This is a genomic window from Kitasatospora sp. MAP12-44 (assembly GCF_029892095.1).
Lineage (GTDB): Bacteria > Actinomycetota > Actinomycetes > Streptomycetales > Streptomycetaceae > Kitasatospora.
The window spans coordinates 5,829,035-5,944,377 of record NZ_JARZAE010000004.1 but is presented as its reverse complement, the minus strand read 5'-3'; the positions used below and the strand labels follow the sequence as shown (position 1 = coordinate 5,944,377).

Sequence of the window (115,343 nt, the reverse complement as noted above, 5' to 3'; positions counted from 1 at the left end):
AAGGCCGGCAGGTCGGTGAGGCGGCCGTCCAGCGGCAGCTGGTCCATCTTGAAGTCGCCGGTCGCGACGACCATGCCGGCGGGCGTGCGGACGGCGACCGCAAGCGCGTCCGGGATGGAGTGGTTGACCGCGATGAACTCGCAGTTGAAGGGCCCGATCTGCTCGCGCTCCCCCTCCACGACCTCCAGCACGTACGGCCGGATGCGGTGCTCGGCGAGCTTGGCCTCGATCAGCGCCAGCGTCAGCTTGGAGCCGATCAGCGGGATGTCCGGGTTCTCCCGGAGCAGGAACGGCACGGCCCCGATGTGGTCCTCGTGACCGTGGGTCAGGACGATGCCGTCGATCTTGTCGAGGCGGTCCCGGATCGAGGCGAAGTCCGGCAGGATCAGGTCGACGCCGGGCTGCTCGTCCTCGGGGAAGAGGACACCGCAGTCGATGATGAGCAGCCGGCCGGCGTGCTCGAGCACCGTCATGTTGCGGCCGATCTCACCGAGACCGCCGAGCGGGGTGATCCGGAGGGCGTTCGGGGCGAGGGCCGGGGGCGCGCCGAGTTCGGGATGCGGGTGGCTCAAAAGACTCTCCTCACGCCGCACGCCATATGCCCGGGGATCCTCCCCTGCTGACATATGGCGTGCGGCTTCGCTAGGTACCTACCAGGTCGGTCCGCTCGTCACCGAGCGGGCGGTTTGCTGTGCCTTCGCGCCTTTGGTCCGGTCCAGCGGCAGGACCCCCGCGCTGGCGGGGGCCCCGGCGAGCCGGGGCGCGCACGTTTGTGTCTGCTACAGGTGTACCCCGCCTGCGGCGAGATCCTCCTTCAATTGGGCAATCTCCTCAGCCGTGGCGTCGACCTGCGGCAGCCGGACGGGACCGGCCGGCAGGCCCTGCAGAGCGAGCGCCGCCTTGCTGAGGATAAGACCCTGTGTCCTGAACATACCGGTGAACACCGGCAGCAGGCTCTGGTGGATGGCGGTTGCCCGCGCGACGTCCCCCGCGGTGAAGGCCTCGATCATCGTGCGCAGCTCGCGGGCGACCACGTGGCCCACCACGCTGACCACGCCGGCAGCCCCGACCGAGAGCAGCGGCAGGTTCAGGATGTCGTCGCCGGAGTACCAGGCGAGGCCGGAGCGGGCGATCGCCCAGGAGGCCGCGCCGAGGTCGCCCTTGGCGTCCTTGTTGGCGACGATCCGCGGGTGCTCGCCGAGCCTGACCAGCGTCTCGTGGCTCAGTGCCACGCCGCTGCGCCCCGGGATGTCGTACATCATCACCGGCAGCCCGGTGGCGTCCGCGATGGCGACGCTGTGCCGGTACAGGCCCTCCTGCGGGGGCTTGCTGTAGTACGGGGTGACGACCAGCAGGCCGTGCGCACCGGCCGCCTCGGCCTGCCGGGCCAGCTCGGTGCTGTGTGCGGTGTCGTTGGTGCCGACCCCCGCCACGACGTGGGCGCGGTCGCCGACCGCCTCCACCACCGCTCGGACCAGCTGCGCCTTCTCGGCGTCGGTGGTGGTCGGCGACTCGCCGGTGGTGCCGTTGAGGACGAGGCCGTCATTGCCGGCGTCGACGAGATGGGCGGCGAGGCGCTGCGCGCCGTCGAGATCCAGTCCGCCGTCGAGGGTGAACGGAGTCACCATCGCGGTCAGGACCCGGCCGAAGGGGGTTTCTGGTGTGCTGGTCGGAGCCATGGATCCAAAAATACTCGTAGGCGGTGGGGAGGGGGTCGGCCCGGTCCAAGGTTCGGACAGTGGTCGTGCCTGGCCAGGGGCCTGCGCGGGCACGCCATAGGATTCCGGTGCTGCCTGCTCGGGGGTTCAAGCAGCACCGGAATCCGTGTCCCGAGCCTAGGGAGCGCCCCAGGGGGCCGCAATCCAGCGGGCCTGGGCCGGTACGTCCATCTGCCTATCGGCCCAGGTCAGGGAGCGACTCGGCCGTGGGTGTTGAAGGCCGCATGGGTGAGCGGCATGAGCTCGGCCCACTGCGCCTCCATCTGCTCGGCCACCATCTCGATCTCGCGCTGCGGGAAGGACGGCGTCTTCGCCCGCTCGTCCTTGGTGCGCAGCGAGAGGAAGTGCATCAGCGAACGCGCGTTGCAGGTCGCGTACATGGACGAGAAGAGCCCCACCGGCAGCACCGCGCGGGCGACCTCGCGGGCCACTCCGGCCGCGAGCATCTCCTGGTACCGGTCGTACGACTCGCGATACGACTGCTCCATCGCCTCGGTCACCGTCGTGTGCTGCTCAGCCGTGCCCTCGACGAACTCGTACTTGCCGGGGCGGCCCTGCTGAACCAGCTTGCGCTCCTCGCCCGGAACGTAGAAGACCGGCTGCAGCTCGCGGTAACGGCCGCTCTCCTCGTTGTACGAGTTGTGGACGACGATTCCGTTGCCCAGGAAGTTGTGCCAGGGACCTTCGACCGCCAGGTCATAGGTCATCTCCTCGCCATCCGCCACGACCGCCGTGACGGTGTCGGCCACCGCCAGCGCGATCTTGCCGCCCCGCCTCGCGAGTGCCTGTTCGGAGGCACTCTTCTTCGCATGACAGGGCTCGCAGACCGGTGACAGGTTTCCTTCGTCGAGCGCCTTGACCAGGTCGACAGCCACCGGAATGACGTGATCCAGCTCGAGCGCGCCTCGGGGGAAGGTCCGGGAGCAGAGATAGCACACGTCGATCTCGTCGATGAGCCGGTTGCGCTGCATTGAGGTCCACACGCCGATTCCACGGCGGAGGCTCGGCGGTACCAGGGCTTCTGACGGGCGGACTGCGGTGCCACCGACCATCAGCGAGTCGCCCACCGCGAGCTCGCCGGCCTTGACCCAGCCCTGCGGGGTGAGGATCGCGTGATCAGCACTGCAGCGAAGTTCCTTGCCGCTCGCCGTCGTCAGACGCAGCAGCTGCTTGACGCCGGACTCCATAACGTCCACGATCCGGCCCCGCTCCGCGAGCATGGTCCGCTCGTCGAAACAGCGGACATGGTTCTCCCGAATGGACGAGAGCTTCCGGGTCCGCTTGTTGGGGTGCTCCTCCCGGAACTCCGCCACCACTGCCTCGGCGGCCTCGCGAGTCTCATGCAGGCCCAGGTAGTGGGACTTGCCCTGGTACTTGACCTGCGCGCTCCACTTCTGCGACTTCTTCTTCCACGTCACTCCGCCCCGATTCGACGGAACGGCGTCCTCGACACCCTCGTGCCAGAGCCGGTACAGCTCCTGGATGGTGCGGCGCCGCAGGTCGCCGCTCTTACTCTGCAGGGTGATCTCGGTGTCTCCCGCCAGGCACCAGCCGGCGCGGTGGCGCTGGAACTCGCGGAAGACGAAGATCGGCGCGCTGATGAAGAAGGTCATCGAGTTGTGCTCGAACGGCGTGCCGTGGCGGTCGCGCATCAGGTAGTTGATCAGGCCCTTGGACTTCTCCGGGTCCTGCTGGAGCGCCTCGAGGGACTGCTCTCCCGCGGTCGAAACCCGCGCCGCCCAGATCACGTCGGTGTCGGTGGCGGCGCTGCGGACCAGGTCCACCGTGACATCGGAACGGAACGTGGGGGTAGCCGCTGCTTCGTCGGTCACGGGTTACTCCTCAGCTTGATGGCGTGGTGCATGGTCTTGCGGGCTCGCGGGGTGTCGCCGGCGTCGGCGTAGGCGACGGCGAGGCGGAAGAAGACCCGCCAGTCGCCGGGCTGCTCCTCGGCCTCGGCCCGGCGCCGGGCGAAGACCTCGTCGGCCGAGTCGCGGTCGATCCGGCCGCTGGGGGTGCGCTTGAGCTCGTCCACCGGCAGGCCGCCCTCGGCCTCCAGCTCGCGCGACATGGCTTCGGTGACCCGGCCGAAGCGGACGGTCTGGCGCAGGAACCACACCCCGATGGCCGGGATGACGAACGCGCAGATCCCGATGCCGATGCCGGCCGGCTTGCCGGTGGCGATCAGCTGGACGCCCTCGCCGACGCAGACCAGCGAGGTCAGCAGCAGGACACCGGCCAGGACGAAGAACCCGGTACGGGAGGTCATCACAGGTCCAGGAAGTGCTCGAGGCCGAAGGTCAACCCCGGCACGTCCACCACCCGCCGCACACCGAGCAGGATGCCGGGCATGAAGCTGCTGTGGTGCAGCGAGTCGTGACGGATCGTCAGGGTCTCACCGGTGTCGCCGAAGAGCACCTCCTGATGCGCCAGCAGTCCGCGCAGCCGCACCGAGTGCACCGGCACGCCGTCCACGTCCGCACCGCGGGCGCCGGGCAGGCCGTGCGTGGTGGGGTCCTGCTGCTGGGGCAGGCCCGCCGCGTCCCGGGCGGCGGCGATCAGCTGCGCGGTGCGGGTCGCGGTGCCCGAGGGGGCGTCGGCCTTGCGGTTGTGGTGCAGCTCGACGACCTCGACGGTCTCGAAGTACCGGGCGGCCTGCTGGGCGAACCGCATGGTGAGGACCGCGCCGATGGAGAAGTTCGGCGCGATCAGCACACCGATCCCGGGGGCGGCGGCCAGCCAGCCGTTCAGCAGCTCAAGGCGCTCCGGCGTCCACCCGGTGGTGCCGACCACCGAGTGGATGCCGTTGGCGGTGCAGTACTCCAGGTTCCGCATCACCGCGTCGGGGTGGGTCAGCTCGACCGCCACCTGCGCGCCGGACTCGACCAGCGAGGCGAGGTCGGAACCCCGGCCCAGGGCGGCGACCAGCTCCAGGTCCGGGGCGGCCTCGACGGCCCGGACGGCCTCCGAGCCGATCCGGCCGGAGGCGCCGATGACGGCAACACGCAGACTCATGGGGGTTCCCTTCAGGCCAGCAGATCGACGAGCTTGGCGGCGCGCTTGTCGGCGATCGGGCCGATCACCGCGAGCGAGGGCCGGTGGGCCCCCAGCACATCACGGGCCACCGCCTGGACGTCCTCCAGGGTGACGGCCGCGATCTTCTCCAGCATCTCGTCCACCGAGAGGTGGTGGCCGTAGCTGAGCTCGGCCTTGCCGATCCGGTTCATCAGCGAGCCGGTGTCCTCCATGCCGAGCACGGTGGATCCGGAGATCTGGCCGATCGCCCGGGTCAGCTCCTCCTCGGTGATGCCGTCCGCGACGACCTTGGCGAGCTCCGCGCGGCAGATCTTCAGCACCTCCTCGACCCGCTTGGGCTGGCAGCCCGCGTAGATGCCGAACAGGCCGCTGTCGGAGTAGGAGGAGGAGTACGAGTAGACCGAGTACGCCAGGCCGCGCTTCTCGCGGACCTCCTGGAAGAGCCGCGAGCTCATCCCGCCGCCGAGCGCCGCGTTGAGCACGCCCAGCGCCCAGCGCCGGTCGTCGTGCCGGGGCACGCCCGGGACGCCGAGCACCAGGTGGGCCTGCTCGGTCGGCCGGTTGAGCACCTCGACCTGGCCGGCCGTGCGGACCGCCTTGACGCCTCGGCGGGCCTCCACCGGCGCCGCCTCGGACTTGGCCAGGACCGCCGCGAAGGCCTCCTCGACCTGCTTGACGACCTTCTTGTGGTCCAGGTTTCCTGCTGCCGCGACCACCAGGTGCTCGGGCTTGTAGCGGCGCCGGAAGAAGCCGGCGATCTGCTCGCGGGTCAGGCCCTTGACGGTCTCCTGGGTGCCCAGGATCGGCCGGCCGAGCGGCGCGGAGCCGTAGATCACCTTGGCGAAGAGGTCGTGCACGACGTCGCCCGGGTCGTCCTCGGCCATCGCCATCTCCTCGAGGATGACGCCGCGCTCGGCCTCCACGTCCTCGGTGCGGATCAGCGAGCCGGTGAGCATGTCGCAGACCACGTCGATGGCCAGCGGCAGGTCGGTGTCGAGCACCCGCGCGTAGTAGCAGGTGTTCTCCTTGGCGGTGAAGGCGTTCATCTCGCCGCCGACCGCGTCCAGGGCGGCCGAGATCTCCAGCGCGCTGCGCCGCTCGGTGCCCTTGAAGAGCAGGTGCTCCAGGTAGTGCGTGGCGCCGTTCAGGACCGGGGTCTCGTCCCGGGATCCGACGCCGACCCAGATCCCGAAGGTCGCTGAACGGACCGTCGGCAGGGTCTCGGTGACGACCCGCAGGCCGCCGGGCAGGACGGTGCGGCGAACGACGCCGGCGCCGTCGACGCCCTTGAGCAGGGTCCGGGTGGTGCCGGGGCGCTGCTTCGCCGCCGAGGCCTGGGCCACAAGTGTTCCTCTCGAACAAAGACAACAGGGTGCGGCCCGTACGCTCCGAGTCCGGAACGTACGGGCCGCGGGTGGAGCTAGGGGCGCATCACTCGGATGCTGCCTCGCCGCCCTCTTCGCCCTCGACGACCGGGATCAGCGACAGCTTGCCGCGCGGGTCGATCTCGGCGATCTCGACCTGGACCTTGGCACCGACGGCCAGCACGTCCTCGACGTTCTCCACGCGCTTGCCACCGGCGAGCTTGCGGATCTGCGAGATGTGCAGCAGGCCGTCCTTGCCCGGCATGAGCGAGACGAACGCGCCGAACGTCGTGGTCTTCACCACGGTGCCCAGGTAGCGCTCGCCGACCTCCGGCATGGTCGGGTTGGCGATCTGGTTGATCGTCGTACGGGCAGCCTCCGCCGAGGGACCGTCGACCGCACCGATGTAGATGGTGCCGTCGTCCTCGATGGTGATGTCCGCGCCGGTGTCCTCCTGGATCTGGTTGATCATCTTGCCCTTCGGGCCGATGACCTCACCGATCTTGTCCACCGGGATCTTGATGGTGATGATGCGCGGCGCGTTCGGCGACATCTCGTCGGGCGTGTCGATGGCCTCGTTCATCACATCGAGGATGTGCAGACGGGCGTCCTTGGCCTGCTTGAGAGCAGCCGCGAGGACGGAGGCCGGGATGCCGTTCAGCTTGGTGTCCAGCTGGAGGGCGGTGATGAAGTTGCGGGTACCGGCGACCTTGAAGTCCATGTCGCCGTACGCGTCCTCGGCACCCAGGATGTCGGTCAGCGCGACGTAGTGCGTCTCACCGTCGATCTCCTGCGAGATGAGGCCCATCGCGATACCGGCGACGGCGGCCTTCAGCGGCACACCGGCGTTCAGCAGCGACATGGTCGAGGCGCAGACCGAGCCCATCGAGGTGGAGCCGTTGGAGCCCAGCGCCTCGGAGACCTGGCGGATCGCGTAGGGGAACTCCTCGCGGGTCGGCAGCACAGGCAGGATCGCCCGCTCGGCCAGCGCGCCGTGGCCGATCTCGCGGCGCTTGGGCGAGCCCACGCGGCCGGTCTCGCCGACCGAGTACGGCGGGAAGTTGTAGTTGTGCATGTAGCGGCGACGCGTCTCCGGGGAGAGCGTGTCGAGCTGCTGCTCCATCCGGAGCATGTTGAGGGTGGTGACGCCCAGGATCTGGGTCTCGCCACGCTCGAACAGGGCCGAGCCGTGCACGCGCGGAATGGCCTCGACCTCGGCGGCCAGCGTACGGATGTCCGTGACGCCGCGGCCGTCGATGCGGACCTTGTCCTTGATGACGCGCTCGCGCACGATCTTCTTGGTCAGCGCGTTGTAGGCGGCGCTGATCTCCTTCTCGCGGCCCTCGAACTCCGGGAGCAGCTTCTCGCCGGCCAGCGCCTTGACGCGGTCCAGCTCGTTCTGGCGCTCCTGCTTGCCCGCGATCGTCAGCGCCTTGGACAGCTCGTCCTTGACGGCGGCGGTCAGCGCGGCCAGCACGTCGTCCTGGTACTCCAGGAAGACCGGGAAGGCGCCGGTGGGCTTGGCGGCCTGGGCGGCCAGCTTGGTCTGCGCGGCGCACAGCACCTTGATGAACGGCTTGGCGGCGTCCAGACCGGCGGCGACGACCTCCTCGGAGGGGGCCTCGGCGCCACCGGCGACCAGCTGGATCGTCTTGGCGGTGGCCTCGGCCTCCACCATCATGATCGCGACGTCGCCGTCCGGCAGCGTGCGGCCGGCGACGACCATGTCGAACACGGCCTCCTCCAGCTCGCTGTGGGTCGGGAAGGCCACCCACTGGCCGCGGATCAGCGCGACGCGGACGCCGCCGATCGGGCCGGAGAACGGCAGGCCGGCCAGCTGGGTCGAGGCGGAGGCCGCGTTGATGGCCACCACGTCGTACAGGTGGTCGGGGTTGAGCGCCATGACGGTGACGACGACCTGGATCTCGTTGCGCAGGCCCTTGACGAAGGACGGGCGCAGCGGGCGGTCGATCAGCCGGCAGGTCAGGATGGCGTCCTCGGAGGGGCGGCCCTCGCGACGGAAGAACGAGCCGGGGATCCGGCCCGCGGCGTACATCCGCTCCTCGACGTCCACCGTCAGCGGGAAGAAGTCGAAGTGCTCCTTCGGCTGCTTGGAGGCGCTGGTGGCCGACAGCACCATGGTGTCGTCGTCCAGGTAGGCCACGGCGGAGCCGGCGGCCTGACGGGCCAGCCGGCCGGTCTCGAAGCGGATGGTACGGGTGCCGAAGGAACCGTTGTCGATCACGGCCTCGGCGTAGAACACGTTCTCTTCCACCTGGAAGATCTCCTCTTTCGTACGGTCTCCAGGAGAGCGCCCCCGCGCTTGCCTGCCGGTGGCCCTGAGCTGCCGGGCCGGTCTTCGATCGAAGCCCCCGGGTCGTCCACTGTCGTTGGGACTCCCGGCGGCCACTACCGAGGACCGGCGCCTCTCGGCTGCCATGCCTGGTCGGCGGGCGTATCTACGCCACGGCGTATGGACGCTCTCTCTGGATGCGGGCGGCTTCCGTTTGAAGCCTGCGGCCCGCTGGGGGGCTGTGGTGCTACTGCTCGGGCGGCGCTGCGTACTGCGCCATCACCGGCATGCCCACAACCCTACGGTGCAATCCTCGGCCACCTCGGGAGGCGGCCGCGGTTTTCTCTGTCGGACAGCCTGCGCGATCGGGCACCCGGCGTGCTGGAAGCGGTCTGCGCGCCCCGGTCCCGCGATACGCAGCAGGGGCGGCTCCCCGGTGGGGAGCCGCCCCAGGCGGCGGTCTTAGCGGGCGCCACCGGCGGCACCGCGGCGGATGCCGAGACGGTCGACCAGCGTACGGAAGCGCTGGATGTCCTTCTTGGCCAGGTACTGCAGCAGGCGACGACGCTGGCCGACCAGGATCAGCAGACCCCGACGGCTGTGGTGGTCGTGCTTGTGGAACTTGAGGTGCTCGGTCAGGTCCGAGATCCGGCGGGACAGCATGGCGACCTGGACCTCGGGGGAGCCGGTGTCGCCCTCCTTCTGGCCGAACTCGGCGAAGATCTGCTTCTTGACGGCGGCGTCGAGAGCCACTGCAACTCCTTCAAGGATTACCGAGTGAGCCTGGTCTACGGCACAGGATCTACGGGGACTCGGTGTCGTACTGCGACCGCGGCGCGGGTGTCTGGACACGGCACAGCCACGGTTCTGGAGCAACTCTACCAGTGCGACGCCTTCGGTTTAGCTGGTGGTGCCGCGGACCAGGGCGTACACGTCCAGTACGGCCAGGGCGAGCGGCACCAGCGACATCAGGGCCGCGCTGTCGACCAGGTCCAGGATGCGGCCCCAGAACGGTGAGACCCCGAGCTTGGGCACCACCAGCGCGATGGCGACCAGCAGCACCGCGCCCAGCGCGATCGAGCCGCTCAGCCAGATCGTCCGCAGGTCGACGGCGGTGCCGCTGGTGGCCCGCAGGATGAAGAGCGGGGTGTTCAGCGACAGACCCACGATCAGCAGCGCCAGGCCGAGCAGGCCGGCGCCGGTCAGGCTGAACACCTGCGCGGTGTAGCGGAAGATCCGGGCCCGCAGCATCGTCGAGATCCCCAGCGCCAGCGCCAGCAGCTGCGGGAAGAGCGCGTCGGTGAAGCCCAGCACGGCGCAGGCGCCGACGATCACCGCGGCCGCGCCGCCGACCAGGCCGACCAGCACCTCGTGGCCGCGGCGGGCCTGCAGGGCGATCCGCTCGTACTGCACGGCCTCGGCGCGGGTTCCCTCGTCCAGCGACCGGGAGCCGCGGGTCCGGGCCTGGCCCGGCGCGCTGAAGCCGACCGGCAGCCGGGCGAAGCGCGCGGAGAGGCTGGGCAGGAAGCCGATCACCGCGACCGCGGCGACGCCCGCGACGGCCGCGATGTGGTCGGCCGCGGTGGTGGGGAGCAGCACCGCGCAGAAGGTGGCCAGGGTGCCGGCGGCGGCCAGCAAGGCCGAGGCGACGAAGACCGAGTCCATCGTCGGCAGCAGGCCGACCAGCAGGACCGAGGCGACCAGCATCGCCACGCAGCCGACCAGGAACTGCAGCCGGCCCGGGCCCTGGCCCGCGTGGTCGACGGCCAGCACGCCGGTGCCCGCGATCAGCGCGTGCGGCAGCGCGCCGATGCCGAGCGCCAGCGCGGCGCCGTGGTCCTCGTACACCCGGGCCCGGACGCCGGCGAAGGCGACCAGCAGCACAGCGGTGACGCCGGCCAGCACGCCGGGCAGGCCGTGCATGTCGTGGCGCAGGTCGGCGAACCAGAGGGCGAAGCCGAGCAGCACGAGCAGCAGGCAGGCACCGGTCAGGCCGAAGGAGCGCATCAGGTCCGGGCTCCAGAACCGGCGGTCGGCCTCCACCGCGCCGGCGATGGCGTCCGCGACGTCGTCGTAGACCGCCGGCGGCAGCGACTCGGCGAACGGGCGCAGGCTCAACAGGTCGCCGTCGCGCACCTGTTGGGCGGCCAGCGGGAGGCCGCTGTCGAGCACCGTGCCGTCCCGGCGGACCAGGTGGAAGCCGGTCGGCGCGCCGTCCTCCTGGGTCTGCCCGGACAGCCGCAGCACCTCGGGGTAGACGTCCGCGAGCGGGACGTCCTCCGGCAGGGCGACGTCGATCCGGCTGTCCGGTGCCACGACGGTGACCCGGCAGAATCCGGTCGTTGTGCTGGTGCTCACCGGCTGCTCCCCCTTGCTGGTGTCCTGCTGTGTCCTGCTGTGCGTGGCGCGCAGTTGGCGCGGCGTCACCCTACCGCCCGCCTGCGCCGGACAGCGGCTCGGTAGGATCTGCCCCTGCGCAGGGCGCACGGCGGGCGGACGGATCGCCCGAGTGTCAGCCGCGGTCGGCGGCGGGGGCAGGGCAGTCACAGGGGCGCCCCCTTCGGGACCTGATCCCCGCGCGTGAGGGCTGATGTCGTGAGTGTCGTGACCGTCAAGCGCCCGGCCCGGGCCTACCCGCCGGTGGTGCCGGACGAGCCGGTCGAGCTGATCACCCCGCCCGAACTGGGCCGGGCGGGCGGCGACGACTGGATGATGAGCCTGCTGCCGCTGCTGGGCATGGGCGGCTCGGCGGCCTTCTTCTTCATGCCGGGCTCGGCTCCGATGATGAAGATCATGGGCGTGATGATGGTGGCCTCCACCGCCGGCATGGGCGTGGCCCAGATCGTCAAGGCCCGCAAGGGCGGCAGCGGCGGCGTGGCGGACCAGCGCCGCGACTACCTCAAGTACCTGCAGCAGATGCGCCGTCAGGTCCGCCGCACGGCCGAGCGCCAGCGCGGCGCGCAGCTGTACCTGCACCCGGAGCCGGACCAGCTCTGGTCGATCGTCGCCGAGGGCCGCCGGCTCTGGGAACGGCGCCCGGGCGACCCGGACTTCGCCCAGGTCCGGCTGGGCCGCGGCCCGCAGCAGCTGGCCACCCCCCTGGTGGCCCCGCAGACCGCGCCGATGGACGAGCTGGAGCCGCTGGCCGCCGACGCGATGGCCAACTTCCTGAAGGCGCACGGCACTCTGCAGGAACTGCCGCTGGCCGTCTCGCTGCGCGCCTTCTACCACGTCACGGTCTGCGGCGACCCGGACGCGGTCCACGGCAACGTCCGCGCGATCATCGCCCAACTCACCACCCTGCACTCCCCCGACGACCTGGTGCTCGCCGTCGCGGCCGCCCCCGGCGCGCTGGAGGAGTGGGAGTGGGTCAAGTGGCTGCCGCACACCCAGCACCGCAAGGAGAACGACGGCGCCGGTTCGCGCCGGCTGATCGCGCCCGGCCTCGGCGAGCTCGAGCTGCTGCTGGCGGACGAGCTGTCGGGCCGCCAGCGGTTCTCCCGCGACGCGATCCCCACTCCCGACCAGCCGCACCTGGTGGTCGTCCTGGACAACGCCTCCGTCCCGCCGGACTCGCTGCTGGCCGGGCCGGACGGCGTGCACGGGGTGACGGTGATCGAGGTGGTGGCCGGCGAGCTGGACGAGCCGACCGGTCACCTGGTGATCAGCGTCAACCGCGAGGAGGTGCTGCTGCAGTCGGCCTCCGGCGCCTCCTACAGCGGCGCGCCCGACAGCCTCTCGGTCTGGCAGTCCGAGGCGCTGGCCCGCCAGCTGGCGCCGTACCGGATCTCGGCCGGCGGCGACGACGAACCGCTGCTGTCCAACCTGGACTTCACCGATCTGATGGGCGTCGGCGACGCCGGCGCGGTGGACGTCGGGCGCACCTGGCGCCCGCGCGCCCAGCACGAGAAGCTCCGGGTGCCGATCGGGGTCGGCGCCAACGGCGAGCTGGTGCACCTGGACATCAAGGAGGCCGCGCTGGAGGGCATGGGCCCGCACGGCCTGTGCGTGGGCGCGACCGGTTCGGGCAAGTCCGAGCTGCTGCGCACGCTGGTGCTCGGCCTGGCGATGACGCACTCCTCGGAGACCCTCAACTTCGTGCTCGCCGACTTCAAGGGCGGCGCCACCTTCGCCGGTATGGCGGACATGCCGCACACCTCCGCGGTGATCACCAACCTGGAGGGCGAGCTGACCCTGGTCGACCGGATGCGCGACGCCATCGAGGGCGAGCTGAACCGCCGCCAGGAACTGCTGCGCTCGGCCGGCAACTACGCCAACCTCAACGAGTACGAACGGGCCCGGGCGGCCGGCGCGGCGCTCGACCCGCTGCCCTCGCTGGTCCTGATCATCGACGAGTTCTCCGAACTGCTCACCGCCAAGCCCGATTTCATCGACATGTTCATCCAGATCGGCCGGATCGGCCGCTCGTTGGGCGTGCACCTGCTGCTGGCCTCGCAGCGCCTGGAGGAGGGCAAGCTGCGCGGTCTCGACACCTTCCTCTCCTACCGGATCGGTCTGCGGACCTTCTCGGCGGCCGAGTCGCGGGCGGCGATCGGGGCACCGGACGCCTACCACCTGCCGCCGGTGCCGGGCGTCGGCTACCTGAAGTTCGGCACCGACGTGATGGACCGCTTCAAGGCCGCGTACGTGTCCGGCCCCTACCGGGCGCCCGGGCAGCGGCGCTCCAGCGGGCGGGTCTCCAGTGCCCGGCCGGTGCTCTTCACCGCGGCCGAGGTGCCGGTGCTGGACGGGCCGGCGCAGGCGGTGGAGCCCGAGCCGGAGCAGCTGGACGACGCGCTGGTGGACACCGTGCTCGACGTGATCGTGCAGCGGATGGTCGGCCAGGGACCGGCCGCGCACCAGGTGTGGCTGCCGCCGCTGGACGAGGCGCCGAGTCTGGACCAGCTGGTGCCGCCGCTCCAGGCCACCCCTGAACGCGGTCTGACCTCACCGGACTTCGGCGCGCTGGGCCGCCTGGTGGTGCCGGTCGGCATCGTCGACCGGCCGCGCGAGCAGCGCCGCGACGTGCTCTACCAGGACTACTCGGGCGCGGCCGGCCACGGCCTGGTGGTCGGCGGCCCGCAGTCCGGCAAGTCGACGCTGATCCGCACCACGGTGGCCGGCTTCGCGGTCACCCACACGCCGGTGGAGACCCAGTTCTACCTGCTGGACCTCGGCGGCGGCGGCTTCCAGAGCCTCCAGGAGCTGCCGCACGTGGGCGGGGTCGCGGGCCGTCTGGACACCGACAAGGTGCGCCGGATGGTCAGCGAGGTGTACGGCGTGCTCAACCGGCGCGAGGAGTTGTTCCGGGCCACCGGCATCGACTCGATGACCACCTACCGCACCCGCCGGGCGGCCGGGCATCTGCCGGAGGAGGCGTTCGGTGACGTCTTCCTGGTGATCGACGGCTGGCTGACCTTCCGCCAGGAGTTCGAGGCGCTGGAGCCGGTGGTCGCGGACATCGCGCAGCGGGGCCTGGGCTACGGCGTCCACCTGGTGCTGACCGCCTCGCGCTACGCCGAGGTCCGCCCGGCCCTGAAGGACCTGCTGCAGAACCGCACCGAGCTGCGGCTGGGCGACCCGATGGAGTCCGAGATCGACCGCAAGGTCGCTCAGAACGTGCCGTCCGGCGCACCCGGGCGCGGGCTGACCGCCGCCAAGCTGCACTTCCTGGCCGGCCTGCCCCGGCTGGACGGCGCCTCCACCCGGGAGGATCTGGCGGCCGGTGTGGCCGCCCTGGTGGAGACGGTCGCCGCCGCCTGGAGCGGTCCGCGGGCGCCGCAGGTGCGGATGCTGCCGCGGGTACTGGACGGCGAGACGCTGCCCAAGGGCTTCGAGCAGCCCAAGCTCGGTGTCGCCTTCGGCATCGACGAGGTCGAGATGGCGCCGGTCTTCGTCAACTTCGAGACCGACCCGCTCTTCATCGTCTTCGGCGAGAGCGAGTCGGGGAAGTCCGCCCTGCTGCGGATGCTGATCAAGCAGATCACCGAGCGCTACCCGGCGGACCAGGCCGGCATCGTGGTCGGCGACTACCGGCGCGCGCTGCTGGGCGCGGTGCCGCCGGAGTACCTGGTGGAGTACGCGGCGGCGCAGCCGGCGATGTCCGCGATCGTCGACATGCTGCGCGGCGCCTGCGCCCGCCGGCTGCCCGGGCCGGACGTCACGGCCGAGCAGCTGCGCAACCGCAGCTGGTACACCGGCAAGGACATGTTCGTGATCGTGGACGACTACGAGCTGGTGGCCACCTCCTCGGGCAACCCGATGGCGGCGCTGGCCGAGTTCCTGCCGTTCGCGCGGGACATCGGCCTGCGGGTGATCATCGCGCGCAGTGCGGGTGGCGCCGGCCGCTCGATGTTCGAGCCGGTGATGCAGCGGATGCGGGAGCTGGGCGGGCAGGGTGTGCTGCTCTCCGGCAACCGGGACGAGGGCGTGCTGCTCGGGACCGTCAAGCCACAGGCGCTGCCGCCGGGCCGCGGGGTGTTCGTCTCGCGCCGGATGACCAGCGGGCAGACGGTCCAGACGGGCTGGCTGCCGATCCGCTAGCCGTTACGGACAGTGAGCAGGGGTCGGCCGCAGAGCTTGCGCGGCCGGCCCCTTCGCGTCCAGGGGCTGGACCGTTCCGGAATGTTATGGACTTTTTCTCATACCCATGCTGCGGATGTCGTCGCCGCGCGCCGGGGCGGCCGGGGCCGGAGTGACCTTCGGGGTCGCCTGGGCAGAACTGATCATCCCCGCATGGGGCCTTCGAATCTTGTGCACTTTGCGAAGTTCACCTTTGATTCAAGTCCCGTTGGCCAAAGTTAACAAGTCGGACATCAATCGTCACAGTCAGAAGTGATCATCGGATCAGAAGTTCACGGGCGTTCACACAACGGATTCCGAAGCATTTCGGCCATTGACGCGATCAATACGCACCAGGTTCCATGGCGGCCTGGGAGCGACAGAACCAATGCTCAGGCAACCCCCTCCGGAGGCGATACCGCTCCCCCACCCCAGCACCGCACAGGACCCGCGCGCCGCGCGTCGAGCCGATCGGAAACCCCCCATGACCGACACGCTTCGCCCTCCCGCCTCCGCCCCGGCGGTGACGGTCAGTACCGTCGACGCACCGCGGCAGCTCAAGCGCTCGCTGGGCGTCGTGGGCGGAACACTGCTCACGCTCTCCTGCGTGACACCGGCCTCCTCGCTCTTCGTCCTGGTCCCCACGCTCTTCAACAACCTGGGCACCGCCACCGCGCTGACCATCGCGATCGGCGCGGTCATCTGCGTCGCGGTGGCCTTCTGCTACTCCGAACTCGGCACCCTGATCCCCAGCGCCGGCGGCGAGTACGCCATGGTCGGCACGCTGGCGGGCCGCTTCGCGGGCTGGCTGGTCTTCATCCAGTCGATGATCGTGGTGATGATCGTGCCCTCGGTGATCGCGATCGGCACGGCCACCTACCTGGCCCCGATCGTGCACCTCAGCCCGGCGGTGGCCGGCGCCGGCGTGATGCTGGCCGCCACCGTCGCCGGTCTGCTCGACCTGCGGGCCAACGCCTGGATCACCGGCATCTTCCTGGTGCTCGAGGTGATCGCGTCCGCCGTCGTCTCGATCCTCGGCTTCGCGCACAGCCAGCGCGGCGTGAGCAGCCTCGTGCACGGCGTGCTCGCGGACCCCAAGGGCGCCACCAGCCCGGTCGGGCTCGGGGCGATCCTGGCCTCGATGGGCGTGGCGCTCTTCGTCACCCAGGGCTTCAGCACCGCGATCTACCTCTCCGAGGAGCTGGAGAACCCGCGCCGCAACGTCGCCCGCACGGTGCTCTGGACGCTCGGCCTCTCGGTCGTCGTGATCATCGTCCCGGTGGTCGCGATCACCCTGGGCGCGCCGGACCTGGCCACCCTGACCGGCGGCGACATTTCGAGCATGGTGGCCGGCTGGAGCAACTCCGCGCTCGGCACCTTCATCAGCCTGTGCATCGCGCTGGCCATCATCAACGCCGGCATCGTGATGGTCATCCAGAACTCCCGGGTGCTCTTCGCCTCCGGCCGCGACCGGGCCTGGCCCGCGGCGGTCAACAAGGCCTTCGGCACGCTGAACAAGTTCGACGCCCCCTGGGTCTCCACCCTGGCGGTCGGCCTGCCCGGCGCGGCGCTCTGCTTCGTCCCCGGCCTGCTGCTGACCAACATCACCGGTGTCGCGGTCGCCGCGCTCTACCTGCTGGTGGCCGGCGCGGCGCTGCTCTCCCGCCGGGCGCACCACAAGGACGCCGCCGCCTGGCGCCAGCCGCTCTGGCCGGTGCTGCCGGTGCTGCTGATCGTGGCGCTCGGCTACACCCTCACCCAGCTGGACCACACCGCGCTGATCTGGACCGGCGCGATCACCGCCGCGGCCACCCTGTACTGGGTGTTCTACCTGCGCCCGCGCCAGGCCAGCCGCTGGGTGATCACCATCCCGGAGGACGGCGAGTAGCAGCGACTACGCGCGAGTGGCCCGCATCCCTGCTGGGGGGTGCGGGCCACCGGCGTGTTCAGACCACCCGGCGCCGGCGCACGTCGCGCAGCACCACCGAGCCGCCGCCGATCAGCGCCACCAGCAGCGCGCCGGCGCCCAGCACGTAGGTCGCGGTGCGGCGGTCCCGGTCGGCCTGGGTCTCGCCCAGGCCCAGCGGCTGCGGCAGGATCGGCGCGTTGGCGAGCTGCACGGGGGCGTCGGGGACGGGCGTGTCGGCGGGCGGCGCGGTGTCCGTCACCGCCTTGACCGGGTCCACCACGCCCCAGCCGATGTAGTCGTTGCGCCCGCGCTCGGTGCGCTGGGCGGTCTGCTCGATCCGGGTGCGGATCTGCTGGGCCGACCAGGTCGGGTGCTCGCCCACCAGCAGCGCCGCGACCCCGGCGACGTACGGGGCGGAGAAGCTCGTCCCGTTGTCGACGCACTGGCCGCCGCCGGGGACGGTGGAGAGCATGTCGACGCCGGGCGCGGCCACCCCGACGAAGCTGCCGTACTGCGAGAAGGAGGCCCGCTCGTTGTTGCGGTCGGAGGCCCCGACGGCGAGCACGGTGGGGAAGGCCGCGGGGTAGGTCGGGCCGTCGCCGCCGTCGTTGCCGGAGGAGGCGACCACCACCACGTTCGCCGCCTCGGCGGCCTGGACCGCCTGGCGCAGCTGGTCGATGCCCTGGAAGGAGCCGCCGGCGTCGGTGCCCCGGACGTCCTGGGAGATGTTGATCACCTGGGCGTGCATGGCCACCGCGATGCCGATCGAGTGGATCAGGGTGTTCACATCGCCGTCGCCGGTGTCGTCGTTCTGCCGGATCGACAGGATGTCCGCGTCGGGGGCCAGGCCCACGAAGCCGACCCCGTCGCGCCGGGAGGCGGCGATGATGCCGGCCACCTTGGTGCCGTGGCCGACCGGATCGGCCAGGGCGCCGCCGGCGGCGGGCTGGCCGCCGTTGGTCTTGTCGATCAGCGGCGTGCCGCCGTCGAGCACCTTGCCGGGGGCGGCCAGCTGCGGGTTGCGGTTGTCGACGCCGGTGTCGATCACCGCGACCAGGACGCCCTTGCCGGTGACGCCGCCCTGCCAGAGCTGGTCGAGCAGCACCCGCTGCAGGGCCCACGGCGTGGCCTGGACGTCCTTGGACGGGAAGGTGCAGTCACCGGCCGCGGCGAGGCCCAGCGGTGACCAGTGCACCCCCGGCGGGTCGGCGGCGTACGCCGGGCCCGTCGAGAGCCCGGCCAGCACACCGAGCGCGGCCAGCGCGGCGGCGCTCCTGCGGTACGGCCTCGACGACACCTGTCCCCCTTTACGTGTTCGGGGCGGACGCCCGGTACCGGACGCCCGCCCCTGCCGTGCTCTCGCCTACTGCTGGTGCCAGATGGCGACGTTCGACGACTCGGTGTGCGTGTAGTTCGCGTGCGCGTTGTCCAGCGCCGTGGCGATCTGCAGCAGCGTGCTGTGCAGGTCGGCGGCCTTGGCGTCCCAGACGTTCTGGCGGGCCTGGTAGCCCTCCTGCGCCACACCGGTCCAGCTGTCGGCGATCCGCTTCACCTGGGTCCGCAGGTCGTCCAGCTGCTTCTTGATGGTGGCGGCCGTGGTGCGGACCTCGGAGCCCGCACCCTCGATGGTGCCGAAGTTGACAAGGATCTGACCGGCATCGGCCATGGTGACTCCTTAGGAAAAAGAGGGGAGGTCGGTCGCGCGGTCGGTCTTAGGTGCCGGCGACCTTGCTGATCGAGGAACGCTGGTCCTCTTCCGTCGCCGCGTACTGCTTGGCGGTGGCGTCGATCGCCGACTTGATCTCGCCGAGCACCTTGTTGAGCGCCCCCGCGTCCTCGTTCCACTGGTGCTGCAGGTTGTGGTAGGCCTTGGCGGCCTCGCCCTGCCACCCCTTGGTGATCGAGTCGACCAGGGCCTCGAGCTTCTTGAGCTCACCCTGGATCTGCCCGTTCACCTCGTCGATACTTCCTGAGAAGGCGCGCATCTCCTCAGCGGTCATCGTGAACTGACCAGCTGCCATATTCCACCGTCCCCCATGAGACAGACCTCGTCAGGATGGGCATTGCTCCACCTCATCCGACCGCACCACGGTGTGTGATGCCTGGCAAGCACTGTAGTGGCCGGGTACGACCGGCCCAACACCGGGAAGCCCGAGCGCTCGTCAGGAATTCTGCGCCTGCGTCGCGGTGTTGGTGTTGAGCGCCGGGCCGGCCGGCACCAGGTCCGACCACTCCCGGGGCACCGGCGCGGGCGTGGTGTCCTTGTAACCGAGCCTGGCCTGCGCCTCGTTGACCTGCGGCTGGGCGGCGGCCGAAGGGTCCGCGGTGGGCTGGGCGGCGGGCGCGCCGGCGGCGGTGCCCTCGCTGGTGGCGGGGACGGAGTAGCGCAGCCCGGTCTCGGTGATCAGGTAGTCGCTGCCCGAGCCCGTGCCGTTGTCCATCGCCCGGTAGAACAGGCCGTGGCCCGGGCTGACATGGGCGCTGGCCGAACCGGTCGTGAACGGCGCGGGGAAGTCGGTGCCGGCCCAGACGCTGCGCTGCACGGCGGCGCCGTTCATGCCGTCGAAGGTGCTGCACACCACCGGGCGGGCGATCTGCGCGTCGCCGGAGTTGGCCGGCGAGGGCAGCGGCCTGGTCTGCGGCCAGTCCGGCATCACGCCGAGCGGCCCGCTGGTGTCCTGCGGCTGGGTGAACCTGGCGTTGTCGGCCGGGGTGATCGGGTGGATGCTCGGGACCTGGCCGTCGTAGGTGTTCTCCAGCAGCGGCCGCTGGCGCATCAACTCGGCCTGGAACGCCGACACTTGGTAGAGCCGGTCGGCGCCCACCACGTAGTCGGACGCCCCGAAGGTCACCAGTCGGCCGACGAACCGCTCGGCCGGGTCGGAGAGTTGGACACTCGACGGGGTCTTCGCCTGGGTCAGCCCGGGGACTTCGGGAAAGCCGATCGGGGTGCCGTCCAGCAGGGTCTTCAGCCACTGGTCGGTCACCCGCTCGGGCTTGGCCTGGGTGCCGAAGAGCGCGGTGCGCAGCGCGGTCAGGTCGACGGCGCTCATCCCGGGCGTGCCGACCACGTGCTTGCGGCCCTGCGGATCGATCAGGTACTGCGTGCCGGCGACGCCGTTCTGGTCGATCGCCTGGACGTAGAGCGACTGGGCGCCGGAGAGCACCCGGTCCGGCCGGGCCAGCATGTCGGCGTCGGCGCCGGCCGCCACGAACACCGCCTGGTTGGGGTGCGCGTCGTCGGCGCCCGGACGGTCGCAGACCGACCACTTCTTGGTGCGGCCCGCGTCGTCGGCGCTGGGCAGCTTGTCGGGCGCGTACGGGATGCCGATGGTCGGGCCGTGTGAGCGGTAGTTGTCGAGCACCGAGTCGGCGACGAAGACCACCTTGGAGTCGACCGGCAGGACGAGCTTGGCCGAGGCCATGTTCAGCACCGGGTGCAGCACCTTGCTGCCGTCACTGCCCGGCAGGATGACGTAGCGGGTCGTCGAGTCCTTGCCCAGGATGACGTTGCTGCCGCTGTCCCAGCCCTGCGGGGCACTGGGTTTGATCATGCCCCAGACGCCGAAGCCGGCCACGATCACCGCGGCCAGCACCAGCGACGGCACCACCGCGCGGACCGGTCGCGGGGCGTCCTCGTCATTGCCCCCGCCGCCCGGCTGCAGGAAGGCGCCCACCGTGCGCTTGCGCGCGAAGGTGTACGCGTTCAGCTCGTCCCGGCGTGATGCCATGCTCGTCGTCTCCCCTGTTGCGGCCGCAGCGAGTCTGCCACCCGGAGAGCTCCGGCACCGGGCCAACCCTCTACGATGCGGCAGACGGTGAGTACGGTACGGGTACCGTTCGACACCCGGCCAGCCGGGCTGTGACAGCTGATCAGAGAGGGTCGCACGGGGGATGCCAAGCCAGAGCGCCGTGAGGCGACGCAGCACGGGCCACGGCAGGCGCGGCGACCCGGGCGGCGCCGCAACGGCCGCCGGCGCCGAGGCGGTCACCGTCAGGGTGCACCCGCGCGCCGGACTGCTCGGCAGCCGACTGCGGCTGCAGCAACTCGTCCTGGTCGAGGTCGCCGTGGCCCTGGTCGCCCTCGGCTGGACCATCGGCAAGATGGTGGCCGCGGTGTTCGCGGTGCCCGCCGTCCTGCTGCTGGTGCTCGCCGTCGTGCCGCTGCGCGGGCGCACGCTGCCCGAGGCGCTGCGGGTGCGCGCGGCCGGCCGGGCCCGCCGCCGGGAGGCCCTCGGCTACCTCCCGCCGCCCGGCACCGATCCGGGCCTGGCGCCCGTGCTGGAGCTCGAACCGGCGCTGCGCACCTGCACCCACGCCACCGAGAGCGACCTCGGCGCCGGCCGCCCGATCCGCCGGGAGACCGGCATGATCGGCGACGGCACCTTCCTGACCTCGCTGCTGCTCGTCCAGGCCAAGGACCAGCCGCTGCGCCCCGCGCGCACCGACCGTCCGCTGCCGCTGGAGCTGCTCTGCTCGGCGCTGCGGGTGGACGACATCGCGTTGGAGTCCGTCCAGCTGGTCCAGCACACCCAGCCGGCGCCGGCGCCGCACCTGCCCGAGCAGGCGCTGGCCACCCGTGCCTACCAGCAGCTGGCGGACGGGCCGGGCACCCCCGGGCTGCGGCTCAGCTGGGTCGCCCTCAAGCTCGACCCGGAGCGCGCGGCCACCGCGGTGGCCGCCCGCGGCGGCGGCGAGCAGGGCGCGCGCAAGGCGCTGCAACGGGTGACCGACCAGCTGGCCGGGCGCCTGGGCGGCGCCGGTTTCACCGCCACCGTGCTGGACGAGCGCGAGCTGATCGCCGCGCTCTCCGTCGCCACCTGCGCCAACCCACTGGCCACCGCGGGCCGGCAGGGCAGCGGCTCGGGCGCCGGGACCACCCGCAGGACCCAGGAGAGCGGCCGGTTCTGGCGCATCGACGACCGCTGGCACACCACCTACTGGATCTCCCGGTGGCCGCAGCTCAGCCGCCCGGACGGCGCTCCGGGCCGGGTCTCGGCCCCGGACCTGATCAACCTGGTCACCGGCACGGCCGCGCTGGCCAGCACCTTCAGCCTGACCGCCCGCCCCGGCACCGGCGGCTCGGTGGCGATCACCGGGCACGTCCGGGTGGTCGGCCGCAGCGAGAGCGAGGCCGGCGAGGTCGGCCGGCTGCTGGAGCAGCGCACCCAGAACACCGGCCTGGGCCTGGTCCGGCTGGATCTGGAGCAGGCGCCCGGCATGCTCGCCACCCTGCCGCTGGGAGGGACCTCCTGATGGCCTACCAGACCCGCCCCGCCCACCCCCCGCAGGACCCCACCGCCAGAATCCGCGCCATCACCCGGATCCGGGCCGGCTTCGGACTGCGCGGGCCGCGCCGGGAGCAGCACGTCCTCACCGCCGACCAACTCGGCGCGCTCTCCTTCCCGGTCGGCGACGACGGGGTGCTGATCGGCGAGGACCAGCAGCGCCGGCCCGCCGTGCTGGGCCTGTTCCGGCCCACCGCCTACGACGTGGTGCTGGTCGGCGGGGTGTGGACGGCGCAGCTCATCGCCCTGCGGGCGGCCGCGACCGGTGCCCGGATCGCGGTGGAGACCGCCCGGCCGCAGTTCTGGGCGCCCCTGGCGCAGGCCGCGGGCGGCGGGCAGCCGTGCATGACGGTCCATCCGTTCGGCCGGCTCGGTCCGCAGGGTGCCTCGGTCTCCGCGCCGGTCCTGGTGGTGCGCGACCTGGGCGCCAAGCCGCCGCGCAGCCGGCTCTCGGCCGGCCCCTGGCAGAGCACCCTGACGCTGCTCCCGCACCTGGGCCCCAACGCGACCCGGGTGCTGAACGCCGCCGACCTGGTCGGCGTGCAGCGGGTCGCGCCGCCGGAGGCCGAGCTGATCGGCCGGGTCCTCTCGCTCGGCGTCCAGGAGATCGCCGCACTGCCCACCCTCGGGGACGACTTCACCCTCTGGGCCACCCGAATCCGCAGGCAATTCATCCGGCTCGAACCCGGTACCGCCGAAGGCCAGCTGCTCGGCGGCCCGCGGCGGATGGACTAACCGCCGGGAGGCGACAATGAGCAACTACCAGCAGAACCCCGGCCCGTCCTGGACCGCGCCCGCGCCGTACCCGCAGGAGCCCGCCGCACCGTCGGCCCGCCTGCTCGGGCCCGTCAACTGGCGGGTGGTCAGGCTCTCGATCCCGATCAGCGCGCTGGCGCTCGGCCTGATCACGGTGCTCGCCTGGCCCAGCATCAAGACGCAGGTCAACCCACCGGTGGCGATGCACCGGCTGGTCCCGCCGCCCACCGTCACGCTGCGCGGCCAGCTGCTGAAGTCGGTGCCGGCGGCCCCCGAGGACCGGCCCGGCACGGACGCCGAGACCCAGGCGACCGGGCGCAACAAGCAGCTGCTCGGGCTGGTCCGGCTGGACGCCACGTACAGCCCGGACGGCACCAGGAACACCCCGCCCGGCTACCAGATCTTCGCCGGGTACGGCAACGTCGCGGACCCGGCCCAGCGGATGGACGAGGCGGTCGCCAACATCAAGCTGGCCGGCGCCACCCAGCTCGGCCCGATGAAGGAGTACGCCGCCAAGGGCAAGAACTCCGGCGACGTGCCGATCCGCTGCGCGCCGGTCTCGATCAGCGCCACCAGCTCGGTCGGCTGGTGCACCTGGGCCAACCGCAGCTCGGTCGGCACCGTCACGCTGATCAGTCTGAACCCCGGCGGCCCGACCCCGGACGACCTGTCGCAGCTGGCCGCGGACACCGCCACGCTGCGTGACAGCATGTACGTGGCGCCCTGACCGGCGGCTGCGGGGGAAGCGGGGGCGGTGGGGCCCGGCCGGGCGACCGGCGGATCGGGCCCTCCGCCTTCAGTGGGCCTTGCGTCAAGTCCTAGTCTTGTACGGCACCGCGACCGCGGCGGCGAACACGAGGGAGCCCAAGTTGAGCAGCGATCGGGACGGCGTCTACGTCGGCGACTCCGCGGCAGAGGACGACGACGACTGGTCCGACGCCCCCGACTACACTCCTCCGGCCTGGTACACCCAGGGCGAACCAGCGCAGGCCGAGGCGCCCGCGGCGGCGTTCGCGCCCCCGGCGCCGGTGGCTCAGGAGCTCACGCCGCCGCAGGACGCGCCCCCTCAGCCGATGCCGCCTCAGCCGGCACCGCAGCAGGACGCGGCGCCTGTGGTGACGCCGCCTGTGCTCACGCCGCCTCCGGTCGCGGTGGCGCCGGCCGAGCCCGCCCCCGCGCCTGCCCCCGCACCGGTACCGGCGGCGGCCCCGCAGCAGCACCAGCCGTACCAGCCGCCGGCCCTGGGCCCGACCGGCGGCTCGCCCTGGCCCGGGACCGAGCAGCCGCCGCAGCAGGTCCCGCCCCAGCAGCTGCCGCCGCAGCAACTCCCGCCGCAGCCCTACGCGCCGTACGCGCCCGTGCCGCCGCAGCAGCAGTACCAGCCGCCGGCCCCTGCACCGGCCCCGGCCCCTGCGCCGGCCATGACGACGGCTCAGCAGCCCCAGCCGCCCCAGCAGCCGCAGGCGCCGCAGCCCGGCCCCGGCGCGCCGTGGGCCCAGCAGCCCGCGCCGGGCCCGGTCGGTCCGGTCGGCCCAGTCAGCCCGATCCCGGCACAGCAGCAGCCGCCGCAGTCACAGCCACAGTCACAGCCGCACCCCGTCGACCCCCGGCAGGGCGGCTGGCCGCAGCCGGGCACCCAGCAGCCCGGCCCGCCGCCCGGCTACCCGCACCAGCAGGGCGTCCCGCAGGCCCCGGCCGCCTTCCAGCAGCCCGGCGGACCGGGCCGGCAGCAGCCGACCGCGCACGGCGCCCCGCTCGGCTACACCGCCGCCGTCGAGCTCTCCTCCGACCGCCTGCTGCGCAACCCGCCGAAGCAGCAACGCCAGGGCCCGCGCCTGAAGTTCGGTGGCAAGGCCGCGCAGGCCGAGCGCGAGCGGCGCCTGGAGATCATCCGCACCCCGGTGATGAGCTGCTACCGGATCGCGGTGATCAGCCTCAAGGGCGGCGTCGGCAAGACCACGACCACCACGGCGCTCGGCGCCACGCTGGCCAGCGAGCGCCAGGACAAGGTGATCGCGATCGACGCCAACCCGGACGCCGGCACGCTCGGACGCCGCGTCAAGCGGCAGACCGGCGCGACCATCCGCGACCTGGTGACGGCCATCCCGCACCTGCGCAGCTACATGGACATCCGGCAGTTCACCTCGCAGGACCTCAACTCCGGCCTGGAGATCCTGGCGAACGACGTCGACCCGGCGGTCTCCACCACCTTCAACGACTCGGACTACCGCCAGGTCATCGACGTGCTGGGCCGCCAGTACCCGATCATCCTGACCGACTCGGGCACCGGCCTGCTCTACAGCGCGATGCGCGGGGTGCTGGACCTGGCCGATCAGCTGATCATCGTCGCCACCCCGAGCGTGGACGGCGCCAGCAGCGCCAGCACCACGCTCGACTGGCTCTCCGCGCACGGCTACGCGGACCTGGTGCAGCGCAGCATCACGGTGGTCTCCGGAGTCCGCGAGACCAGCAAGATGATCCGGATCGAGGACATCGTCGCGCACTTCGAGACCCGCTGCCGCGGCGTCATCGTGGTGCCGTTCGACGAGAGCCTGTCGGCCGGCGCCGAGGTCAACCTCGACATGATGCGACCCAAGGTCCGCGAGGCGTACTTCGAACTGGCCACCCTGGTCGGCGAGGACATCGCCCGCGCGCAGCACGCCGCGGCGGCCAACGCCGGCTGGCAGCAGCAGCACCAGCCGCAACCCCCGCAGCAACAGCCCCCGCAGCAGCAACAGCAGCAACAACCGTGGGCCTACCAGCAGCCCCCGCAGGGCGGCCAGCCCTGGGCCCCGCAGCCGGGCCAGGCCCCGCCGCCCCCGCCGCCGTACGGGCAGCAGCCGCCGCCCCCCGGCTACGGCTACCCGCAGCCCGCACCGCCGCAGGACTGGGCCCAGCCCCCGGCCCAGCAGCGCCCCGAGCAGCCCGGCCCGCCGCCCGCGGGCTACGGCTACCCGCAGCAGCACCAGCCGCAACCTCCGCACCAACAGGCTCCGCAGCAGCAGTGAGTACGCGCGAGGGCCCGCCCGGTTCGCCCGGGCGGGCCCCTGCGCGTACTCGGCCGGTCGGTCTCAGCCGGCCGCGGTGAGCTCCTTGGCCTGCTTGACGTCGACCGCCATCCGTTCGAGCAGCGCGTCGATCGAGTCGAACTTCTCCATCCCGCGCAGGTAGGCGAGGAAGTCCACCGAGACGTGCATCCCGTAGAGATCCAGACCCACCCGGTCGATGGCGTAGGCCTCGACCGTGCGGCTGGTGCCGTCGAAGGTCGGGTTGGTGCCGACCGAGATCGCCGCGGGCATCCGCTCGCCGTCCGCGGTCAGCCAGCCCGCGTACACGCCGTCGGCCGGGATCGCGCTGTGCGGCACGGTGTCCACGTTGGCCGTCGGGAAGCCGAGTTCGCGCCCGCGCTGCGCGCCGCGCACCACGATCCCCTCGACCTGGTGCGGACGGCCCAGCACCTCGGCCGCGCCGCGCACATCGCCCGCCGCCACCAGCCGGCGGGCCAGGCTGGACGAGAACGGCTCGCCGCCGGCCACCTCGCCGCGGATCTGCAGATCGACCACCTCGACCTCGAAGTCGGCCGCCCGGCCCAGCTCGGCCAGCAGCGCGACATCGCCGGCCGCCTTGTGGCCGAACCGGAAGTTGGGACCCTCGATCACCAGCCGCGCGTGCAGCGCGTCCACCAGCGCCTGCTGGACGAACTGCTGCGGCGACTCCTGGGAGAACTCCAGCGTGAACGGCAGCACCAGCACCGCGTCCACACCCAGCGTCGCCACCAGCTCGGCCCGGCGCGGCTGCGGGGCCAGCAGCGGCGGGTGGCTGCCGGGGCGGACCACCTCGCTGGGGTGCGGGTCGAAGGTCACCAGCACGGTCCTGGCGCCGAGTTCACGGGCCCGCTCGACCGCGCGACTGATGATCAGTTGGTGTCCCAGGTGCACTCCGTCGAAGGAACCGATGGTGACGACGCTGCGTCCCCAGTCGCCGGGAATCTCCTCCAGGCCACGCCAGCGCTGCACCCTGACCGCTCCTTTTCCGCTCCGAACACCTCTGCCAGGTGCTCAAACGCTTGAACTCCAACCCCTATAGCGTGCCATGCGCCGGTCCGCGCTCCGGCACCGGAACACCCGCTGCGAGCGAGGCCGGTGCGGCGCTGCGCCGTACGGGGTCCCGTTCGGCCCGCGCGGCGGCGTACTGCGGGTCCCGCCCCTGCGCCACCAGCTCACGCATCCGGGCCAGCAGCGGGCCGCCGGCCGGGGGCAGCGCTTCGGCCGGCCACTCGGCCAGCAGCAGGGCGAAACCGGCCGTCCGGCCCGCGCAGCGCACCAGTGCGGCGTCCAGCCGGTCGGCGCCGGCCGGGCTCCCGGCCCGCTCCCAGGCGTCGGCGATCCGGCGCACCACCGCGCGAGCCCGCTCGGGTCCGTGCGCGGCGCCGGCCAGCGCCAGCCGCTCCAGGACGGGTTCCAGCACCGCCGGATCCTGCTCGGTGGCGAGCAGCCGGTCCAGGAACCCGCGCCGCAGCGCGTCCTGCGCCGGGGCCGCCAGCACCAGCACGAAGGCCCGGCGGACGGCGGACGGGCGATCGGCCGGCCGCGGGCCGAGCAGCGCGGTCAGATCGCCCTGGACGGCGGTGCCGCGCGCCAGCCGGTGGCCCAGGTACTCCGCGACCAGCTCGGCCCGCTCGGGTCGCTCGCGCAGCAGCCGGCCGGCCAGCCTGGTGCGCGGATCCGGCAGCCCGGCCGGCCCGTCGCCCTGTCCGGCCGCCGGGTCCGCCTCCGCGAGGACCCGCAGCACCTGCGCCGCCCCGCCGCCGGGTGCCGCCAGCCGCGCCTCGAAGGCCGCCAGCACCGCCTCCTGGTCGCTCTCCAGCGCCGGGGCCAGCACCTGCGCCGTGACGAACGGGTCGTCCGCGCGGTATGCCGCCAGCGCGGCGGGCAGGTGCCTGGAACGGGTCCCCGGGTCGCGCACCAGCAGCGCCAGCGCCGCGCCGTGCAGCCCCGGTTCGTCCTCCCTGGCCAGCAGGGCGAGGGCCGCGTGGCGCAGCAGCGCCACCCCCGCGCCGCTCGCGTAGGGCGCGGCCCGCACCGCGTGCACGGCGGCGGCCACATGCCGCTCGGGGCGCGGGTCGTGACTCCAGCGGTCGACCGCCCGGCAGAGCGCGGACGGCTCCTCGACGGCCAGCACGCTGAGCAGCGCGTCCGCCCGCGGGTCCGCCGCGGCGACCAGCTGCTCCGTCAACTCGTCGACGTCCAGCGCCCGGTGGGCGTAGAGCAGCTCCTGCGCGAGGTCCGCGACGCTCGCGCCGGAGCGGGCGGCCAGCCCCCGGCCGTCGGCGAACCAGCGGCAGAACAGCGGCAGCGCCGCCTGCGGCTCGGCCCTCAACTGCTCGGCAGCCAGGGCGAGGAAGCCCTGCTCCGGACCGTCCGCCCGGACCAGGACGCGCAACAACCCCACCCGGTCGGCCGGATCGAGCGGCAGCGCGGCCCAGAAGGCCGGCCCGAACCGGCCGAGCCCGCCAGGGCGGCCGTCCCGCAGCCGGGCGAAGCCGCCCATCTCGGCGGCCTGTTCGGCGACCCGCTCCGCGAGCTCGGCCAGCAGCTCGCGATGGGCCGCCGGGTCGGGGCTGGTCCGCAGCCCACCCGCCAGCAACCGGGCCGCCCACCACTGCGGGTCGCTCCCGCCGACGTCCCCCTCCTGCGCGGCGCTCGCGACGTCCAGCACCCGCCACAGCCGCCGCAGCCAGGGCTCAAGACCGGACGCCCCGCGGCTCTCGCCCAGCGTCCGCAGCGCCAGCGCGACCGCGCCGACCCGGTGGCGCGGCACCACCGGCGCTGCCGGCCGCGAGCCGTCCTCGGCCAGCAGCAGCCGCAGCGCCGCGTCCAGGTCCAGATGCAGCCCCTGCAGCCAGTCCGCCAACTCCTCGTGCGCCAGCCGGTAGCCGTCCCCGGCGACCACGAAGAGCCCCTCCGCGAGCACCGCCTGCGCCCACCCGGCCGCCGGCGGGAAGAGCTCCGCGAAGGCCGTCGGCCCGAGCCCGCCCTGCCCGGGCCCGAGCATCCGCCGGGCCGCCTCGTGCACCCGGCCCGCCACCGCCGCCGCCAGCCGCCGTACCTGCCCGGCGCTCGACCGGGCGGACGGCAGCGGGGCACCCCGACGGTGCGCGGCCGCCCGCCGCAGCTGCGCCGGATCGCCCGGACCGTCCGCGATCCGCTGGGCGATCCGCAGGCAGCACAGGTCCAGGCCCGCCGCGTACAGCTCCGCGCGGCTCGCGGCCGGCTGCTCGACCCCCGCCTCGCGCAGCTGCCCGGCCAGCCGCAGCGCCAACGGGTCCGCCTCCCCCGCCGGGCACGGCACGCCGTACCGCTCGGCGGCCCGTTCGGCGGCCTCGGCGCGCAGCGGACCGAGCCGGTAGAGCTGGACGGCCTCGGGCTCGACGCCGCCCGCGTAGCACTCCCAGCTCTCCGGGCGGCAGGCCATCAGCAGCCGCGCGCCGGTGTCCCGCAGCCACTGCACGGTCTCCCGGTGCCAGGTCGCGTCCAGCGCGCTCGCGGCCTCCTCCGGCCCGTCCAGCACGACCAGCAGCGGCCGCCCCGCCGCCGCGGCGACCCGGGCCAGCTCCTGCACCTGCGCGTGCACCCGGGCCGGCTCGCCCGCCGCGCCCGCCGCGCCGACCCGGGCGAGTGCGCGGTCCAGCGCCTGCGCCGGGGTGCGGTCACCGGCCCGCAGCTCCGCCCCGCGCAGCCAGAGGGTGGGCAGCGGCCGGGCCCCGCCGGACCGGCGCACGGCCAGCGCCGCCAGCTCCGAGCTGCGCCCGCTGCCGGGCTCGCCGACCAGGACGGTGACGGGCAGCGCCGGCTCCTCGCCCGCAAGGCCGTCGGGCCGGTCCACCCGGTCGGCGGCCAGCTCGACGATCCGGCTCGGACCGGCGCTCGCCTCGGCCAGCTGGCGGGCGGCCAGTTCCAGCACCCCGCCGAGGTTCAGGGCCGGTCCGTAGCCGGGGGCGGCGAGCGCGTTGCGGGCCAGCAGCGCGCCGAGCGGCCCGGTGGCCTGCGCGGGGTCGGCCGGCCGGGCGGGTACGGCCGCCAGCACCCCGGGCGGCACGCCTCGCAGGCCCGGGGCCAGCAGTCCGAGCACGGCACCGCTCTGCGCGTCCAGCACCGGCAGTCCGGCCTGCCGCGCGCCGGCGGTGGGCAGCTCGAGCAGCAGCACCCCCGCCATCAGCCGCGATGCCCCCGGACCGGTCGCCAGCGCCGTGCCGATGCCCGCCAGGCTGCCCGGCAGCTGTGCCGGCTCCCCCTCCGGCTGCACCAGCAGCACCGGTCGGCCGCTCTCCTGCGGGCCAAGGGTGAGCGGGTCGATGGCGGGCGGGCCGATGGTGAGCGGCACGCCGTCGAGCTCCCCGGCGGCCAGCAGGGCGAGACCGCACTCCGGCAGCTCGGTCAGCTCCTCCGGCCCGAGCCGGCGGCTCTCGCCCGCCGCGCTCTCCAGGAGCACACCGGGCTGCCCCGCCACCACCTCGTACCCGGTCAGCACCGTCCCGCACAGATCGGCCAGGAAGCCGAAGCCGAGCGGACGCCCGTCCAGGTCGCGGATTCTCAGCAGTGCCCGGTCGGCCCGGAACCCGGCCGGAGCATGCCGCTGCTCACTGCCCGCCATGCGCGCTGCCCTCCCCGGCGGGCTACGGCCGGGCCGCTCAGCGCTGCCGTGCTCGCCGCGGGGAGCCTGCCCGCGCTACGGGCCGAGCGACCCCGAGCGCACCCTTCACCACCGGCGTTCGCCTCGCGCGCTCGCCCGTCCGGGTGAGTTTCGCGGGTTCATACGGACTCTTATCCGACGAACACCGCGACCGGCACCGCCTTGCCGTCCTTCTCCTCCACCAGCGCGAGGAAGGTGCCGTCCGGCCCGAAGACCGCGATCGGGCCGTCCACCCCGAGCCCGGGCGCCGGCAGCCGCACCCCGGTGGAGAGCAGCCGGGCCTCGTCCGCGCCGATCTCCCAGCGCGGGAAGGCAGCCGTGGCGGCCTCGCCGATCGGCAGCACCTCGAACTTCTCCTCCAGCTGCTCCAGGGTGCGCGCCGACTCCACGCCGTACGGGCCCACCCGGGTGCGGCGCAGCGCCGTCAGGTGCCCGCCGACGCCGAGGCCGGCCCCCAGGTCCCGGGCCAGCGCCCGGATGTAGGTGCCGGACGAGCACTCCACGGTGACGTCCAGGTCGATCACCGGCGTGCCGTCCTCGGCCACCGCCGCGCGCTGGGCGTGCACGGTGAACGAGTACACCGTGGTCGGCCGGGCCGGGATCTCGAACTCCTCGCCCTCGCGCACCCGGGTGTACGAGCGCTTGCCGTCGATCTTGATGGCGCTGACCTTCGACGGCACCTGCATGATCTCGCCGGTCAGCAGCCCGATCCCGGCGTCGATCGCCTCCCGGGTCACCGCCTGCGCCGGGGCCGAGGCGGTGACCTCACCCTCCCGGTCGTCGGTCACGGTGGTCTGGCCGAGCCGGATGGTGGCCTCGTACGTCTTGGCGGTGAGCATCAGGTGCCCGAGCAGCCGGGTGGCCCGCTCGACGCCGATGATCAGGACGCCGGTGGCCATCGGGTCCAGCGTCCCGGCGTGGCCGACCTTCCTGGTCCCGGCCAGCCACCGCATCTTGGCCACCACCCCGTGCGAGGTGATGCCCTCCGGCTTGTCGACGATGACCAGGCCGTCGGGGCCAGTGCCTTTGCGCTTCATCAGTTCATTTCTCTGAAACTCATCGAAAACGGAAATGGGTCAGCCGAGCGCGGCGCGGAACCGGGCCAGCACGGCCGGTACGGCCTCGCGGGCCGAGAACCCGGCGGCGTGCACATGCCCGCCACCGCCCAGCTCGGCGCAGGCGGCGGCCACGTCGACCGCGCCCTTGGAGCGGCAGGAGCCGCGCAGGGTGCCGTCCGGGTCCTGCTTGAGCACCAGGGCGACCTCGGCCTCGGCCGGGCGGCGCAGGATGTCGATCAGGCCCTCGATCTCCTCGACCGTGACGCCGAAGAGCGCCAGGTCCTGGTACGGCACCCAGGTCCACACCAGACCCCGCCCACCGATCGACTCCGGCTCGTACACCGCGCGGTCCAGCGCGGCGGCGAGCACCTTGAGGTAGCCGAACGAGCAGGTGTCCCAGAGCTGGCGGGAGATCAGGTCGTGCCGGATCCCAGTGGCCAGCAGCCGGCCGGCCAGCTCGTGGGTCGCGGGGGTGGTGGCGGCGTACTTGAACGAACCGGTGTCGGTGGCGATGCCGGTGTAGAGGCAGGCGGCCAGGTCCTGGTCGAGCGGGACGCCCAGCCGGCGCAGCAGCTCGTCGACCAGCACGGCGGTGGCCGGCGCGCTCGGATCGATGATCCGGTGCCGGCCGAAGCCCGGGTTGGAGGCGTGGTGGTCGATCAGCATCATCGCGTCCGCCGCGAACACCTTGCCGTGCAGCAGCCCGAGCCGGCCCTCGGAGGCGACGTCGAAGCAGATCGCCAGCTCGGGGCGGTCGGGCACGGCGGAGGCCGGCACGATCAGCTCCTGACCCGGCAGGAAGGAGAGCGACTCGGGGATGATCTGCGGATCGTCACCGAAGGAGACCCGGACGGTGTGCCCGAGTGAGCGCAGCGCGATCCCGGCGGCCAGCGCCGAGCCGAGTGCGTCGCCGTCCGGGTTGATGTGGCAGATCAGATCGATCGAGGGGGTGCGCCCGATGGCCGCGATCAGCCAGCGCCACTCCTGCTCGAAACGGTCCGACGACTGCGCGCGCTGGCCCGGAAGCACCGCGAGGGCGTCCTCCACCGTGCTGGTGGAGAACGCCCTCGCCGAACCGGCTGCCGCCGGCTCAACCGCTGTCACTACTCGTCCTCATCCGCGTCGCGGTCGGACGCCGGAGCCTTGTACGGATCGGCGTCGCCCGCGTACGTGGCGCCCGCGGCGGCGGTGCGCACCGCCGCGTCGGAGAGCCGGACCTGGTCCAGCAGATCGTCGATCTGCCGGACGTTCTCCGGCAGCGCGTCCGCGATGAAGGTCAGCGTCGGGGTGAAGCGCACCCCGGTCTGCTTGCCGACCTCGGAGCGCAGCACCCCCTTGGCGCTCTCCAGCGCCTGTGCGGTCGCCTGGCGCTCGGTGTCGTCACCGAAGACGGTGTAGAAGACGGTGGCGTCCCGCAGATCGCCGGTGACCTTGGTGTCGGTGATGGTCACGAAGCCCAGTCGCGGGTCCTTGACCCGCCGCTCCAACGTCTGGGCGACGATCACCTGGATGCGGTCGGCGAGCTTGCGCGCCCTTGCCTTGTCGGTCACGTTGCCTCCTCGTGCTGTGGACTCGGTATCCGGGTCGATTGCTCACCCGTCGGGGCCCACGCCCCAAAATACCGGCCCGCGCCCAGCCTTGTGAGCGCTCTCGGTCCTCGTCGGTGTGACGGTGGCGACTTCCGCCGGCCGTCGCACGCGCTCTCATTCATCGTCATCGCCGTGGTAGCGCCTCCTCGCGGAGAGCAGCTGCACCTCGGGGCGGCCGGCGACCAACCGCTCACAGCTGTCCAGGATCTCGGTGACATACCCGGCATCGCCGGACACCACCGCCAGACCGATCTCGGCCCTGCGGTGCAGATCCTGGTTCCCGACTTCCGCTGCGCACACGCTGTACTTGCGCTGCAGCTCGGCCACGATGGGCCGCACGATCGAACGCTTCTCCTTGAGCGAATGGACATCGCCCAGGAGCAGATCGAAGGTGAGTGTTCCTACGAACATAGGTGACAGGTCTCGCCGACCTGAGGGCCTCGGAGGGCGCCCCGCGAAAAGGGGCTGATGTCCGAGGACCCTACACAGCGAGACCGGGGCCGGTCGACGGGAATTTCCCCGCCGACCGGCCCCGGAAAACCGGTGGGCGTTACGCCCGCGGCTTCTCGCGCATCTCGAACGTCTCGATGACGTCGTCGACCTTGATGTCGTTGAACGACCCCAGGGTCACACCGGCCTCGAAGCCCTCGCGGACCTCGGTCGCGTCGTCCTTGAAACGACGCAGACCCTCGATGGTGAGGTTCTCCGTGATGAGCCTGCCATCGCGGATGAGGCGGGCCTTGGCGTTGCGGCGCAGCAGACCCTCGCGGACGATGACACCCGCGATGTTGCCGAACTTGGAGCTGCGGAACACCTCGCGGATCTCCGCGGAGCCGAGGCGCACCTCCTCGTACTCGGGCTTGAGCAGGCCCTTGAGCGCTGCCTCGATCTCCTCGATGGCCTGGTAGATGACCGAGTAGTACCGGACATCCACGCCTTCCTTGTCGGCCGCCGTACGGGCGCGGCCTTCGGCGCGCACGTTGAAGCCGATGATGATGGCGTCCGAGCCCATCGCCAGGTCCACGTCGGACTCGGTGATGGCACCCACACCGCGGTGCAGGATCCGGAGTTCGACCTCGTCGCCCACGTCCAGCTTGACGAGCGCGTCCTCAAGGGCTTCCACCGAACCGGAAACGTCACCCTTGATGATGAGGTTGAGCTGCTGGATGCCGCCGGCCGCGATCGCCTGGTCCAGGTTCTCCAGGGAGATCCGCATCGGACGCTTGGCGAACATGGCGTTGCGGTCACGGGCCGAGCGCTTCTCGGCGATCTGACGCGCGGTGCGGTCGTCGTCGACGACGATGAAGCTGTCGCCGGCGCGGGGCACCGAGGTGAGACCGAGCAGCAGGACCGGACGGGACGGGCCCGCCTCGGCGACGTTGTTGCCGTTCTCGTCCAGCATGGCGCGGACGCGGCCGTGGGCGTCACCGACGGCGATCGAGTCACCGACACGCAGCGTTCCACGCTGGACCAGGACGGTCGCCATGGCGCCGCGACCCTTGTCCAGGTGCGCCTCGATGGCGATACCCTGCGCGTCCTGCTCCGGGTTGGCCCGCAGGTCGAGCGAGGCGTCGGCGGTCAGCACGACCGCTTCCAGCAGCTGCTCGATGTTGAGGCCCTGGCGCGCGGAGATGTCGACGAACATGGTGTCGCCGCCGTACTCCTCGGCCACCAGACCGAACTCGGTCAGCTGACCGCGGACCTTCGTCGGGTCGGCACCCTCGACATCGATCTTGTTGACCGCGACCACGATCGGCACACCGGCGGCCTTGGCGTGGTTCAACGCCTCGACCGTCTGCGGCATGACACCGTCGTTGGCCGCGACCACCAGGATCGCGATGTCGGTGGACTTGGCACCACGGGCACGCATGGCGGAGAACGCCTCGTGACCCGGGGTGTCGAGGAAGGTGATCCGGCGCTCTTCGCCGTTGACCTCCGCCGAGACCTGGTAGGCACCGATGTGCTGGGTGATGCCACCCGCCTCGCCGGCGACCACGTTGGTCTTGCGGATCGCGTCGAGCAGTCGGGTCTTACCGTGGTCGACGTGACCCATGACGGTGACGACCGGCGGGCGAGGCATGAGCTCGTCCTCGTCGCCCTCGTCGGCACCGAAGTCGATGTCGAACGACTCCAGCAGCTCGCGGTCCTCGTCGTCGCGGCTGACGATCTCGAGCTCGAAGCCCATCTCGCCGGCCAGCATCTGCAGCGTGTCGTCGGAGACCGACTGGGTCGCCGTGACCATCTCGCCGAGGTTGAACATCACCGAGACGAGCGCGGCCGGGTTGGCGTTGATCTTCTCGGCGAAGTCCATCAGGGACGCACCGCGGGGCAGCCGGACCGAAGCACCGTTGCCACGGGGCAGCATCACACCGCCGACGGACGGGGCCTGCATGGCCTCGTACTCCTGGCGACGCGCGCGCTTCGACTTGCGAGCGCGAGCCGGGCGACCGCCCGGGCCACGACCGAAGGCACCCTGCGTGCCACCACGGGCACCCGGGCCACCGGGACGACCGCCGAAGCCACCGGGACGCGGGCCGAAGCCACCGCCGCCACCGGCACCGCCACCCGGGCGGGGGCCGCCGAAGCCGCCGCCACCGGCCGGACGCGAGCCCGGACCGGCCGCACGACCGGCGAAGCCGGGACGAGCGCCACCGGCACCGGCACCACCCGGACCACCGGGACGAGCACCGGGACCACCCGGACGGGCGCCGGGGCCACCGGGGCCACGGCCGCCGGGGCCGGGAGCCGGACGCTGCGGCATCATGCCCGGGTTCGGGCGCGGCATGCCGGACGGGCTCGGACCACCGGGACGGGGGCCGGCCGGACGGGGCATGCCGTCGGGACGCGGGGCGCCACCGGCGGGACGGGCACCGCGGTCGGAACCGGGGGCACCCGCCGGACGCGGGCCACGGTCACCGGCGGGACGGGCACCGCGCTCAGCACCGGGGGCACCGGCGGGACGCGGGCCACGGTCACCGGCGGGACGCGGGGCGCCACGGTCGGCACCGGGAGCGCCGGCCGGACGCGGGCCGCGCTCGCCACCGGCGGGACGCGCACCGCGCTCAGCACCGGGAGCACCGGGACGCGGAGCGCCACCGGCACCCGGAGCGGCCGGACGGCGGTCGCCGGGGCGCGCCATTCCGGTCGCGCTGCCCGAGGTGAAGGGGTTGTTGCCCGGACGCGGGCCGGCCGGACGCGGGCCCGGACGGGCGCCGCTGCCGGCTGCCAGAGCAGCGGCCGCCGGACGCGGCGCCGGGGAGGCGGGGCGCGCGGCGGGGGCGTCGCCGACCACGGGGGTCGGCGAGGAGAACTCGGCCGCCGGAGCAGCCGGAGCCGGCGTGGCCGGACGCGCGGCCGGGCGCGGGCCCGGAGCAGCGGCGGCCGGACGCGGCGCCTCGACCGGTGCGGCGGGCGCAACCGGTGCAGCCGCTGCGGGAGCCGCAGCGGCGGGGGTGGGACGGGGACCCGGCGTCGCGGCAGGCCGCGGACCCGGGGTGGGAGCACCCGGCTTGGGTGCGGCCGCACCGGCGGTGCCGGCGGGCTGGGGCGCCGCGGGCTTCCGCGGGCCAGGCTTGGCAGCGGAACCACCCGTAGGGGCCACTCCCAGAGCGTCAGTCAACTTGCGCACGACCGGCGCCTCGATCGTCGAGGACGCTGAACGGACGAACTCACCCAGCTCGGTGAGCTTGGCCATCACGGCCTTGCTCTCCAAGCCAAGTTCCTTGGCGAGCTCGTATACCCGGACCTTAGCCACTTCACTCCTGTCTAAAAGTCCGGGGTGATCGTCCGCCGGACCGTTGCTACTTCATGGGCGAACCCATCGCGTACTCATCGCGTACTCATCGCGTACTCATCGAGTGCTCATCGCAATCTCGACCTACTTCCAACTCGCGAGGTACCTGACTGGTGGCGCACAGCATCGTGGTGTGCGCGCCGAGTTCTTTTACGGTGGTTCTCCCCGCTCACGGCGGGGGTGGTGCCCTCCGGGTGACCTGAGAACTGCTCCTCAGGAGGCCGGGGCGCCGGTGGTCCGGGACTCGACGTATACGCGCAGAGTCTCCGTGTCGAGCACTCCCTGGAGCCGGAAGGCCCTCGGAAACGCCCGACGGCGGACCGCCAGGTCGAGACAGCCCGGGTCGGGGTGCAGATGCGCTCCCCGGCCAGGCAGCGTGCCCCGAGGATCGGGGACACAAGAGCCCTCGACCGCCGTAACACGCAGCAACTCGTCTTTGGCCGCTCGCTTGCGGCAGCCCACGCAGGTGCGTTCTGGGCATGCACGGACACGCGTCCGGCCGGACACCTTCAAGTCTACCCCTCCGCAGGCAGTGACCGCGGCCCCGCTGATCGGAACAGGACCACGACTACTGGGTGACAACACGACTAATCGACGGCGGATTCCCCGCCACGACGGTCCGAACCGCCCTCGTCACCGGTCTCGGTGTCCGGGCGAATGTCGATCCGCCAGCCGGTCAGCCGAGCGGCCAGACGGGCGTTCTGCCCCTCCTTGCCGATCGCCAGTGACAGCTGGTAGTCGGGCACGATCACTCGTGCGGAGCGCTGCGCGTAGTCCACGATCTCGACCTTCGTCACCCGGGCGGGGGACAGCGCGCTGGCCACCATCTCGGCCGGGTCCTCGGACCAGTCGACGATGTCGATCTTCTCGCCGTGCAGCTCGGCCATCACATTGCGCACCCGGCCGCCCATCGGGCCGATGCAGGCGCCCTTGGCGTTCAGGCCCTGGCGGCGCGAGAAGACCGCGATCTTGGTGCGGTGGCCGGCCTCGCGGGCGATCGCGGCGATCTCGACGCTGCCGTCGGCGATCTCCGGGACCTCCAGCGCGAACAGCTTGCGCACCAGGTTGGGGTGGGTGCGCGAGAGGGTCACCGAGGCACCGCGCACGCCGCGGCGGACCGCCACCACATAGCTGCGGATCCGGGTGCCGTGCTTGTAGTCCTCGCCGGGGACCTGCTCCTGCGGAGGCAGGATGGCCTCCAGCTTGCCGATGTCCACCAGCACGTTCTTGGGGTCGTTGCCCTGCTGGACGACACCGGTGACGATGTCGCCCTCCTTGCCCGCGTACTCGCCGAAGGTCTGGTCGTCGGCGGCGTCGCGCAGCCGCTGCAGGATCACCTGCTTGGCGGTGCTGGCGGCGATCCGGCCGAAGCCGCTCGGGGTGTCGTCGAACTCCTTGGGCTCGACGCCCTCGTCGAGCTCGCTCGCGTCCTCCAGCGCCCACACGGTCACGTGCCCGGTCTTGCGGTTCAGCTCGACCCGGGCCCGGCGGCGTGAGCCCTCGGTCCGGTGGTACGCGATGAGGAGCGCCGACTCGATCGACTCGACCAGCAGGTCGAACGGGATGTTCTTCTCGGTCACCAGCCCACGCAGGGCACTCATGTCGATGTCCACGGCTACGCCTCCTCTTTCTTTCTTAAAGCTCTTCGTCGGTGTCGTCGTCGCTGTCGTCGTCAAGGTCGTCGTCGAGGTCGGCCTCGGCCTCGTCCGCGGAGTCCTCGCCGTCGACGAGCAGCTGCTCGTCGTCCTTGCGGTTGAACTCGACCTGGACGCGCGCCTTGGCGACCTCCGCCAGGGCCAGCCTGCGTTCCTTGGCCCGGCCGCGCCCCTTGACCGGCTGCACCTCGACCAGCAGGCCGCCGTCCTCGTCGACCTCCAACACCCGGGCGACGATCTCGGTGCCGTCGGTGAGCTGGGCCTTGACCAGGCGCCCGACGTTGCGGCGCCAGTGGCGGAGCTCGGTGAGCGGGCGGTCCACGCCCGGCGAGCCGACCTCCAGCACGTACGCGGCGCTGCCCATCACGTCGGACTCGTCCAGTGCCTCGCCGACGGCGCGGCTGAACTCGGCGATGGCATCGAGATCCACACCGCCGTCGGCGTCCACATCGATCTGTACCTGGCGGCGGCTGCCGGCCTGGCTCACCTTGATGTCCTCAAGGTCCAGACCCGCCTGCACGGCCAGCGGCTCCAACAGGGCACGCAACCGATCGGTGGGGGTGGTGCTCATCCGGGTGACTCCTCGGCCGCGTCTGCTGTTGTCAGAAGTTCGTAACTCGGCCCAAAGCCTATCGGGTCAACCCCCAAACCGCCGATTCCGGGCGCGGCACGGGGCGACGCGGCCGCCCCGCTGTCGGTCGGCCGAACGCCGGAAGGTACGGTCCTGGCGGGCGAACACCATACTTTCACGGTTAGTCCAATAATCATCACGGCAGCGGGGGCACCGGTGGCATCCGCACGACCAAGCGGGAGCGCGTCGATGAAGTCCCCCAGCCGGCGGACCCTCCTGGCCGCCGGGACCCTGGCCCTGGCCGGCCTGCTGGCCGCCTGCTCCGGTTCGGACGGCTCCGGCGGCGGCGCGGGCGGGGGCCACAAGGCCGACCCGGACCTGCCGATCCGCAGCCGCGCGGTGGCCGCCAGCGACACCCTGCTCACCCAGTACGACGCGCTGCTGGCCGGCGCCGGCGCCACGGACGCCCGTCTGCGGCCGCTGCGCGCCGAGGTGGCGCAGCAGCGCGCGGCACTGGCCGTCGGACTGCCGGCGAGCGCCGCGGCCAAGGGCTCGGCCTCGCCGTCGCCCGCCGCCACCGCCCCGGGCGCCGCCCCGGGCGCCGCCCCGACCGTCGCCCTGCTGGCCGCCGCCGAGCTGAGCACCGCGCAGGCCCGGCTCACCGACCTGGACGCGGCCTCCCCCGAGCTGGCCCGGCTGCTGGCCTCGGTCTCCGCGGCCGACGCACTGCACGCGGCGCTGCTGGGCGATCCGGGCGTAGTGACCGTGCCGGTCACCGCCGACCCCTCCCCGGCGCCCGCGTCCGCGTCGGCGTCCGCGTCGCCGACCCGGTCGGCCGCGGCATCCGCCACCCCGCTGCCGGCCTCGGCCGTGACCGCCCTGCAAGCCGCGCTCGCCGCCGAGCACGCGGCGGTCTACGGCTACGGCGTGATCGCCGCCCGCACCCCGGTCGGCCCGCAGCGCGAGCAGGCCCGTGCGGCCTACGCCGCGCACGAGGCCCGCCGGGACGCCTGGCACCGCAACCTGGCCGCCGGCGGCGCGACCCCCGCCGCCGCTGCCCCCGGCTACCAACTCCCCTTCGCCGTCCCGGACGCCGCCGCGGCCGGCCGACTCGCCGCGTACATCGAGACCCGGCTGACGGCGGTCTACGCCGACCTGGTCGCCGACACCGGCGGATCGCTGCGGATGAGCGCCGCCACCGCCCTGCGCGAGAGCGTGCTGCGCGGCAGCCAGTGGGGCGCCGCCGCCGACGCGCTCCCGGGCATGCCGGCCGCGCCCCCGTCACCGGCGGCCTCGCCGTCGGTCTCGCCGTCGGCCTCGCCCCGCTCCTGACGCCGGGGCAGCCGGGCGCTCGCACCCGCTCTGAGCAGCGCGTCTCAGCCGAACGCACCCGTCCATGGACGACAATGGACGGGTAGCGGCACGAAGGCACCAACGCGGAAGGCCAGCATGTCGGTAGCGCCAGGACAGATCAGCATTCCGGACCGGCTGCGGGACACCGTCCTGCGCTGGGAGGGCGAGCACGGTGCGGCCTGGCTGGCACAGCTGCCCGCCCGCTTCGCCGAGCAACTCGCGCGCTGGGACCTCACCCTGGACCGGATCTGCGAGCCAGGCGGCCGGCTCAGCCTGATCGGCTACGTCCGCCGCGACGACGGCGGCCCCGCCGTGCTCAAGGCCGGGCTGGTCACCCGCGAGACCGCCCAGGAGCACGCCGCCCTGGCGCACTGGGCCGGGCGCGGCGCGGTGCTGATGCTGGCCGCCGAACCGGCCGAGGGCCTGATGCTGCTGGAGCGCCTGCACGGCGACATCCCGCTGCGCTCGCTGGCCGAGGCCAAGGCGATGCTGGAGGCCTCCGGTCTGCTGCAGCGGCTGTGGACCGCGCCCGGCGCGGGCCACCCGTTCACCTCGGTGTCCGAGCATGTCGGCAGGCTCTGCGCGGAGTTGAGGCGCCGTCGGCCGCTGGCCGAGCAGGTCGACGCCCAGCCGCTGGTGGACGAGGCACTGGAGGCCGCGGCCGGGCTGCTGGCCTCCGAACCCGAGCAGTACCTGCTGCACGGCGACTTCCATCATGGCAATGTGATGGCCGCCGACCGGGCGCCCTGGCTGGCGATCGATCCCAAGCCGCTGGTCGGCGAACGCGCCTACGACCTCGCCTGGCTGGCCCAGGACCGCAAGGACACGCTGGCCGGCTCCCCCGGCCCGCGCGGCGCGGCCCGCCGCCGGCTGCACCTGCTGGCCGACGCCGTCGACGTGGACCACGACCGGCTGCGCGGCTGGACCCTGCTGCGCACCGTGGCGGCCGGGCTGTGGCACCTGGAGGCCGGCGACACCCCGCAGGCCGAGCTCCATCTGGAGTTCGCGGGCTGGCTGTAAAGCCTTCAGGCCCAGCGGTCCAGCAGCGGCAGCCGGGCGCCCATCACCGCGTACGGGCGGTCGGTGTTGGGGAAGCGCACCGCGCGGGCCAGGTCGCGGTAGCCGAGCGAGCGGTAGAGGCGGCGGGCCGGGGTCTCGGTGTCGATCGCCGACAGGATGCTGCGGCGCAGGCCCGACTGCTCGCAGAGCGTGCGGATCAGCGAGCTGCCGAGCCCGTAGCCCTGGTACTGCGGCAGCACGTGCAGCTCGGTGATGGCGAAGACGCCGTCCAGCCAGTCGCCGTACCCGCGCGCCTCCAGGTAGGGCTCGATGACGGTGCTCCACCAGTGCTCGCGCTGATTGGGCATCCCGTAGCCGAAGCCGACCAGCCGGCCGCCGCGCAGCGCCCCCAGCGCCAGTACCCCGGGCTGCTGCGCGTGCCGGCCGACGATCTGCAGCCGGACCGCGATCTCCTCCGGCGACAGCCCGAAGGCGGCCGACTGCACCTCCAGCGCGTACGGTGCCCAGGCCGCCAGGTCGATCGGCTCGATGGTCACCTCGGACAGCTGCTCCATGCCGGGGAGGTTACTCCTTCATCATTCGTCCAACGCCTGGGGCGTGTCGAATCCGTCGCGAGCGGACGCAGGGTCAGAAGAGTACCGACATGAAGGCGCCGATCTCCCGGAATCCCACCCGGTGATACGCGGCGCGGGCCGGCAGGTTGTAGTCGTTGACATAGAGGCTGACCACCGGGGCGACCTCGCGCAGCGCGATCTCCAGCACGGCGGCCATGCCGGTCTCGGAGAGCCGCCGGCCGCGGTGGGCCGGGGCGACCCAGACCCCCTGGATCTGGCAGGCGCCCTGCGTGACGGCGCCTATCTCGGCCTTGAAGATCACCTCGCCCTGCTCCGAGATGCGCGCGAACGACCTTCCGGTGCTGACGAGTTCGGCCACCCGGGCCTGGTAGAGCAGGCCGCCGTCACCAGCCAGCGGGGAGACCCCGACCTCCTCGGTGAACATCGCCACGCAGGCCGGCATCAGCAGGTCGAGCTCGTCCTTGCGGACCCGGCGGACCAGCGGGTCGGGCGCCACGTCGGCGGAGGGGGCGCTGGTGGCCAGCAGCGGCTGGTGGCCGCGCACCTCGCGGGCCGGCCCCCAGCTGCGCTCCAGGTGCGCCCAGAGCCCGGAGGTGGACTCGGCCGGACCGACGATCGACGAGCAGCGCCGGCCCTGCCGGCGGGCCCGTTCGGCGAAGGCGCGGACCGCCTCGGGTCCGGCGTTGATCGGGACCAGGTTGGCCCCGGCGTAGCAGAGCGACTCCAGGCGGCCGTCCTGGTCGAACCAGCCCCACATCTCGCCGCCCAGCCGCCAGGGGTCGAGTCCGACGGCCTCGACCCGGGTCGCGACGAACGCGTTGACCACCGGGTCCCGGCGCAGCACCTCCAGGGTGTCCGCGAGATCCGGGCCGTCCAGGACGCGAGTGGCCTCCCCGAGCCGGCGGCCGGACGGATTGGTCTGACCCCGTGCAGCCTGCAGCGAGCTGGGGAGCTTCACACCTCGATCGAGCACAGCACCTCATTCAACGGCCTCGCCGCACCCTACTCCGCCACCCGAAGCGGCAGCGGCAGCGGGGTTCCTGCGCGTGCAGACGACCCCGCTGACCTGCGAGCCACGGTGTCAGTCGGCGGCGATCACGGTCGGTGCGCCGGATGCCACGCCCTCGGCCTGCATCTGCTCGGCGAGCTTGAGCGCCTCCTCGATCAGGGTCTCGACGATCTTCGACTCCGGAACCGTCTTGATCACCTCGCCCTTCACGAAGATCTGCCCCTTGCCGTTGCCCGACGCCACCCCGAGGTCCGCCTCGCGGGCCTCACCCGGACCGTTCACCACACAGCCCATCACCGCCACGCGCAGCGGCACCTCCATGCCCTCGAGCCCGGCGGTGACCTCCTCCGCCAGCTTGTAGACATCCACCTGCGCCCGCCCGCAGGAGGGGCACGACACGATCTCCAGACCGCGCTGACGCAGGTTCAGCGACTCCAGGATCTGGTTGCCGACCTTGACCTCCTCCGCCGGCGGCGCCGACAGCGAGACCCGGATGGTGTCCCCGATACCCTCCGCCAGCAGCGCGCCGAACGCCACCGCCGACTTGATGGTGCCCTGGAACGCCGGCCCCGCCTCGGTCACGCCCAGGTGCAGCGGATAGTCGCAGGCCGCCGCGAGCTGCCGGTAGGCGTTGATCATCACGACCGGGTCGTTGTGCTTCACCGAGATCTTGATGTCCCGGAAGTCGTGCTCCTCGAACAGCGAGCACTCCCACAGCGCCGACTCCACCAGCGCCTCGGGCGTCGCCCGCCCGTACTTCTCCAGCAGCCGCTTGTCCAGCGACCCCGCGTTCACACCGATTCGGATCGGGACGCCGGCGCTCTTGGCGGCCTTGGCGATCTCGCCGACCTTGTCGTCGAACTGCTTGATATTGCCCGGGTTCACCCGCACCGCCGCGCAACCCGCGTCAATCGCCGCGAACACGTACTTCGGCTGGAAGTGGATGTCCGCGATCACCGGGATGCCCGACTTCTTGGCGATGATCGGCAGCGCGTCCGCGTCGTCCTGGGTCGGCACCGCCACCCGCACGATCTGGCAGCCCGAGGCCGTCAGCTCCGCGATCTGCTGCAGCGTCGCATTGATGTCGGCCGTCACCGTCGTGGTCATCGACTGCACCGACACCGGCGCGTCACCACCGACCGGAACAGAGCCCACCATGATCTGCCGGGAGTAGCGGCGCTTGGCAAGCGGCTTGAGCGGCAGGGACGGAATACCGAGCGAGATCGCGGTCATGTGCGCAGGGTTCCCCGGGGTTGAGGTGATGGTTCAGCCGGGCGCGCGACTGGCGGCGCGCCCGGCGTCCACGGTACGGCACCCGGAACAGGCCCGGCGCACGCGCCCACGTCGGTGCTAGCTGATCTTGACCGGGTTGATCAGGTCGGCGGCCAGCACCAGCAGCGTGAAACCGATGAAGATACTCGCCACGACGTACGCCAACGGCATGAGCTTGGCCACGTCGAACGGGCCCGGGTCGGGCCGCTTGACGAGGCGGGCGGTGTGCCGGCGCAGCGACTCCCAGAGCGCCCCGGCGACGTGGCCGCCGTCCAGCGGGAGCAGCGGGAGCATGTTGAACAGGAAGAGCGAGAGGTTGATCCCGGCCAGCAGGTTCACCATGAAGGCGATCCGCTGCGAGGCGGGCAGGTGCATGCTCGCCACCTCGCCGCCGATCCGGGCCGCGCCGACCATGCCGATCGGCTGGTCGGCGGTGCGCGGCTTGCCCTCGAAGACCGAGCCCCACAGCGCGGGGATCTTGCCCGGCAGCGCCACCAGCGAGTGCAGCCCGGTGTCGGCCATGTCGGACATCCGGCTGACGCTGTCGCCGAAGCCCAGCTGGACCACGCCGGTGGTGGGCTCGATGCCCAGGAAGCCGGCCGTCACCGTCTGGTTCGGGATCGGGTAGCCGTTGGCGTCGACCTTGGACAGCACATTGGTCTGGATCGCCGCGCTCAGCGGCACCTGTGCCCCGTCACGGCGCACCACGATCGGCACGGTCTGCCCGGCCGACTTGCGGATGTCGTCCTGCAGCTGCTGGTAGGTGTGGATCCGGTCGCCGCCGAAGGAGACGATCGTGTCGCCCTTCTTGAGCCCGGCGGCCTCGGCCGGGGAGGGCGGCGAGTCCGGCTTGCAGTTCTGGCCGGCCTGGCTGACCGGGAGCACGCACTGCGAGACGACGCTGACGGTCGGCATCGACTGCTGGACGCCGAAGCCCATCATCGCCACCAGGAAGAGCCCGAACGCCAGGATCAGGTTCATGAACGGCCCGGCGAACATCACGATGACGCGCTTCCACGGCTTGCGCTTGTAGAAGAGCCGGTCCTCGTCTCCGGGCAGCAGCTCCTCGTAGCTGGCCTCCCGGGCATCCTCGATCATCGAGCGCCACGGCGAGCTGCTGCGCTTGGTGATCCGCCCGTCGGCGCCCGGCGGGAACATCCCGATCATGCGGATGTAGCCACCCAGCGGGATGGCCTTGAAGCCGTACTCGGTGTCGCCCTTCTTCCGGGACCAGATGGTCGGCCCGAAGCCGACCATGTACTGCGGAACCCGGATGCCGAACAACTTGGCCGTCGAGAGGTGGCCCAGCTCGTGCCACGCGATCGAGATCAGGAGCCCGAGGACAAAGACCACGATGCCGAGCACCGTCATTACTGCCGTCACTGCTGGTCCTCCGTCATGCCGCTCCACTCGCCACCATCATGCGCCCGGACGGGCCCGGCCATCACCCTGCCGCGAGTTCACGGGCCCGCGCACGAGCCCAGCCCTCCGCATCCAGGACGTCCTCGACCGTCAGAGAAGTTCCCGACACCGGCCTGCCGTGCTCGGCGACCACCTTGGCGACGGTGTCGACGATGCCGGTGAAGGCCAGCCGCCCGCCCAGGAAAGCGTCCACGCACTCCTCGTTGGCGGCGTTGAAGACGGCCGGTGCCGTGCCGCCGAGCGTACCCACCTCACGGGCCAGCGAGACCGCCGGGAAGGCCTCGTCGTCCAGCGGGAAGAAGTCCCAGCTGGTGGCCTTCGTCCAGTCGCAGCCCGGAGCGGCGTCCGGCACCCGGTCCGGCCAGCCGAGGCCCAGGGCGATCGGCATCCGCATGTCCGGCGGGCTGGCCTGGGCCAGCGTGGATCCGTCCGTGTACTCCACCATCGAGTGGACCACCGACTGCGGATGGACCACCACGTCGATCCGGTCGAACGGGATGTCGTAGAGCAGGTGGGCCTCGATGACCTCCAGGCCCTTGTTGACCAGGGTGGCCGAGTTGATGGTCACCACCGGGCCCATCGCCCAGGTCGGGTGCGCCAGCGCGTCCTTGGGCGTGACCGCGGACAGTTGCTCCCGGGAGCGGCCGCGGAACGGGCCGCCGCTGGCGGTCACCACCAGGCGGCGCACCTCGCGCGGGGTGCCGGCGGTCAGCGCCTGGAAGAGCGCGGCGTGCTCGGAGTCGACCGGGACGATCTGGCCGGGCCTGGCCACCGCCTTCACCAGCGGACCGCCGACGATCAGCGACTCCTTGTTGGCCAGCACCAGCACCCGGCCCGCGCGCAGCGCGGCCAGCGTCGGCGCCAGGCCGATCGAGCCGGTGATGCCGTTCAGCACGGAGTGGCAGGGCAGGCCGGCCAGCTCGGTGGCGGCGTCCGGGCCGGACAGCACGGTCGGCAGCGGGCGACCGGCGGCACGGGCGGCCAGCGCCGCGCGCAGCGCCGGCTCGGCCTGCGGGCGGGCCACCGCGACGGTGTGCACGCCCAACTGGAAGGCCTGCTCGGCCAGCAGCTCGACCTGCCCGCCGGCCGCCGAGAGCGCGACCACCCGGAAGCGCTCCGGGTTGCGCAGCACGATGTCGATGGCCTGGGTGCCGATCGAGCCGGTGGAGCCGAGGATCACCAGTTCCCTGGGACCCGACGGATCGTCGACGACCGGAGTGAAGCGCAGCTGCGGGTGGGCGAGCGAGTTCATGGGCTCCATTGTGGCCTGCCCGGAACGCACCGGCGCACCGCCCCGGAAGGGACGGTGCGCCGAGGTACGGATGGACTCAGAGGTCGAGACCGGTGAGCACCAGGACCCGCTCGTAGGTGTAGTCGTCCATGGCGTACTTGACGCCCTCGCGACCGACGCCGGAGTCCTTGACGCCGCCGTACGGCATCTGGTCGGCGCGGTAGGACGGGGCGTCACCGATGATCACGCCGCCGACCTGCAGCTCGCGCTGGGCCCGGAAGGCGGTCTGCACGTCGTGCGTGAAGACACCGGCCTGCAGGCCGAACTTCGAGTCGTTGACGGCCGCGAACGCCTCGTCCGTGCCCTCGACCCTGTGCAGCGAGAGCACCGGGCCGAAGGCCTCGGCGGTCGCCAGGATCGCGTCGGCGGGCAGCTCGGTCAGCACGGTCGGGGCGTAGGTCGCGCCGTCGCGGGTGCCGCCGGTGAGCACCTTGGCGCCCTTGGCGACGGCGTCCTCGACCCAGGCCTCGACGCGCTTGGCGGCCTTCTCGTCCACCAGCGGGCCGACGTCGGTGGCGTCGTCGCTCGGGTTGCCGGTCACCTGGGCGCCGACCTTGGCGACGACCCGCTCCAGCAGCGCGTCGTAGACGGACGCGTCGGCGATCACCCGCTGCACCGAGATGCAGGACTGGCCGCCCTGGTAGTTGGCGAAGGTGGCGATCCGGGTGGCCGCCCACTCCAGGTCCGCCTCGGAGGACCAGTCGGCGAGCACCACGGCCGCGGCGTTGCCGCCGAGCTCCAGGGTGACGTGCTTGCGCGGCACCGAGTCCATGATCTGGTAGCCGACGGTGTCCGAACCGGTGAACGAGATCACCGGGAGGCGGCTGTCCTGCACCAGCGCCGGCATCTTCTCGTTCGCCACCGGGAGCACGCTCCAGGAGCCGGCCGGCAGGTCGGTCTCGGCCAGGATCTCGCCGAGCACCAGCGCCGAGAGCGGCGTGGCGGGAGCCGGCTTGAGGATGATCGGGGCACCGACCGCGATCGCCGGGGCGACCTTGTGGGCGACCAGGTTCAGCGGGAAGTTGAACGGGGCGATGCCCAGCACCACGCCGCGCGGGAAGCGGCGCACCACCGCGAAGCGGCCCACGCCGCCCGGGTCGGTGTCCAGCCGCATGGTCTCGCCGTTGGTGCGGCGGGCCTCCTCGGCCGCCCAGCGGAAGACCGAGACGGCCCGGCCGACCTCGCCGCGGGCCCACTTGATCGGCTTGCCGTTCTCGGCGGTGATCAGCTGGGCGATCTCCTCAGTGCGCTCGGCCAGTCGGCGGGACACATGGTCCAGCGCGGAGGCGCGCACATGCGCGGGGGTCGCGGCAAAGACCGGGGCGGCGGCGACGGCGGCCTCGACCGCCTCGTCGACCTGCGCGTCGGTGGGCACGCTGACCGTGCCGACCAGGCGACCGTCGAAGGGGTGGTGGACCTCGAAGGTGCTGTCCCCGGTCGCCTGGCGGCCGGCCAGCCAGAATGCATGGGTCGTGGTCGTGGTCACGGTGGTACCGGCCCTCTCCTCGTCGTCAGTGCTCCACCACTGTGGGGCCTGACACCACGGTAGGTCGGGAGGCGGTCGTCGCGGGTTGTCCGGTCCGTAGCGCCGCGGCGGCCGGGCACTCCACCTCGGCCTACTCCTCTAGTCCTATCCCGATTAGTCCTCTCCCGATCTGAGAGCCAGCCAGAGCTCCATCCGGACGTCCGTGTCGTCCAGCGAGCGACCGAGCAGTTCCTCGACCCGGCGCATCCGGTAGCGCAGGGTGTGCCGGTGCACGCCGAGGTCGGCGGCGGCGGCGTCCCACTGGCCGTGCCGGGAGAGCCAGGCGCGCAGCGAGGCGACCAGGTCGCCGCGGGCGGTCCGGTCGTGCTCGCGCAGCGGGCGCAGCAGGCCCTCGGCGAAGGCCGTCACGGCGTCCTCGCCCAGCAGCGGCAGCAGCGAGCCCGCGCCGACCTCCTCGTGGCCCACCGAGCGGCGGCCGCCGCGCAGCGCCACCGCCAGCGCGCGCTCGGCCTGCGCGAAAGCGGCGCCGGCCTCGTCGATCGGCGCCGGGGCCGAGACGCCCAGCGCCAGGCCCTCGTGCTCCTCGACCGCGCCCAGGCAGGCCCGGTGCACCGCGCCGCCGTCCACCGCGAGCAGCACCAGGCGCTCGACCGGTGCGGCGCCGTCCGCGGACTCCTTGCCGTCCTTGCCGTCCTTGCCGCTCTTGGCGCCCTTGGCCTCCCGGCCCTGCTTGCCGTCCTTGGCGTCCCGGCTCTCCCGGCCATCGCGGCTCTCCTTGGCGGCCACGCTCTCGCGGGCCACCAGCAGCTTCTCGCCGCCCCGGGCCCCGGCCTGCTCGGCCCGTTCGGCCAGCTCGGTGAGGTCGTGCAGCGGCGTGTCCGCGTCACCGCTGCGCTCGCCGGCCGGGGCCGCGCCGGCCACCAGCACCCGTATCGTCCCCTCGGGCAGGCCACCGAAGAGACCGGTGGCGACCTGCCGGGCGGTCGGCACCTGGCCCGCCAGCACCAGCCGCAGCAGCGCGGCGCCCATCCGCTCCTCGGCGTGCCGCAGCTCGCGCGAGCGCTCCAGGGTCAGGGTGAGCAGCGCGACGGCGGCGTTCAGCACATAGCGCTCGGTCGGGGTGATCCGGTCCTCGGTGCCGACCGCGAGGAACCCGCGGGCCCGCCGGTCGGCCCCCAGCGACTGGACCACCACGAAGTCCTCGTCGGCGGTGTCGAAGCCCGGCGAGCGGCCCTGCAGCGCGGCACTGGCCGGGGCCGGGCGACGGCGCAGCCGGTCGACCTCGGAGGCCAGCCGGGCGGCGCGGCGCGCGGCCCAGTCCGGGGCCACCACCGACAGCGCGCCGGAGCTGTCGTAGAGCGCGGCCCAGCCACCCAGCCGGGTCGCCAGCTTGCGGACCACGGCGGCCGTGCCGTTCTGGCCCAGCGCCGCCCGGGTCAGCTCCTCCTGCGCCTCGAAGCTGGTGGTCACCGCCTCGTACTGCTCGGCCGCCAGGGCCGCCGAGACCGCCTTGCTGATCGCGATGAACGGAGTCGGCTCGGGCACCCGCAGCAGCGGCAGCCCGCGCTGCGCGGCCGCCTCCACCAGCGGCTGCGGGACCTCGGCGTGCGAGAGCCCCACCCCCAGGCCCAGGCCCACGACGCCGGCATCGGCCAACCGGTGGACGTACGCCTGCAGGTTCTTGGCGCTCCTGCCCAACTTGATACCGGTGGTGAGCAGCAGCTCGCCGCCTTCGAGGAAGGGCGTGGGGTCGTCCAGCTCACTGGTGTGCACCCAGCGAACCGGCCGCTCCAGGTGGTCCGCGCCGGCGAGGACCGTCAGGTGGAGCGAGGAATTGCGCACGACTGCGGCGAGTGTGGGGGGCATGGCACCTTCGGTGGGACGACTCGGTGGCGTCGTTGCCACCGGGCGGCGGGAGGGAGCTTCGCTCTCGGGAGGGTTCCCTCCCATTATGGACGCTGCGGACAAGCCGCGACGCCGAATCCACCGCTGCGTAGCTAATCGATACGGTGTGGCAATCCGCCGACCCGCCCCGACCCGCCCCGCCCTGCCCCGCCTCTGCTGCTGCCCCGCGTCAGCTGCGCAGGTCCACCAGCACCGGCGGCACCTGCTCGCCGCCGACCGTCGCCAGCGACACCACCGCGTGCCCGGCCGGCAGCGCGTGCGCCAGATCGGACGGCGACCAGCGCTCCCGCTCCACCTCCCGCGTGGTGACGCTCTCGGTCTGCGCCGCCGTCCCCGACAGCATCTTGCGCGCGACCCGGCCCGCCTTGCGCAGCATCCCGCCCGAGGTGTCCGGCGCGAGCGTCACCGCCCGCTCGCGCACCAGCACCGTGCCCCAGGCCTCGGAGAACAACTTGCCGTCCCAGGGCGCGATCCCCGGGAACGCCATCCGGCAGCCGACCGCGCCGAACAGCGGCACCCGCAGCGCCTCCGGCAGGTCCACCAGGCTGCGCAGCAGCAGCACCGCCCCCGCGTTCGCGCCGCGCATCCGCACCAACCCCTGCACGGTGCCGGTGTCCAGCGCCGCCGAGGCGTCGTCGACCACCAGGCCGGCGAAGAGCGAACGGTCCTCGCGCGCGGCCGCGGCCTGCACGAACTGACCCACCACCAGCCGCGACAGCATCCGCGCCGCCTCCGGGTGGCTGCGCTCGGGCAGCTTCACCCGCACCCGCAGCGGATGCTCCAGCGCGCGCATCGCGAACGCCGGCTTGGCGTCCGCACCCGACGGGCTGAAGCAGCCGGCGAAGGCCGGCCGGTCCAGCAGCGCCAGCCGGTCCGCGAGCAGCGCCCCCGGATCGTCGGCCCGCCCGTGCTGGCGGCGGCGGTGCTGCACATCCGGCTCGTGCGCCGGCAGCCGCCCGCCCGCCCGCAGCTCCTTGACCAGCTCCTCCCAGCTCTCCGGCTCGCCGCCCAGCAGCGCCCGCAGCTCCCGCACGGACGGGTAGCGCCCGTAGCCCGCGTGGAACGGCCCGACCACCTGCTGCAACGCGATCCGGGCGCTCTCCGCGCGCAGCGCCAACTCGTCGGGGAGCAGCGCGTCGGCGAGCCGGGCGGCCGCCTCGTCGGGATCGTGCGCCGCGCCGTACAGGTCCAGCCCGTACGCCGAGGACGGATCGCCCGGCGCGATCACCACGTCGTAGCCGCCGTCCGGCCCGAGGTCCGCCCCGGCCGCGCCGACCACCACCACGCACGCGGTCCGGGCCAGCGCCTGCAGACAGAGCGCCTCGGCCACCGGCCGCGCCAGCCGCGCCGTCTTCCCCGTCCCCGCCGGACCGACCGCGAGCAGCGAGGTCCCCAGCACCTGCTGGTCGAGCGCGAACCCGGCCCCCCGGTGCGCGGCCGGGTTCTTGGGCACGTCCTGCGCCGTCCCGAGCCGCACCTGCCCCGCCAGCAGATCGTGCTCCGCCACCCGGACCGGCAGATCCCGCGCCTCCGACGGATGCGCACACGCCGCCGCCCCCCGCAACGCCAACTGCTCCCCGAACGCCCCCACCAGACGCGGCTGCGCCAGCACCTCCTGCCACACCCGGTGGATCCGCACGTAGTCCACATCCCCGACATCCCCCCGGACCCCGTCCTCCACCACCACCCCCAACACATCCCCCAACCCCCCAGCCCGCAGCGCCCCCCAGGGGTCCTGCGGCAACGTTTCCTCTACATCTCCGACGGCAGCCGACTCCTGGGTGACTGTGCGGGCAAGCAGCGGAGCCCCGTACCGGCGCCATACCTCCGACCAGCGACCCATCCGACCAAAGATCAAGATGACGATCACGACGAATGGGATGTTCTCCAACAGGAGTACCGGGATGGCATAAGGCTCAGGCACGTGTCGGATTCCGAGGGTCTCTCCCAGAAGCTCGGCCATCAGGTCCGCGCCGTTCAGGTACACCGCTGCGCCCACCAACAGGTTCAGCACCGCCCGCAGCAGCAGCGGCCCGCTCGGCACTGCCGCTGCCTCGGCGTGTGCCGGGTTGGTCGCCCGGTACCCGTACCGGTAGATCCCCGGCCCCAGCTCCGCCCGCGGCGCCGTCGCCCAGCCCGCCAGCCTGCCCCCACCGAACCGCGCCGCGCCCCCCGCCGCCCCCGCCCCCGCCCCCGCCCCCGCGCCCGCCTGCCGCGGGACGTCGGCGGGGTGCGCGGGCCCCTGCGGGGGTCGGGCGGCGAGGTCGGTGCGGTGCTCCTGCGTGCCGTCCAGTCCCATTGCGGTCCCGCTCCCTTGCCCCGACGCACCCGGCAGTTCCCATACCCATGCCGCCCGGCCGACGACACGCCCGCGCTCAATGTAGTGGAGCGGACGCCCCCCGCCACCGAGCCTCAGCCGTCAGGGGCCAGTGGCCGGGCAGGACAAGTCGGACGGCCCAGTGCGCCCCGGTGGCGCATGCCGCCCGTGCGGCGGCCGCCGTAGCCTGCGAAGACCGAGTCATAACGTCCGTCTGGAGAATCCACATGAGCGCCGCACCGCAGCTCCCGCAGGAGCGCCGTCTGGTCACCGCGATCCCCGGCCCGAAGTCCCAGGAGCTGCAGGCCCGCAAGCTCGGCGCGGTCGCGGCCGGGGTCGGCACCACGCTCCCCGTCTACGTCGCGCGCGCCGGGGGCGGCGTGCTGGAGGACGTGGACGGCAACTCGCTGATCGACTTCGGGTCCGGCATCGCCGTGACCAACGTCGGCAACAGCGCCGCCGCCGTGGTCGCCAAGGCCACCGAGCAGCTGGCCGCCTTCACCCACACCTGTTTCATGGTGACCCCGTACGAGGGCTACGTGGCCGTGGCCGAGCAGCTCAACGAGCTGACCCCGGGTGACCACGACAAGCGCACCGCGCTCTTCAACTCGGGTGCCGAGGCCGTCGAGAACGCCGTCAAGGTCGCCCGCGCCTACACCAAGCGCACCGCCGTCGTGGTCTTCGACCACGGCTACCACGGCCGCACCAACCTCACCATGGGCATGACGGCGAAGAACATGCCGTACAAGCAGGGCTTCGGCCCGTTCGCGCCCGAGGTCTACCGCGTGCCGGTGGCCTACCCGTACCGCTGGCTGACCGGTGCCGAGAACTGCGCCGCCGAGGCGGCCGCGCAGGCGATCGACATCATCAACAAGCAGATCGGCGCCGACAACGTCGCCGCGATCATCATCGAGCCGATCCAGGGCGAGGGCGGCTTCATCGAGCCGGCCAAGGGCTTCCTGCCGGCCATCGCGGAGTACGCCAAGGCGAACGGGATCGTCTTCGTCGCCGACGAGATCCAGACCGGCTTCTGCCGCACCGGCCAGTGGTTCGCGTGCGACGACGAGGGCATCGTCCCGGACCTGATCACCACCGCCAAGGGCATCGCCGGCGGCCTGCCGCTGGCCGCGGTGACCGGTCGCGCCGAGATCATGGACGCCGCGCACGCGGGCGGCCTGGGCGGCACCTACGGTGGCAACCCGGTGGCCTGCGCCGCCGCGCTCGGCTCGATCGAGACGATGAAGGAGCTGGACCTCAACGCCAAGGCCCAGCACATCGGCGAGGTCATGCTCGACCGCCTGCGCGCGATGCAGGAGAAGTTCGCCGGCTCCGACCGCTTCACGATCGGCGAGGTCCGCGGCCGTGGCGCGATGATCGCCGTCGAGCTGGTCAAGCCGGGCGGCAAGGAGCCGAACCCGGAGGTCACCGCCGCGGTGGCGAAGGCCTGCCACGCCGAGGGCCTGGTGGTGCTGACCGCCGGTACCTACGGCAACGTGCTGCGCTTCCTGCCGCCGCTGGTGATGCCGGAGCACCTGCTCAACGAGGGCCTGGACATCATCGAGAGCGCCTTCGCGGGCATCTGACGCCTGGTCAGTCAGCCTCGCGGCCCTTCACATGCCTGCGCCCCGTGCCGAGGTCGGCACGGGGCGCAGGCATGTGCGCACAGACGATCGAGTGGGCGTGGAGGTTGCCCCGGATCAGGTGAAGATGCTGTGCGAACTGTCTGGAAGTACGTTCCGGCGCAGGCGCCTTGACGTAATGTCGTCATGGATGGAGAGCGAGCACCGCCCGCCGACCGGCCACCAGGCCACGGCAGGCGACATCCAGGACAACCAGGCGCCACTTGCGGTGACGCCCCCAAAGGACCGATCGACCGACCGTCCGGCCCACACCCCCCGGGGCGCGCGGAACGGCGATCACCCCAGCCGCCCCGGAGCACTCCCCCCTGCTCCGGGGCGGCTCACCGCTGCCCTGACGTCGGCCCTGGCGTCGGCCGCGATGCCGGTGGTCCTGTTGGTGCTGCTGGTGGCGGTCTCCTGGCAGGTGGCCGTCGACGGACCGCTGCTGACGCTGGACCAGCACATCCGCTCCGCCGTGACGCACGCCCGGCAGGCGCTGGACAGTTCCCTGGTCAACGGACTCGCCCACCTGCTCTCCGACCTCGGGGACAGCACGGTGGCCGTGCCGGTGCTGCTCGGCGCGGGCGTGCTGACCGCCTGGCGACTGCGTCGGCGCCTGCGCTCGCACGTGCACTTGCACCAGAACGCCGCCGATCGGCGCTGGTGGCTGCCGCTGCCGACGGCCGCCCTGGCCGCGCTGCTGATCCCGCTGCTGGTGATCCCGGCGAAGGCGTACTTCGCCCGGCCCGGGCCGCTGGGCCAGCCGGTCATCCCCGGCCAGTGGGGCTGGTACCCGTCCGGGCACACCTCGACGGCCTGCATCGCCTACGGCGCCGGCGCGCTGCTGCTGGGCCGCACCCTCGCCGCGGCGGCCCGTCGCGCGCTGTACGCGGCCACGGCCGTGCTCGGCCTCGGGGTGGGGCTGGGCCTGATCTGGTGCGACTACCACTGGTTCCTGGACGTGCTGGCGGGCTGGTGCTTGTCGGGCCTGGTGCTCGGGGCACTGGCCCGCCGACTGCCGCGGCCCCGCTGAGCACTCCCCGCGGCTACCGCGGGATAGTGAGCCTGGCTCAACATGTGCCTGGATCCCTACTTCGTCGGCCGCTACCCTGAGCTCCAGTCCCCCTTCGAGGAGCCCGCGCATGACCAGCCCGTCCGCCGACCACCTCACCGGCCCCGCCACCGGCCACGCCACCGGCCACCTGGACCCCGCCGACGGTGTGGCCGAGCTCGCCGACGCGCTGACCCGGGCGATGAAGCGGATCAGGCGGCGGACCATGGACAGCCTGGAGCCCTACGGCATCACCCCCGCCCAGGGGCGCGCGCTGCGCACCCTCGCCCACCACACCACCGGCGAGCGCGCCCTGCGGCTGAGCGAACTCGCCGACCTGCTGCACATCGCGCCGCGCTCGGCCACCACCGTGGTGGACGCCCTGGAGCAGGCCGCACTGGTCGAGCGGGTCCCCGACCCGGCGGACCGGCGGGCCGTAGGCCTGGTCCTCACCGCCGGCGGTCTGGCCGCCATCGAGCGGCTGGCACAGGTCCGCCAGGAGGTCGCCGAGGACTACTTCGGCGCCGCGGACCCGGCCGACCTGGCCGTAATGCTGCGGGTGCTCAGGACCGCGGAGGCGGCGTCCCCGAACTCGTCGCCGCGCCACGGCCACGGCCGGCCCCGAACAGCGTGATGGATCTCGGACGGCTGCGCGCGCTGCACGCGGTCGCGGTGCACGGCTCGGTCGCCCGCGCGGCGGCCTCGCTCGGCTTCACCTCCTCGGCGATCTCCCAGCAGATCGCCAAACTGGAGCGCGAGACCCGCACCGTCCTGCTGGAGCGCCAGGGCCGCGGCGTGGTGCTCACCGACGCGGCGCGCGAGCTGGCCGGCACTGCGCAGCGCGTACTCGCCCTGGTCGAACAGGCCGAGGTGACCCTGGAGGAGCAGCGCGGGCAGGCCGTCGGCCGACTGCTGGTGGCCTCCTTCGCCACCGGGGCCCGCGGCCTGCTGCCCGGGGCGCTGGCCGATCTGCGGTCCGGCTGCCCGGAGTTGGACGTCCGGCTGCTGGAGGCCGACCCCTATCTCGCGGCCGAGCTGGTCGCCCGCGGCGAGGTGGATCTGGCCCTGGTGCAGGACTGGCCGACCGTCCCGCTGCCGGTGCCGCAGGGCCTGTCCCGGCTCGACCTCGGCCGCGATCCGGTCGATCTGGTGCTGCGCGCCGAGGACCCGCTGGCCGCCCTGGCGGTGGTCCCGGTCGACCGGCTCCGCGGGCAGCGCTGGATCAGCGTGCCGCCCGGCAACATCTGCCACGACTGGCTGGTGCGGACCATGCGCGAGGCCGGCGAGGAGCTCGATGTCCGCTACCAGGTCGGCGAGTTCGAGACCCAGATCGCGCTGATCGGCGCCGGTCTCGGCATCGGCCTGGTGCCGCGCCTCGGCCGCGGGGCGCTGCCGGGCGGCGTGGTCGCGCGACCGGTGCTGCCGGAGCCGGTCCGACGGGTCTTCGCGCTCTGGCGCACCCAGGCCTCGCGCCGGCCGGCGATCACCGCGGCCCTGGACGCGCTGCGCCGCCGCTGGCCGCTGCGCGAGTCGGCCGACGGCCCCACCACCGGCTGATCCCTCGCTCCGGCCTCCCCCGCCCCGCTACTCGGTGCCGACCGAGAGCGGCAGGCCCAGGTGGGTCTCGGCGAGGGAGCGGAAGCCCGCCCCGTCGGCCAGGTGGATCCGCCGGTACTCCTCGGTGGCGACCAGGTCGAGCGCCTCCTCGGTGAAGTCCCCGGCGGTCAGCCAGAGTCCGTTGCCCGCCGACTCCTCCTTGACCGCCTCCGCCAGGGTGCGGACCTCCGCTTCCCCCACCGGTCCGGGCCGCCGGGAGGCGCAGACCACCCAGCGTCCGGGCAGCGCGCTGTCCGGGGCGCCGCTGCCGGTCGCCACCAGACCGGACGGCCCGCGCAGCAGAACGCTCCAGTCGGTCAGGCCGCCGCGGGTGAAGAGCTCGCGGACCAGGCCGGCGAACTCGGCGGGCGAGAGGTCCCCCACCGCCGGTACGGCCGCGCCGGCCGTGGCGCACGGCTGCACCCCGACCCGCGCGTACGGGTCGGGGCTGACGGCGGCGCCCAGCTCGCGCAGCCGCAGCAGCGCCTCGTCCTGCTCGGCGTCGGCGTACACGCCCGGCTCGCTCTCGTCCGCGCAGAGCTCGGGGCCGGTGACGAACCTGGTCCTGGCCAGCGCGTCGCGGTCGGCGTCGACGGTCAGCAGGCAGCGGGTGTCGGGGCCGCGCAGCCAGCCGTTGAGCACCACACCGGTCAGCACGCCGTCGGTGTCGACCGCGTCGGCCGCCTGCAGGGCCCGCAGCGCCAACCGGGAGACCAGCCGCAGGTAGTCGGCCACCCGGTCGCCGGCAGCGCGGGGCACCGGGGCGATCTCGCCGTCGGGGGCCAGCCGGTAGCCGTCCAGCGAGGGCACCAGGTCCAGCGGAGGCAGGTCGAGGTCGAGGACGGCCGTCCTGGTCAGCGGGCGGAAGAACGCCCGGCAGGCGGCGGGCAGGTCGGGGGTGGCCGCCTCGGCGGCGGCCAGCGCGCGTTCCAGCAGCGACTCGACGGCGGCCGGCTCGACCTGCCGGTAGGCCCGCCGGCACTCCTCCAGGCTGTCGTTGTACTCCTGGACGGCCCGCGCCCTGGCCTGCTCGGCCTGCTCGTGGGCGAGCCGGGAGGCGGCCTCGGCCGGGTCCGCGGCGTTCGCCCGCTCGGAGCGCCAGGCGCGCAGGGCGCGCTGGTGGGCCAGCCGGGCCTGGGCCAGCTCGCGCTGGAACCCGGAGTCCAGCAGCCGCCTGGGCGCGGCGGCCTCCGGGTCGGCCGACTCCGGCTCGGCCGGGGCGAAGTCCTGCCACTGCGGCTCGCGTCCGATCCCGGCTTCGGCCGGGCCGGCCGGGTAGGGCCGGGGCTCGTAACTGCGGCGCTGGGTCTCGAAGTCCATCGCGCTGACCGGCAGCGCGAGCCGCTGCAGCAGGTCAGCGAGCCGGTCCAGCTCGACGCGCACCGCGGCGGTCTGCCGGTGGGTCTGCTGGGCCGCCCGCGCGTGCTCGGCGACCGCCTGGTCCAGCGCGTCCGCCGCCTGCGGCTGCTCGGCGCCCGCGGCCTCATCGGAGCCGAGCGGATCCGCGGAGGTCGCCGAGGCCGGGAACATCGCGGCCAGGAAACCCGTGCGGGCGCCGACGGCCCGGTCCTCGGCCGACTGGCTCTTGGTCGAATCCTGCATCGGCGGTCGGCCCCCATGCTCGTCCGGCACTGCTGCGGTGGCCGGGCACGCGCTGCGGGCCGGCCCACCCGTGCTGAGCATTGTCCCCCGTCCGACTCCGCCGCGGGGGCATACCGCCCGACCGGCTGGGACCCCTGGGGCAACCGGAGGCTGCCGGGGCGGTCCCAGCCGGCGCAGCGCCGCTCCCGGACCAACGGTCTCAGTTGGTCAGGGTGTTGGTGAGGTGCAGGCCGATATAGCCGACGTAGATCCGGCCGCTGCCGGAGCAGTCGTCCAGATAGTGCAGCCGCGGCGCCGTCCGGCCACCGCCGATCCGCAGGTGGGCACCCATGAAGGCACGGCCGCTGGGGTCCACGCCGGACGGGACGACGAACATCCGCTCGCGCCGCATCTTGGCGTGGCTGCAGACCGTCTGCGACTCGCCGCGGACCGCCTTGCGCGGCGGGAAGTGGCTGCCGCCCACCGGCGCGTGCTCGCACCACTGCTTGAAGTCGCCGCCCGCCGCGCCGTGCACGGCGGCAACGGCGTACTCCTGCAGCGCAGTCAGGCCGTCCCAGGTGAGCCGGACCCATCCGGAGCCGGCCGTCGAGGCGTCCAGGGCCTGCGTCTCCTTGGCGTCGCCGGTGAAGGTCAGCAGGGGGAACTCGTCGATCCGGTGCAGCAGTTCGGTGAAGCTCCGCGGACCGCAGGGGCTCCCCTCCAGCAGCGCGGCCGGCTGGCCGGGCGGGCAGAGCCTGCTGCTCAGGCCGCGCAGTGGGCCGCCGACCCGGCGCAGCGCACCGCTCTGCGGCTCGCTCTCCGCACGCAGGTAGAACTCGCGCCGATGGGAGCGGGGCAGGCTGCGCCGTACGAGCCGGGGCTCGTCGGGACCAACCGGGGGCGCTGCCTGGGCCTCGGCCGGGCGCGGCTCGGCGACCCGCACCCGCAGCGGCGGCACTCCGGCCAGCGGTTCGGGCAGCGGGGCGAGCTCCGCCAACCGGCGCGGCTCACGGGCCAGCAGCGCGGCGGCCCGCCGGGGTTCGCTCTCGATCCGGTGCCGGGGCAGCACCAGATGCCGCAGGGCATCCCGCCGGGAGGCCGGATCGACCTCCGGCAGATAGGTGCGCACAGCGCCGCCGTAGACCGTGTGGAACTCCAGGGCCGTGTTGAAGAGCACCCGGGCGTCCGGCGCCAGCACATAGCCCACGGCCAGGCCTGCGACGTTGCGCAGCAGCGGGTGCAGCACCTGCGCCGCCCAGGCCTCCGGGTCCAGGTCGGCGGGGACGCTGGCGATCACGGTGGGCAGCCGGCGCGCCGGATCGCACAGCCCGTCGATCACACCGTCGACCTCGGCCGCGGTGATGATCCTCGGCAGCAGGCCCACCTCGGTCTCGCCGTCCAGCGCGTCCAGCAGCGGGAGCAGGGTGCGGGCGAGTTCGGGCACCGGCACCCGCGGCGGGGTGCGTACGCCGGCCGCGGCCTGATGCTCGGCCTCCAGTCGGACCCAGGTGGGACCGTGGGCCGGCGAGGCGATGGTGAGCGCCAGTTGGTGGGTGCCGTGCGGGGCCGGGGTGCGCAGCCGGCGGCGGGTGTAGTGGCCGGGGGCGTCGGCGGGCCCGGCCGGCAGCGAGCCGCTGTCCCGGTCGAACAGGACGCGGTCGGCGAGGCGGTGCCGGTCGCCGGCCGGCTGGTCCGCACCGGCGGGGGGAGGTTGCGGGGCAGGTGGTGGCTCGTCGTAGCCCTCGCGCTTGAGGAACTCGGCGAGGCACTGATCGGCCAGGGCGACCACGTCCGCGGCGGGCTGACGGGTGGTCACCGTCATCCGGTACGGCGTGGCGTGGCCGGCGGCGGCAGGGCTGGTCCGGGAATCGGGGCTGCTCGCAGCGAGTGGAGCGGGTGGCGCGAAGCGGTCGGTGGTCATGGGCGGTACCTCCGTGGTGCGCTGGTCGGGTCTGACGGTCCTCCATCGACGGGTGATATCCGGCTCCGGCCGGCGGGGTGCCGGCCTGGTCCTGCTGGGAAGAACGCGTGTGCCCGGAGCTGAAGTTCCAGTTCCGGGCACCGTCAATTCGTTCGAGCGTTACTCACACTTTTCCTACCTCTTGCCTTACGGCTTTCCCGCGGGTCCCACCAGATCCGCCTCACCGGCCCGCCGGGCGGCCAGCTTCGGGGCCAGGGCCGGGACCGAGAGCGGGCAGCCCTCGGCGACCTGGTAGTTGGCGAGGATCACCACGCGGTCCACGCCGTGGTTGTAGCCGATGTGCAGCTGCTCGGGCCCCGCGAGCTCGACCAGTGACTGCCCGGACCGGGTGATCTCCACTCGGCCGTCCGCCAGTACCCGGGTCAGCGTCCCGGAGAGGACCACCGCCTGGACCTGGGCCGGGTGGTAGTGCCAGCCGGTGTTCGCGCCCGGCTCGATAGTGACGGTACGAATCACGGCCATCTGGGAATCTGCTCCTGAACTCGGCGGTCGCTTCAGGCTACTGACCGGTTGGGCCCGCCGAAACAGCGCCAACGGGCTTTGGCTGAAACGTATCCGTGTTCGGATAGTCACTCTTCGAGATAGCTGTACCCAGCCAGGACCGCCACGGCGGAGCCCGCGCTGGCCGCGGCGAGCCAGGCGTGGAAGTCCGCCACCGCCGGCTCCGGGATGCCGACCTCGATCAGCACGCCCGACGCCTCGTACCGCAGCTCGCGCACAGCGTGGCCGGCCGCCCGCAGGTCGTTCTCCAGCCGCCCGGCCCGGGTGTGGTCCACCTCGACGACCAGGACAGCCACCGGGCGCCGCTCGACCGTCCCGATCGCGTCGACCGCCTCGGACACCGCGCCGCCGTACGCCCGGACCAGCCCGCCGGCGCCCAGCAGCACCCCGCCGAAGTAGCGGGTGACCACGGCGACGGTGTCGGTGAGCCCGCGCCGGCGCAGCACCTCCAGCATCGGCACACCCGCGGTGCCGCCGGGCTCGCCGTCGTCGTTGGAGCGCTCGCGGCGCTGGTCCTCACCGACGACGAAGGCGGTGCAGTTGTGCCGGGCGTCCCAGTACTGCTTGCGGATCGCGGCGATGAACGCCTGCGCCTGCTCCTCGTCGCCGACCCGGGCGAGATGGCAGATGAAGCGGGAGCGCTTCACCTCGATCTCGTGGCTGCCGTCCGTCCGGATGGTCAGGTACGGCTTCGGGGCTGGCTGCGACATGGGGTGAGCGGCTCTCCAGGGTGAACATGCCGGCAGAACGGGCGTTCCGCCAGCCTATCCACCCGGGGCGGTCGGTCCTACCGGCCGGAGAGGGCGTCCAGCTGCTTGCGGTCGAGGCCGGTGAGCGCGGTGACCTCGGCCAGGTCGACCGCACCGCAGTCCAGGCCGCGCAGCAGGTAGCCGCTGAGCGCCTTGGCGGTGGCCGGCTCGTCCATGACGTCGCCGCCGGCCTTGGCCACATACGCGGCCAGGCGGGCCGCAGCGGTGGCCAGGCCCTCGCGGTAGAAGGCGTAGACCGCCGCAAAACGGGTCGGCAGGTGGGCGGGGTGCATGTCCCAGCCCTGGTAGTAGGCGCGGGCCAGCGAGCGGCGGACCAGGCGGTGGTGCAGGTTCCAGGCCGCGAAGACCTGCTCGGTGGGGCCGGTCGGGATGACGTTGGTCGAACCGTCGGACAGCCGCACGCCGGTACCGGCCGCCGCCACCTGCATGACGGCCTTCGCGTGGTCGGCGACCGGGTGGTCCATGCTCTGGTAGGCCGCGCTCACCCCGCAGGAGGCGCTGTAGTCGAAAGTGCCGTAGTGCAGGCCGGTGGCCCGGCCCTCGGCCGCGTCGATCAGCAGCGCGACGGTGGCCCGGCCGTCGGCACCGAGGATGGCCTGGGTGGTCTCGATCTGGATCTCGAAGCCGATCCGCTTGGCGGGGAGCCCGGCGCGCTGCTCGAAGTCCTCCAGCAGCCGGACCAGCGCGGTGACCTGCTCGGGGTAGGTGACCTTCGGGAGCGTGAGCACCAGGCCGGCGGGCAGCGGGCGGCCACCGGCGAGCAGGGTGGCGAGGAAGAGCTCCAGGGTGCGGATGCCGCGGTCGCGGACCGCCGCCTCCATGCACTTGATCCGGATGCCGATGTACGGCGGTGCGCTGCCGTCGGCCACCGCGGCGGCGATCAGCTGGGCCGCGCGGATCGCCTCGGCGTCCTCCTCGGCGTCGGGGCGCGGGCCGTAGCCGTCCTCGAAGTCGATCCGCAGGTCCTCGATCGGCTCGCGCTGGAGCTTGGCCCGGACCCGGGCGTGCACCTCGGTGATCAGCTCGTCGGCCGGGACGCCGAGCGCCTCGGCCAGCTCGGCCGGGGTGCCCGCGTGCGTGTCGAACGCCTCCAGGGCCTGCCGGCCCCAGCTCTGCACGGTGTCGGCGGCGAAGGCGTCAGCCGGGACGTAGACCGTGTGGACCGGCTGCCGGCTGCCGGAGTCACCCGGGTAGCGGCGGGCCAGCTCGGCATCGACCGGCCCGAGCAGCGCGTCGACGCCCGCCCGCGCGGGGCGGGAGAACGTCAGGCCCTCCGGAGCCGCCGCGGCAGCGCCACCGTCCACCTCGACCTGCGACATACGGGTCCCTCCACACTGCCGTCATTCAACAATTTGTTGATGTGAAGGTAGCTCCGGGCCCCGCCGTGCGTCAATGGCGGACCAGCCTGCGGACCTGGTGGAAGCACTTGGAGAGGCCCCGCTGCTACTCCCGTCCCATGCCGGCGAAGCGGGCTCGCACCTCCGGCAGCAGCTTGCGGATCTGGTCGGCGCCGACCGGGCTGCCGGGGCGGTGGCCGCTGACGCCGTACTGAGTGGTGAGATAGCGGGCCAGCTCCGCCTCCTCGGGGTCCCGGTTCTGCTCTTCCCGGTAGGAGAGGACCGCCTCGACACAGAGATCGACCGTCAGCTCCGGCCCCTGGACCAGCTGTTCGTCCTCCGGCTCGGCCGGCGCCGGAACCCGCTCCTCGAAGACACTGCGCTCGTCCTGCGCCGCGGCCTGAACCGGGACTTCAAGCGTCTCCTGCGGCTGCTCCTCGGCCCGCTGGGCCTCGCGCAGCCGAGCGCCGAGCCCGGTGCCGACCTGCCCGTTCCCGTTGACCTGCGCGCGCTGCTCGGGCCGAGCCTGCGCCGGACCGGGCTGAGCGGCCTGGGACTGAGCCGGCTGCGGCTGGACCGGGTGCGGGCGGGGCACCCGCGGTGGCTTGAACCACGGGGACATCTGGCCGGGCGGCCGCCCCGTGCCCGCCACCGGCATCGGCCGGGGACCGGCATGCTGAACGCGAGCGGGCTGAACGCGAGCCGACTGCGGCTCACGGACCGGCGACGGCTGCGGAGTCACACTCGCCGCCGGCTCCCCTTCTCCCGCGCCGCCCTGCGCGTCCCGCCAGCGGGCCGCGGCCAGCTTCGCCAGCGTCGGGACCGCCACCGCCGGCGACACTGCGGGCACCGAACCGGCTGCCGACACCTCCGCCGGAGCCGGCCCGTCGATCCGGTCCAGCACCGTCAGATCGAGCGGCACCCCGTACTTGGCCAGCTTGAGCGGCAGCAGTGCCTGGATCGGCGCCGAGCGCCGCCAGCCGCGCCCGTACCGGAAGCGCAGCTGGGCGCGGTACACCAGGCGGTTCTGCTCAAGCCGGACCACCTCGTCATAAGAACGCAGCTCCCAGAGCTTCATCCGGCGCCAGAGCCGGAAGGTCGGCACGGGTGAGAGCAGCCAGCGCATCAACCGGACGGAATCCATGTGCCGGTCGGCCGTGATCGCCGCGATCCGCCCGACCGCATGCCGGGACGCCTCGACCACCACGACGAACAGCACCGGGATCACGGCGTGCATCCCCATGCCCAGCGGATCGCCCCAGGACGCCGCCGCATTGAAGGAGATGGTGGCCACCGTGAGCAGCCAGGCCGTCTGGCGGAGCAACGGGAACGGTATGCGGAGCCAGGTCAGCACCAGGTCAAGAGCGAGCAGCACGACGATGCCCGCGTCGACACCGATCGGGAACGCGTACGAGAAGGTCCCGAAACCCTTGTGCAGCGCCAGCTCCCGCACCGCCGAGTACGAGCCCGCAAAGCCGATCCCGGAGATCAGGCAGGCGCCGGCCGCCACCAGGCCAAGCAGTGCCCGGTGGGTGCGGGTAAGGGATGGACGTGCCATTCGTTGATCAACCCCTGCATCTCGGCTGCTGGCGGGCCCTGCCGTGGACTGACTGCGCCGCCGCGGGGATCCTACTCGGACATGCGTTCACCCCTCGGGGCAGGCCAGTAGCTGACAAACCCCCGGGCCGCGTCGACAACGCCAGGACAACTCGGCACCGCTCTCTGGAAACGCTCCGGAAAACGCCCGTAAACGCAGATAACCCCCGTCCGACGAATCGGATGGGGGTTATCTGGTATTCAAAGATTGTTCGGCGGCGTCCTACTCTCCCACAGGGTCCCCCCTGCAGTACCATCGGCGCTGTGAGGCTTAGCTTCCGGGTTCGGAATGTAACCGGGCGTTTCCCTCACGCTATGACCACCGAAACACTATGAAACTGTCAACCGCACCACACCCCCGACCAAGTGGGGATATGGGGTCGTTGTTTCAGAACAACACAGTGGACGCGAGCAACTGAGGACAAGCCCTCGGCCTATTAGTACCGGTCAGCTCCACCCATTACTGGGCTTCCACATCCGGCCTATCAACCCAGTCGTCTACTGGGAGCCTTACCCTCTCAAGGAGGTGGGAATACTCATCTCGAAGCAGGCTTCCCGCTTAGATGCTTTCAGCGGTTATCCCTCCCGAACGTAGCCAACCAGCCATGCCCTTGGCAGGACAACTGGCACACCAGAGGTTCGTCCGTCCCGGTCCTCTCGTACTAGGGACAGCCCTTCTCAATATTCCTACGCGCACAGCGGATAGGGACCGAACTGTCTCACGACGTTCTAAACCCAGCTCGCGTACCGCTTTAATGGGCGAACAGCCCAACCCTTGGGACCTACTCCAGCCCCAGGATGCGACGAGCCGACATCGAGGTGCCAAACCATCCCGTCGATATGGACTCTTGGGGAAGATCAGCCTGTTATCCCCGGGGTACCTTTTATCCGTTGAGCGACGGCGCTTCCACAAGCCACCGCCGGATCACTAGTCCCTGCTTTCGCACCTGCTCGACCCGTCGGTCTCACAGTCAAGCTCCCTTGTGCACTTACACTCAACACCTGATTGCCAACCAGGCTGAGGGAACCTTTGGGCGCCTCCGTTACTCTTTAGGAGGCAACCGCCCCAGTTAAACTACCCACCAGACACTGTCCCTGATCCGGATCACGGACCCAGGTTAGACATCCAGCACGACCAGAGTGGTATTTCAACGTCGACTCCACGACAACTGGCGTTGCCGCTTCAAAGTCTCCCACCTATCCTACACAAGCCGAACCGAACACCAATATCAAGCTATAGTAAAGGTCCCGGGGTCTTTCCGTCCTGCTGCGCGAAACGAGCATCTTTACTCGTAATGCAATTTCACCGGGCCTATGGTTGAGACAGTCGAGAAGTCGTTACGCCATTCGTGCAGGTCGGAACTTACCCGACAAGGAATTTCGCTACCTTAGGATGGTTATAGTTACCACCGCCGTTTACTGGCGCTTAAGTTCTCAGCTTCGCCTAGTCGAAACTAGACTAACCGGTCCCCTTAACGTTCCAGCACCGGGCAGGCGTCAGTCCGTATACATCGCCTTACGGCTTCGCACGGACCTGTGTTTTTAGTAAACAGTCGCTTCTCGCTGGTCTCTGCGGCCACCCCCAGCTCAGAGTGCAAGACTCATCACCAGGAATGGCCCCCCTTCTCCCGAAGTTACGGGGGCATTTTGCCGAGTTCCTTAACCATAGTTCACCCGAACGCCTCGGTATTCTCTACCTGACCACCTGAGTCGGTTTGGGGTACGGGCCGCCATGAAACTCGCTAGAGGCTTTTCTCGACAGCATAGGATCATCCACTTCACCACAATCGGCTCGGCATCAGGTCTCAGCCTTAATGAGTGACGGATTTGCCTATCACTCGGCCTACACCCTTACCCCGGGACAACCACCGCCCGGGCTGGACTACCTTCCTGCGTCACCCCATCGCTCACCTACTACAGACTTGGGTCACCGGCTCCACCACGTCCCTTTGTCCGAAGACTCCAGGCCGGCTTCGCGGGCTTAGCATCATCTGGTTCGACGTTGGCGCTTCAAAGCGGGTACGGGAATATCAACCCGTTGTCCATCGACTACGCCTGTCGGCCTCGCCTTAGGTCCCGACTTACCCTGGGCAGATCAGCTTGACCCAGGAACCCTTGGTCAATCGGCGCAAGAGTTTCCCACTCTTGTATCGCTACTCATGCCTGCATTCTCACTCGTGAACCGTCCACAACTGGATTCCTCCGCTGCTTCACCCGGCACACGACGCTCCCCTACCCATCACAGCCCCCGTTGGGGGTATTGCTGCAATGACACGACTTCGGTGGTGTGCTTGAGCCCCGCTACATTGTCGGCGCGGAATCACTTGACCAGTGAGCTATTACGCACTCTTTCAAGGATGGCTGCTTCTAAGCCAACCTCCTGGTTGTCTGTGCGACTCCACATCCTTTCCCACTTAGCACACGCTTAGGGACCTTAGTCGGTGTTCTGGGCTGTTTCCCTCTCGACCATGGAGCTTATCCCCCACAGTCTCACTGCCACGCTCTCACTTACCGGCATTCGGAGTTTGGCTAAGGTCAGTAACCCGGTGAGGCCCATCGCCTATCCAGTGCTCTACCTCCGGCAAGAAACACGTGACGCTGCACCTAAATGCATTTCGGGGAGAACCAGCTATCACGGAGTTTGATTGGCCTTTCACCCCTAACCACAGGTCATCCCCCAGGTTTTCAACCCTGGTGGGTTCGGTCCTCCACGAAGTCTTACCTCCGCTTCAACCTGCCCATGGCTAGATCACTCCGCTTCGGGTCTTGGGCGTGCAACTCAAACGCCCTATTCGGACTCGCTTTCGCTACGGCTACCCCACACGGGTTAACCTCGCTACACACCGCAAACTCGCAGGCTCATTCTTCAAAAGGCACGCAGTCACGAGACACACAGCAAGCTGGTGTCCGACGCTCCCACGGCTTGTAGGCACACGGTTTCAGGTACTATTTCACTCCGCTCCCGCGGTACTTTTCACCATTCCCTCACGGTACTATCCGCTATCGGTCACTAGGGAATATTTAGGCTTAGCGGGTGGTCCCGCCAGATTCACACGGAATTTCTCGGGCTCCGTGCTACTTGGGAGAAGCTCAAGTGAGCCGCACAGATTTCGTCTACGGGGGTCTTACCCTCTACGCCGGACCTTTCGCATGTCCTTCGACTATCCATACGGTTTCTGACTCACCCAGCCGCCGGCAGACGACTGAAGAACTTTCCCACGACCCCGCATTGGCAACCCCTGCCGGGTATCACACCAATACGGTTTAGCCTCATCCGGTTTCGCTCGCCACTACTCCCGGAATCACGGTTGTTTTCTCTTCCTGAGGGTACTGAGATGTTTCACTTCCCCTCGTTCCCTCCACATACCCTATATATTCAGGTACGGGTGACAGCCCATGACGACTGCCGGGTTTCCCCATTCGGAAACCCCCGGATCAAAGCCTGGTTGACGGCTCCCCGGGGACTATCGTGGCCTCCCACGTCCTTCATCGGTTCCTAGTGCCAAGGCATCCACCGTGCGCCCTTAAAAACTTGGCCACAGATGCTCGCGTCCACTGTGCAGTTCTCAAACAACGACCAGACACCCACCTACACCACCCGACACAAGCCGAGGATGTCCGTGGGACCGGCACTGAAGCAACGACCATGACGGCCGTTCCCTCAGGACCCAACAACGTGCCCGACACACCCGACCCGCCGATACGTTCCACGCACCGAAGTGCAGTACTGGTATCAACCAACCGTGTGTGCCGAATAGTCAACGTTCCACCCATGAGCTGACCGTGCGAGACAGGTGCTCACAATCGGCCGTGTGCTCCTTAGAAAGGAGGTGATCCAGCCGCACCTTCCGGTACGGCTACCTTGTTACGACTTCGTCCCAATCGCTGGTCCCACCTTCGACGGCTCCTCCCCTTACGGGTTAGGCCACCGGCTTCGGGTGTTACCGACTTTCGTGACGTGACGGGCGGTGTGTACAAGGCCCGGGAACGTATTCACCGCAGCATGCTGATCTGCGATTACTAGCAACTCCAACTTCATGGGGTCGAGTTGCAGACCCCAATCCGAACTGAGGCCGGCTTTTTGGGATTCGCTCCGCCTCGCGGCATCGCAGCCCTTTGTACCGACCATTGTAGCACGTGTGCAGCCCAAGACATAAGGGGCATGATGATTTGACGTCGTCCCCACCTTCCTCCGAGTTGACCCCGGCAGTCTCCTGTGAGTCCCCATCACCCCGAAAGGCATGCTGGCAACACAGAACAAGGGTTGCGCTCGTTGCGGGACTTAACCCAACATCTCACGACACGAGCTGACGACAACCATGCACCACCTGTATACCGACCACAAGGGGGCGACCATCTCTGGCCGTTTCCGGCATATGTCAAGCCTTGGTAAGGTTCTTCGCGTTGCGTCGAATTAAGCCACATGCTCCGCTGCTTGTGCGGGCCCCCGTCAATTCCTTTGAGTTTTAGCCTTGCGGCCGTACTCCCCAGGCGGGGAACTTAATGCGTTAGCTGCGGCACCGACGACGTGGAATGTCGCCAACACCTAGTTCCCACCGTTTACGGCGTGGACTACCAGGGTATCTAATCCTGTTCGCTCCCCACGCTTTCGCTCCTCAGCGTCAGTAATGGCCCAGAGATCCGCCTTCGCCACCGGTGTTCCTCCTGATATCTGCGCATTTCACCGCTACACCAGGAATTCCGATCTCCCCTACCACACTCTAGCCTGCCCGTATCGAATGCAGACCCGGGGTTAAGCCCCGGGCTTTCACATCCGACGCGACAAGCCGCCTACGAGCTCTTTACGCCCAATAATTCCGGACAACGCTCGCACCCTACGTATTACCGCGGCTGCTGGCACGTAGTTAGCCGGTGCTTCTTCTGCAGGTACCGTCACTTGCGCTTCTTCCCTGCTGAAAGAGGTTTACGACCCGAAGGCCTTCATCCCTCACGCGGCGTCGCTGCATCAGGCTTTCGCCCATTGTGCAATATTCCCCACTGCTGCCTCCCGTAGGAGTCTGGGCCGTGTCTCAGTCCCAGTGTGGCCGGTCGCCCTCTCAGGCCGGCTACCCGTCGTCGCCTTGGTAGGCCATTACCCCACCAACAAGCTGATAGGCCGCGGGATCATCCTGCACCGCCGGAGCTTTCCACCCATCCCCATGCGAGGACAGGTCATATCCGGTATTAGACCTCGTTTCCAAGGCTTGTCCCAGAGTGCAGGGCAGATTTCCCACGTGTTACTCACCCGTTCGCCACTAATCCACCCGAAGGCTTCATCGTTCGACTTGCATGTGTTAAGCACGCCGCCAGCGTTCGTCCTGAGCCAGGATCAAACTCTCCGTGAATGTCTGTCGGTAATCCGACTCACACCCGCGTTGAGCGGCACGACAACCACCGGAATAGGGTGGTCACGTGCACTGCGTCCTCGCTGTGTATTACTTCAAAAGGAATCTCCAACCCCGATCCGAAGATCAAGGCCGGGGATGTCAACATATCTGGCGTTGACTTTTGGCACGCTGTTGAGTTCTCAAGGAACGGACACTTCCTTCAAGCCGCTCTCGCAAGCTCTCCGGGCGCTTCGTTCTGCGCTAAGCTTATCAGATCAGTTTCACTTCGTTTTACCGGAGTTTCGCTTTTCTGCTTTGCCCTTTGGCGCTTCCAAGACACTATCAGATTTCGATGAGCACCTTTTACCGCCGGCCGCATCCGGATATTCCTGCCGACCTGCCCGATTGGGCCGGTCAACGACGCGACCGTGGAACTCTACGTGCCGTCCGGCGCCACAGGCAAATCGGCTCCATGACATGCCTTGGGCCCGGTCCCGCGGGCCTCCTGGAAGGAGGACAGCGGGCACCGGGCCCAAGAACAACGACTCAGCGGACCTCGGTGATCTCCGGGCCGCGCGCGAACGGGCTCAGCGTCGCGTCACCGAATCGCGAGGCCTCGGCCTCGGGGGTGCCCACGCCGCCGTCCGCCACCATCTGGGCGTCCTCCGGCAGCTTGAGCACGATCGGGTCGCGCGGAGCCATCGGAGTCTCGCCCCGGACCACCACGGTCTGCCGGAAGACCTGCTCCAGCACGCTCGCGGACTCCGGCTGGACGGCTGCCTGACCGGAGATGACGCCGCGCAGGAACCAGCGCGGGCCGTCGCAGCCGACGAAGCGCACCAGCTGCACCCCGTGCGTGCCGTCCGGCAGCTGGACCGGGACCTGAGCGCGGAGGTGCCAGCCCAGCGGGCCCTCCTCCTCCTCGACCAGCCCGCCCTGCGAGGTGATGCCGCCGGCGATCTCCTCACGGACCTCGCCCCAGATGCCCTCGGACTTGGGCGCTGCAAAGGCCTGCAGCTGAATGGCGCTGTTACCGAGCACCAGGGTGGCGGCCACGATGGCGTCGCCGGCCACCTCCACCCGGAGCTCCATGCCCTCGACACCCGGAACGAGCAGACCGCCGAGGTCGACTCGGCCTTCCTCGGGGTTCTCCAGCTCGGAGTGGTCCCACGGACCGTCCGGGCGCGGGGCCGGCGGCAGCCCGACGCGGTCGGCCGGGTCCTCCTCCAGCTCCTCGGCGGCGTCGGTCAGCTCGCTCTCGGAGTCGGCGAAACCTTCGACGTCATCGGCCGTCTCGTCGGCGCTGATGGCGTCCTCGGAGAGCGGCTCGACAGCGTCCTCGCTCTTATGGCGACGACGGAACACGGTCACTGTCCTTCCCGGTCCAAGACCGAAGCGAATACCTGCGCGGCCGCCGCATGCTAAACCGCGGCATGGCCACCGGTCGACCCGAACCCGCCTTCGGCTCGTGCAGACCCGGGCAGTTCGGCCACCTCGTGGAAGCGGGCCTTCTCGACCTGCTGGATCACCAGCTGAGCGATACGGTCCCCACGGCGGAAGCTGACCCGCTCACGCGGGTCCAGGTTGACGACGATCACCTTGATCTCACCACGGTACCCGGCATCGACCGTCCCTGGGGCGTTCACGAGCGCAACTCCGCAACGAGCTGCCAGTCCTGAGCGCGGGTGGACGAACGCGGCGTAACCGTCCGGCAACGCGATGGCGACACCGGTCGGGATGACGGTCCGCTCACCCGGTTCGAGGTCCGCGTCGACGGCGGCGCAGAGATCTGCTCCGGCATCCCCCGGCTGGGCGTACGCCGGCAGCGGGAGTTCAGGGTCCAGTCGCCGGATCAGGACGTCGACCGGGGGACGGGCGGTGGTGCTCACGGATTCACCTCGAAGGCTCTGGCTCTCTTGAACAGGTCAGGGTCGTCCAGGGCTGCCTTGATGTCCTCGGACCGACCGTGCGTGGTGAAGTGTTCCAGCTTCACCTGGATGAAGAGTGCCTGCGCCCGGATCGCTATCGGTCCTGAGGGGCCGCCGATCCGGCCCTCGGCCGCACAGTAGAGCTTCCGTCCGTGCACGCCGGTCGCCCAGGCACGGATGTGCAGCAGCGAGTCGACCGGCACCGGCCGGACGAAGTCGGTCTCCAGCCGCCCGGTGACGGAGGCCAGGTGCAGGATCCAGTTGAGTGAGCCGAGCGTCTCGTCCATGGCGCTGACCAGGATCCCGCCGTGAGCGAGGCCGGGGCCGCCCTGGTGGACCGCCTTGACCACGAACTCCGCGGTGACGTCCACTCCTTGGCCCGCCCTGACCTTCAGCTGCAGGCCGCCGCTCTGCTGCGGTCCGCAGCCGAAGCAGTGCATGTAGTGCGAGCCCAGCAGGGTGCCGGGAGCCGGGGCCTCGGCGTGCCGCACCGGCGGCTCGGCGTCGTCCGGCGGGGTGGTCGGTGCGCGGTAGCCGGTCGGCGGGAGCGGCTGCGAGAACGGCTGCGGGGAGTGCTCGGCGGGCGCGGCAGAGCCCTGCGGAGCAGGCGAGGATGCAATGGGTCCGGTCACGGGGCCCGACCCTACCGGCGGGTAGTAAACGGTGCACCGGCCGCCCACTGCGGGTGACCCGGGGGGCTGCGCCGAGCCGTGAATGAAGCGTGCTCACAATGGGGGCATGTACGACGAACGCCTCACCGCGCCCCGCTCCTGGTGGCTGCTGCCGGTCGCCACCGGCCTCTCGTTCGGTCTGATCCTGCTGCGCTTCGGCTCGATGCCCGGGCTGATCGGCCTGGTCGCGGGCATCGTCGCGGGCTCGATGGGGCTCAGCAGCTACGGCTCGGCCCGGATCCGGGTGGTGCAGGGCTCGCTGGTGGCCGGCAAGGCCAGGATCCCGCTCTCCGCCCTGGGCCGCACGCAACCGCTGGACCCGGCGGAGACGGTGGCCTGGCGCTCGGTGAAGGCCGACCCGCGGGCCTTCATGCTGCTGCGCAGCTATGTCCGGACGGCGCTGCGGGTGGAGGTCACCGACCCCGCGGACCCGACGCCGTACCTCTATCTGTCCACCCGGGACCCGGAGGGCCTAGCGGCCGCGATCGGCAAGGCCAAGGACGCGAAGGACGAGAACGCCAAGGCCAAGGACGCGAAGGACGAGAACGCCAAGGCCAAGGCCGCGAAGGATGAGGACGCCGAAGCCCAGGGCTGAGCCGCGGCAGCGGCGGGAAAAGGTGAAGGGACGGTTCCGCGTAGCGGGACCGTCCCTTTCCTCTGTCTGCGCCCGTATGTGCGACCGGCGTCAGCGGCGGCCGCGAGATCAGCCTCCGGGCCGGTTGCCCGGCCCGGACGGGGCGGTGTGCCGAGCCGGTGGCTGTGCCCTGCACAGTGGCCACCGGGCCCGGACCGTGGCTGCCCGATGCTCAGGCTCCGCAGTCCCGGCAGATCGGGTTGCCGTTCTTCTCGCTGTACAGCTGGCTGCGGTGGTGCACCAGGAAGCAGCTCATGCAGGTGAACTCGTCGGCCTGGCGCGGCAGCACCCTGACGGACAGTTCCTCGTTGGACAGATCAGCGCCGGGCAGTTCGAGGCCCTCCGCCGCATCGAACTCGTCGACGTCGACCGAGCTGGTCGACTTCTCGTTCCGACGCGCCTTCAGTTCCTCGATGCTGTCCTCGTTGAGGTCGTCATCGGTCTTGCGCGGGGTGTCGTAGTCCGTTGCCATGTTCGCTCTCCCCCTCTGGGTGTGTGCGGTATCTCCAGCGCACGTAACGCATGAGGGGCCGGTGTTGTGCCCGACCCGAGGCCGAGATTGTGCCTTACTTCAAGCCCTGTTACTCAATCGACACTCAGCAGCGGGCTCGACCGGGTGATCGAACCGCCCTTCGAGGGGCTTGCGCAGTGTTGCCGCCGAGGCTCGGCAGCCCGTCCGCTTCGAATACGGAAGGTGATGGTACGCCTCACCGGGCCCGTTCGCCAGAGTTTCTCGGCGCAGGTGGGGGCCCGGTTGGCGATCAGCCCGAGCGGAGCGCGCGCCACCGGATACGACTACGCTCCGCAATGATCAGCGCGGGGCCGATGATCACTCTGAGAGATCATCCGAAAGGGTAAGGCCGCCGGATGTGACGTTCGTCACCTTGCGGTATTTTTCGGGCGAAACTGCTGCAACCGGCCCCCGACCGAGACCCGTGGAGGCTACTTCTTGGCCGCGTTGGCAGCCCGTCGAGCCAGCAGCGCAGCCTGCCGCTCGTCGAAGCGGGTGGCCTGGGTGTCCAGTCCGTCCAGGAAGAGGCCGAGCTCCTGCTGGGCCTGCAGACCGGCCGGGCCAAGGCCGCCGATCTCCATCACCTTGAGGTGGCGCAGCACCGGCTGCAGCACGTCATCGTGGTGGATCCGCAGGTTGTAGATGCCGCCGATGGCGATCTGGGCGGCCGAGCGCTCGAAACCGGGCATGCCGTGCCCGGGCATCCGGAAGTCCGTGACGACGTCACGGACGGCCTGCATGGCCAGGTCCGGGGCGATCTCCAGGGCGGCCTTGAGCAGGTTGCGGTAGAAGACCATGTGCAGGTTCTCGTCGTTGGCGATCTTCGCCAGCAGCTGCTCGCAGAGCGGGTCGCCGGCGAAGTGGCCGGTGTTGCGGTGCGAGATCCGGGTGGCGAGCTCCTGGAAGGCGACGTAGGCCACCGAGTGCAGCATGCTGTGCGAGTTGTCGGACTGGAAGCCCTCCGCCATGTGCTCCATCCGGGCCCGCTCCAGGGCCACCGGGTCCACCGCGCGGGTCGCCAGCAGGTAGTCCCGCAGTGCGATGCCGTGCCGGCCCTCCTCGGCCGTCCAGCGGTGCACCCAGGTCCCCCAGGCGCCCTCACGGCCGAACATGGTGGCGATCTCGTGGTGGTAGCTGGGGAGGTTGTCCTCGGTCAGCAGGTTGACCACCAGGGCGATCCGGCCGAGCGGGGTGACCTTGGACTGCTCGAGCGACCAGGCCTCGCCGCCGAGTACCCCGTCGAAGTCCCGCCCCTGGCTCCACGGGATGTACTCGTGGGGCATCCATTCCTTCGCTATGGCGAGGTGGCGGTTGAGCTCGGTCTCGACCACCTCTTCGAGGGCGAGGATCAGCCGGGCATCGGTCCAGGCGGTCGAACCGGTGCGCTGGGCGGGTGCGATGGTCACGACGGTGGCTCCTGAGGGGACGGGACACTTACGGATGCGTAGGTTACGCCACCGTAAGTTGTTCGGACCGCCGATGGCAAGTGCCCTGGCCAGCCCCTTCGTACTTTCGAACGGCTCACCCGGGCCGGACCGGACCGGCCGCGGATACGGCAAAGCCGGGCAGCGGGCCCCAGAGGGCCGCTGCCCGGCTTTCGGTCGCTCTCAGACGCCCGGGATCCGTACCCGCATGGTCAGCCCGCCACCCGGGCGGGTGGCCGCCTCGATGGCGCCGCCGTGCGCCCGGACCACCGAGCGGACGATCGACAGGCCCAGGCCCACGCCCTTGTCGCTGCGGGTCCGGTCGGCCCCCTTGACCCGGCGGAACGGTTCGAAGATGTGCTCCAGCTCGTAGCCGGGGACCACCGGGCCGGTGTTGCTGACCACCAGCTCGCCCAGGCCGCCCGGGCCCACCCTGGTGGTGATCTCCACCCAGCCGTCGGCCAGGTTGTAGCGCACCGCGTTCTGCAGCAGGTTCAGCGCGATCCGCTCCAGCAGCACGCCGTTGCCCAGCACCGGGGCCGGCGTGAGCGAGGTGCGGATCTCCACCTCGCGCTTGGCCGCCTCCGGCCGGAGCTGCTCGATCGCGCGGACGGCGACCTCGGACAGTTCGACCGGTCTGCGGTCGGTCAGCTCGTTGTCGCTGCGGGCCAGCAGCAGCAGGCCCTCCACCAGCTGCTCGCTGCGCTCGTTGGTGGCCAGCAGGGTCTTGCCCAGCTGCTGCAGGTCGGCGGAGGTGTTCGGGTCCGAGAGTTGCACCTCCAGCAGCGTCCGGTTGATCGCCAGTGGGGTGCGCAGCTCGTGCGAGGCGTTGGCCACGAAGCGGCGTTGGGAGTCGAAGGAGCGGTCCAGCCGATCGAGCATCCCGTCGAAGGTGTCGGCGAGCTCCTTGAGCTCGTCGTCCGGGCCGTCCAGCTCGATCCGCCGGTGCAGGTCGGAGCTGGCCACCTCGCGCGCGGTGCGGGTGATCCGCCCCAGCGGGCGCAGCACCCGGCCGGCCATCGCGTAGCCCGCGACGAAGGCGATCACAGCCAGCACCACCAGCATCGTGAGCGACTTGCGCAGCAGGGTGTCGAGCGCGGTGTGGGCCTGCGCGATCTGGCTGCTGTCGATGTAGGCATTGAGCTGGGGACCGGTGAGCAGCTGCCCGTCGGGGGTGCGCACCACCACGTCAGGGCTGAGGGTGATCTTGGGGAGCTGGACCTGCTCGAACGCCTGCCGGACGAAGAAGTACATCAGCAGCAGCAGCAGGACCCCGGCCATCAGGAACATCCCGCCGTAGAGCAGCGTGAGCCGGATCCTGATCGTCGGACGGAACGGAAGCCAGCTCAGCCCGTCGCCCGGCCGGTACTGCTCGCGCTGCGGCTGGCCGGCCGGCTGCGGCGGGTGGTCGGGCCGCGGCGGCACCGTGCGGGAGCCGCCATTGGGCCCGCCGATCGAGGACGGGGTGGTCATGGGTGTCGTCCCCTTGCGTGGAGAGAGAGGTTGGGAGGTCAGATCCGGTAGCCGGAGCCCGGGACGGTGACGATGACAGCCGGGTCGCCGAGCTTGCGGCGCAGGGTCATCACGGTCACCCGCACCACGTTGGTGAACGGATCGGTGTGCTCGTCCCAGGCCTTTTCCAGCAGCTGCTCGGCGGAGACCACGGCCCCGCCGGCCCGCATCAGGACCTCCAGGACGGCGAACTCCTTGGGCGCGAGCTGGACGGGCCTGCCGTCGCGCAGGACCTCGCGGCGGCCGGGATCGAGCGAGATGCCGGCGCGTTCCAGGATCGGGGGCAGCGGAGTGGTCGAGCGGCGGCCCAACGCGCGGACCCGGGCGACGAGTTCGCTGAAGGCGAACGGCTTCGGCAGATAGTCGTCCGCGCCGATCTCCAGCCCCTCCACCCGGTCGCTGATGTCACCGGAGGCGGTCAGCATGATCACCCGGGTGGCCAGCCCCTGCTCCACCACGCTGCGGCAGACGTCGTCGCCGTGCACCAGCGGCAGGTCGCGGTCGAGCACCACGACGTCGTAGTCGTTGACCGCGATGCGCTGCAGCGCGGCCTCGCCGTCGTACACCACGTCGACCGCCATGGCCTCACGGCGCAGGCCGGTGGCGACGGCTTCGGCGAGCAACTGCTCGTCCTCGACGACAAGTACCCGCACAGCGGTTTCCCTTCTCTGGTGCGCGGGCGGGCGGGGACCCGGAGGTCCCGCTGCTCGGGCCTGCGACTCCGACGGTGCCTCCATCCTGCCTGGTACCGGGGTAAAGCACCGGTAAGGCGGCTGCGGGCGGTCCGGGCACCAGGGGGCGGATTGTGACAAAGGCAACTTTCCCGTCTTCGGGAGGTTTCCCGGCACGCTGGCTGGGGAGGACGATTGCACACCCGCGATCACGCCGTACGTCGATCGCACCCACCCGCCGCGCGTTTCATCCGCACCGGTCGGGGGATCGCACGTTCACGGAGCGGCCAGCGGCCGCAGCAGCGTCGGCACCGGAGCCACAACCGGTCGGGCGCGACCGATGGAACACCGCACCTCCCCGCCGGAGAACGCTCGACCGCGCACGTCCGACACAGCAAGGGGGCCTGCCGCATGGACGCCTTCACCGCCGGAATTCTGCAGCGTATTCAGAACGCCGAGCAGGATCTGCACCGCGCTCTTGAGTCGGGGGACGAGTTCCTCGCCGAAGTTGAGCAGTCCGAGATCGACGACCTGCGCCGTCTCGCCGCCGACCACGGCGTCGACCTGGTGCTCGCTCTGCCCCGCAGCGCCTGACCCGACACCCCGGACCTGGTCCCACAGCCTCCGGGTCCCGATCCGCTCCCCCCGCCCGGGCCGTCCCGACCGGCCCCTGACATCTTCCTAGCCCCGGCGCAGCCACTGCGCCGGGGCTAGGCCCGTTCCTCAGGTCAGCTGAGGCCGTCGTGCCAGGCGCCGAGCGCCTCGAGCCGCTCCTGCAGCGGCTCGAAGACGCCGGGCGGCGCCGCGACGGTGAGTTCGCCGGAGGGCGCCGCACCCGGGCGCCCGCCGGTCAGCGCGCCCGCCTCGCGGGCGATCAGCGCACCGGCGGCGTGGTCCCACGGGGCCAGGCCGCGCTCGTAGTAGCCGTCCAGGCGGCCGGCGGCGACGTCGCAGAGGTCGACCGCGGCCGCGCCGCCGCGCCGGATGTCCCGCAGCTCGGACATCAACTGCCGCAGTACGTCGGCCTGGTGCACGCGGGCCGACTGCACGTAGTTGAAGCCGGTGCCGATCAGCGCCTGGCCCCACGGCGCCGGCGGGCGGCAGTTGATCGGGCGGTCGTCCAGCAGTGCGCCGCGGCCCAGCACGGCCTGGAAGGTCTCGCCCCGGGCCGGCGCCGCGACCACCCCGACCACCACCTGGCCGTCCAGCTCGGCGGCCACGCTGACCGCCCACCCGGGCAGGCCGTAGAGGTAGTTGACCGTTCCATCAAGCGGGTCGACCACCCAGCGCACCCCGCTGCTGCCCGGCCGCTCGGTGCCCTCCTCACCCAGGTAGCCGTCCAGCGGGCGGCGGGCGGCGATCAGCTCCACGATCAGCTTCTCGGAGGCGAGGTCCATCTCGGTGACGACGTCGACCGGGCTGCTCTTGGTGGCGGCCACCCCGAGGTCGGCCGGGCGGCCGTCGCGCAGCAGTTCGCCGGCTTGCCGAGCGGCGTCCAGGGCGACGGCGAGCAGCTCGTCGAGCAGGGCTTGATCGGGCACGGGGGTCCTCCGGGTCTGATGGCGGGCCACTGACGCTTCCTTGACGACTCGTCAGGAGGACTGCGCCGCAGCGGACTTGGGGGCTCGCGGGTTAGGGCAGCAGGTGGCCGCGCAGAGGTCGTGGCTCGGGCCGAGCAGGCCGAGCGCGCAGCGCCGCACCGGCTCGCCGCGCTCGACAGCCGCACGCTCCAGGACGAGCTCGCGCACCGCCGCGGTGAACCGCGGGTCGGCCCCGACCGTCGCGGCACGGGCCACCGGCAGGCCCAGCTCGGCGGCCTTGGCCCGGGCCTCGGTGTCGAGGTCGTACTTGACCTCCATGTGGTCCGAGACGAAGCCGATCGGGATCATCACCGCGGACGCCGCGCCGCCGGCCTGCAGCGCTTCCAGGTGGTCGCAGATGTCGGGCTCCAGCCACGGGATGTGCGGCGCCCCGCTGCGGCTCTGGTAGACCAGCTCCCAGGGCCGGTCGGCGACGCCGGTGGCCTCGGCCACCGCCTCGGCTACCAGCCGGGCGACCTCCAGGTGCTGCGCGACATAGGCGCCGCCGGGCGTACCGCGGGCCGGGTCGTCCGGGGCGCCGGAGCTCTCGGCCATCGAGAGCGGGATGGAGTGGGTGGTGAAGGCCAGCTGCGCGCGGTCGCGCACGGCGGCGGGCAGCTCGGCCAGCGCGGCGAGGGTGGCCTCGACCATCGGGCCGACGAAGCCGGGGTGGTTGTAGAAGTGCCGCAGCTTGTCGACCCGCAGCTCCGGCAGCCCCTCGGCGGCCAGCTGGGCCAGCGCGTCGGCGAGGTTCTCGCGGTACTGGCGGCAACCCGAGTAGCCCGCGTAGGCGCTGGTGGCCAGGACGGCGATCCGGCGGTGGCCGTCGGCCGCGATCTCCCGCAGGGTGTCGACCAGGTAGGGGGCCCAGTTCCGGTTGCCCCAGTAGAGCGGCAGCCGCAGGCCGTGCTCGGCGAAGTCCTTGCGCAGCGCGGCGAGCAGCTCGCGGTTCTGCTCGTTGATCGGACTGACGCCGCCGAACAGGAAGTAGTGCTTGCCGACCTCCGCCAGCCGTTCCTTCGGGATGCCCCGGCCGCGGGTGACGTTCTCCAGGAACGGCACCACGTCCTCGGGCGCCTCCGGGCCGCCGAAGGAGAGCAGCAGCAGGGCGTCGTAGGGGGTGGGGTCGGTGAGGGTCTGCGCGTCGGACATGGCACCGATCCTGCCACTGCGCACACGGCCGGTGCGGGGCGGGCCACGCGGGTCGGCGCAGGGCAACTGGTTTGCCAAGCTTCGTAAGCTATGAAGAGGACCGACATTCCTTACCACCCGGAGCCACTGTGCTGTCCAGCTACCGTCAGATATTCGCTGCGCCGGGCAGTCTGGCCTTCTCCGCCACCGGCTTCGTCTCGCGACTGCCGATCTCGATGACCGGCATCGGCATCGTGACCATGCTGGCCGAACTGCGTGGCTCCTACGGACTGGCGGGCGCGATCTCGGCGACCGTGGCGGTGTCCGCCGCCGCGCTCGGCCCGCAGGTCTCGCGGCTGGCGGACCGGCTCGGGCAGCGCCGGGTCGCGCGACCGGCCACCGTGCTGACGGTGCTGGCGGCGATCGCCATGCTGCTCTGCGCGCATTTCGGCGCACCGGACTGGACGCTCTTCGTCAGCGCCGCCGGGATGGGCTGCATGCCGAGCACCGGCGCGATGGTGCGGGCCCGCTGGGCCCACCTCTACCGCGAGGAGCCCGACCGACTGCACACCGCGTACTCGCTGGAGGCGGTGGTCGACGAGACCTGCTTCATCGTGGGGCCGATCCTGGCGATCGGGCTGGCCACCTCGGTCTTCCCCGAGGCCGGACTGCTGCTGGCGGTGGTCTTCCTGGCCGTCGGGGTGGCGCTCTTCACCGCACAGCGCAGCACCGAACCACCGGTGCACCACGAGGCCCACCAGGCGAGCGGCTCGGCGATCCGCTCCACCGGGCTGCGGGTGCTGGTGCTGACCTTCGTGGCGACCGGTGCGATCTTCGGCTCGGTCGAGGTGGTCACCGTCGCCTTCGCCCAGGAGCAGGGGCACACCTCCCTCTCCAGCCTGGTGCTGGCCGTCTACGCACTCGGCTCGGCCCTGGCCGGACTGGTCTTCGGGACGCTGAAACTGCCCGGCACGCTCGGCCAGCGGTTCCTGGCCGGGGTCTCGGTGATGGCGGTCAGCATGGTGCCGCTGGTCCTGGTCGCCGCCTTCTGTACGGGAGTGGCCGGGCTGGCGGCGCTGGGCGGCGCGCTCTTCGTGGCCGGGCTCTCGATCTCCCCGACCTTGATCTCGGCGATGGGCCTGGTGGAGCGGCTGGTACCGGCCGCGCAGCTGACCGAGGGGATGAGCTGGACGACGACCGGGCTCGCGCTGGGCGTGGCGCTCGGCTCCTCGCTGGCCGGCGTGGTGGTGGACCACGCGGGCGCTCCCACCGCCTACTGGGTCCCGGTGGCCGGGGCGGTCTTCGCCGCGCTCACCGCCCTGGCGGGCGGCCGGTGGCTGCGCACGGGCGCGGACGCGGCGGCCGACCAGGCCGTGCCGGTGGGGTGACGGTCGGTCCAAAGCGCAACGCAGGGGCATTTACCCGCGCCGGGCCGGTGGTTAGGCTCCCTACCCACTGGTAGCACCCGAAGCAGGAGGCCCCCGCATGCCCCCCACCGTGACCCCCGGCCGCTGGAGCAACTGGGCGGGCAACCAGAGTGCCGTTCCCAGCCGGGTGGTCGCTCCCACCTCGACCGACGAGCTGGCGGCGGTCGTCCGGCAGGCCGCCGAGGACGGGCGGACGGTCAAGGCGGTCGGCTCGGGGCACTCCTTCACCGCGATCGCCTCGGCCGGCGACGGCGTACTGGTGCGTCCGCACGGGCTGACCGCCGTGCGCGAACTGGACCGCGCGGCCGGCACCGTCACCGTGGAATCCGGACTGCCGCTGGCCCGGCTCAACCGGCTGCTGGAGGCCGAGGGCCTGTCGCTGACCAACATGGGCGACATCGAGGTGCAGACCGTGGCCGGCGCGACCAGCACCGGCACGCACGGCACCGGCCGCGACTCCGCCTCGCTCGCCGCGCAGCTGCAGGCGGTGGAGATCGTGCTCGCCGACGGCAGTGTCCACCACTGCTCGCCCACCGAGGAGCCCGAGCTGTTCCAGGGAGCCCGGCTGGGCCTGGGCGCGCTCGGCCTGGTCAGCGCGCTCACCTTCGCCGTCGAGCCGGCCTTCCTGCTGACCGCCCACGAGCAGCCGATGGGCTTCGAACAGGTGCTCGGCGACTTCGAGGAGCTGACCGCGGTCAATGAGCACTTCGAGTTCTACTGGTTCCCGCACACCGACCGCTGCAGCACCAAGCGCAACAACCGCAGCCAGGGGCCCGCGGCGCCGCTACCCAGGTTCAAGGCCTGGCTGGACGACGACTTCCTCTCCAACACCGTTTGGGAGGGCGCCTGCCGGGTCGGCCGGGCGCTGCCCGCGAGCATCCCGACGATCGCCGCGCTCGCCAGCCGGGCCTGGTCGGAGCGGACCTACACCGACCTCGCCTACCGGGTGTTCACCAGCCCGCGCCGGGTCCGCTTCACCGAGATGGAGTACGCGGTGCCGCGCGAGGCGGCCACCACCGTGCTGCGCGAACTCAAGGCGCTGGTCGAGCGGTCCCGCTGGCGGATCAGCTTCCCGGTGGAGGTGCGCACGGCGCCGGCCGACGACCTGTGGCTCTCCACCGCGAGCGGCCGGGACAGCGTCTACATAGCTGTCCACCTCTACCGGGGCACCAGCGAGCCGGGCTACTTCACCGCCGTCGAGCAGCTGATGACCGCGCACCAGGGCCGTCCGCACTGGGGCAAGCTGCACACCCGGGACGCCGAGTACCTGGCGGGCGTCTATCCGCACTTCGCCGACTTCACCGCCCTGCGCGACCGGGTCGACCCGGACCGCCGGTTCGCCAACGACTATCTGCGGCGGGTGCTCGGCGGGTAGCTAGCCCGCTTACGGGGACGGCGTACCGGACGGCGCTGCGGCGTCCGGGGGCGGTGCCTGCTGCCCGGTGGCGGAGTGGGTGGGCGAGGACGGCGGCGGGCTCGGGGAGTCGCTCGCGGTCGCCGGCGCGCTCGCGGAGCCGCTGGGCGAGGCGCTGGGCGAGCTGCCGGCCGAGGCCGAGGCACCGGGGGAGGGAGTCGAGGACGGCGAGGCCGGCGCCGAGGCGCTCCCCGAGGAGCGCGGCGAGGCCGGGGTGCTCGGGCTCCGGTCCCCGCCCGACGGCGGCGCGGGGGCCCGGTCCGGCCGGTGGCCGCCGCCGGGGAAGATCGAGGTGCCTGCGCCGTCCTGCCCGGTGGTGATCGCGTGCATGTTCTTGCCCCAGGCGAGCTCGACTCCCACGATCGGCACCATCGCCACCGCGAAGACCAGCCCGGAGAGGGCCGCGTAGGTCTTCCAGGTGCGGCGCCCGCGAGCCTTGAGCACCGGGGAGTCGCTCCACTCGGAACTCGGCCCGCTCGGCCCGGCCTGCGCGGCCTGCCCGGTGGGCAGCCAGGCGGCCGGCAGCGGCGCGGTGTCCCGCAGCGGCACCTGCTGCAGCCCGTTGACGCTCGGCCCGGAGCCCCGCTCGGTGACCTCCCGCAGCTGCTCGCCAGTGCGCCGGAAGACGTGATGGAAGACCGCTCCCCCGGTGGTCGCACCGACGCTGACCACCGCCGCGCCGATGATCGTGCCGTAGACCCCGAGCTCGGAGGCGAGCACCGCGCCGACCACCGCGGCGAGCGCGCTGGCCGCGACCTGGGCGACGCTGAGGTCGATCCGCCGCCCGCCGGGTGCGGCAGCCTCGGCCTCGGCCTGCTCCTCGGCGACCGCCCGCCCGTTCCGCTGCGGCATCAGCGTCCCTCCCGCAATGTCTCGCTAGGCTCGTCCATCAATCCGATAAGTCCACCCATCTTGCACAAAGAAGGACACACAGGTCGAAAATCCACCACTCTGCAGTCGATATATGTGAAGATGATCACCGTCAACTGATCGGCGGTCCGCCATCGGAGTCCCCGAGCTTGAGATTCCCGTGAATCGCGGGAGACTTGAGCGGCGAGCCGCCCCTGCGGATGCCACGAATGGAGTACTGTTCGTGGAGCCTGAGCCCTCGGTCACGCTCTCGACTGCCCGTCAACACGGCAGGACGGACTACTCCAAGGCCCGGCACGCACGGCGGCGCTCGACTCGAACCGTCGCTCCACATCCACGTGCGGGGAACGGCCGGGTGCCAGGGCGCAGCGTCACACGACGCGGCAAACAGGCAACCGTGCCACAGCGGTGTGACCGGGCGGAAGTCCGACACACCGGAGAACTCTGCAAGGTTGTGGCAAGTCGCCAGTGGGCAGGCCACACTCAGTACGGGAGCAGCGACGCAGGTGACGTCGGCAGGCACCACCCGGGAGGTAACCGTGCCCGAACTGCGCGTCGTGGCTGTCAGCAATGACGGCACACGGCTGGTCCTCAAGGCTGCCGACAGCACGGAGTTCACCCTCCCCATCGACGAGCGGCTGCGCGCCGCTGTCCGCGGTGACCGCCCGCGCCTCGGCCAGATCGAGATCGAGGTGGAGAGCCACCTCCGCCCCCGCGACATCCAGGCGCGGATACGAGCCGGTGCCTCCGCTGAGGAGGTCGCCCAGGCCGCGGGGATCTCGGTGGACCGAGTCCGCCGCTTCGAGGGTCCGGTGCTCGCCGAGCGCGCCTTCATGGCCGAGCGCGCCCGCAAGACCCCGATCCGCCGGCACGGCGAGAGCACCGGTCCCCAGCTGGGCGAGGCCGTGGCCGAGCGGCTGGTGCTGCGCGGTGCCGAGAAGGACAGCGAGCGCTGGGACTCCTGGCGGCGCGACGACGGCACCTGGGAGGTCGTCCTCGGCTACCGCTCGGACGGCGAGGGCCGTTCGGCGAGCTGGACGTACGACCCGCCCCGGCGGCTGGTCCAGCCGATCGACGACGAGGCCCGCGCGCTGATCGGCGAGCACGTCGAGCGCGAGGAGGACTCGGTCTTCCCGTTCATCCCGCGGATCGCCCGGCTGCCCCAGGACCGCCCGATGCGCCCGATGATCGAGCGCCCTTCGGCGGACCGGATCATGTCCCCGCCGCCCGAGCGGATCTCGGCCCGCGAGGCGGCGGCCACCGCCGCCACCGCCGAGGCCCGGGAGTCGCTGACCAGCCTGCTGGACGTGGTTCCGGCCTTCCGCGACCACCTCGCGGTCGGACCGGCGGTGATCGAGCCCACGCCCGTCGAGGAGAGCCCGGTGGTCGAGGAGCCGGCCGCCGCGGCGCCGGCCATCGGCGCGGGTTCGGCGTACGCGGACATCCTGATGCCCCGGGCGGTCGCACCGCACCGGGAGCGGCTGGTCGGCACCACCGACCGGCAGGCCGAGGCGGACGGTGTGCGCCCCGGTCGTCGGGCGACCGTCCCCAGCTGGGACGAGATCGTCTTCGGCAGCCGCCGCAAGAAGCAGGAGTAGGAAGAGAAGTGCACGAAGGGGAGGGGCCCACTGGGTCCCTCCCCTTCGCTGTTCAGCCCCGCTCGGCGCCGGTGGCGACCGGGCGGGACGGGTCGCGGGACCACTCGCTCCATGAGCCCGGGTAGAGCGAGGCCTGACGGCCGGCCAGCTCCAGCGCGAGCGCCTGGTGGGCGGCCGTCACGCCCGAGCCGCAGTAGACGCCGACCGCCTGCCCCTCCGCGCCCAGCGCGCGGAAGCGCTCGACCAGCTCGGCGACCGGCTTGAAGCGGCCGTCCGGGCCGACATTGTCGAAGGTCGGCGCGCTGACCGCGCCCGGGATGTGCCCGGCCTGCGGGTCGACCGGCTCGGTCTCGCCGCGGTAGCGCTCGCCCGCCCGCGCGTCCAGCAGCAGGCCGCCACGGGCGAGTTCGGCCGCCTGGTCGGCGTCCAGCGTCGGCAGCTGCCCGGGGACCGGCTTGAAGTCGCCCTCCGCCGGGGCCGGCACCTCGGTGGTCTGCGGCTGCCCGGCCGCCTGCCAGGCGGCGAGCCCGCCGTCCAGCACCCGGACGTCGCCGTGGCCGGCCCAGCGCAGCAGCCACCAGGCCCGGGCGGCCGAGGTGGCCGGGCCCGCGTCGTAGACCACCACCGGACGGTCGGCCGAGACGCCCGCCCGGCGCAGCGCGGCGCCCAGCAGCTCGGGGTCGGGCAGCGGGTGGCGCCCGGCCGCGCTCGGCGGGGCGGCCAAGTCCTGGTCCATGTCCAGGTAGTGGGCGCCGGTCAGGTGGCCGGCCGCGTAGTCCGCGGCCCCGGGCGTGCCGCCCAGCTGGTAGCGGATGTCCAGCAGCACCGGCGGCCGCGGCCCGGCCAGCGCCGTCGCCAGCTCCTCGACGGAGATCAACGGAGAAGTCTTGTCCATGGCTGCCATTGTGCTGCCTGCCGCGGTCACCGGTGGGCGGCAACCGCTCTTTGTACGGTCTTTGCCGTGGCGTCAGCGTCGAACTGCGGCGTGTCGCGCACCGGGAGTGGGAGCATCTGGGGCTGGGGCCGGAGCCGCCGGGCCAAGTGCCCCCGAGGAGGCGTGCGATGACTGCGGTGAAGGTCCGGGTGGCTCACGGCACACCCTGCTGGGTGAGCCTGCTGGTCCATGACCTGGACGGTGCCAAGGCCTTCTACGGTCCGCTGCTGGGCTGGAGCTTCACGCCGGGGCCCACCGAGCTGGGCTGCTACGTCCGGGCCAGCCTGGGCGGGGCCAAGGTGGCCGGCATCGGGGTGGCGCCGCCCTCACTCGCGCTGCCCACCGAGTGGACCACCTACTTCGCGGTCGACAGCGCCGACGACGTCTCGCAGCGGGTGCGCGAGTGCGGCGGCACCGTGGCGGTCGGCCCGCTGCAGTCCGAGAACGCCGGGCGACTGGCCATCGCCGCGGATCTCTCCGGCGCCTTCTTCGGCCTCTGGGAGGGCCGCGAGCACCTCGGCTGGGAGGTGGTCGGCGAGCCCGGCGCGCCGGTCTGGAACGAGCTGGTGACCAATGACGAGCCGCTGGCCGCCGCCTTCTACGGCTCGGTGCTGGGCCGCGCGGTGGTCGAGGCGGAGCCGTCCGCGGTGGCCCGCGGCGACGAGGAGGCCACCCTCCAGGTGGACGGCCACCGGGTGGCCGGGATCCGGCAGACCGGCGACCTGCGGGACGGCCCGCCGCGCTGGCGGGTCTACTTCGCGGTCGCGGACGTCGATCTGACCGTGCATCAGGCGCTGCGGCTCGGCGGCAGCCTGCTGGTGGCGCCGTACGACACGCCGTACGGCCGGGTGGCCCGGCTGGCGGACCCGGAGGGCGGCCGGTTCTCGGTGGTGCGGCTTCCCTAGTGCCCCTCGAAGGGGAGCACGTCCGGGGAGAGGGCGGCCGCGCGGGCGGTGGCGGCGGTGAGGCGGCGCCGGTGATGGCGGCGGCAGAGCACCTCGTAGCCGACCTCGTCCTCGCTGACCGCGACGTCCCCGACCACCACCTGCGGGCCCTCGACCACCATCACGCCGCCCACCGTGCGGGCGTTGTGGGTGGCCCGGGCTCCGCACCAGCAGAGCGCCTCGACCTGCAGGATCTCCACCCGGTCGGCCAGCTCGACCAGCCGCTGAGAGCCGGGGAAGAGCCTGGTGCGGAAGTCGGTGGTGATGCCGAAGGTGAAGACATCGATGCCCAACTCGTCGACGACCCGGGCGAGCTGGTCGACCTGCTCGGCGGTGTAGAAGTTGGCCTCGTCGCAGATCAGATAGTCCACCCGGCCGCCCGCCGACAGCAGCTGCACCACGTAGAGGTGGAAATCGAAGCCCTCGGTCACCTCCACCGCCTCGGCCCGCAGGCCGAGCCGGCTGGAGATGGTGGAGGCACCGGCCCGGTCGTGGCGGGCGAAGATGATGCCCTGCCGGCCGCGGGCGGCGTGGTTGTGGTTCATCTGCAGCGCCAGGGTCGACTTGCCGCAGTCCATCGTGCCGGAGAAGAACACCAGGTCAGCCATCGGTGGAGCGTGGACCTTTCGGAAGGTGGGTGATCAGCCGCGGACTTCGAGCAGCGGCACGAACTGCTCGACCGGGGTCATCGATCCGTGCAGCCCGGTCATCGCGGACTCCCCCGGCTCGCTGCGGGAGGCGATCACCGCGATGTCGTCGCGGGCGGCGGCGACCACGTCGCCGATCCGGTGGTAGACCCGGTCGTCGACGGACGGGCCGAACCAGCCGGCCGCTATCGCCTCGTCCCGGCTGGCGACCCACATCCGGTCGCCGAGCACCTCGCTCCAGACCATCCGCACGTCGGCCGCGGCGCCCGGGACGGCGTAGACGTGCCGGGCCCGGGCCTCGCCGCCGAGCAGGGCTACGCCCGCGCTCAGCTCCCAGTCGTCGTCGAAGTCGATCCGGTCCTCGGGCGCGATGTCGATCATGCCGTGGTCGGCGGTGATGTACAGCGCCGAGCGCGGCGGCAGCTGCTCGGCGAGCCGCTGGGCCAGCCGGTCCACCGTGTTGAGCATCATCCGCCACTCGTCGGAGTCCACGCCGTAGCGGTGGCCCATGCCGTCCAGCTCGCTGACGTACGTGTAGACCAGCGCGCGGTCCGCACCGGCCAGCTGACGGGCCGCCAGGTCCATCCGCTCCTCGCCGGTGGTGCGGCCCAGGAAGTGGCCGCCGGAGAGCGCGACCTGGGTGAGCGGGGTCTGCGCGAAGAGCGGGGAGGAGACCTGGCTGGCCCGCACCCCGGCGGCGTGCACCCGCTCGAAGACCGTCGGGTAGGGCTGCCACTCGCGCGGCTCGACCGGCGGCTGCCAGCGCAGCTGGTTCATCAGCTGGTTGCGGCCGGGGATCGCCACCGTGTAGCCGGCCAGACCGTGCAGGCCCGGCGGCAGCCCGGTGCCCACCGAGGCCAGCGAGGTCGCGGTGGTGGAGGGGAAGCCCGCGGTCAGCGGCTGGGCGGTGTTGCCCAGCGACGTGGGCAGCAGCGAGGTCAGGAACGGCGCGTACTCGGGGTGGCGCTTGATCAGCTCCCAGCCCATGCCGTCGACCAGGAAGACGCAGACCCGGTCGGCGGGCTCGATCGGCAGCGTGCTGGTGAATCCGGGCACGCCGAGGCCGGCCGCCACCGACGGCAGCAGGTCGCAGAGCGAGCCGCTGCCGTACGAGGGCGCCGGTGCGTCACCGGGGGCGAGGAGTTCGAAGGCGTCGTGATCCGACGGAATGTAGGACATGGTGTGGGTGCCGGGCCTCAGGAACGGGTGCTGATGGTGGCCTCGGACAGCGCCCGGGCGAAGACCAGGGCCTGGGCGACCGTCTCCGGGCCGTCCCCCGCCTCGCTGACCCGCAGCGACAGGTCGTCCGCGGTGGCCGAGCCGGTGTAGCCGTGGTCGGCCTCGCAGTTCGGGTCCGAGCAGCCGGCCGGCTCCAGGTCGATCCGCTGGACGGCGCCCCAGCCGATGGTCAGCACCACCTCGCGCGGCAGCGTGCCCGGGGTGTAGGTCTCGGGGTTGGCCACCATCCGGCTGAGCACGACCGAACCGATCCGGTCCAGCCGGACGCACTCGGTCGAGGTCGTGGCGTACGGCACCGGGCTGGTCGCGTCGGCGGCCTGCTCGTCGGTGTGGCTGACCACGAACCTGGACGCGGTCAGCACCAGCACGGTGACGTGCCGGCGGACCTCGTTGGCGTCGAAGGTGGTCTCCTGGTGGACCAGGTAAGAGCTGATCGGCTCGGGGCCCACCGCGGACTCCACGGCCTCGGACACCAACGCGGGGTAGTAGCCGCTGCGCTCGATCGCCGAGCGCAGGTCCTGCGTGGTGGTGGTACCGGTCTTCGCCATAACTCCATCCTGGCATGTCCCGCCGACGGAGCGGGCTGGACTGCGCCGTACGTCCCGGGCGGCCGGGTGCGCCGACCGCGGCGCGGGAGGGCGCAACCCAGGAAGGCTACAGGGTGCTCATGCTGCGTGGGCCCAGATCGCTGCGCACGGGCAGCGGAGCGAGCCGCACCCGGGCTCCCAGGATGGTCAGGCCGTGCGGTGCCACCACCACCGGTTCGAGGTCGACCGAGGCCACTTCGGGCAGGTCGTCGACCAGTCGGGACACCCGCAGCAGGAGCTCCTCCAGGGCGTCGGTGTCCACCGGGTCGGCGCCACGCCAGCCGAACAGCAGCGGCGCCGCCCGTACCTCCCTGACCAGCGCGGCGACCTCCAGGTCGGTGGCCGGGACCAGCCGGTGCGCCAGGTCGCCGAGCAGCTCGGCGGGGGCGCCGGCCAGGCCGAAGGAGAGGATCGCGCCGACCGCCGGGTCGACGGTGGCGGCGATCACGGTGTCCACGCCGCGCGGGGCCAGCCGCTGCACCACCAGTTTCGCCTCGGCCGCGCCGCCGAGCAGCGCGTCCAGCTCACGGTGCGCCCGGCGCAGCCCCGGCTCGCCGGTCAGGTCCAGCCGGACGCTGCCCAGGTCGGCGCGGTGGCGCAGGTGGTCGGCGGTGGCCTTGAGCGCGACCGGGTAGCCGAGCGCGGCGGCGGCCTGCACGGCCCGCTTCTCGTCGGGGGCGGGCAGCGTGGGCTGGACGTCGATGCCGTAGTGGGCGAGCAGGGCGGCCGCGTCCTGGTCGGGGAGGGTGACCCGGCCGCCCACGTGGTGCTGCTCGACCAGGTCGCGGGCGGCGGCCTCGTCGATCCGGTCCAGCTCGGGGACCCGCGCGGTCTGCTCGGCGGCCTCGGTGGTGCGCCGCCACGCGCCGTAGCGGACGGCGTGCGCCAGGGCGCGCACCGCGCGTTCGGGCGCCGGGTAGGTCGGCACGACGTGCCCGTCGGTGCGCAGCCGCGCGGGCAGGTCGGTGAGGGTCAGATGGGTCAGCAGCAGCGGCTTGCCGCGCCGCCGGGCACCGGCGGCGGCCGCCAGCAGCGCCTCGCCGATCTCCGGGTCGGTGCCGGGCAGCGGCTGGTCGCCGGCGTCCGGGAGCGCTCCGGAGATCGGCGGGATGGCCACCGCGATCACCGCGTCCACCTCGGGGTCGCCGAGCGCGGTCTCCAGGGCGATCCGGAAGTTCTCGCCGGTGGCGGCGGTGGTCAGGTCCACCGGGATCCGCGGGCGCAGGCCCGCGCTCAGGCAGGCGTCGTGGGTGAGCAGGCCGAGCGAGTCCGAGTTGCCGACCACCGCGACCCGGTCGCCGGCCGGCAGTGGCTGGTGGGCGAGCAGCTCGCCGGTGTCGAAGAGCTCGGTGATGGTCTCCACCCGCACCACGCCGGCCTGCTGGAAGAGCGCGTCGACGGTGGCGTCGCGCAGGCCGGAGGCGGTGGACGGGACGGCGTGGCCTGGCGGCAGGCTGCCGGTGTGCCGGGCCCCCTTGACCACCACGACCGGCTTGACCTGGGCGAGCCGGCGGGCGATCCGGGTGAACTTGCGCGGGTTGCCGAAGGACTCCAGGTAGAGCAGCACCACGTCGGTGGCCGGGTCCTCCTCCCAGTACTGGAGCAGGTCGTTGCCCGAGACGTCGGCCCGGTTGCCGACCGAGGCGAACGAGGAGACGCCCAGGCCCCGGCGGTGCGCGGCCTCCAGCAGCGCGACGCCGATCGCACCGGACTGGCAGAACAGCCCGAACCGGCCGGCCCTGGGCAGCGCCGGGGCGAGCGAGGCGTTCAGCGGGTGCTCGGGGTCAGTGTTGACCAGGCCGAACGCGTTGGGGCCGATCACCCGCATGCCGGCCGCACGGGCCTGGCGGACCAGCGCGCGCTGGCGCTCGCGGCCCTCGGCGCCGGTCTCGGCGTACCCCGCGGTGACCACCACCAGGCCGCGGACCCCGTGCGCGCCGCACTCGCCGACCACCGCCGGGACGGCCGCGGCGGGCACCGCGAGGATCGCCAGGTCGACCGGTCCGGGGATCTCCAGGACCGAGCGGCACAGTGGCACGCCGTCCAGCACGGTGCCGGGCGGCGCCTTGCTGTTGACCGCGTACACCTCCCCCTGGAAGCCGCCGGCCAGCAGGTCGCGCAGCAGCGCCCGGCCGGGCGACCGCTCGGTGCGCGACACGCCGACCACCGCGACCGAGCGGGGCGTCAGCAGCCGCTGGACCGAGCGGGCCTCGGCGCGGTGCTCGCGGGCGCGCATGACCGCCAGCGAGGCGGCGGTGGGTTCGAGGTCGAGCTCCAGATGCAGCACGCCGTCGGTGTAGCTGCGCTGCTGGATGTAGCCGGCGTCGGTGAAGACCTTGGCCATCTTGCGGTTCTCGGGCAGCACCTCGGCGACGAAGCGGCGGATGCCACGCTCCTGGGCGACCGCGCCGATGTGTTCGAGCAGCGCGGAGGCCACCCCGCGGCCCTGGTGGGCGTCCTGGACCAGGAAGGCCACCTCGGCGTCGGTGCCGGACTCGCTGGGGCGGCCGACCTCGTCGATCCGGTCGTAGCGGACGGTGGCGATGAAGCGGTCGCGCACCACGACGGCCAGGCCGACCCGGTTGACGTAGTCGTGGTGGGTGAAGCGCTGGACGTCCCTGGCGGAGAGCCGGGGGTAGGGGGCGAAGAAGCGGAAGTACTTCGACTGGTCGGAGACCAGGGCGTAGAACTCCACCAGCCGGTCGGCGTCGGCCGGAGTGATCGGCCGGATCCGCGCTGTGCCGCCGTCGCGCAGCAGGACGTCCGCCTCCCAGTGCTGGGGGTAGCTGTGCGCGTCGCCCGGCCCGCCGTCCTGCGGGGCGGCCGGGGTCTGGGAATCCTCCACAACCGCCAGGCTATCGGGCGGTGGGCCGGACGGCTCCCCGCAGGCGGGGCCTGCGGGGGTTCCGTCGCGCCCGTGCCAGAATGGTCTAGACAACACAGCTCCAGCAGCACCACCTGAAAGGCACGTCTCATGGCTGAGCGCCGCGTCACCATCGGTTGGCCCGAGGGCCTGCACGCCCGTCCCGCCTCGGTCTTCGTGCGCGCGGTGGGCACCGTCGGCGTGCCCGTCACCATCGCCAAGGCCGGCGGCTCCCCCGTCAACGCCGCCTCGATGCTCGGCCTGCTGGCGCTCGGCGCCGAGGGCGGCGAGGAGGTCGTGCTCGCCGCCGACGCCGAGGGCGCGGACACCGCGCTCGACCGGCTGGCCGCGCTGGTCGCCGGCGGCCTGGACGAGCTGCCCGCCGCCTGAGCCGCCCGCGACAGGCCGAAGGGGTGCCCCGCCAGTGGCGGTGCACCCCTTCCACTTGTCCGGCAAACCGGGTGCAGCCGACCGATCCGACTGGGAAACTCCGAGGGTGACTCCTCCCTCTCGCGAATGAGAGGGCTTCTCACTTGACTCCATGGAATCTTATGACGGCCAAGCCCTGACCGCTACCGAAGTAGGCACGTAGCGTACCACGGCGCTCCGCGCCTCCGAACATCAGGATGCGTTTCCCGCCCGGCCTGACGGCCGGGATTCCCACGCAAGGAGAGAGAGATGGACCGAAGCCTGATCTCCGAGCTCGCGCACGCCCATCACCCCATCGCCGCGCCGCTGAGCGACGAGGCGGTGGCCGCGCTGCTGGCCCGCGCGGTGGTGCGCGGGGACGAGCGGGTGCTGGAACTCGGGTGCGGCGAGGGCGCCTGGCTGCTGCGCGCGCTGGCCGCGCACCCCGCGCTGACCGCCGACGGCGTCGACCACGCGCCGGGCGGGCTGACCAAGGCCCAGCAGGCCGCCGAGCAGCTGGGCGTGGCCCGCCGGCTCGGCCTGCACCACCTCGCCGCGGCCGACTTCATCGCGCCGCACCCGTACGACCTGGTGCTCAGCGTCGGAGCCACGTACGCCTTCGACGGACTGCTGCCCACCCTGGCCTCCGCCCGCCGCCACCTCGCCCCGGGCGGAGCCGTCCTGCTCGGCGAGAGCTACTGGCAGCGCCCGCCCGGCCAGGCCGCGCTGGACGGCTTCGGCGCCACCGCCGACGAGCTCGACGACCTGCCCACGCTGGTCGACCGGATCACCGCCGCCGGCTGGACGATCGTCGACGGACACACCAGCAGCGAGCAGGAGTTGGACGCCTACGAGTGGTCCTGGACCGGCTCGCTGGCCGCCTGGGCACTGGACCACCCCGACCACCCCGACGCCGCCGCGGCCACCGAAGCCGCCCTGGACCACCGCACCCGCTGGCTGCGCGGCTACCGCGGGACGTTCGGCTTCGTCACGCTGCTGCTGCGCCCGACGGCCTGAAACTCAGGACGTACCGCTCTTGCCGTAGCGCTTGGCGAGCTTGGGATCGGACTCCCACCACAGGCCCGCCGGCCCCTGCACGCTCTCCTCCGGCACCACGGCCGGCGCGACCACGCCGGCGCGCAGCCGGAAGACGAAGCCGGGGATGAAGGCCAGCACGCCCAGGATCAGCGGGACGATCGTGACCATCATCGAATAGCCGGTGTTGTACGCCGTGACCGGGCACGGCGCGCCCTCGCCCACCTCGACGGTGATCGTGTTGGAGCGGCCGCCGCCGACCCCGACCCGCACCGAACGCGTGCCGGGCTCGACCGCGAACCGCCCCGACTCCCCCTGCCGGACCTTGCCGACCCTCACCCCGTCGACGAAGACGCCGAGCAACCACGCCTTCCCCAGCGCCGGCGCTTCCGTCCGTATGAAGAGCTCTCCCTGCACGGCCACTCGCAATCCTGGTCAGCCCCGGCCCGCACCGGAGTCCTGCTACTACCAGGACCCACTATCCCTTGACGCAGACGACCTGCTTCAACTTGGCCACCACCTCGACCAGGTCCTGCTGCTGCTCCATGACCTTGTCGATCGACTTGTACGCGCCCGGGATCTCGTCCACCACGCCGCTGTCCTTGCGGCACTCCACGCCCCGGGTCTGCTCCTCCAGGTCCTTGACCGTGAAGCGCTTCTTCGCCGCCGTCCGGCTCATCCTGCGGCCGGCGCCGTGCGAGGCGGAGTTGAACGAGGCCGGGTTGCCGAGGCCACGGACGATGTACGAACCCGTGCCCATCGAGCCCGGGATGATGCCGAGGTCGCCCGAGCCGGCCCGGATCGCGCCCTTGCGGGTGACCAGCAGGTCTACGCCGTCGTAGCGCTCCTCGCTGACGTAGTTGTGGTGGCAGCTGATGACGTCGTCGAACGTGACGGCCGCCTTCGGGAACTCGCCACGCACGGCGTCCTGGAAGAGGGCCATCATCACGGCGCGGTTGTACTTGGCGTACTCCTGCGCCCAGAAGAGGTCCTGCCGGTAGGCGGCCATCTCCGGGGTCTTCGCCAGGAAGACCGCCAAGTCCCGGTCCACCAGGCCCTGGTTGTGCGGCAGGGCGCGGGCGACACCCATGTGGTGCTCGGCCAGCTCCTTGCCGATGTTGCGCGAGCCGGAGTGCAGCATCAACCAGACAGAATCGGTCGTGTCGAGGCAGAATTCGACGAAGTGGTTGCCGGATCCGAGCGTTCCCATCTGCAAAGTGGCGCGTTCGTGACGGAATTTGACCTCCGGCGCGATCAGATCGAACCGCGACCAGAAGTCGTCCCAGCCGCCGACCGCGAGGTCACGCAGCGAGCCCGGGTCGACGGCCTCCCTGTGCAGGCCGCGGCCGACCGGGATCAGCTGCTCGATCCGGGAGCGCAGCCGGCCGAGGTCGTCGGGCAGGTCGCGGGCGGTGAGCGAGGTCTTCACCGCGCTCATTCCGCAGCCGATGTCCACGCCGACCGCCGCCGGGCAGACGGCGTCCTTCATGGCGATGACGGAACCGACGGTCGCGCCCTTGCCCAGGTGGACGTCCGGCATCACGGCCAGGCCGTGCAGCCAGGGCAGCGTGGAGATGTTGCGCAGCTGCTGGAGCGCCGCGCTCTCGACGGTGGACGGGTTGGTCCACATCCGGATCGGGACCCGGACTCCGGGCACTTCGGTGTACGACATGGTGAGACTGACCCCCAAAGGTCGACAATTCCAGAGTAGGACGAGGGTGGTACTGCCACGCGAAGCGTCCGGCGTGGCCCGGGAAGTGTGGGAGGAACGCGCTCGGCCAGAAGGCTCAGGCGGTTCGTCGGCAGGCGGCGGCGGACAGCGGCCTCGGGGAGCGCGGCGCGTTGACGCGCCTGCCTGGTTGCTCGACCCGCATGGTGACCGCCTCCTCTCCACTGCCGCTCTGCTCGCCGCTCGGTGCGACGGGGCTATCAACCCACGGAACGCGGTGCTCCGGCAAGGGAATTACCGAGGCCCGGCGGAAGGATCCGCCGGGCCTCGGTCAGGGTGTGAACGAACGTCAGGAGGTCAGCACCGTGACCTCGCCGATGCCGAGCTCCTTGACCTGGTCGGCGATCACCGAGGCGTCCCCGACCAGCACGGTGACCAGGCGGTCCGGCTGGAACGCGGCGACCACGGCGTCCGTGGCGGCCTGGGTGCCCATCGCGGCCAGCTGCCGGTAGACCTCCGCCTGGAAGTCGTCCGGCAGGTACTGCTCGACCTGGTCGGCCAGCGTGCCCGCCACCGAGCTCGCCGTCTCGTACTTGAGCGGGGCGACCCCGACCAGGTACTGCACGGCCTCCTCGCGCTCGGCGTCGGTCAGGCCCTCGGCGGCGAGGGTGCGCAGGATGGTCCAGGTGTCGGCCAGCGCGGGGGCGGTGGAGGCGGTGTCGACCGAGCCGCTGATGGCCAGCAGCGAGCGGCCCGAGCCGTCGGCACCGGAGCGCAGCGGCTGGGCGAAGGCGCGCACACCGTAGGTGTAGCCCTTCTCCTCGCGCAGCACCCGGTCCAGCCGGGAGGTGAGCGTGCCGCCGAGGCAGTAGGTGCCGAGCACCTGCGCGGCCCAGCTCGGGTCGTGCCGGTCCGGGCCGATCCGGCCGATCAGCAGCTGGGTCTGGACGGCCCCGGGCCGGTCGACGACGACCACCCGGCTGTGGTCGTCGGCGGTGACCGGCGCGGGCTTGCTGGGCTCGGCGCGGTCGCCGGTCCAGGTGCCGAGGGTGGACTCAAGGAGTGCCGGCAGGTCGACGCCGGTGAGGTCGCCGACCACGACCGCGGTGGCGGTGGAGGGGCGGAAGTACGCGTCGTAGAAGGCCTGGACGGCGGCGCGGTCGATCCGCTTGACGGTGTCGGCGCCGCCGGCCCGCGGGCGCGAGAGTCGGTCGGCGGAGTCGAAGAGCTCGGCGTAGAACGCCTTGGCCGCGCGCCGCGCGGGGTTGGCCTGCTCGTGGACGATCTCGTCGAGGCGGTTGGCGACCAGCCGCTCGATCTCGTCCTCGGGCAGCGCGGGGGCGCGCAGCGCTTCGGCGAGCAGGGTCAGGCCGCGCTCCAGGCGGGAGGCCGGGACCTCCAGGACGACCCGGATGCACGGGTGGTCGGCGTGCGCGTCCAGGTTGGCGCCGGCCCGCTCCAACTCACCGGCGAACTCCTCCGCGGTGAGCGTGGCGGTGCCCTCGTTGAGCGCCCGGGCGAGGATCGTCGCGACGCCGTCCAGCCCCTCGGGCTCGGCGGCGAGCGGCGCGTCGATCAGCACCTCGACGGCGACCAGCTGCTGGCCGGGACGGTCGCAGTGCAGCACCGTCAGGCCGTTGGCGAGCGCCGAGCGGCTGGGCGCGGGGAAGGCCCACGGGGACGGCGTGCCGGGCTCCGGCTGCGGGTGGAAGGTCATGGTGGGGACGAAGGCGCTCATGCGGCGTCCTCCTCGGTGGTGTCGGAGTCGGCGGAGTCGGCGACCAGCGGCTCGTAGGCGAGGGTGGCCCGGTTGTCCGGTCGGATGCGGGCCTCGGCGAGCGCCCTGACCTCCTCGGCGGTGACGGCCATGACCCGCTCGAGCGCGCCGTTGAGCAGCTTGGGGTCGCCGAACAGCACGGCGAAGCGGCAGAGCTCGTCGGCACGGCCGCTGACGGTGGTCAGCCGGTCGAGCCACTCGCGCTCGATCTGCGCCTGGGCGCGCTCCAGCTCCTGCGCGGTGGGGCCCTCCGCGGCGAACCGGGCGAGCTCCTCGTCGATGGCGCTCTCGACCTGGGCGATGGTGGCCTCGCCGGAGGTCTTGACGTCGAGCCAGCCGAGCGAGGGGGCGCCGGCCAGCCGCAGCAGGCCGAAGCCGGCCGAGACGGCGGTGCGGTCGCGGCGGACCAGCCGGTTGTAGAGCCGGCTGGACTCGCCCGAGCCGAGCACGGTGAGCGCCAGGTCGGCGGCGTCCGCCTCGCGGGTGCCGTCGTGCGGCAGGCGGTAGACGGACATCAGGGCGCGGGAGGGGACCTCCTCCTCGACCAGCTCGCGGACCTCCCCGCCCATCACCTCGGGCAGCGCGCCGTCGCGCGGCGGCTGCTTGCCGTCGTGGCCGGGGATGGAGCCGAAGTACTTCTCGACCCAGGCGATGGTCTGCTCGGTGTCGATGTCGCCGACCACCGAGAGCACCGCGTTGTTGGGCGCGTAGTACGTACGGAAGAAGGTGCGGGCGTCTTCCAGGGTGGCCGCGTCCAGGTCGGCCATCGAGCCGATCGGGGTGTGGTGGTACGGGTGGCCCTCGGGGAACGAGAGCGCGGTGAGCTTCTCGAAGGCCGTGCCGTACGGGACGTTGTCGTAGCGCTGGCGGCGCTCGTTCTTGACGACGTCGCGCTGGTTCTCCATCGACGCGTCGTCCAGCGCGGCGAGCAGCGAGCCCATCCGGTCGGCCTCCAGCCAGAGCGCGAGCTCCAGTTGGTGGGTCGGCATGGTCTCGAAGTAGTTGGTGCGCTCGAAGCTGGTGGTGCCGTTGAGGGAACCGCCGGCGCCCTGGACCAGCTCGAAGTGGCCGTTGTTGGACACGTTGGCGGAACCCTGGAACATCAGGTGCTCGAAGAGGTGCGCCAGACCCGTACGGCCCTTCACCTCGTGGCGGGAGCCGACGTCGTACCAGAGGCAGACGGCGGCCACCGGAGTGAGGTGGTCCTCTGAGAGCACCACTCGCAGGCCGTTGGCCAGGCGGTGCTCGGTGATGGCGATGCCTTTGGTGGAGGCGGGGGCCGGGTTGGCCATGCTCTCGGGTCCTTCCCGTCAGGATGCGTCGGGGGGCTGACTACGGCCCCCATTGTGGTGCAACGCGTCAGACCCGGAGATGCCTCCGCGCGGGAGGGGCGTTCGCCAGCGGCGGAAGAGGGCCACCGGGCGGCCCTTGGCGGGGAGTGTCAGCGAGAGGGTCCACAATGGGGGGCGCCAGACCCCCGTGACGACATGTGATGCAGCTGAAGACGCAAGGGAGCCCCGCCGCGATGGCCCGCCGAAGTTCGCCGACCCCGCCGCCCGGAGACTTCGAGGAGCGGATCCTCGACGTCGACGTCGTGGACGAGATGCAGAATTCGTACCTGGAGTACGCCTACTCGGTGATCTACTCCCGCGCCCTGCCGGACGCACGGGACGGCCTCAAGCCGGTGCACCGCCGCATCCTGTACCAGGCCAACGAGATGGGCCTGCGCCCGGAGCGCTCGCATGTGAAGTGCGCGCGCGTGGTCGGCGAGGTGATGGGCCGGCTGCACCCGCACGGTGACGCCTCCATCTACGACTCGATCGTCCGGATGGCGCAGCCGTTCTCCATGCGGGTCCCGCTGATCGACGGCCACGGCAACTTCGGCTCGCTCGGCAACGACGACCCGCCGGCCGCGATGCGCTACACCGAGTCGCGGCTGACCTCCGCCTCGATGGCCCTGGTGGAGTCGATCCACGAGGACACCGTCGACTTCGCGCCGAACTACGACGGCAGCGAGCAGGAGCCGGTGGTGCTCCCGGCCGCGTTCCCGAACCTGCTGGTCAACGGCACGACCGGGATCGCGGTCGGCATGGCGACCAATATGCCGCCGCACAACCTCAGCGAGGTGGTGGCCGCCGCCCGGCACCTGATCAAGCACCCGAGCGCCGATCTCGACACCCTGATGCGCTTCATCCCCGGCCCTGACCTGCCCACCGGCGGCCGGATCGTGGGCCTGTCGGGCATCCGGGACGCGTACGAGAAGGGCCGCGGCACCTTCAGGATCCGCGCCACCGCGACGGTGGAGGACGTCACCCCGCGCCGCAAGGGCATCGTGGTGACCGAGCTGCCGTACACGGTCGGCCCGGAGAAGGTGATCGCCAAGATCAAGGACCTGGTCGGCGCCAAGAAGCTGCAGGGCATCGCGGACGTCAAGGACCTCACCGACCGCTCGCACGGCCTGCGGCTGGTGATCGAGGTCAAGAACGGCTTCGTCCCCGAGGCGCTGCTGGAGCAGCTCTACAAGTTGACGCCGCTGGAGGAGACCTTCGGCATCAACAACGTGGCGCTGGTGGACGGCCAGCCGTTGACGCTGGGCCTCAAGGAGCTGCTGGAGGTCTACGTCGACCACCGCTTCGAGGTGGTCCGCCGGCGCAGCGAGTTCCGTCGGCGCAAGCGCCTGGAGCGGCTGCACCTGGTCGAGGGTCTGCTGGTCGCGCTGGTCGACATCGACGAGGTCATCGCGCTGATCCGCTCCAGCGACAACGCGACGCAGGCCAAGGAGCGCCTGATCGAGCGCTTCTCGCTCTCCGAGGTGCAGACCGCCTACATCCTGGACACGCCGCTGCGCCGGCTGACCCGGTTCGACCGGGTCGAGCTGGAGGAGGAGCAGGCCAAGCTCACCGCGGAGATCGCCGAGCTGACCGAGATCCTGGAGTCGGACAGCAAGCTGCGCGGCGTCGTCTCAGGCGAACTGGGTGCGGTGGCCAAGCAGTTCGGCACCGAGCGGCGCACCGTGCTGCTGGAGGCGGGCGCGCTGCCGTCCGCCGCGCTGGCGGTGCCGCTCGAGGTGGCCGACGACCCGTGCCGGGTGCTGCTCTCCTCCACCGGCCTGCTGGCCCGCACGGCGGACGGCGGGCCGATCGACCTGTCGGAGGGCTCGGCGAACCGCGCCAAGCACGATGTGATCGTTTCGGCGGTCCCCGCCACCGCGCGGGCCGACGTCGGCGCGGTGACCTCGGCCGGCCGGGTGCTGCGGCTGCCGGTGATCGACCTGCCGGCGCTGCCTCCGCAGCCCTCGGTCTCGCTGGCCGGCGGGGCGAAGGTGGCCGAGCTGCTGCGGCTGGAGCCGGGCGAGCGGCTGATCGCGCTGACCACGCTGGACGAGTCCTCGCCGGGCCTGGCGCTGGGCACCGCGCAGGGTGTGGTGAAGCGGGTGGTGCCGGAGTGGCCCGCCAACAAGGACGAGTTCGAGGTGATCGCGCTCAAGGACGGCGACGAGGTGGTCGGCGCGGTCGAGCTGCGCACCGGCGAGGAGGACCTGGTCTTCATCACCAGCGACGCCCAGCTGCTGCGCTACCCGGCGGGCCAGGTGCGGCCGCAGGGCCGACCGGCCGGCGGGATGGCCGGCATCAAGCTGACCGACGGTGCCAGGGTGCTCTCGTTCACGGCGGTGGACCCGGCGGCCGACGCGGTGGTGGTCTCGGTCGCGGGCGCCTCGGGGACGCTCACCGGTGAGGCGCAGAGCAGCTGGAAGGTCACCCCGTTCGACCAGTACCCGCGCAAGGGGCGGGCCACCGGCGGGGTGCGCTGCCAGCGCTTCCTGCGCGGCGAGGACGCACTGGCCTTCGCCTGGGCGGGCGCGCTGCCGGCCTGGGCGGCCGCGGCCAACGGTTCGCCGGTCCAGCTGCCCGAGCGCGACCCGCGCCGGGACGGCTCGGGCACCCCGGTGAGCACGCCGATCGCGGCGGTCGCCGGCCCGGCCTGACCCCACCCGTCACTCAGGTCACCCTTCCCTCCCCGGGTAGGGTGACCTGAGTGACCACCTGTACGACCCTGTCGCGCGAACTCGCCGAGCCGCTGGCCGCCACCGCGGCCACCGCCACGACCTGGCTGCTGCTGGAGCAGTCCGGGCCGTGGGGGGCCAAGGCGCTCAGCGAGAGCCACCTGCCGACAGAGCTGGGCCGGGCGCTGGAGGCGGCCTGCGCGGACACGGGCGTACGGCCGGCCCTGATCCGCCGCCCCGGGCGGCACCCCGACGACCGCGGCGAGGCCCGCCACCAGGTGCTGCTGGCCCATACCGCGCCAGGCAACTCCTGGCTCCGCCGAGCCGAACTCACCGACCCCGCCGAGCTGTTGACACTGGACCTGGCCGCCGTGGGCGCGGGCGAGCACGGCGGCTTCGGCGCCGAGCACACCGGCGGGCCGCTGGCACTGGTGTGCACCAACGGCCGCCGCGACCGCTGCTGCGCAATGCTGGGCCGTCCGCTGGCCGCCGAGCTGGCGGCGGCGGGGCACAGCGAGGTCTGGGAGGTCACCCACCTCGGCGGCCACCGCTTCGCACCCACCATGCTGGTGCTGCCGTACGGCTACTCCTACGGGCGGCTGAGCGAGGCGGACGCCAAGGAGGTGCTCGCCGCGACGGCCGCCGGGCAGACCTCGCCGCGGTGGTCGCGGGGGCGCTCGTACTGGGACCGGCCGGCCCAGGCGGCGGAGCACGCGGTGCGGGAGCTGACCGGCGAGCGGGCCATAGAGGCCCTGACGATCACTCAGCGGCCCTCGGGCGACGGGCGGTGGACGTGCGAGGTGACGCACACCGACGGCCGGCGCTGGCGGGTCGAGGTGGCGCAGGAGCTGAGCCGGCCGGCCCGACCGGAGAGCTGCGGCAAGGCTCCGGGCACCCCGAGCCGGATGGACGTCCGCTCCGTCACGGCCCGCTGAGCCCGCTGCACACTGAGCCCACTGCCCGCCGAGCCCACGGTCCGCCGGCCCCCAGCGCTCACCGAGCGTCAGCACCCCGTTCGGCGGACTCCGCAGGGCGGCGCCGCCCGTCGGCTGCTTAGCGTGGCGCCCATGAACATACGCACCCAGACCGTCGCGAACCCGGACACTGCCGAGCAGGTCCGCCGGGCGACGGGGGCCCTTCCGGCCAAGGGGATCCAGACCGACCAGCGGGCGCACGCCAGCCGGGCGACCCGGCTGCGCCGCGGTATCGCCATGGCCACCGCCGTACTGGCGGGCGTCGGAGCGATCAGCTTCGGCGCCGCCGCCGGTACCGCCGCCGCGGAGCCCGCTCCCAGCCACGCGGGCTGGGACGGCTCGGTCTACTGGTTCGTCAACGAGGCCGGAGACTGGCGCTACACCAGCCACGAGGACATCTACCTCGAGCGCACCGGTGGCGATGACGGCGACAGCGGCTACGGCGACAGCGACAGTACCGACAGCGACGACCCGACGCCCGACGCCGCCTCCGACGACGGCATCGAGCAGGGCTGGGACGGCTCGGTCTACTGGTTCAAGAACAGCAGCGGCGAGTGGCGCTACACCAGCCACGAGGACATCTACCTCAACCGGATCGGTGAGGGCTCGGACTCCGCGAGCGACAACTCCTCCTCCGACAGCTCGGACTCCCCCGCCGCCCGTAGCGGCGACACCGAGGCGGCCGTCGAGTTCGCCCTCGCCCAGGTCGGCAAGCCCTTCAAAATGGGCGGCAACGGGCCGAACAGCTACGACTGCTCGGGCCTGGTCCAGCAGGCCTTCCTACGGGCCGGCATCTCGCTGCCGCGGATCGCCGACGAGCAGTACGGCGCCACCACGCCGATCAGCTCCAGCGACCTGCAGCGCGGCGACCTGCTGTACTGGTCCCCCGACGGCAGCCCGGGCGGGATCCAGCACACCGCGATCTACCTCGGCGACAACCAGTACGTCGAGGCGGCGCACCCCGGCACGGTCGTCCGGATCTCGCACCTGAACAGCGGCAACTGGCCGACCCAGACCGGTCGCCCGTAAGCCCCACCCCCGTTCCCGTGAAGCAGTCGTCCCCGGCAGCGCGCGCTGCCGGGGACGACTGGTCTCTTCCAAGCAGGTCAGACCGCGCCCGCGCCGGTCAGCGAGCGGACCTCCAGCTCGGCGAACTTGTCCTCGTCCGCGCGCTCCTCGCCGCTGACGGTGCCCACCCAGCCGAGCAGGAAGCCCAGCGGGATGGAGACCAACCCCGGGTTCTCCAGCGGGAACCAGTGGAAGTCCACGCCGGGGAACATCGCCGTCTTGCTGCCGGAGACCACCGGCGAGAAGACCACCAGCAGCAGCGCCGGCACCAGCCCGCCGTACGTCGCCCAGCAGGCGCCGCGGGTGGTGAAGCGGCGCCAGAAGAGGTTGTAGAGCAGGGTGGGCAGGTTGGCCGAGGCGGCCACCGCGAAGGCCAGACTAACCAGGAAGGCGACGTTCAACCGCTGGGCGAAGAGGCTGAGCACGATCGCGAGACCGCCGATCAGCACGGCCGCCAGCCGGGCCACCACCACCTCCCGGCGGTCCGACACCGGCGGCTTGGCCGGGCTGCGGAAGGCCTGCGCATAGAGGTCGTGAGCGAAGGAGACCGACGAGGCCAGGGTCAGCCCGGCGACCACCGCGAGGATGGTGGCGAAGGCGATGGCGGAGGTGATCGCGAAGAAGAGCGTGCCGCCGGTGCTGCCCTCGCCGCCGCCGAGCTTGAGGGCGAGCAGCGGGACGGCCGTGTTGCCGGCCGAGTTGGCGCCGCGCACCTCCTTCGAGCCGACCAGCGCGGTGGCGCCGAGCCCCAGCACCACGGTCATCAGATAGAAGGCGCCGACCAGCGCGATCGCCCAGATCGTGGAGCGGCGGGCGGCCCGCGCGGTGGGCACGGTGTAGAAGCGCGAGAGGATGTGCGGCAGGCCGGCGGTGCCGAGCACCAGGGCCAGGCCCAGGCTCACGAAGTCGATCCGACTGGTGGTGCTGGCACCGTACTTGAGCCCGGGCTCCAGGTACTTGTCCCCGGCGCCGCTGCCGTGCGCGGCGGCGTGCATCAGCGCGGCGAAGTCGCCGCCGAAGTGCACCAGCACCAGGACGGTGAGCAGCACCGCGCCGATCATCAGCATCAGCGCCTTGACGATCTGGATCCAGGTCGTGGCCCGCATGCCGCCGACCGTGACGTAGATGATCATCAGGGCGCCGACCGCGACGATGGTCCAGGTCTTGGCGGCGGCCCCGGTGCTGCCGAGCAGCAGCGCGACCAGGCTGCCCGCGCCGACCATCTGGGCGATCAGGTAGAGCAGCGTGACCACCACGCTGGAGAGGCCGGCGGCGGCCCGTACCGGGCGCTGGCGCATCCGGGTGGCCAGCACGTCGGCCAGCGTGTAGCGGCCGGTGTTGCGGACCAGTTCGGCCACCCACATCAGCACGACCAGCCAGGCGACCAGGAAGCCGATGCTGTACACCACGCCGTCGTAGCCGTACAGCGCGATGAGTCCGGTGACGCCGAGGAAGGAGGCGGCCGAGAGGTAGTCGCCGGAGAGCGCGATGCCGTTCTGCAGCGGGCCGAAGTCGCGGCCACCGGCGTAGAAGTCCTCGGTGGCCTGGCCGCGGCGGCCGACCCAGAGGGTGATCGCCAGGGTCACCACGACCACCAGGGCGAAGAGCACGATGGCCAGGTCGTGGTGCTGACCGGTGCTGGACGGTGCCAGCTGGCGGACGGGCACGGGCACGACGGGAGGCACGGGGACCTCGGTGAGTTTCATCGGAGCTGGTCCTGGGTTTCCCAGCGCAGGCCGAGGGCTGCTCGGTCGCGCTTGGTGCGGGCATTGCGGGAATAGAGCCAGGTGATCAGAAAGGTCGAGACGAACTGGAGTAGCCCCAGTAGCCACGCCACGCTGAACGGCCCGGCGACCTGATGGCGCATCAAGTCGGGTGCGGCCGCCTGGGCGGTCACGTAGAGCAGGTACCAACCGAGGAATACCGCGGTGGCGGGAAATACGAATGTCCGATAGCTGCGACGAATCTCCTGAAAAGCCTCGCTTCGCTGGACCTCCCGGTAGACCTCCGCGGCGGCCGGGTCCGGCGGCCGGTCGGCCGGCCGCTCCGGGCGCGGCGCCGGGACGACGACAACGGGGACGGGGGCGGCCTTGACGGCGGCGGGCTCCTTGGCCCGCCGCGCCACGCCGACCGGGCCGGGCGCGGACCACCAGTCGAACCGCTGCCCCTGCCGGGACCTGCGACGACCGGCTGGTCCGGTGACTTCCTGCTGTGCCAAAGCTGCTCCTGGCCCGTGATGCGCCACCGAGCGGTGGGCGTCGGAATCGGCGCCGGGCACTCCGGACGATCCCGCCCCGAAGATCCAATCGGCGCACCGACGGCACCCTGACGGGACCATGATGGCGGGTCAGAAACTGTTTTGCTGCATTCAGCAGGCCTTTTCACCCAATGAGGTGAAAGTAATGATCAATCAGTTTGCGAATGACGCGAAATGCCATGACGAAATGCATAACTGACCGCCTGGGCGCGATCCCGCACCGCGGTCTTCGCGAAGAGGTTGTTGATATGGGTCTTCACGGTCGCCGGGCTGACGAAGAGCGTCGCGGCGATCTCCGCGTTGGACAGGCCCTCCGCGATCAGCGCGAGCACCTGCGCCTCGCGCACCGTGAGGCCGTCCGGCAGCGGGCCACCGGCCGGCCTCGGCGGCTGCTGCGGCCCCGGCGCCGGGGCGCCCTGCGGTCCGGAGAGCCGCTCCAGCAGGCGCCGCTGCACCTGCGGGGAGAGCCCGGCCGCGCCCGAGCGCACGTCGGCGACGGCCCGGGCGATCTCCTCGGCGCCGGCGTCCTTGGTCAAGTAGCCCCGGGCACCGGCCTGCAGGGCGGGGAAGAGCGAGTCGTCGTCGGCGTAGGTGGTGAGCACCACCACCTCGGTGCCCGGGTACTGCGCGCGGATCCGCCGGGTCGCCTCGACCCCGTCGCAGCGCGGCATCCGCAGGTCCATCAGCACGACGTGCGGCGCGAACTCGGCCACCAGGCGCACCGCCTCCTCGCCGTCCGCCGCGGCCCCGACCACCTCGATACCGGGCAGCAGCCCCAGCAGCATCACGATGCCCTCGCGCACCACGGTCTGGTCGTCGGCCACCAGGACCCTGGTCGCATCGGCGGCCTCGCCGCCCATCGGCCCATTCACGCCGGTACCCGCAGCAGCACACGCCAACCTCCGTTGTCCGGACCCGCCAGCAGGCTGCCGCCGAGCAGTTCCGCGCGTTCGCGCATCCCCAGCAGACCGTACCCGCTGCCGCTGCCGGCCAACTCGGCCGACACCTTCGCCTGCGGCGCCCGGACGTTGCGGATCTCCAGCTCCACCTCGTCCGCCAGGTAGCTCAGTTGCACGCTGCAGGCCCCGCCCGGGGCGTGCTTGCGGACGTTGGTCAGCGCCTCCTGCGCGGTACGCCGCACCGCCAGGCCGGCCTCGGCGGCGAGCGGGCGCGGAGTGCCGTGCACAGTCAGCACGGCCCGCTCCTCGTGCGCCAGTTGCACCAGGAACTCGCCGACCGGGGTGAACTCGCCGCGCAGCGCGGAGAGCGCCTGCCGGGTCTCCACCAGTCCGTCCTGCGCCATCCGGCGGGCCGCCACCACCCGCTCCCGGATCTGCGCACGCTCGGCGCCGCGGTCCAGCATCAGCCGGGCCGCCTCCAGGTGGACCAGCTGCGCGGAGAGGCTGTGCGCCAGCACGTCGTGGATCTCCCGGGCGATCCTGGCCCGTTCGGCCAGCGCCGCCGTCTCCGCCTCGGCCGCCCGGGCGGCCAGTTGCTGCTCCACCAGCCGCTGCGCGGCGCCCCGGGCCTCGGCGTCCAGCCGGAGCAGGTAGCCGAGCAGCGCCAGGCCCCCCACAGTGGCCAGCATCGCCAGGTAGCCGTTGCCGCCGGCCACCGCGTACGAGCCCAGCGCCGCCGCACAGGCCGGCAGCGCCGCCGCCAGCGGCAGCCGCAGCAGGGCGTTCACCGCAACGCCGCACCAGGCGACGTTCGCCAGCAGCAGCGCCCCCCGGTCGTGCGCCAGGATCCCGAGCAGCAGCAGGCCGACCACCACCACGAGCGCCCACCCGAGCCGGCGGGCCCTGCAGGCGCGGCTCATCAGCACGAACAACGCGGTAGTGACGAGCAGTTGCAGGGCCATCAGCACGGCGGACCAGCCGGTGAACCGGCCGGTCGCGTACGTGCCCGAGACGACGGTGGTCAGCAGGGCCACCCGCCCCGCCCAGTTGAGGACCGTGCGGGGTCGGGAGCGCCTCGCGGCGTCGATGCTCGAAGGTGGCCAGCGGACCCAGGACTCCAGTGACATGTCCGGTCCTTCCGTGCTGGCGGTGGTGGCGGCGATGGCGATCAGCCGACCGCGCGCAGGCCGTCGGAGGCGCCCACCGTACGGGCCCTCCAGTTCACCACAACCCCGCGGACCAGCAGCAGCACTCCGACGGTCAGCAGCAGTGCGTTGGTGCTCTGGTGCACGTGCAGGGCCGAGCCGATGCCGTAGAGGCCCAGGCGCAGCACGATCATGCCCACCCAGGCGGCCACGGTGGCAGCGGTGCCCTTGGCCCACAGGCTGCCGTCGCCCTCCCGCCAGAGCCGGACGGTCCAGCCCCAGACGCTGCCCATCGCCACCACCATCAGGACCGAGGCCAGCAGCAGGCCGATCGCCGCCGCCTTGTGGTTCGGGTCGATCAGGTGCGGGTCGCGCAGCGCGAGCCCGCCGAGGATCAGCGGCAGCAGCCAGAAGCGCCGCTCGGTGTCGATCCGCTGTGCCCGGAACTGGCGTTGGACGACCAGGGCGACTACCGCGACGATCACCAGGATGTTGACAAGGCCACTCATCGGACTCGCTCCGTCTCACCGGAAGAGGTGTGTTGCTGACCTCTCCGACGGTACGGATCGCGGCCGCCGGGCTGATCGGCGCCAGGGTTGAACCAACGGTGGAAGGGCCCTCCACCCGGGGGTGGAGAGCCCTTCGGACCGGCAGCGGCAGACAGCCCCTACGCGTCGATGCGCGAGCGGTCCAGGGTGGCCGCCGAGTCGACGATGAACTCCTTGCGGGGCGCCACGTCGTTGCCCATCAGCAGGTCGAAGACCTGCTCGGCGGCGGCCAGATCGCCCAGGTTGATCCGCCGCAGGATGCGGTGGCGCGGGTCCATCGTGGTCTCGGCCAGCTGGTCGGCGTCCATCTCGCCCAGACCCTTGTAGCGCTGGATCGGCTCCTTCCAGCGCAGGCCCTTGCCCTGGAACTCCAGCATGGTGCGGCGCAGCTCGGCGTCGGAGTACGTGTAGTGGTACTTCTCCATGCCGCGCTTGGGGTTGGTGAGCTCGAGCCGGTGCAGCGGCGGGACCGCCGCGAAGACCCGGCCCTGCTCGACCATCGGGCGCATGTAGCGCTGGAAGAGCGTCAGCAGCAGGCAGCGAATGTGCGAACCGTCGACGTCGGCGTCGGCCATGAAGATCACCCGGCCGTAGCGGGCCTGGTCGACGTCGAAGGTGCGGCCGGAGCCCGCTCCTATCACCTGGATGATGGCCGCGCACTCGGCGTTCTTGAGCATGTCCGAGACCGAGGCCTTCTGGACGTTCAGGATCTTGCCGCGGATCGGCAGCAGCGCCTGGAACTCGGAGTTGCGGGCCAGCTTGGCGGTGCCGAGCGCGGAGTCGCCCTCGACGATGAAGAGCTCGCTGCGCTCGACGTCGTCGCTGCGGCAGTCCGCCAGCTTGGCGGGCAGCGAGGAGGTCTCCAGCGCGGTCTTGCGGCGCTGCGCCTCCTTGTGCTGACGGGCGGCGACCCTGGTCCGGGCGGCGGCGGCGACCTTCTCCAGGACGGCCCGGGCCTGCAGCTTCTCGTCCTTCTTGGCCGAGGTCAGGAAGGCCTTGAGCTCCTTGGCGACCACCGCGGCGACGATCCGGTTGGCGGCCGAGGTGCCCAGCACCTCCTTGGTCTGGCCCTCGAACTGCGGCTCGGCCAGCCGGACGGTGACCACCGCGGTGAGGCCCTCGGTGGCGTCGTCCTTGGTGATGTCGTCCTCGGCGACCCGCAGCAGCTTGGCCGCGCGCAGCGCCTCGTTGACGGTCTTGGCCAGTGAGCGCTCGAAGCCCGTGACGTGGGTGCCGCCCTTGGGGGTGGCGATGATGTTGACGAAGGAGCGCAGCGTGGTGTCGTAGCCGGCCCCCCAGCGCAGCGCGATGTCCACGCCGAGCTCACGGGTGACCTCGGTGGGGGTCATGTGACCGAGCTCGTCCAGGACCGGGACGGTCTCCTTGAAGGTCCCCTCGCCGCGCAGCCGCAGCACGTCGCAGATCGGCTTGTCGGGGGCCAGGAACTCGCAGAACTCGCCGATGCCGCCGTCGAAGCGGAAGGTGGTCTGCTCGACCTTGTCGCTCTCCGTCAGCCGCTCGTCACGCACCACGATGGTCAGGCCGGGGACGAGGAAGGCGGTCTGCCGGGCACGGCTGTGGATGCCCTCCAGGGAGAGCTTGGCCTCCTTGAGGAAGATCTGCCGGTCCGCCCAGTAGCGGATCCTGGTCCCGGTGCGGGTCCGGGGGACCTTGCGGGCCTTGGTCATGCCGCTGGCGGGGTCGAACGGGGCGTCCGGGCTCAGCTCGGTGAAGATGCCTGGGGTGCCGCGGCGGAAGCTGATCGCGTGGGTGTGGCCGCTGCGGTCCACCTCGACGTCCAGCCGGGCCGATAGGGCGTTGACCACCGAGGCGCCGACGCCGTGCAGACCGCCGGACGCGGCGTAGGAGCCACCGCCGAACTTGCCGCCGGCGTGCAGCTTGGTCATCACGACCTCGACGCCGGAGAGGCCGGTCTTGGGCTCGACGTCGACCGGGATACCGCGGCCGTTGTCGCGGACCTCGACCGAGGCGTCCTCGTGCAGCACGACCTCGATGTGGTCGCAGTGACCCCCGAGCGCCTCGTCCACCGCGTTGTCGATGATCTCCCACAGGCAGTGCATCAGGCCCCGGCTGTCGGTGGAGCCGATGTACATACCGGGGCGCTTGCGGACCGCCTCGAGCCCCTCCAGGACGAGCAGGTGCCGAGCGGTGTAGTTGGATCCGTCATCCGCGGCGCGCAGGGCGGGCGGCACGGTCGTTTCGGCACTCACGCGGTGCACTCCTCCAATGAGAACTTCTGATCTCGATCCCGGCGGCGGTTCCAGCGGCGGTCGCTGTCCGGAGCGGCGCGACCGCACACTGCCGCACTCCGCGCCCGCTGCACACTCCGCACACGCCCCGCAGCTTGTACGCGCTGCGCGAACACGGGCCAGGACCGGGCTGTCGCGCCGAAGCGCCATCTCACCCCTGCCCCGCGGGTCCTGGCGGACCGTCGAACGAACCGCGAGCTCTGGAACTGCCGAGATGCAGGCTACCCGGGCCCAGGACGGGGCTTATGCTCCAACCCAGTAGAGGATTATGCTACGCCCACCCTCGGACAACAGTTCGATGGAATGTTCGAATGATCGACAGGTCGCGGTTTCCGGCAGGCATGAACCACCGGCGCCCGGGGCACGTCCTCATCAACACAAGCAGAATCCTCAAAGAAGAAAAGCCACGAGCGGGAACGTTTTCGGCCTGGTTGGATGTTGACCCTGGTACGACAGCTCGTCGAGCTAGAGAAGAGGCGACGTGACTACTGTTCTGACACCTGCGAGCCCGCTCACCGCGGCTGACCGCTGCGACCGCTGCGGCGCCCAGGCATACCTGCGCGTCGTACTGGCGAGTGGCGGAGAGCTGCTCTTCTGCGCCCACCATGGGCGTAAGTTCGAGCCGGAGCTCAAGAAGATCGCTGTGGACATACAGGACGAGAGCGGTCGTCTCGCCACCACGGCGGCCTCGGCCAATACCGACGAGCGCTGATCGCGACGCTCCCATGACGGGCTGAGGTCGGCCCTTGCGGGCCGGCCACTGGGCGGCAGGCTTCACGGCCTGCCGCCCAGCGTCATACCCGCTGCTGACTCTGGGTCACCCGGCCGTCACAGCTGGCCGTTGACCGCGCCCGCCACGGCGGAGAGCCGGGTGTAGATGCCCGGGTGCGCGGCCTCCGCACAACCGGCGCCCCAGGAGACCAGGCCGACCAGTCGGCCGTTCACCACCAGCGGGCCGCCGCTGTCGCCCTGGCAGGCGTCCTTGCCCCCGCGCGCCTCGCCGGCGCAGACCATGCCCCGGGCATCGAACACCCCCTCCGGCTCACCCGAGTAGTCGGACGCGCACACACTGTCCGCGACGATCGGCACATCCACGCCGTGCAGCGTGTCGGCGTAGGTGGCGTGGCCGGTGGTGTCACCCCAGCCGTAGACCTGCGCCCGGGTACCGACCGCGTACGGGCTCTGGTCGCCCTGGGCGACCATCGGCAGCACCGGGACACCGGCCTGCGGCACGGCCAGCGTGAGCACCGCCACATCCTGCATGTTCTGCTGGAACGAATACTGCGGATGGATCCAGACACTCGACACCTCGATCTCCGTGCCGGTGTCCTTCCTGGTCAGATCGGTCCGGCCGACGATCACCCGCAGTCGCGGCCGATCGGTCTGCCGACCGGTGCTCTCGTCGTAGAAGCAGTGCGCGGCCGTGACCACCTTGGTCGGCGAGACCAGGGTGCCGCCGCAGAACTGCCCGGAGCGGGCGCTGCCGAACTGGGTCTCGCTGGCGATCGCCACCACCCACGGATACTGGGCCGTGCTGGTCACCATGCCACCCACGATCCGCCGGTCGGCCTGCGCCGGGGTGGCCCCCAGCGAGACCAGCGCGGCCGGAAGCGCCGCCAGCACGGCCAGCGCCATCGCCCGGCGCCGCCGGCTCCGATCGAATCCGCGGGGGCCGGGCGGGATGGACGAGTTGGACATCACAGGGCGCTCCGGGCGACTCGACGGCAGGCAACCGCCACAGAGTAGTCAACAGATCACCTTGAGTGGGCATGAACTGGCGTTCAAGCACTCGGACGAGGGACCTGCGACACGGCTGGATGACGCGGATGACGCACCGGAGGCCCGGGGCGTGTCGCCCCGGGCCTCCGGTGTCCTGCCTGTGGTGCTCTTGCCCGACCTAGTCGAGGTAGTCGCGCAGCACCTGGGAGCGCGACGGGTGACGCAGCTTGGACATGGTCTTCGACTCGATCTGGCGGATCCGCTCACGGGTGACCCCGTAGACCTTGCCGATCTCGTCCAGCGTCTTCGGCTGACCATCCGTCAGGCCGAAGCGCATCGAGACCACGCCGGCCTCGCGCTCGCTGAGCGTGTCCAGGACCGAGTGCAGCTGCTCCTGGAGCAGGGTGAAGCTGACCGCGTCGGCCGGGACGACCGCCTCGGAGTCCTCGATCAGGTCACCGAACTCGCTGTCGCCGTCCTCGCCGAGCGGGGTGTGCAGGGAGATCGGCTCACGCCCGTACTTCTGGACCTCGATGACCTTCTCAGGGGTCATGTCGAGCTCCTTGGCCAGCTCCTCCGGGGTGGGCTCGCGGCCCAGGTCCTGGAGCATCTGGCGCTGGACGCGGGCCAGCTTGTTGATGACCTCGACCATGTGCACCGGGATACGGATGGTGCGGGCCTGGTCGGCCATCGCGCGGGTGATCGCCTGGCGGATCCACCACGTGGCGTACGTGGAGAACTTGTAGCCCTTGGTGTAGTCGAACTTCTCGACCGCACGGATCAGACCGAGGTTGCCCTCCTGGATCAGGTCCAGGAAGAGCATGCCGCGACCGGTGTAGCGCTTGGCCAGCGAGACCACGAGACGGAGGTTGGCCTCCAGCAGGTGGTTCTTGGCGCGGCGGCCATCCTCGGCGATGATCTCCAGCTCGCGCTTGAGCTTGGGGGCCAGCTTGTCCGAGGCGCTGAGCTTGTCCTCGGCGAAGAGGCCGGCCTCGATGCGCTTGGCGAGCTCGACCTCCTGCTCGGCGTTGAGGAGCGGGACCTTGCCGATCTGCTTGAGGTAGTCCTTGACCGGGTCCGCGGTGGCGCCGGCGACGGCGACCTGCTGGGCCGGCGCGTCGTCCTCGTCGTCGTCGGAGAGGACGAAACCCTCGGTCCCCTCCTCCTCCTCGGTGCCCTCGGTCTCGGTCTTGGCGGCGCCAGGCAGCGCCACGTCCTCGAGCTCCTCCTCGCCGAGCAGCTCGTCCTCGGGCTTGTCGCCCTTGGCAGCGGTCTTCTTGGCAGCGGTCTTCTTGGCCGGAGCGGCGGCCTTCTTGGCGGCGGCCTTCTTGGCCGGAGCCGCGGCGGCGATCTTCTTGGCAGCGGGAAGAGCGCTCTCGGACCCGGCAGGGTCACCCAGCGAGGCCTCCACCGTCACAGCCGAAGGGGAGATCATCGCGGCGGGAGCGATCCGCACCGGCGGCCTGGTCGGGGCAGCGGGAGTACGTGTGGTGACCGCCTTGGTGGCGGTGCGCTTGGTGGTGCTCTTGGCTGCAACGCTCTTGCGCTTGGCAGCGGACGGCTCGGCCGCGCTGACCATCAGGTCCACCCCTTCCTCAATCAACACCTGGTTGAGGCTGCGCATGACGTTCTTCCACTTGGTGACCGGGATCTGATCCGCCTCGAAGGCCTGACGCACGTCGTCACCGGCGATCTGCCCCTGGGCCTTGCCCCGCTCGATGAGCGCAAGCAGTGCCGCGGACTCGGCGATCTCGGGGGGGAGCGAACGGGATGTGCTGGCCGACACGAACAACCTCTCGGACGAAGAGTGAACTCGAACCCGTACCGGACCGCCCGAGTGGGCGGGGAAGGAGCACGTGCCACAGGGCACGACGTCTGTTCCGACCGGCTCGGACTTGAGGACTGGGTTTGCAGAACGCTGGGATTGTGGACGGCAGCAGCGCCGCAGACCAACACAGCATTCTGACATGGCGCGGTATTCCGGAGCTGCTTCCGCTCCGTACATATCGCTGCCGCTCCCCAAGTGTTACGCATGCCGGTCGTGGTACAGGTCACACGCCGTCGAGAAGGCGGTCCAGGACGCCCCGGACCGAGCGCCGGAGCTGCTCGCGGACCCGCTCGCGCCGGTGATCGGGAACGCCGCGAGCCCTCCGGCTGCCTCCGCGGCTTCGCGCGGGACGACCGGAGGGCTCTGCTCGCTCCCAGCGGGTCCGTGGCCGTCCCCGCTCAGTGCTCGCGCGGGGCGGGCACCGAGTGCTCGACGTCCGGGTGGACGGTGGTCAGCAGGGCGCGCATCGCCGCCTCGGCCGCCGTGCCGTCCCCGGTTCCAAGGGCGTCGACCAGGCGGGCGTGCACGCCGACCGAGGAGTCCGAGGGGCGCTCGCACGCGGTGGCCGGGCCGCCGGAGACCTGCAGCGAGGAGCCGACGATGCTGGAGAGGTGTTCCAGCATCCGGTTGCCCGCCATCTGCAGCACCAGGCTGTGCAGCTCGGCGTCGGCCCGCGAGAAGGTGATCAGATCGCCCTGGGCCACCGAGTGGCTCATGATCTCGGTCATCTCGACCAGTCGCTGCTGGACCTCCTCCCGACCGTGGCCGGCCGCGAGGCGGGCGGCCAGCGGTTCGATCGCCCAGCGCATCTCGAACAGCTCGCGACGCTGCTCGTCGCGCTGGGGACCGAAGGCGCGCCACTCGAT

Annotated in this window: 88 protein-coding genes, 3 rRNA genes and 3 pseudogenes (2 of these 94 running past the window's edge); 24 read left to right on the top strand and 70 right to left on the bottom strand. The window is 71.8% G+C overall.

Features of this window, described 5'->3' with window-relative positions; all coding sequences use genetic code 11:
* The 11 genes and pseudogenes from P3T34_RS27295 to eccD all read right to left on the bottom strand — a co-directional run.
* Positions 1–572 carry the beginning of a ribonuclease J gene (locus P3T34_RS27295; protein WP_280668677.1) on the bottom strand. It extends 1,114 nt beyond the left edge of the window, so 572 of the gene's 1,686 nt are visible here — the first part of the coding sequence; the start codon lies at positions 570–572; its stop codon lies off the left edge, out of view.
* Between the two features lie 207 nt (positions 573–779).
* Positions 780–1,679 (bottom strand): 4-hydroxy-tetrahydrodipicolinate synthase, encoded by a 900-nt coding sequence (gene dapA / locus P3T34_RS27290; protein WP_280668676.1) that lies wholly within the window; start codon positions 1,677–1,679, stop codon positions 780–782.
* A 227-nt stretch (positions 1,680–1,906) separates the two neighbouring features.
* Positions 1,907–2,356 (bottom strand): annotated as a pseudogene (gene thyX, locus P3T34_RS27285) (FAD-dependent thymidylate synthase); the annotation flags it as partial.
* Between the two features lie 4 nt (positions 2,357–2,360).
* A pseudogene (locus P3T34_RS27280) lies at positions 2,361–3,031 on the bottom strand (HNH endonuclease); the annotation flags it as partial.
* 234 nt (positions 3,032–3,265) lie between these two features.
* Positions 3,266–3,550 (bottom strand): annotated as a pseudogene (locus P3T34_RS27275) (FAD-dependent thymidylate synthase); the annotation flags it as partial.
* Positions 3,547–3,987, bottom strand: a complete 441-nt coding sequence (locus P3T34_RS27270; RefSeq protein ID WP_280668675.1) for a hypothetical protein — start codon at positions 3,985–3,987, stop codon at positions 3,547–3,549. The pseudogene P3T34_RS27275 and the gene P3T34_RS27270, both read right to left, overlap by 4 nt.
* A complete protein-coding gene (gene dapB, locus P3T34_RS27265; RefSeq protein ID WP_280668674.1) occupies positions 3,987–4,733 on the bottom strand; it encodes a 4-hydroxy-tetrahydrodipicolinate reductase in 747 nt (248 codons plus the stop codon). The genes P3T34_RS27270 and dapB overlap by 1 nt, the downstream gene beginning before the upstream one ends.
* A gap of 11 nt (positions 4,734–4,744) precedes the next feature.
* Entirely contained in the window at positions 4,745–6,097 is a 1,353-nt protein-coding gene (locus P3T34_RS27260) for a pitrilysin family protein (RefSeq protein WP_280668673.1), read from the bottom strand.
* Between the two features lie 88 nt (positions 6,098–6,185).
* Positions 6,186–8,393 (bottom strand): polyribonucleotide nucleotidyltransferase, encoded by a 2,208-nt coding sequence (locus P3T34_RS27255; RefSeq protein ID WP_280668672.1) that lies wholly within the window; start codon positions 8,391–8,393, stop codon positions 6,186–6,188.
* A gap of 480 nt (positions 8,394–8,873) precedes the next feature.
* A complete protein-coding gene (rpsO, locus tag P3T34_RS27250) occupies positions 8,874–9,164 on the bottom strand; it encodes a 30S ribosomal protein S15 (protein WP_280668671.1) in 291 nt (96 codons plus the stop codon).
* 147 nt (positions 9,165–9,311) lie between these two features.
* Positions 9,312–10,769: a type VII secretion integral membrane protein EccD gene (gene eccD, locus P3T34_RS27245; RefSeq protein ID WP_280668670.1), complete on the bottom strand. Its 1,458-nt coding sequence runs from the start codon at positions 10,767–10,769 to the stop codon at positions 9,312–9,314.
* Positions 10,770–11,006: 237 nt separating this feature from the next.
* Here eccD and eccCa point away from each other — a divergent pair, with 237 nt between their 5' ends.
* Positions 11,007–14,954, top strand: coding sequence for a type VII secretion protein EccCa (gene eccCa / locus P3T34_RS27240; protein ID WP_280668669.1), 3,948 nt, complete (start codon positions 11,007–11,009; stop codon positions 14,952–14,954).
* 502 nt (positions 14,955–15,456) lie between these two features.
* Positions 15,457–16,860: an APC family permease gene (locus P3T34_RS27235; RefSeq protein ID WP_280668668.1), complete on the top strand. Its 1,404-nt coding sequence runs from the start codon at positions 15,457–15,459 to the stop codon at positions 16,858–16,860.
* A 58-nt stretch (positions 16,861–16,918) separates the two neighbouring features.
* Here the strand turns inward: P3T34_RS27235 and mycP are convergent, their stop codons facing one another.
* From mycP to eccB, 4 genes are all read right to left on the bottom strand, one after another.
* Positions 16,919–18,178 carry a type VII secretion-associated serine protease mycosin gene (gene mycP, locus P3T34_RS27230; RefSeq protein ID WP_280668667.1) on the bottom strand — a complete coding sequence of 420 codons (1,260 nt, stop codon included), beginning with the start codon at positions 18,176–18,178 and terminating at the stop codon, positions 16,919–16,921.
* Positions 18,179–18,244: 66 nt separating this feature from the next.
* Positions 18,245–18,547 (bottom strand): WXG100 family type VII secretion target, encoded by a 303-nt coding sequence (locus P3T34_RS27225; RefSeq protein ID WP_280668666.1) that lies wholly within the window; start codon positions 18,545–18,547, stop codon positions 18,245–18,247.
* 46 nt (positions 18,548–18,593) lie between these two features.
* The gene (locus P3T34_RS27220; RefSeq protein WP_280668665.1) at positions 18,594–18,902 is read right to left on the bottom strand and encodes a WXG100 family type VII secretion target; all 309 of its coding nucleotides are present in this window, start codon (positions 18,900–18,902) and stop codon (positions 18,594–18,596) included.
* A gap of 141 nt (positions 18,903–19,043) precedes the next feature.
* A complete protein-coding gene (eccB, locus tag P3T34_RS27215) occupies positions 19,044–20,612 on the bottom strand; it encodes a type VII secretion protein EccB (RefSeq protein WP_280668664.1) in 1,569 nt (522 codons plus the stop codon).
* Positions 20,613–20,793: 181 nt separating this feature from the next.
* Here eccB and eccE point away from each other — a divergent pair, with 181 nt between their 5' ends.
* The 4 genes from eccE to P3T34_RS27195 all read left to right on the top strand — a co-directional run bounded on the left by eccE (position 20,794) and on the right by P3T34_RS27195 (position 25,933).
* Positions 20,794–22,137 carry a type VII secretion protein EccE gene (gene eccE, locus P3T34_RS27210; RefSeq protein WP_280668663.1) on the top strand — a complete coding sequence of 448 codons (1,344 nt, stop codon included), beginning with the start codon at positions 20,794–20,796 and terminating at the stop codon, positions 22,135–22,137.
* A complete protein-coding gene (locus P3T34_RS27205) occupies positions 22,137–22,904 on the top strand; it encodes a hypothetical protein (RefSeq protein ID WP_280668662.1) in 768 nt (255 codons plus the stop codon). The genes eccE and P3T34_RS27205 overlap by 1 nt, the downstream gene beginning before the upstream one ends.
* Before the next feature lie 16 nt (positions 22,905–22,920).
* Positions 22,921–23,652, top strand: coding sequence for a hypothetical protein (locus P3T34_RS27200; protein ID WP_280668661.1), 732 nt, complete (start codon positions 22,921–22,923; stop codon positions 23,650–23,652).
* A 142-nt stretch (positions 23,653–23,794) separates the two neighbouring features.
* Entirely contained in the window at positions 23,795–25,933 is a 2,139-nt protein-coding gene (locus P3T34_RS27195) for a MinD/ParA family protein (protein ID WP_348534694.1), read from the top strand.
* A 63-nt stretch (positions 25,934–25,996) separates the two neighbouring features.
* Here the strand turns inward: P3T34_RS27195 and P3T34_RS27190 are convergent, their stop codons facing one another.
* The 10 genes from P3T34_RS27190 to rimP form a co-directional block, all read right to left on the bottom strand.
* Positions 25,997–26,941 (bottom strand): bifunctional riboflavin kinase/FAD synthetase, encoded by a 945-nt coding sequence (locus tag P3T34_RS27190; RefSeq protein ID WP_280668660.1) that lies wholly within the window; start codon positions 26,939–26,941, stop codon positions 25,997–25,999.
* A 64-nt stretch (positions 26,942–27,005) separates the two neighbouring features.
* Positions 27,006–30,578 (bottom strand): serine protease, encoded by a 3,573-nt coding sequence (locus P3T34_RS27185; RefSeq protein ID WP_280668659.1) that lies wholly within the window; start codon positions 30,576–30,578, stop codon positions 27,006–27,008.
* Between the two features lie 170 nt (positions 30,579–30,748).
* A complete protein-coding gene (truB, locus tag P3T34_RS27180) occupies positions 30,749–31,654 on the bottom strand; it encodes a tRNA pseudouridine(55) synthase TruB (protein WP_280668658.1) in 906 nt (301 codons plus the stop codon).
* A 39-nt stretch (positions 31,655–31,693) separates the two neighbouring features.
* On the bottom strand, positions 31,694–32,779 hold the full coding sequence (locus P3T34_RS27175; RefSeq protein ID WP_280668657.1) for a bifunctional oligoribonuclease/PAP phosphatase NrnA: 1,086 nt from the start codon (positions 32,777–32,779) through the stop codon (positions 31,694–31,696).
* On the bottom strand, positions 32,779–33,225 hold the full coding sequence (gene rbfA / locus P3T34_RS27170; RefSeq protein ID WP_280668656.1) for a 30S ribosome-binding factor RbfA: 447 nt from the start codon (positions 33,223–33,225) through the stop codon (positions 32,779–32,781). Before rbfA ends, P3T34_RS27175 begins: the two co-directional genes overlap by 1 nt.
* A gap of 153 nt (positions 33,226–33,378) precedes the next feature.
* Positions 33,379–33,675, bottom strand: coding sequence for a DUF503 domain-containing protein (locus tag P3T34_RS27165; protein WP_035794051.1), 297 nt, complete (start codon positions 33,673–33,675; stop codon positions 33,379–33,381).
* Between the two features lie 139 nt (positions 33,676–33,814).
* The gene (gene infB, locus P3T34_RS27160) at positions 33,815–37,018 is read right to left on the bottom strand and encodes a translation initiation factor IF-2 (RefSeq protein WP_280668655.1); all 3,204 of its coding nucleotides are present in this window, start codon (positions 37,016–37,018) and stop codon (positions 33,815–33,817) included.
* A 252-nt stretch (positions 37,019–37,270) separates the two neighbouring features.
* The gene (locus P3T34_RS27155) at positions 37,271–37,564 is read right to left on the bottom strand and encodes a YlxR family protein (protein ID WP_280672427.1); all 294 of its coding nucleotides are present in this window, start codon (positions 37,562–37,564) and stop codon (positions 37,271–37,273) included.
* Positions 37,565–37,644: 80 nt separating this feature from the next.
* A complete protein-coding gene (gene nusA / locus P3T34_RS27150) occupies positions 37,645–38,670 on the bottom strand; it encodes a transcription termination factor NusA (RefSeq protein WP_280668654.1) in 1,026 nt (341 codons plus the stop codon).
* Between the two features lie 22 nt (positions 38,671–38,692).
* Positions 38,693–39,283, bottom strand: coding sequence for a ribosome maturation factor RimP (rimP, locus tag P3T34_RS27145; RefSeq protein ID WP_280668653.1), 591 nt, complete (start codon positions 39,281–39,283; stop codon positions 38,693–38,695).
* Positions 39,284–39,532: 249 nt separating this feature from the next.
* On the opposite strand from rimP, the gene P3T34_RS39965 reads away from it, so the two are divergent.
* Together P3T34_RS39965 and P3T34_RS27135 are read left to right on the top strand one after the other, a co-directional pair.
* Positions 39,533–40,615, top strand: a complete 1,083-nt coding sequence (locus tag P3T34_RS39965; RefSeq protein ID WP_348534692.1) for a DUF4439 domain-containing protein — start codon at positions 39,533–39,535, stop codon at positions 40,613–40,615.
* A 117-nt stretch (positions 40,616–40,732) separates the two neighbouring features.
* On the top strand, positions 40,733–41,656 hold the full coding sequence (locus tag P3T34_RS27135) for an aminoglycoside phosphotransferase family protein (protein ID WP_280668652.1): 924 nt from the start codon (positions 40,733–40,735) through the stop codon (positions 41,654–41,656).
* A 5-nt stretch (positions 41,657–41,661) separates the two neighbouring features.
* Here P3T34_RS27135 and P3T34_RS27130 read toward each other — a convergent pair whose 3' ends face one another.
* From P3T34_RS27130 to P3T34_RS27095, 8 genes are all read right to left on the bottom strand, one after another.
* A complete protein-coding gene (locus P3T34_RS27130; RefSeq protein WP_280668651.1) occupies positions 41,662–42,210 on the bottom strand; it encodes a GNAT family N-acetyltransferase in 549 nt (182 codons plus the stop codon).
* A 73-nt stretch (positions 42,211–42,283) separates the two neighbouring features.
* On the bottom strand, positions 42,284–43,171 hold the full coding sequence (locus P3T34_RS27125; RefSeq protein WP_280672423.1) for a GNAT family N-acetyltransferase: 888 nt from the start codon (positions 43,169–43,171) through the stop codon (positions 42,284–42,286).
* A gap of 141 nt (positions 43,172–43,312) precedes the next feature.
* Entirely contained in the window at positions 43,313–44,473 is a 1,161-nt protein-coding gene (gene ispG / locus P3T34_RS27120; RefSeq protein WP_280668650.1) for a flavodoxin-dependent (E)-4-hydroxy-3-methylbut-2-enyl-diphosphate synthase, read from the bottom strand.
* Between the two features lie 117 nt (positions 44,474–44,590).
* On the bottom strand, positions 44,591–45,895 hold the full coding sequence (locus tag P3T34_RS27115) for a site-2 protease family protein (protein WP_280668649.1): 1,305 nt from the start codon (positions 45,893–45,895) through the stop codon (positions 44,591–44,593).
* 61 nt (positions 45,896–45,956) lie between these two features.
* Positions 45,957–47,186, bottom strand: coding sequence for a 1-deoxy-D-xylulose-5-phosphate reductoisomerase (gene dxr / locus P3T34_RS27110; RefSeq protein ID WP_280668648.1), 1,230 nt, complete (start codon positions 47,184–47,186; stop codon positions 45,957–45,959).
* 76 nt (positions 47,187–47,262) lie between these two features.
* Positions 47,263–48,711: an aldehyde dehydrogenase family protein gene (locus P3T34_RS27105; protein WP_280668647.1), complete on the bottom strand. Its 1,449-nt coding sequence runs from the start codon at positions 48,709–48,711 to the stop codon at positions 47,263–47,265.
* Between the two features lie 153 nt (positions 48,712–48,864).
* Positions 48,865–50,577, bottom strand: a complete 1,713-nt coding sequence (locus P3T34_RS27100) for a PucR family transcriptional regulator (protein ID WP_280668646.1) — start codon at positions 50,575–50,577, stop codon at positions 48,865–48,867.
* A 208-nt stretch (positions 50,578–50,785) separates the two neighbouring features.
* Entirely contained in the window at positions 50,786–52,915 is a 2,130-nt protein-coding gene (locus P3T34_RS27095; protein WP_280668645.1) for an ATP-binding protein, read from the bottom strand.
* Between the two features lie 245 nt (positions 52,916–53,160).
* Here P3T34_RS27095 and gabT point away from each other — a divergent pair, with 245 nt between their 5' ends.
* The 4 genes from gabT to P3T34_RS27075 all read left to right on the top strand — a co-directional run bounded on the left by gabT (position 53,161) and on the right by P3T34_RS27075 (position 57,160).
* Positions 53,161–54,516, top strand: coding sequence for a 4-aminobutyrate--2-oxoglutarate transaminase (gabT, locus tag P3T34_RS27090; RefSeq protein WP_280668644.1), 1,356 nt, complete (start codon positions 53,161–53,163; stop codon positions 54,514–54,516).
* 187 nt (positions 54,517–54,703) lie between these two features.
* Positions 54,704–55,585: a phosphatase PAP2 family protein gene (locus P3T34_RS27085; protein ID WP_280668643.1), complete on the top strand. Its 882-nt coding sequence runs from the start codon at positions 54,704–54,706 to the stop codon at positions 55,583–55,585.
* A 109-nt stretch (positions 55,586–55,694) separates the two neighbouring features.
* Positions 55,695–56,237: a MarR family transcriptional regulator gene (locus tag P3T34_RS27080; RefSeq protein ID WP_280668642.1), complete on the top strand. Its 543-nt coding sequence runs from the start codon at positions 55,695–55,697 to the stop codon at positions 56,235–56,237.
* Positions 56,234–57,160, top strand: coding sequence for a LysR family transcriptional regulator (locus P3T34_RS27075; protein WP_280668641.1), 927 nt, complete (start codon positions 56,234–56,236; stop codon positions 57,158–57,160). The genes P3T34_RS27080 and P3T34_RS27075 overlap by 4 nt, the downstream gene beginning before the upstream one ends.
* Before the next feature lie 27 nt (positions 57,161–57,187).
* On the opposite strand, the gene P3T34_RS27070 is transcribed toward P3T34_RS27075, so the two are convergent.
* The 12 genes from P3T34_RS27070 to P3T34_RS27015 form a co-directional block, all read right to left on the bottom strand.
* The gene (locus tag P3T34_RS27070) at positions 57,188–58,801 is read right to left on the bottom strand and encodes a restriction endonuclease (protein WP_280668640.1); all 1,614 of its coding nucleotides are present in this window, start codon (positions 58,799–58,801) and stop codon (positions 57,188–57,190) included.
* 199 nt (positions 58,802–59,000) lie between these two features.
* Positions 59,001–60,701 (bottom strand): hypothetical protein, encoded by a 1,701-nt coding sequence (locus P3T34_RS27065; RefSeq protein ID WP_280668639.1) that lies wholly within the window; start codon positions 60,699–60,701, stop codon positions 59,001–59,003.
* 186 nt (positions 60,702–60,887) lie between these two features.
* The gene (locus P3T34_RS27060; protein ID WP_280668638.1) at positions 60,888–61,223 is read right to left on the bottom strand and encodes a cupin domain-containing protein; all 336 of its coding nucleotides are present in this window, start codon (positions 61,221–61,223) and stop codon (positions 60,888–60,890) included.
* A 107-nt stretch (positions 61,224–61,330) separates the two neighbouring features.
* Complete coding sequence (locus tag P3T34_RS27055) at positions 61,331–61,972, bottom strand: YigZ family protein (RefSeq protein ID WP_280668637.1); 642 nt, start codon at positions 61,970–61,972, stop codon at positions 61,331–61,333.
* A 77-nt stretch (positions 61,973–62,049) separates the two neighbouring features.
* A complete protein-coding gene (locus tag P3T34_RS27050; protein ID WP_280668636.1) occupies positions 62,050–63,351 on the bottom strand; it encodes an aldolase/citrate lyase family protein in 1,302 nt (433 codons plus the stop codon).
* Positions 63,352–63,475: 124 nt separating this feature from the next.
* Complete coding sequence (locus P3T34_RS27045) at positions 63,476–64,927, bottom strand: DUF2637 domain-containing protein (protein ID WP_280668635.1); 1,452 nt, start codon at positions 64,925–64,927, stop codon at positions 63,476–63,478.
* Between the two features lie 248 nt (positions 64,928–65,175).
* Positions 65,176–65,292 (bottom strand): 5S ribosomal RNA (gene rrf / locus P3T34_RS27040).
* Positions 65,293–65,382: 90 nt separating this feature from the next.
* A 23S ribosomal RNA gene (locus tag P3T34_RS27035) occupies positions 65,383–68,503 on the bottom strand.
* A gap of 285 nt (positions 68,504–68,788) precedes the next feature.
* Positions 68,789–70,310: ribosomal RNA gene (locus P3T34_RS27030) — 16S ribosomal RNA — on the bottom strand.
* Together the 16S, 23S and 5S rRNA genes form the textbook arrangement of a ribosomal RNA operon.
* Positions 70,311–70,838: 528 nt before the next feature.
* A complete protein-coding gene (locus P3T34_RS27025; protein WP_280668634.1) occupies positions 70,839–71,663 on the bottom strand; it encodes a DUF3710 domain-containing protein in 825 nt (274 codons plus the stop codon).
* A gap of 50 nt (positions 71,664–71,713) precedes the next feature.
* On the bottom strand, positions 71,714–72,181 hold the full coding sequence (gene dut, locus P3T34_RS27020; RefSeq protein ID WP_280668633.1) for a dUTP diphosphatase: 468 nt from the start codon (positions 72,179–72,181) through the stop codon (positions 71,714–71,716).
* A complete protein-coding gene (locus P3T34_RS27015) occupies positions 72,178–72,711 on the bottom strand; it encodes a PaaI family thioesterase (protein ID WP_280672421.1) in 534 nt (177 codons plus the stop codon). Before P3T34_RS27015 ends, dut begins: the two co-directional genes overlap by 4 nt.
* Before the next feature lie 247 nt (positions 72,712–72,958).
* Here P3T34_RS27015 and P3T34_RS27010 point away from each other — a divergent pair, with 247 nt between their 5' ends.
* Positions 72,959–73,486, top strand: coding sequence for a DUF3093 domain-containing protein (locus tag P3T34_RS27010; RefSeq protein ID WP_280668632.1), 528 nt, complete (start codon positions 72,959–72,961; stop codon positions 73,484–73,486).
* A 211-nt stretch (positions 73,487–73,697) separates the two neighbouring features.
* Here P3T34_RS27010 and P3T34_RS27005 read toward each other — a convergent pair whose 3' ends face one another.
* The 4 genes from P3T34_RS27005 to P3T34_RS26990 all read right to left on the bottom strand — a co-directional run bounded on the left by P3T34_RS27005 (position 73,698) and on the right by P3T34_RS26990 (position 77,625).
* The gene (locus P3T34_RS27005; protein ID WP_280668631.1) at positions 73,698–73,997 is read right to left on the bottom strand and encodes a DUF4193 domain-containing protein; all 300 of its coding nucleotides are present in this window, start codon (positions 73,995–73,997) and stop codon (positions 73,698–73,700) included.
* Between the two features lie 470 nt (positions 73,998–74,467).
* Entirely contained in the window at positions 74,468–75,442 is a 975-nt protein-coding gene (locus P3T34_RS27000; RefSeq protein WP_280668630.1) for an acyl-ACP desaturase, read from the bottom strand.
* 201 nt (positions 75,443–75,643) lie between these two features.
* Positions 75,644–76,933: an ATP-binding protein gene (locus P3T34_RS26995; RefSeq protein WP_280668629.1), complete on the bottom strand. Its 1,290-nt coding sequence runs from the start codon at positions 76,931–76,933 to the stop codon at positions 75,644–75,646.
* A 38-nt stretch (positions 76,934–76,971) separates the two neighbouring features.
* Positions 76,972–77,625 carry a response regulator transcription factor gene (locus P3T34_RS26990; protein ID WP_280668628.1) on the bottom strand — a complete coding sequence of 218 codons (654 nt, stop codon included), beginning with the start codon at positions 77,623–77,625 and terminating at the stop codon, positions 76,972–76,974.
* Between the two features lie 429 nt (positions 77,626–78,054).
* Between P3T34_RS26990 and P3T34_RS26985 the strand changes: the two genes are divergently transcribed.
* Positions 78,055–78,237: a hypothetical protein gene (locus tag P3T34_RS26985; RefSeq protein ID WP_280668627.1), complete on the top strand. Its 183-nt coding sequence runs from the start codon at positions 78,055–78,057 to the stop codon at positions 78,235–78,237.
* Positions 78,238–78,371: 134 nt separating this feature from the next.
* Here the strand turns inward: P3T34_RS26985 and P3T34_RS26980 are convergent, their stop codons facing one another.
* Together P3T34_RS26980 and P3T34_RS26975 are read right to left on the bottom strand one after the other, a co-directional pair.
* Positions 78,372–79,184 carry an inositol monophosphatase family protein gene (locus tag P3T34_RS26980; protein ID WP_280668626.1) on the bottom strand — a complete coding sequence of 271 codons (813 nt, stop codon included), beginning with the start codon at positions 79,182–79,184 and terminating at the stop codon, positions 78,372–78,374.
* Positions 79,185–79,235: 51 nt separating this feature from the next.
* The gene (locus P3T34_RS26975; RefSeq protein ID WP_280668625.1) at positions 79,236–80,375 is read right to left on the bottom strand and encodes a ferrochelatase; all 1,140 of its coding nucleotides are present in this window, start codon (positions 80,373–80,375) and stop codon (positions 79,236–79,238) included.
* A 128-nt stretch (positions 80,376–80,503) separates the two neighbouring features.
* On the opposite strand from P3T34_RS26975, the gene P3T34_RS26970 reads away from it, so the two are divergent.
* Both P3T34_RS26970 and P3T34_RS26965 read left to right on the top strand, forming a co-directional pair.
* Positions 80,504–81,742 carry an MFS transporter gene (locus P3T34_RS26970; RefSeq protein WP_280668624.1) on the top strand — a complete coding sequence of 413 codons (1,239 nt, stop codon included), beginning with the start codon at positions 80,504–80,506 and terminating at the stop codon, positions 81,740–81,742.
* Positions 81,743–81,839: 97 nt separating this feature from the next.
* A complete protein-coding gene (locus P3T34_RS26965) occupies positions 81,840–83,156 on the top strand; it encodes a D-arabinono-1,4-lactone oxidase (RefSeq protein ID WP_280668623.1) in 1,317 nt (438 codons plus the stop codon).
* Positions 83,157–83,165: 9 nt separating this feature from the next.
* On the opposite strand, the gene P3T34_RS26960 is transcribed toward P3T34_RS26965, so the two are convergent.
* Positions 83,166–84,047 (bottom strand): hypothetical protein, encoded by an 882-nt coding sequence (locus P3T34_RS26960; RefSeq protein ID WP_280668622.1) that lies wholly within the window; start codon positions 84,045–84,047, stop codon positions 83,166–83,168.
* A 524-nt stretch (positions 84,048–84,571) separates the two neighbouring features.
* Between P3T34_RS26960 and sepH the strand changes: the two genes are divergently transcribed.
* Positions 84,572–85,663: a septation protein SepH gene (sepH, locus tag P3T34_RS26955; RefSeq protein WP_280668621.1), complete on the top strand. Its 1,092-nt coding sequence runs from the start codon at positions 84,572–84,574 to the stop codon at positions 85,661–85,663.
* Positions 85,664–85,715: 52 nt separating this feature from the next.
* On the opposite strand, the gene P3T34_RS26950 is transcribed toward sepH, so the two are convergent.
* Entirely contained in the window at positions 85,716–86,558 is an 843-nt protein-coding gene (locus tag P3T34_RS26950; RefSeq protein ID WP_280668620.1) for a sulfurtransferase, read from the bottom strand.
* Positions 86,559–86,725: 167 nt separating this feature from the next.
* Here P3T34_RS26950 and P3T34_RS26945 point away from each other — a divergent pair, with 167 nt between their 5' ends.
* Positions 86,726–87,502: a VOC family protein gene (locus P3T34_RS26945; protein WP_280668619.1), complete on the top strand. Its 777-nt coding sequence runs from the start codon at positions 86,726–86,728 to the stop codon at positions 87,500–87,502.
* Here P3T34_RS26945 and P3T34_RS26940 read toward each other — a convergent pair.
* The 4 genes from P3T34_RS26940 to P3T34_RS26925 form a co-directional block, all read right to left on the bottom strand.
* Positions 87,499–88,149, bottom strand: a complete 651-nt coding sequence (locus tag P3T34_RS26940) for a thymidine kinase (protein WP_280668618.1) — start codon at positions 88,147–88,149, stop codon at positions 87,499–87,501. The two genes, P3T34_RS26945 and P3T34_RS26940, sit on opposite strands and share 4 nt — an antisense overlap.
* A 33-nt stretch (positions 88,150–88,182) precedes the next feature.
* The gene (locus P3T34_RS26935) at positions 88,183–89,367 is read right to left on the bottom strand and encodes an alkaline phosphatase family protein (protein ID WP_280668617.1); all 1,185 of its coding nucleotides are present in this window, start codon (positions 89,365–89,367) and stop codon (positions 88,183–88,185) included.
* Between the two features lie 17 nt (positions 89,368–89,384).
* A complete protein-coding gene (locus P3T34_RS26930) occupies positions 89,385–89,975 on the bottom strand; it encodes a DUF5998 family protein (protein WP_280668616.1) in 591 nt (196 codons plus the stop codon).
* Positions 89,976–90,081: 106 nt separating this feature from the next.
* Positions 90,082–92,859, bottom strand: coding sequence for a GNAT family N-acetyltransferase (locus P3T34_RS26925; protein ID WP_280668615.1), 2,778 nt, complete (start codon positions 92,857–92,859; stop codon positions 90,082–90,084).
* Between the two features lie 129 nt (positions 92,860–92,988).
* Between P3T34_RS26925 and P3T34_RS26920 the strand changes: the two genes are divergently transcribed.
* Positions 92,989–93,267 (top strand): HPr family phosphocarrier protein, encoded by a 279-nt coding sequence (locus tag P3T34_RS26920; protein WP_280668614.1) that lies wholly within the window; start codon positions 92,989–92,991, stop codon positions 93,265–93,267.
* Between the two features lie 288 nt (positions 93,268–93,555).
* Positions 93,556–94,302 (top strand): class I SAM-dependent methyltransferase, encoded by a 747-nt coding sequence (locus P3T34_RS26915; RefSeq protein ID WP_280668613.1) that lies wholly within the window; start codon positions 93,556–93,558, stop codon positions 94,300–94,302.
* A 3-nt stretch (positions 94,303–94,305) separates the two neighbouring features.
* Here P3T34_RS26915 and P3T34_RS26910 read toward each other — a convergent pair whose 3' ends face one another.
* The 4 genes from P3T34_RS26910 to P3T34_RS26895 all read right to left on the bottom strand — a co-directional run bounded on the left by P3T34_RS26910 (position 94,306) and on the right by P3T34_RS26895 (position 99,058).
* Positions 94,306–94,743 carry a hypothetical protein gene (locus P3T34_RS26910; protein ID WP_280668612.1) on the bottom strand — a complete coding sequence of 146 codons (438 nt, stop codon included), beginning with the start codon at positions 94,741–94,743 and terminating at the stop codon, positions 94,306–94,308.
* A gap of 55 nt (positions 94,744–94,798) precedes the next feature.
* On the bottom strand, positions 94,799–95,992 hold the full coding sequence (locus P3T34_RS26905) for an RtcB family protein (RefSeq protein WP_280668611.1): 1,194 nt from the start codon (positions 95,990–95,992) through the stop codon (positions 94,799–94,801).
* Positions 95,993–96,338: 346 nt separating this feature from the next.
* On the bottom strand, positions 96,339–97,706 hold the full coding sequence (locus tag P3T34_RS26900) for a pitrilysin family protein (RefSeq protein ID WP_280672419.1): 1,368 nt from the start codon (positions 97,704–97,706) through the stop codon (positions 96,339–96,341).
* Between the two features lie 17 nt (positions 97,707–97,723).
* Positions 97,724–99,058, bottom strand: a complete 1,335-nt coding sequence (locus P3T34_RS26895; RefSeq protein WP_280668610.1) for a pitrilysin family protein — start codon at positions 99,056–99,058, stop codon at positions 97,724–97,726.
* Positions 99,059–99,291: 233 nt separating this feature from the next.
* Here P3T34_RS26895 and P3T34_RS26890 point away from each other — a divergent pair, with 233 nt between their 5' ends.
* The 3 genes from P3T34_RS26890 (at position 99,292) to P3T34_RS26880 (ending at position 103,772) form a co-directional block, all read left to right on the top strand.
* Complete coding sequence (locus tag P3T34_RS26890) at positions 99,292–101,751, top strand: DNA topoisomerase IV subunit A (protein WP_280668609.1); 2,460 nt, start codon at positions 99,292–99,294, stop codon at positions 101,749–101,751.
* Positions 101,752–101,801: 50 nt separating this feature from the next.
* Complete coding sequence (locus tag P3T34_RS26885; protein ID WP_280668608.1) at positions 101,802–102,704, top strand: sucrase ferredoxin; 903 nt, start codon at positions 101,802–101,804, stop codon at positions 102,702–102,704.
* A 132-nt stretch (positions 102,705–102,836) separates the two neighbouring features.
* Positions 102,837–103,772, top strand: coding sequence for a C40 family peptidase (locus tag P3T34_RS26880; protein WP_280668607.1), 936 nt, complete (start codon positions 102,837–102,839; stop codon positions 103,770–103,772).
* A 77-nt stretch (positions 103,773–103,849) separates the two neighbouring features.
* On the opposite strand, the gene P3T34_RS26875 is transcribed toward P3T34_RS26880, so the two are convergent.
* The 6 genes from P3T34_RS26875 to P3T34_RS26850 form a co-directional block, all read right to left on the bottom strand.
* On the bottom strand, positions 103,850–105,517 hold the full coding sequence (locus P3T34_RS26875; protein WP_280668606.1) for a cation acetate symporter: 1,668 nt from the start codon (positions 105,515–105,517) through the stop codon (positions 103,850–103,852).
* The gene (locus P3T34_RS26870; RefSeq protein WP_280668605.1) at positions 105,514–106,029 is read right to left on the bottom strand and encodes a DUF485 domain-containing protein; all 516 of its coding nucleotides are present in this window, start codon (positions 106,027–106,029) and stop codon (positions 105,514–105,516) included. The genes P3T34_RS26875 and P3T34_RS26870 overlap by 4 nt, the downstream gene beginning before the upstream one ends.
* Positions 106,030–106,217: 188 nt before the next feature.
* Complete coding sequence (locus P3T34_RS26865) at positions 106,218–106,928, bottom strand: response regulator transcription factor (protein WP_280672417.1); 711 nt, start codon at positions 106,926–106,928, stop codon at positions 106,218–106,220.
* 8 nt (positions 106,929–106,936) lie between these two features.
* Positions 106,937–108,094 carry a histidine kinase gene (locus tag P3T34_RS26860; RefSeq protein WP_280668604.1) on the bottom strand — a complete coding sequence of 386 codons (1,158 nt, stop codon included), beginning with the start codon at positions 108,092–108,094 and terminating at the stop codon, positions 106,937–106,939.
* A gap of 41 nt (positions 108,095–108,135) precedes the next feature.
* Positions 108,136–108,621 (bottom strand): CcdC protein domain-containing protein, encoded by a 486-nt coding sequence (locus P3T34_RS26855; RefSeq protein ID WP_280668603.1) that lies wholly within the window; start codon positions 108,619–108,621, stop codon positions 108,136–108,138.
* Positions 108,622–108,779: 158 nt separating this feature from the next.
* Positions 108,780–110,891: a DNA topoisomerase IV subunit B gene (locus P3T34_RS26850; RefSeq protein ID WP_280668602.1), complete on the bottom strand. Its 2,112-nt coding sequence runs from the start codon at positions 110,889–110,891 to the stop codon at positions 108,780–108,782.
* 520 nt (positions 110,892–111,411) lie between these two features.
* Between P3T34_RS26850 and P3T34_RS26845 the strand changes: the two genes are divergently transcribed.
* The gene (locus tag P3T34_RS26845; RefSeq protein WP_280668601.1) at positions 111,412–111,642 is read left to right on the top strand and encodes a hypothetical protein; all 231 of its coding nucleotides are present in this window, start codon (positions 111,412–111,414) and stop codon (positions 111,640–111,642) included.
* Positions 111,643–111,758: 116 nt separating this feature from the next.
* Here P3T34_RS26845 and P3T34_RS26840 read toward each other — a convergent pair whose 3' ends face one another.
* The 3 genes from P3T34_RS26840 to P3T34_RS26830 all read right to left on the bottom strand — a co-directional run.
* Positions 111,759–112,628 (bottom strand): serine protease, encoded by an 870-nt coding sequence (locus P3T34_RS26840; RefSeq protein WP_280668600.1) that lies wholly within the window; start codon positions 112,626–112,628, stop codon positions 111,759–111,761.
* Between the two features lie 199 nt (positions 112,629–112,827).
* Complete coding sequence (locus tag P3T34_RS26835; protein WP_280668599.1) at positions 112,828–114,435, bottom strand: RNA polymerase sigma factor; 1,608 nt, start codon at positions 114,433–114,435, stop codon at positions 112,828–112,830.
* A gap of 440 nt (positions 114,436–114,875) precedes the next feature.
* Positions 114,876–115,343, bottom strand: the 3' end of a protein-coding gene (locus P3T34_RS26830) for a FadR/GntR family transcriptional regulator (RefSeq protein WP_280668598.1). The gene runs 468 nt beyond the window's last position; only the last 468 of its 936 coding nucleotides appear in the window; its start codon lies beyond the right edge, outside the window — the gene reads right to left on this strand; its stop codon occupies positions 114,876–114,878.

Excerpts from the sequence above, each read along its gene's own strand:
- dapA (WP_280668676.1), bottom strand. The coding sequence starts at position 1,679 with ATGGCTCCGACCAGCACACCAGAAACCCCCTTCGGCCGGGTCCTGACC.
- P3T34_RS27270 (WP_280668675.1), bottom strand. The coding sequence starts at position 3,987 with ATGACCTCCCGTACCGGGTTCTTCGTCCTGGCCGGTGTCCTGCTGCTG.
- dapB (WP_280668674.1), bottom strand. The coding sequence starts at position 4,733 with ATGAGTCTGCGTGTTGCCGTCATCGGCGCCTCCGGCCGGATCGGCTCG.
- P3T34_RS27235 (WP_280668668.1), top strand. The coding sequence starts at position 15,457 with ATGACCGACACGCTTCGCCCTCCCGCCTCCGCCCCGGCGGTGACGGTC.
- P3T34_RS27225 (WP_280668666.1), bottom strand. The coding sequence starts at position 18,547 with ATGGCCGATGCCGGTCAGATCCTTGTCAACTTCGGCACCATCGAGGGT.
- P3T34_RS27220 (WP_280668665.1), bottom strand. The coding sequence starts at position 18,902 with ATGGCAGCTGGTCAGTTCACGATGACCGCTGAGGAGATGCGCGCCTTC.
- eccB (WP_280668664.1), bottom strand. The coding sequence starts at position 20,612 with ATGGCATCACGCCGGGACGAGCTGAACGCGTACACCTTCGCGCGCAAG.
- P3T34_RS27205 (WP_280668662.1), top strand. The coding sequence starts at position 22,137 with ATGGCCTACCAGACCCGCCCCGCCCACCCCCCGCAGGACCCCACCGCC.
- P3T34_RS27200 (WP_280668661.1), top strand. The coding sequence starts at position 22,921 with ATGAGCAACTACCAGCAGAACCCCGGCCCGTCCTGGACCGCGCCCGCG.
- P3T34_RS27185 (WP_280668659.1), bottom strand. The coding sequence starts at position 30,578 with ATGGCGGGCAGTGAGCAGCGGCATGCTCCGGCCGGGTTCCGGGCCGAC.
- truB (WP_280668658.1), bottom strand. The coding sequence starts at position 31,654 with ATGAAGCGCAAAGGCACTGGCCCCGACGGCCTGGTCATCGTCGACAAG.
- P3T34_RS27165 (WP_035794051.1), bottom strand. The coding sequence starts at position 33,675 with ATGTTCGTAGGAACACTCACCTTCGATCTGCTCCTGGGCGATGTCCAT.
- rimP (WP_280668653.1), bottom strand. The coding sequence starts at position 39,283 with ATGAGCACCACCCCCACCGATCGGTTGCGTGCCCTGTTGGAGCCGCTG.
- P3T34_RS39965 (WP_348534692.1), top strand. The coding sequence starts at position 39,533 with ATGAAGTCCCCCAGCCGGCGGACCCTCCTGGCCGCCGGGACCCTGGCC.
- P3T34_RS27135 (WP_280668652.1), top strand. The coding sequence starts at position 40,733 with ATGTCGGTAGCGCCAGGACAGATCAGCATTCCGGACCGGCTGCGGGAC.
- P3T34_RS27130 (WP_280668651.1), bottom strand. The coding sequence starts at position 42,210 with ATGGAGCAGCTGTCCGAGGTGACCATCGAGCCGATCGACCTGGCGGCC.
- ispG (WP_280668650.1), bottom strand. The coding sequence starts at position 44,473 with ATGACCGCGATCTCGCTCGGTATTCCGTCCCTGCCGCTCAAGCCGCTT.
- dxr (WP_280668648.1), bottom strand. The coding sequence starts at position 47,186 with ATGAACTCGCTCGCCCACCCGCAGCTGCGCTTCACTCCGGTCGTCGAC.
- P3T34_RS27100 (WP_280668646.1), bottom strand. The coding sequence starts at position 50,577 with ATGCCCCCCACACTCGCCGCAGTCGTGCGCAATTCCTCGCTCCACCTG.
- P3T34_RS27095 (WP_280668645.1), bottom strand. The coding sequence starts at position 52,915 with ATGGGACTGGACGGCACGCAGGAGCACCGCACCGACCTCGCCGCCCGA.
- gabT (WP_280668644.1), top strand. The coding sequence starts at position 53,161 with ATGAGCGCCGCACCGCAGCTCCCGCAGGAGCGCCGTCTGGTCACCGCG.
- P3T34_RS27085 (WP_280668643.1), top strand. The coding sequence starts at position 54,704 with ATGGAGAGCGAGCACCGCCCGCCGACCGGCCACCAGGCCACGGCAGGC.
- P3T34_RS27080 (WP_280668642.1), top strand. The coding sequence starts at position 55,695 with ATGACCAGCCCGTCCGCCGACCACCTCACCGGCCCCGCCACCGGCCAC.
- P3T34_RS27070 (WP_280668640.1), bottom strand. The coding sequence starts at position 58,801 with ATGCAGGATTCGACCAAGAGCCAGTCGGCCGAGGACCGGGCCGTCGGC.
- P3T34_RS27065 (WP_280668639.1), bottom strand. The coding sequence starts at position 60,701 with ATGACCACCGACCGCTTCGCGCCACCCGCTCCACTCGCTGCGAGCAGC.
- P3T34_RS27060 (WP_280668638.1), bottom strand. The coding sequence starts at position 61,223 with ATGGCCGTGATTCGTACCGTCACTATCGAGCCGGGCGCGAACACCGGC.
- P3T34_RS27055 (WP_280668637.1), bottom strand. The coding sequence starts at position 61,972 with ATGTCGCAGCCAGCCCCGAAGCCGTACCTGACCATCCGGACGGACGGC.
- P3T34_RS27050 (WP_280668636.1), bottom strand. The coding sequence starts at position 63,351 with ATGTCGCAGGTCGAGGTGGACGGTGGCGCTGCCGCGGCGGCTCCGGAG.
- P3T34_RS27045 (WP_280668635.1), bottom strand. The coding sequence starts at position 64,927 with ATGGCACGTCCATCCCTTACCCGCACCCACCGGGCACTGCTTGGCCTG.
- P3T34_RS27010 (WP_280668632.1), top strand. The coding sequence starts at position 72,959 with ATGTACGACGAACGCCTCACCGCGCCCCGCTCCTGGTGGCTGCTGCCG.
- P3T34_RS27005 (WP_280668631.1), bottom strand. The coding sequence starts at position 73,997 with ATGGCAACGGACTACGACACCCCGCGCAAGACCGATGACGACCTCAAC.
- P3T34_RS26995 (WP_280668629.1), bottom strand. The coding sequence starts at position 76,933 with ATGACCACCCCGTCCTCGATCGGCGGGCCCAATGGCGGCTCCCGCACG.
- P3T34_RS26985 (WP_280668627.1), top strand. The coding sequence starts at position 78,055 with ATGGACGCCTTCACCGCCGGAATTCTGCAGCGTATTCAGAACGCCGAG.
- P3T34_RS26975 (WP_280668625.1), bottom strand. The coding sequence starts at position 80,375 with ATGTCCGACGCGCAGACCCTCACCGACCCCACCCCCTACGACGCCCTG.
- P3T34_RS26965 (WP_280668623.1), top strand. The coding sequence starts at position 81,840 with ATGCCCCCCACCGTGACCCCCGGCCGCTGGAGCAACTGGGCGGGCAAC.
- P3T34_RS26960 (WP_280668622.1), bottom strand. The coding sequence starts at position 84,047 with ATGCCGCAGCGGAACGGGCGGGCGGTCGCCGAGGAGCAGGCCGAGGCC.
- P3T34_RS26950 (WP_280668620.1), bottom strand. The coding sequence starts at position 86,558 with ATGGACAAGACTTCTCCGTTGATCTCCGTCGAGGAGCTGGCGACGGCG.
- P3T34_RS26945 (WP_280668619.1), top strand. The coding sequence starts at position 86,726 with ATGACTGCGGTGAAGGTCCGGGTGGCTCACGGCACACCCTGCTGGGTG.
- P3T34_RS26940 (WP_280668618.1), bottom strand. The coding sequence starts at position 88,149 with ATGGCTGACCTGGTGTTCTTCTCCGGCACGATGGACTGCGGCAAGTCG.
- P3T34_RS26935 (WP_280668617.1), bottom strand. The coding sequence starts at position 89,367 with ATGTCCTACATTCCGTCGGATCACGACGCCTTCGAACTCCTCGCCCCC.
- P3T34_RS26930 (WP_280668616.1), bottom strand. The coding sequence starts at position 89,975 with ATGGCGAAGACCGGTACCACCACCACGCAGGACCTGCGCTCGGCGATC.
- P3T34_RS26920 (WP_280668614.1), top strand. The coding sequence starts at position 92,989 with ATGGCTGAGCGCCGCGTCACCATCGGTTGGCCCGAGGGCCTGCACGCC.
- P3T34_RS26915 (WP_280668613.1), top strand. The coding sequence starts at position 93,556 with ATGGACCGAAGCCTGATCTCCGAGCTCGCGCACGCCCATCACCCCATC.
- P3T34_RS26905 (WP_280668611.1), bottom strand. The coding sequence starts at position 95,992 with ATGTCGTACACCGAAGTGCCCGGAGTCCGGGTCCCGATCCGGATGTGG.
- P3T34_RS26900 (WP_280672419.1), bottom strand. The coding sequence starts at position 97,706 with ATGACCTTCCACCCGCAGCCGGAGCCCGGCACGCCGTCCCCGTGGGCC.
- P3T34_RS26895 (WP_280668610.1), bottom strand. The coding sequence starts at position 99,058 with ATGGCCAACCCGGCCCCCGCCTCCACCAAAGGCATCGCCATCACCGAG.
- P3T34_RS26890 (WP_280668609.1), top strand. The coding sequence starts at position 99,292 with ATGGCCCGCCGAAGTTCGCCGACCCCGCCGCCCGGAGACTTCGAGGAG.
- P3T34_RS26880 (WP_280668607.1), top strand. The coding sequence starts at position 102,837 with ATGAACATACGCACCCAGACCGTCGCGAACCCGGACACTGCCGAGCAG.
- P3T34_RS26875 (WP_280668606.1), bottom strand. The coding sequence starts at position 105,517 with ATGAAACTCACCGAGGTCCCCGTGCCTCCCGTCGTGCCCGTGCCCGTC.
- P3T34_RS26865 (WP_280672417.1), bottom strand. The coding sequence starts at position 106,928 with ATGGGCGGCGAGGCCGCCGATGCGACCAGGGTCCTGGTGGCCGACGAC.
- P3T34_RS26860 (WP_280668604.1), bottom strand. The coding sequence starts at position 108,094 with ATGTCACTGGAGTCCTGGGTCCGCTGGCCACCTTCGAGCATCGACGCC.
- P3T34_RS26855 (WP_280668603.1), bottom strand. The coding sequence starts at position 108,621 with ATGAGTGGCCTTGTCAACATCCTGGTGATCGTCGCGGTAGTCGCCCTG.
- P3T34_RS26840 (WP_280668600.1), bottom strand. The coding sequence starts at position 112,628 with ATGTCCAACTCGTCCATCCCGCCCGGCCCCCGCGGATTCGATCGGAGC.